The 112,388-nt window shown below is 45.8% G+C and carries 120 protein-coding genes, 2 tRNA genes and 1 CRISPR repeat array (2 of these 123 only partly in view); of the genes, 80 read left to right on the forward strand and 42 right to left on the reverse strand.

Going from position 1 to position 112,388, the window contains the following annotated elements; all coding sequences use genetic code 11:
• Positions 1-80, reverse strand: the 5' end (the start) of a protein-coding gene (locus IT398_02250) for a hypothetical protein (GenBank protein ID MCC6290861.1). The gene continues 229 nt to the left of window position 1, outside the view; 80 of the gene's 309 nt are visible here — the first part of the coding sequence; the start codon lies at positions 78-80; its stop codon lies off the left edge, out of view.
• 133 nt (positions 81-213) lie between these two features.
• Here IT398_02250 and IT398_02255 point away from each other — a divergent pair, with 133 nt between their 5' ends.
• From IT398_02255 to IT398_02315, 13 genes are all read left to right on the forward strand, one after another.
• Entirely contained in the window at positions 214-546 is a 333-nt protein-coding gene (locus tag IT398_02255) for a helix-turn-helix transcriptional regulator (GenBank protein MCC6290862.1), read from the forward strand.
• Entirely contained in the window at positions 546-1,049 is a 504-nt protein-coding gene (locus IT398_02260; GenBank protein ID MCC6290863.1) for an ImmA/IrrE family metallo-endopeptidase, read from the forward strand. Before IT398_02255 ends, IT398_02260 begins: the two co-directional genes overlap by 1 nt.
• Positions 1,050-1,382: 333 nt before the next feature.
• Complete coding sequence (locus IT398_02265) at positions 1,383-1,889, forward strand: hypothetical protein (GenBank protein MCC6290864.1); 507 nt, start codon at positions 1,383-1,385, stop codon at positions 1,887-1,889.
• A gap of 40 nt (positions 1,890-1,929) precedes the next feature.
• Complete coding sequence (locus IT398_02270; protein ID MCC6290865.1) at positions 1,930-2,331, forward strand: tryptophan-rich sensory protein; 402 nt, start codon at positions 1,930-1,932, stop codon at positions 2,329-2,331.
• 63 nt (positions 2,332-2,394) lie between these two features.
• Positions 2,395-2,787: a hypothetical protein gene (locus IT398_02275; protein ID MCC6290866.1), complete on the forward strand. Its 393-nt coding sequence runs from the start codon at positions 2,395-2,397 to the stop codon at positions 2,785-2,787.
• 148 nt (positions 2,788-2,935) lie between these two features.
• Entirely contained in the window at positions 2,936-3,424 is a 489-nt protein-coding gene (locus IT398_02280) for a hypothetical protein (GenBank protein ID MCC6290867.1), read from the forward strand.
• Positions 3,425-3,541: 117 nt separating this feature from the next.
• On the forward strand, positions 3,542-4,039 hold the full coding sequence (locus IT398_02285) for a hypothetical protein (protein ID MCC6290868.1): 498 nt from the start codon (positions 3,542-3,544) through the stop codon (positions 4,037-4,039).
• A 4-nt stretch (positions 4,040-4,043) separates the two neighbouring features.
• Complete coding sequence (locus IT398_02290) at positions 4,044-4,496, forward strand: hypothetical protein (protein MCC6290869.1); 453 nt, start codon at positions 4,044-4,046, stop codon at positions 4,494-4,496.
• Between the two features lie 7 nt (positions 4,497-4,503).
• A complete protein-coding gene (locus tag IT398_02295) occupies positions 4,504-5,529 on the forward strand; it encodes a type I glyceraldehyde-3-phosphate dehydrogenase (GenBank protein ID MCC6290870.1) in 1,026 nt (341 codons plus the stop codon).
• Between the two features lie 3 nt (positions 5,530-5,532).
• Positions 5,533-6,000 carry an RpiB/LacA/LacB family sugar-phosphate isomerase gene (locus IT398_02300; protein MCC6290871.1) on the forward strand — a complete coding sequence of 156 codons (468 nt, stop codon included), beginning with the start codon at positions 5,533-5,535 and terminating at the stop codon, positions 5,998-6,000.
• A gap of 3 nt (positions 6,001-6,003) precedes the next feature.
• The gene (locus IT398_02305) at positions 6,004-6,636 is read left to right on the forward strand and encodes a hypothetical protein (GenBank protein MCC6290872.1); all 633 of its coding nucleotides are present in this window, start codon (positions 6,004-6,006) and stop codon (positions 6,634-6,636) included.
• Positions 6,614-7,477, forward strand: a complete 864-nt coding sequence (locus IT398_02310; protein ID MCC6290873.1) for a transketolase — start codon at positions 6,614-6,616, stop codon at positions 7,475-7,477. Before IT398_02305 ends, IT398_02310 begins: the two co-directional genes overlap by 23 nt.
• 3 nt (positions 7,478-7,480) lie before the next feature.
• Positions 7,481-8,473, forward strand: coding sequence for a transketolase family protein (locus IT398_02315; protein ID MCC6290874.1), 993 nt, complete (start codon positions 7,481-7,483; stop codon positions 8,471-8,473).
• Positions 8,474-8,480: 7 nt separating this feature from the next.
• Here the strand turns inward: IT398_02315 and IT398_02320 are convergent, their stop codons facing one another.
• On the reverse strand, positions 8,481-9,482 hold the full coding sequence (locus tag IT398_02320) for a carbohydrate kinase family protein (GenBank protein MCC6290875.1): 1,002 nt from the start codon (positions 9,480-9,482) through the stop codon (positions 8,481-8,483).
• Between the two features lie 18 nt (positions 9,483-9,500).
• Between IT398_02320 and IT398_02325 the strand changes: the two genes are divergently transcribed.
• From IT398_02325 to IT398_02380, 12 genes are all read left to right on the forward strand, one after another.
• Positions 9,501-10,367, forward strand: a complete 867-nt coding sequence (locus IT398_02325) for a class II fructose-bisphosphate aldolase (GenBank protein MCC6290876.1) — start codon at positions 9,501-9,503, stop codon at positions 10,365-10,367.
• Positions 10,368-10,377: 10 nt separating this feature from the next.
• A complete protein-coding gene (locus IT398_02330; protein ID MCC6290877.1) occupies positions 10,378-11,340 on the forward strand; it encodes a D-glycerate dehydrogenase in 963 nt (320 codons plus the stop codon).
• Between the two features lie 7 nt (positions 11,341-11,347).
• A complete protein-coding gene (locus IT398_02335) occupies positions 11,348-12,025 on the forward strand; it encodes a 50S ribosomal protein L25 (GenBank protein MCC6290878.1) in 678 nt (225 codons plus the stop codon).
• Positions 12,026-12,043: 18 nt separating this feature from the next.
• On the forward strand, positions 12,044-13,411 hold the full coding sequence (locus tag IT398_02340) for a lytic murein transglycosylase (GenBank protein ID MCC6290879.1): 1,368 nt from the start codon (positions 12,044-12,046) through the stop codon (positions 13,409-13,411).
• Between the two features lie 24 nt (positions 13,412-13,435).
• Positions 13,436-13,702 (forward strand): 50S ribosomal protein L31, encoded by a 267-nt coding sequence (gene rpmE, locus IT398_02345; protein MCC6290880.1) that lies wholly within the window; start codon positions 13,436-13,438, stop codon positions 13,700-13,702.
• The gene (locus IT398_02350) at positions 13,702-14,487 is read left to right on the forward strand and encodes a PCRF domain-containing protein (protein ID MCC6290881.1); all 786 of its coding nucleotides are present in this window, start codon (positions 13,702-13,704) and stop codon (positions 14,485-14,487) included. The genes rpmE and IT398_02350 overlap by 1 nt, the downstream gene beginning before the upstream one ends.
• 24 nt (positions 14,488-14,511) lie before the next feature.
• Positions 14,512-15,870 carry a hypothetical protein gene (locus tag IT398_02355; GenBank protein MCC6290882.1) on the forward strand — a complete coding sequence of 453 codons (1,359 nt, stop codon included), beginning with the start codon at positions 14,512-14,514 and terminating at the stop codon, positions 15,868-15,870.
• 33 nt (positions 15,871-15,903) lie between these two features.
• On the forward strand, positions 15,904-16,989 hold the full coding sequence (locus IT398_02360; protein ID MCC6290883.1) for a hypothetical protein: 1,086 nt from the start codon (positions 15,904-15,906) through the stop codon (positions 16,987-16,989).
• A 40-nt stretch (positions 16,990-17,029) separates the two neighbouring features.
• Positions 17,030-17,725, forward strand: coding sequence for a 30S ribosomal protein S2 (gene rpsB / locus IT398_02365; GenBank protein MCC6290884.1), 696 nt, complete (start codon positions 17,030-17,032; stop codon positions 17,723-17,725).
• Positions 17,726-17,745: 20 nt separating this feature from the next.
• Positions 17,746-18,201, forward strand: a complete 456-nt coding sequence (locus tag IT398_02370) for an elongation factor Ts (protein ID MCC6290885.1) — start codon at positions 17,746-17,748, stop codon at positions 18,199-18,201.
• Between the two features lie 3 nt (positions 18,202-18,204).
• Complete coding sequence (locus tag IT398_02375) at positions 18,205-18,582, forward strand: hypothetical protein (protein ID MCC6290886.1); 378 nt, start codon at positions 18,205-18,207, stop codon at positions 18,580-18,582.
• A tRNA-Thr gene (locus tag IT398_02380) sits at positions 18,583-18,658 on the forward strand.
• A 17-nt stretch (positions 18,659-18,675) separates the two neighbouring features.
• On the opposite strand, the gene IT398_02385 is transcribed toward IT398_02380, so the two are convergent.
• Positions 18,676-19,806, reverse strand: coding sequence for a hypothetical protein (locus tag IT398_02385; GenBank protein ID MCC6290887.1), 1,131 nt, complete (start codon positions 19,804-19,806; stop codon positions 18,676-18,678).
• 74 nt (positions 19,807-19,880) lie between these two features.
• On the opposite strand from IT398_02385, the gene gyrB reads away from it, so the two are divergent.
• On the forward strand, positions 19,881-21,914 hold the full coding sequence (gene gyrB, locus IT398_02390; GenBank protein ID MCC6290888.1) for a DNA topoisomerase (ATP-hydrolyzing) subunit B: 2,034 nt from the start codon (positions 19,881-19,883) through the stop codon (positions 21,912-21,914).
• Here gyrB and thrS read toward each other — a convergent pair.
• Both thrS and dnaE read right to left on the reverse strand, forming a co-directional pair.
• Entirely contained in the window at positions 21,911-23,143 is a 1,233-nt protein-coding gene (thrS, locus tag IT398_02395; GenBank protein MCC6290889.1) for a threonine--tRNA ligase, read from the reverse strand. The genes gyrB and thrS overlap by 4 nt on opposite strands.
• A 31-nt stretch (positions 23,144-23,174) precedes the next feature.
• A complete protein-coding gene (dnaE, locus tag IT398_02400) occupies positions 23,175-26,372 on the reverse strand; it encodes a DNA polymerase III subunit alpha (GenBank protein MCC6290890.1) in 3,198 nt (1,065 codons plus the stop codon).
• A gap of 104 nt (positions 26,373-26,476) precedes the next feature.
• Between dnaE and IT398_02405 the strand changes: the two genes are divergently transcribed.
• The gene (locus tag IT398_02405) at positions 26,477-27,097 is read left to right on the forward strand and encodes a ribonuclease HII (protein ID MCC6290891.1); all 621 of its coding nucleotides are present in this window, start codon (positions 26,477-26,479) and stop codon (positions 27,095-27,097) included.
• A 40-nt stretch (positions 27,098-27,137) separates the two neighbouring features.
• On the opposite strand, the gene IT398_02410 is transcribed toward IT398_02405, so the two are convergent.
• Positions 27,138-27,857, reverse strand: a complete 720-nt coding sequence (locus tag IT398_02410; GenBank protein MCC6290892.1) for a hypothetical protein — start codon at positions 27,855-27,857, stop codon at positions 27,138-27,140.
• A 189-nt stretch (positions 27,858-28,046) separates the two neighbouring features.
• On the opposite strand from IT398_02410, the gene rpmF reads away from it, so the two are divergent.
• From rpmF to IT398_02430, 4 genes are read left to right on the forward strand one after another with little or no spacing between them, the layout of a single operon-like run.
• Positions 28,047-28,274 (forward strand): 50S ribosomal protein L32, encoded by a 228-nt coding sequence (gene rpmF / locus IT398_02415; GenBank protein ID MCC6290893.1) that lies wholly within the window; start codon positions 28,047-28,049, stop codon positions 28,272-28,274.
• Between the two features lie 47 nt (positions 28,275-28,321).
• Complete coding sequence (gene nusB / locus IT398_02420) at positions 28,322-29,227, forward strand: transcription antitermination factor NusB (GenBank protein MCC6290894.1); 906 nt, start codon at positions 28,322-28,324, stop codon at positions 29,225-29,227.
• On the forward strand, positions 29,227-29,898 hold the full coding sequence (rnc, locus tag IT398_02425) for a ribonuclease III (protein ID MCC6290895.1): 672 nt from the start codon (positions 29,227-29,229) through the stop codon (positions 29,896-29,898). The genes nusB and rnc overlap by 1 nt, the downstream gene beginning before the upstream one ends.
• A gap of 10 nt (positions 29,899-29,908) precedes the next feature.
• Positions 29,909-32,104 (forward strand): AAA family ATPase, encoded by a 2,196-nt coding sequence (locus IT398_02430; protein MCC6290896.1) that lies wholly within the window; start codon positions 29,909-29,911, stop codon positions 32,102-32,104.
• Positions 32,105-32,191: 87 nt separating this feature from the next.
• On the opposite strand, the gene IT398_02435 is transcribed toward IT398_02430, so the two are convergent.
• Complete coding sequence (locus IT398_02435) at positions 32,192-32,515, reverse strand: hypothetical protein (protein MCC6290897.1); 324 nt, start codon at positions 32,513-32,515, stop codon at positions 32,192-32,194.
• A gap of 117 nt (positions 32,516-32,632) precedes the next feature.
• Between IT398_02435 and IT398_02440 the strand changes: the two genes are divergently transcribed.
• Positions 32,633-32,890: a hypothetical protein gene (locus IT398_02440; protein MCC6290898.1), complete on the forward strand. Its 258-nt coding sequence runs from the start codon at positions 32,633-32,635 to the stop codon at positions 32,888-32,890.
• 12 nt (positions 32,891-32,902) lie between these two features.
• On the opposite strand, the gene IT398_02445 is transcribed toward IT398_02440, so the two are convergent.
• Both IT398_02445 and rnr read right to left on the reverse strand, forming a co-directional pair.
• Complete coding sequence (locus IT398_02445; protein ID MCC6290899.1) at positions 32,903-33,136, reverse strand: DUF167 domain-containing protein; 234 nt, start codon at positions 33,134-33,136, stop codon at positions 32,903-32,905.
• Positions 33,137-35,059, reverse strand: coding sequence for a ribonuclease R (gene rnr / locus IT398_02450; GenBank protein MCC6290900.1), 1,923 nt, complete (start codon positions 35,057-35,059; stop codon positions 33,137-33,139).
• A gap of 388 nt (positions 35,060-35,447) precedes the next feature.
• On the opposite strand from rnr, the gene rpsP reads away from it, so the two are divergent.
• Both rpsP and IT398_02460 read left to right on the forward strand, forming a co-directional pair.
• Entirely contained in the window at positions 35,448-35,819 is a 372-nt protein-coding gene (gene rpsP, locus IT398_02455; GenBank protein MCC6290901.1) for a 30S ribosomal protein S16, read from the forward strand.
• Positions 35,820-35,895: 76 nt separating this feature from the next.
• A complete protein-coding gene (locus IT398_02460) occupies positions 35,896-36,234 on the forward strand; it encodes a KH domain-containing protein (protein ID MCC6290902.1) in 339 nt (112 codons plus the stop codon).
• Positions 36,235-36,606: 372 nt separating this feature from the next.
• Positions 36,607-36,849: direct repeats of the CRISPR family, unit length 40 nt; unit sequence ATCAGGCCAAAACTCCAATCAGTATTGGTGGTGTGGGGGC.
• 109 nt (positions 36,850-36,958) lie between these two features.
• Here the strand turns inward: IT398_02460 and IT398_02465 are convergent.
• The 3 genes from IT398_02465 to IT398_02475 all read right to left on the reverse strand — a co-directional run bounded on the left by IT398_02465 (position 36,959) and on the right by IT398_02475 (position 39,571).
• Positions 36,959-37,522, reverse strand: a complete 564-nt coding sequence (locus IT398_02465; GenBank protein ID MCC6290903.1) for a CRISPR-associated endonuclease Cas1 — start codon at positions 37,520-37,522, stop codon at positions 36,959-36,961.
• A gap of 77 nt (positions 37,523-37,599) precedes the next feature.
• On the reverse strand, positions 37,600-39,246 hold the full coding sequence (locus tag IT398_02470; GenBank protein MCC6290904.1) for a hypothetical protein: 1,647 nt from the start codon (positions 39,244-39,246) through the stop codon (positions 37,600-37,602).
• A gap of 106 nt (positions 39,247-39,352) precedes the next feature.
• The gene (locus IT398_02475) at positions 39,353-39,571 is read right to left on the reverse strand and encodes a hypothetical protein (GenBank protein ID MCC6290905.1); all 219 of its coding nucleotides are present in this window, start codon (positions 39,569-39,571) and stop codon (positions 39,353-39,355) included.
• Between the two features lie 86 nt (positions 39,572-39,657).
• Between IT398_02475 and trmD the strand changes: the two genes are divergently transcribed.
• The 5 genes from trmD (at position 39,658) to IT398_02500 (ending at position 50,127) form a co-directional block, all read left to right on the forward strand.
• Positions 39,658-40,308, forward strand: a complete 651-nt coding sequence (gene trmD, locus IT398_02480; protein ID MCC6290906.1) for a tRNA (guanosine(37)-N1)-methyltransferase TrmD — start codon at positions 39,658-39,660, stop codon at positions 40,306-40,308.
• 142 nt (positions 40,309-40,450) lie between these two features.
• Positions 40,451-43,621, forward strand: coding sequence for a DNA-directed RNA polymerase subunit beta (locus tag IT398_02485; protein ID MCC6290907.1), 3,171 nt, complete (start codon positions 40,451-40,453; stop codon positions 43,619-43,621).
• Positions 43,622-43,626: 5 nt separating this feature from the next.
• A complete protein-coding gene (gene rpoC / locus IT398_02490) occupies positions 43,627-47,241 on the forward strand; it encodes a DNA-directed RNA polymerase subunit beta' (GenBank protein ID MCC6290908.1) in 3,615 nt (1,204 codons plus the stop codon).
• On the forward strand, positions 47,242-48,909 hold the full coding sequence (dnaG, locus tag IT398_02495; protein ID MCC6290909.1) for a DNA primase: 1,668 nt from the start codon (positions 47,242-47,244) through the stop codon (positions 48,907-48,909).
• A gap of 9 nt (positions 48,910-48,918) precedes the next feature.
• Positions 48,919-50,127 carry a sigma-70 family RNA polymerase sigma factor gene (locus IT398_02500; protein MCC6290910.1) on the forward strand — a complete coding sequence of 403 codons (1,209 nt, stop codon included), beginning with the start codon at positions 48,919-48,921 and terminating at the stop codon, positions 50,125-50,127.
• 4 nt (positions 50,128-50,131) lie between these two features.
• On the opposite strand, the gene IT398_02505 is transcribed toward IT398_02500, so the two are convergent.
• Together IT398_02505 and IT398_02510 are read right to left on the reverse strand one after the other, a co-directional pair.
• Positions 50,132-50,809, reverse strand: a complete 678-nt coding sequence (locus IT398_02505) for a DsbA family protein (protein MCC6290911.1) — start codon at positions 50,807-50,809, stop codon at positions 50,132-50,134.
• A gap of 29 nt (positions 50,810-50,838) precedes the next feature.
• Positions 50,839-51,336 (reverse strand): L-threonylcarbamoyladenylate synthase, encoded by a 498-nt coding sequence (locus IT398_02510; GenBank protein ID MCC6290912.1) that lies wholly within the window; start codon positions 51,334-51,336, stop codon positions 50,839-50,841.
• A 76-nt stretch (positions 51,337-51,412) separates the two neighbouring features.
• On the opposite strand from IT398_02510, the gene IT398_02515 reads away from it, so the two are divergent.
• The 16 genes from IT398_02515 to dnaJ all read left to right on the forward strand — a co-directional run bounded on the left by IT398_02515 (position 51,413) and on the right by dnaJ (position 64,226).
• Positions 51,413-53,134: an alanine--tRNA ligase gene (locus IT398_02515; GenBank protein MCC6290913.1), complete on the forward strand. Its 1,722-nt coding sequence runs from the start codon at positions 51,413-51,415 to the stop codon at positions 53,132-53,134.
• 222 nt (positions 53,135-53,356) lie between these two features.
• Positions 53,357-54,184, forward strand: coding sequence for a hypothetical protein (locus IT398_02520; GenBank protein MCC6290914.1), 828 nt, complete (start codon positions 53,357-53,359; stop codon positions 54,182-54,184).
• 106 nt (positions 54,185-54,290) lie between these two features.
• Positions 54,291-55,319, forward strand: coding sequence for a hypothetical protein (locus tag IT398_02525; GenBank protein ID MCC6290915.1), 1,029 nt, complete (start codon positions 54,291-54,293; stop codon positions 55,317-55,319).
• Positions 55,319-56,575: a hypothetical protein gene (locus IT398_02530; GenBank protein ID MCC6290916.1), complete on the forward strand. Its 1,257-nt coding sequence runs from the start codon at positions 55,319-55,321 to the stop codon at positions 56,573-56,575. The genes IT398_02525 and IT398_02530 overlap by 1 nt, the downstream gene beginning before the upstream one ends.
• A gap of 45 nt (positions 56,576-56,620) precedes the next feature.
• Positions 56,621-56,836 (forward strand): translation initiation factor IF-1, encoded by a 216-nt coding sequence (gene infA / locus IT398_02535; GenBank protein ID MCC6290917.1) that lies wholly within the window; start codon positions 56,621-56,623, stop codon positions 56,834-56,836.
• A complete protein-coding gene (gene rpmJ / locus IT398_02540) occupies positions 56,833-56,946 on the forward strand; it encodes a 50S ribosomal protein L36 (protein MCC6290918.1) in 114 nt (37 codons plus the stop codon). The genes infA and rpmJ overlap by 4 nt, the downstream gene beginning before the upstream one ends.
• Before the next feature lie 3 nt (positions 56,947-56,949).
• Positions 56,950-57,330: a 30S ribosomal protein S13 gene (gene rpsM, locus IT398_02545; protein MCC6290919.1), complete on the forward strand. Its 381-nt coding sequence runs from the start codon at positions 56,950-56,952 to the stop codon at positions 57,328-57,330.
• Positions 57,331-57,332: 2 nt separating this feature from the next.
• The gene (rpsK, locus tag IT398_02550) at positions 57,333-57,761 is read left to right on the forward strand and encodes a 30S ribosomal protein S11 (protein MCC6290920.1); all 429 of its coding nucleotides are present in this window, start codon (positions 57,333-57,335) and stop codon (positions 57,759-57,761) included.
• Positions 57,762-57,776: 15 nt separating this feature from the next.
• Positions 57,777-58,424, forward strand: coding sequence for a 30S ribosomal protein S4 (gene rpsD / locus IT398_02555; GenBank protein MCC6290921.1), 648 nt, complete (start codon positions 57,777-57,779; stop codon positions 58,422-58,424).
• A 40-nt stretch (positions 58,425-58,464) separates the two neighbouring features.
• A complete protein-coding gene (locus IT398_02560) occupies positions 58,465-59,427 on the forward strand; it encodes a DNA-directed RNA polymerase subunit alpha (GenBank protein ID MCC6290922.1) in 963 nt (320 codons plus the stop codon).
• 1 nt (position 59,428) lies between these two features.
• Positions 59,429-59,779, forward strand: coding sequence for a 50S ribosomal protein L17 (gene rplQ / locus IT398_02565; protein ID MCC6290923.1), 351 nt, complete (start codon positions 59,429-59,431; stop codon positions 59,777-59,779).
• Positions 59,780-59,783: 4 nt separating this feature from the next.
• The gene (locus IT398_02570; GenBank protein MCC6290924.1) at positions 59,784-60,140 is read left to right on the forward strand and encodes an uL13 family ribosomal protein; all 357 of its coding nucleotides are present in this window, start codon (positions 59,784-59,786) and stop codon (positions 60,138-60,140) included.
• A gap of 2 nt (positions 60,141-60,142) precedes the next feature.
• A complete protein-coding gene (gene rpsI / locus IT398_02575; protein ID MCC6290925.1) occupies positions 60,143-60,559 on the forward strand; it encodes a 30S ribosomal protein S9 in 417 nt (138 codons plus the stop codon).
• Between the two features lie 204 nt (positions 60,560-60,763).
• On the forward strand, positions 60,764-61,270 hold the full coding sequence (locus IT398_02580; protein ID MCC6290926.1) for a nucleotide exchange factor GrpE: 507 nt from the start codon (positions 60,764-60,766) through the stop codon (positions 61,268-61,270).
• Positions 61,271-61,294: 24 nt separating this feature from the next.
• Positions 61,295-63,157, forward strand: a complete 1,863-nt coding sequence (dnaK, locus tag IT398_02585; GenBank protein MCC6290927.1) for a molecular chaperone DnaK — start codon at positions 61,295-61,297, stop codon at positions 63,155-63,157.
• A complete protein-coding gene (gene dnaJ / locus IT398_02590) occupies positions 63,150-64,226 on the forward strand; it encodes a molecular chaperone DnaJ (protein ID MCC6290928.1) in 1,077 nt (358 codons plus the stop codon). Before dnaK ends, dnaJ begins: the two co-directional genes overlap by 8 nt.
• Here dnaJ and IT398_02595 read toward each other — a convergent pair.
• The gene (locus tag IT398_02595) at positions 64,206-65,177 is read right to left on the reverse strand and encodes a histidinol-phosphate aminotransferase family protein (protein ID MCC6290929.1); all 972 of its coding nucleotides are present in this window, start codon (positions 65,175-65,177) and stop codon (positions 64,206-64,208) included. The genes dnaJ and IT398_02595 overlap by 21 nt on opposite strands.
• A gap of 44 nt (positions 65,178-65,221) precedes the next feature.
• On the opposite strand from IT398_02595, the gene IT398_02600 reads away from it, so the two are divergent.
• From IT398_02600 to aspS, 7 genes are all read left to right on the forward strand, one after another.
• Positions 65,222-66,685: a phenylacetate--CoA ligase family protein gene (locus tag IT398_02600; protein ID MCC6290930.1), complete on the forward strand. Its 1,464-nt coding sequence runs from the start codon at positions 65,222-65,224 to the stop codon at positions 66,683-66,685.
• A 5-nt stretch (positions 66,686-66,690) separates the two neighbouring features.
• Positions 66,691-67,815: a ThiF family adenylyltransferase gene (locus IT398_02605; GenBank protein ID MCC6290931.1), complete on the forward strand. Its 1,125-nt coding sequence runs from the start codon at positions 66,691-66,693 to the stop codon at positions 67,813-67,815.
• A gap of 9 nt (positions 67,816-67,824) precedes the next feature.
• Positions 67,825-68,868 carry a nitroreductase family protein gene (locus tag IT398_02610; protein MCC6290932.1) on the forward strand — a complete coding sequence of 348 codons (1,044 nt, stop codon included), beginning with the start codon at positions 67,825-67,827 and terminating at the stop codon, positions 68,866-68,868.
• 34 nt (positions 68,869-68,902) lie between these two features.
• Positions 68,903-70,519: a hypothetical protein gene (locus IT398_02615; protein MCC6290933.1), complete on the forward strand. Its 1,617-nt coding sequence runs from the start codon at positions 68,903-68,905 to the stop codon at positions 70,517-70,519.
• A gap of 136 nt (positions 70,520-70,655) precedes the next feature.
• Entirely contained in the window at positions 70,656-71,633 is a 978-nt protein-coding gene (trpS, locus tag IT398_02620; protein ID MCC6290934.1) for a tryptophan--tRNA ligase, read from the forward strand.
• 10 nt (positions 71,634-71,643) lie between these two features.
• Positions 71,644-72,450 (forward strand): bifunctional 5,10-methylenetetrahydrofolate dehydrogenase/5,10-methenyltetrahydrofolate cyclohydrolase, encoded by an 807-nt coding sequence (locus IT398_02625; GenBank protein ID MCC6290935.1) that lies wholly within the window; start codon positions 71,644-71,646, stop codon positions 72,448-72,450.
• Between the two features lie 20 nt (positions 72,451-72,470).
• Positions 72,471-73,784 carry an aspartate--tRNA(Asn) ligase gene (gene aspS, locus IT398_02630; GenBank protein ID MCC6290936.1) on the forward strand — a complete coding sequence of 438 codons (1,314 nt, stop codon included), beginning with the start codon at positions 72,471-72,473 and terminating at the stop codon, positions 73,782-73,784.
• A gap of 284 nt (positions 73,785-74,068) precedes the next feature.
• Here aspS and IT398_02635 read toward each other — a convergent pair whose 3' ends face one another.
• Positions 74,069-74,368, reverse strand: coding sequence for a hypothetical protein (locus tag IT398_02635; GenBank protein MCC6290937.1), 300 nt, complete (start codon positions 74,366-74,368; stop codon positions 74,069-74,071).
• A gap of 263 nt (positions 74,369-74,631) precedes the next feature.
• Here IT398_02635 and IT398_02640 point away from each other — a divergent pair, with 263 nt between their 5' ends.
• The 11 genes from IT398_02640 (at position 74,632) to IT398_02690 (ending at position 84,839) form a co-directional block, all read left to right on the forward strand.
• The gene (locus tag IT398_02640) at positions 74,632-75,360 is read left to right on the forward strand and encodes a segregation/condensation protein A (GenBank protein MCC6290938.1); all 729 of its coding nucleotides are present in this window, start codon (positions 74,632-74,634) and stop codon (positions 75,358-75,360) included.
• Between the two features lie 21 nt (positions 75,361-75,381).
• Complete coding sequence (locus IT398_02645) at positions 75,382-75,888, forward strand: SMC-Scp complex subunit ScpB (GenBank protein ID MCC6290939.1); 507 nt, start codon at positions 75,382-75,384, stop codon at positions 75,886-75,888.
• A 7-nt stretch (positions 75,889-75,895) separates the two neighbouring features.
• On the forward strand, positions 75,896-76,942 hold the full coding sequence (locus tag IT398_02650; protein ID MCC6290940.1) for a hypothetical protein: 1,047 nt from the start codon (positions 75,896-75,898) through the stop codon (positions 76,940-76,942).
• Positions 76,942-78,039 (forward strand): cell division protein FtsW, encoded by a 1,098-nt coding sequence (locus tag IT398_02655; GenBank protein MCC6290941.1) that lies wholly within the window; start codon positions 76,942-76,944, stop codon positions 78,037-78,039. The genes IT398_02650 and IT398_02655 overlap by 1 nt, the downstream gene beginning before the upstream one ends.
• A 3-nt stretch (positions 78,040-78,042) precedes the next feature.
• Positions 78,043-79,170, forward strand: a complete 1,128-nt coding sequence (locus IT398_02660) for a UDP-N-acetylglucosamine--N-acetylmuramyl-(pentapeptide) pyrophosphoryl-undecaprenol N-acetylglucosamine transferase (GenBank protein ID MCC6290942.1) — start codon at positions 78,043-78,045, stop codon at positions 79,168-79,170.
• Positions 79,160-80,332 carry a glutamate--tRNA ligase gene (locus tag IT398_02665; GenBank protein ID MCC6290943.1) on the forward strand — a complete coding sequence of 391 codons (1,173 nt, stop codon included), beginning with the start codon at positions 79,160-79,162 and terminating at the stop codon, positions 80,330-80,332. The genes IT398_02660 and IT398_02665 overlap by 11 nt, the downstream gene beginning before the upstream one ends.
• A 52-nt stretch (positions 80,333-80,384) precedes the next feature.
• Positions 80,385-81,638, forward strand: coding sequence for a peptidoglycan DD-metalloendopeptidase family protein (locus IT398_02670; GenBank protein MCC6290944.1), 1,254 nt, complete (start codon positions 80,385-80,387; stop codon positions 81,636-81,638).
• 8 nt (positions 81,639-81,646) lie between these two features.
• Positions 81,647-81,847 carry a hypothetical protein gene (locus IT398_02675; protein ID MCC6290945.1) on the forward strand — a complete coding sequence of 67 codons (201 nt, stop codon included), beginning with the start codon at positions 81,647-81,649 and terminating at the stop codon, positions 81,845-81,847.
• A gap of 209 nt (positions 81,848-82,056) precedes the next feature.
• Positions 82,057-82,407: a transglycosylase SLT domain-containing protein gene (locus tag IT398_02680; protein ID MCC6290946.1), complete on the forward strand. Its 351-nt coding sequence runs from the start codon at positions 82,057-82,059 to the stop codon at positions 82,405-82,407.
• Positions 82,408-82,546: 139 nt separating this feature from the next.
• On the forward strand, positions 82,547-83,032 hold the full coding sequence (locus tag IT398_02685) for a thioredoxin family protein (GenBank protein MCC6290947.1): 486 nt from the start codon (positions 82,547-82,549) through the stop codon (positions 83,030-83,032).
• A gap of 1 nt (position 83,033) precedes the next feature.
• A complete protein-coding gene (locus IT398_02690) occupies positions 83,034-84,839 on the forward strand; it encodes a redoxin domain-containing protein (GenBank protein MCC6290948.1) in 1,806 nt (601 codons plus the stop codon).
• A 16-nt stretch (positions 84,840-84,855) separates the two neighbouring features.
• On the opposite strand, the gene IT398_02695 is transcribed toward IT398_02690, so the two are convergent.
• Positions 84,856-85,224 carry a hypothetical protein gene (locus IT398_02695; protein ID MCC6290949.1) on the reverse strand — a complete coding sequence of 123 codons (369 nt, stop codon included), beginning with the start codon at positions 85,222-85,224 and terminating at the stop codon, positions 84,856-84,858.
• A 32-nt stretch (positions 85,225-85,256) separates the two neighbouring features.
• On the opposite strand from IT398_02695, the gene rpmA reads away from it, so the two are divergent.
• On the forward strand, positions 85,257-85,529 hold the full coding sequence (gene rpmA / locus IT398_02700) for a 50S ribosomal protein L27 (protein MCC6290950.1): 273 nt from the start codon (positions 85,257-85,259) through the stop codon (positions 85,527-85,529).
• Here rpmA and rplI read toward each other — a convergent pair.
• On the reverse strand, positions 85,507-85,956 hold the full coding sequence (gene rplI / locus IT398_02705) for a 50S ribosomal protein L9 (protein MCC6290951.1): 450 nt from the start codon (positions 85,954-85,956) through the stop codon (positions 85,507-85,509). The genes rpmA and rplI overlap by 23 nt on opposite strands.
• Before the next feature lie 9 nt (positions 85,957-85,965).
• On the reverse strand, positions 85,966-87,180 hold the full coding sequence (locus IT398_02710; GenBank protein ID MCC6290952.1) for a S41 family peptidase: 1,215 nt from the start codon (positions 87,178-87,180) through the stop codon (positions 85,966-85,968).
• A gap of 34 nt (positions 87,181-87,214) precedes the next feature.
• On the opposite strand from IT398_02710, the gene IT398_02715 reads away from it, so the two are divergent.
• Positions 87,215-88,072, forward strand: coding sequence for a hypothetical protein (locus IT398_02715; protein ID MCC6290953.1), 858 nt, complete (start codon positions 87,215-87,217; stop codon positions 88,070-88,072).
• Positions 88,063-89,166, forward strand: a complete 1,104-nt coding sequence (locus tag IT398_02720; protein ID MCC6290954.1) for a cysteine--tRNA ligase — start codon at positions 88,063-88,065, stop codon at positions 89,164-89,166. The genes IT398_02715 and IT398_02720 overlap by 10 nt, the downstream gene beginning before the upstream one ends.
• A gap of 17 nt (positions 89,167-89,183) precedes the next feature.
• On the opposite strand, the gene IT398_02725 is transcribed toward IT398_02720, so the two are convergent.
• Positions 89,184-89,723, reverse strand: a complete 540-nt coding sequence (locus IT398_02725; protein MCC6290955.1) for an NUDIX domain-containing protein — start codon at positions 89,721-89,723, stop codon at positions 89,184-89,186.
• A 116-nt stretch (positions 89,724-89,839) separates the two neighbouring features.
• Here IT398_02725 and dnaB point away from each other — a divergent pair, with 116 nt between their 5' ends.
• Together dnaB and recR are read left to right on the forward strand one after the other, a co-directional pair.
• Positions 89,840-91,171, forward strand: coding sequence for a replicative DNA helicase (gene dnaB, locus IT398_02730; protein ID MCC6290956.1), 1,332 nt, complete (start codon positions 89,840-89,842; stop codon positions 91,169-91,171).
• A gap of 12 nt (positions 91,172-91,183) precedes the next feature.
• Entirely contained in the window at positions 91,184-91,816 is a 633-nt protein-coding gene (gene recR, locus IT398_02735) for a recombination protein RecR (GenBank protein MCC6290957.1), read from the forward strand.
• Here the strand turns inward: recR and rplU are convergent.
• On the reverse strand, positions 91,800-92,111 hold the full coding sequence (gene rplU, locus IT398_02740; protein MCC6290958.1) for a 50S ribosomal protein L21: 312 nt from the start codon (positions 92,109-92,111) through the stop codon (positions 91,800-91,802). The genes recR and rplU overlap by 17 nt on opposite strands.
• Positions 92,112-92,179: 68 nt before the next feature.
• On the opposite strand from rplU, the gene IT398_02745 reads away from it, so the two are divergent.
• Positions 92,180-93,238: a Glu/Leu/Phe/Val dehydrogenase gene (locus IT398_02745; GenBank protein MCC6290959.1), complete on the forward strand. Its 1,059-nt coding sequence runs from the start codon at positions 92,180-92,182 to the stop codon at positions 93,236-93,238.
• Here the strand turns inward: IT398_02745 and IT398_02750 are convergent.
• From IT398_02750 to IT398_02775, 6 genes are all read right to left on the reverse strand, one after another.
• On the reverse strand, positions 93,224-93,496 hold the full coding sequence (locus IT398_02750; protein MCC6290960.1) for an MGMT family protein: 273 nt from the start codon (positions 93,494-93,496) through the stop codon (positions 93,224-93,226). The two genes, IT398_02745 and IT398_02750, sit on opposite strands and share 15 nt — an antisense overlap.
• Before the next feature lie 13 nt (positions 93,497-93,509).
• Complete coding sequence (locus IT398_02755) at positions 93,510-94,553, reverse strand: DNA recombination protein RmuC (GenBank protein ID MCC6290961.1); 1,044 nt, start codon at positions 94,551-94,553, stop codon at positions 93,510-93,512.
• Positions 94,554-94,616: 63 nt separating this feature from the next.
• Positions 94,617-95,180 carry a hypothetical protein gene (locus IT398_02760; GenBank protein ID MCC6290962.1) on the reverse strand — a complete coding sequence of 188 codons (564 nt, stop codon included), beginning with the start codon at positions 95,178-95,180 and terminating at the stop codon, positions 94,617-94,619.
• A gap of 95 nt (positions 95,181-95,275) precedes the next feature.
• The gene (gene obgE / locus IT398_02765) at positions 95,276-96,244 is read right to left on the reverse strand and encodes a GTPase ObgE (GenBank protein MCC6290963.1); all 969 of its coding nucleotides are present in this window, start codon (positions 96,242-96,244) and stop codon (positions 95,276-95,278) included.
• 55 nt (positions 96,245-96,299) lie between these two features.
• On the reverse strand, positions 96,300-96,857 hold the full coding sequence (locus tag IT398_02770; protein ID MCC6290964.1) for a hypothetical protein: 558 nt from the start codon (positions 96,855-96,857) through the stop codon (positions 96,300-96,302).
• 147 nt (positions 96,858-97,004) lie between these two features.
• Positions 97,005-97,079: transfer RNA gene (locus IT398_02775), tRNA-Glu, on the reverse strand.
• A 201-nt stretch (positions 97,080-97,280) separates the two neighbouring features.
• Here IT398_02775 and IT398_02780 point away from each other — a divergent pair.
• On the forward strand, positions 97,281-97,901 hold the full coding sequence (locus IT398_02780) for a hypothetical protein (GenBank protein MCC6290965.1): 621 nt from the start codon (positions 97,281-97,283) through the stop codon (positions 97,899-97,901).
• A 32-nt stretch (positions 97,902-97,933) separates the two neighbouring features.
• Here the strand turns inward: IT398_02780 and IT398_02785 are convergent, their stop codons facing one another.
• The 15 genes from IT398_02785 to IT398_02855 all read right to left on the reverse strand — a co-directional run.
• Positions 97,934-99,235 (reverse strand): UDP-N-acetylmuramoyl-tripeptide--D-alanyl-D-alanine ligase, encoded by a 1,302-nt coding sequence (locus tag IT398_02785; GenBank protein ID MCC6290966.1) that lies wholly within the window; start codon positions 99,233-99,235, stop codon positions 97,934-97,936.
• The gene (locus IT398_02790; GenBank protein MCC6290967.1) at positions 99,216-100,919 is read right to left on the reverse strand and encodes a penicillin-binding protein 2; all 1,704 of its coding nucleotides are present in this window, start codon (positions 100,917-100,919) and stop codon (positions 99,216-99,218) included. The genes IT398_02785 and IT398_02790 overlap by 20 nt, the downstream gene beginning before the upstream one ends.
• Positions 100,906-101,223, reverse strand: a complete 318-nt coding sequence (locus IT398_02795) for a hypothetical protein (GenBank protein ID MCC6290968.1) — start codon at positions 101,221-101,223, stop codon at positions 100,906-100,908. The genes IT398_02790 and IT398_02795 overlap by 14 nt, the downstream gene beginning before the upstream one ends.
• A 9-nt stretch (positions 101,224-101,232) precedes the next feature.
• The gene (gene rsmH / locus IT398_02800) at positions 101,233-102,126 is read right to left on the reverse strand and encodes a 16S rRNA (cytosine(1402)-N(4))-methyltransferase RsmH (GenBank protein MCC6290969.1); all 894 of its coding nucleotides are present in this window, start codon (positions 102,124-102,126) and stop codon (positions 101,233-101,235) included.
• A 4-nt stretch (positions 102,127-102,130) separates the two neighbouring features.
• Entirely contained in the window at positions 102,131-102,565 is a 435-nt protein-coding gene (mraZ, locus tag IT398_02805) for a division/cell wall cluster transcriptional repressor MraZ (GenBank protein MCC6290970.1), read from the reverse strand.
• A gap of 162 nt (positions 102,566-102,727) precedes the next feature.
• Positions 102,728-104,212: a lysine--tRNA ligase gene (gene lysS, locus IT398_02810; GenBank protein ID MCC6290971.1), complete on the reverse strand. Its 1,485-nt coding sequence runs from the start codon at positions 104,210-104,212 to the stop codon at positions 102,728-102,730.
• A 4-nt stretch (positions 104,213-104,216) separates the two neighbouring features.
• Complete coding sequence (gene greA, locus IT398_02815; GenBank protein MCC6290972.1) at positions 104,217-104,678, reverse strand: transcription elongation factor GreA; 462 nt, start codon at positions 104,676-104,678, stop codon at positions 104,217-104,219.
• 48 nt (positions 104,679-104,726) lie between these two features.
• Complete coding sequence (locus IT398_02820) at positions 104,727-106,349, reverse strand: hypothetical protein (GenBank protein ID MCC6290973.1); 1,623 nt, start codon at positions 106,347-106,349, stop codon at positions 104,727-104,729.
• A 243-nt stretch (positions 106,350-106,592) separates the two neighbouring features.
• Positions 106,593-107,363 (reverse strand): hypothetical protein, encoded by a 771-nt coding sequence (locus IT398_02825; GenBank protein MCC6290974.1) that lies wholly within the window; start codon positions 107,361-107,363, stop codon positions 106,593-106,595.
• The gene (locus tag IT398_02830; GenBank protein MCC6290975.1) at positions 107,338-108,399 is read right to left on the reverse strand and encodes a rod shape-determining protein; all 1,062 of its coding nucleotides are present in this window, start codon (positions 108,397-108,399) and stop codon (positions 107,338-107,340) included. The genes IT398_02825 and IT398_02830 overlap by 26 nt, the downstream gene beginning before the upstream one ends.
• A 5-nt stretch (positions 108,400-108,404) precedes the next feature.
• Positions 108,405-109,658 (reverse strand): prolyl-tRNA synthetase, encoded by a 1,254-nt coding sequence (locus IT398_02835; GenBank protein ID MCC6290976.1) that lies wholly within the window; start codon positions 109,656-109,658, stop codon positions 108,405-108,407.
• 53 nt (positions 109,659-109,711) lie between these two features.
• Entirely contained in the window at positions 109,712-109,873 is a 162-nt protein-coding gene (locus tag IT398_02840; GenBank protein ID MCC6290977.1) for a hypothetical protein, read from the reverse strand.
• Between the two features lie 37 nt (positions 109,874-109,910).
• Positions 109,911-111,005 carry an RIP metalloprotease RseP gene (gene rseP / locus IT398_02845; protein ID MCC6290978.1) on the reverse strand — a complete coding sequence of 365 codons (1,095 nt, stop codon included), beginning with the start codon at positions 111,003-111,005 and terminating at the stop codon, positions 109,911-109,913.
• 7 nt (positions 111,006-111,012) lie between these two features.
• On the reverse strand, positions 111,013-111,570 hold the full coding sequence (gene frr / locus IT398_02850) for a ribosome recycling factor (GenBank protein MCC6290979.1): 558 nt from the start codon (positions 111,568-111,570) through the stop codon (positions 111,013-111,015).
• Between the two features lie 98 nt (positions 111,571-111,668).
• Positions 111,669-112,388 carry the 3' portion of a hypothetical protein gene (locus IT398_02855; GenBank protein ID MCC6290980.1) on the reverse strand. 15 nt of this gene lie beyond the right edge of the window, so only the last 720 of its 735 coding nucleotides appear in the window; the start codon falls outside the window, past its right edge; its stop codon occupies positions 111,669-111,671.

Here is a 112,388-nt window from a genome sequence, read left to right on the forward strand (position 1 = left end):
TAAACGCCAATCGCACTTGAGTCCCACCCCTCGACCACCTTGGCTGTATAATGGTAGGGATACTTAAATGGGTAAACCATAATTTGCTATACTTAACTAGTAATCACTGATCTGCGGTGACAATCGCTCGACCCCCAGTTGCCATTCCGCTAACCCAAGTATAGCAATATGATAATGCTTGTCAAATCATTACGAAAAGTGTAAGCTATCAGTATGAAAAACGACCAAAATAAGCCATTTTTTATAGGTGGCCGTATTCGGGAGGCGCGAGAGGCTGTGGATATCTCACAACTGGACCTGGCCAAAGCCTTGGGGTACGAGTCTGCCACAGCCATATCACTGATTGAAAGTGGAGCGCGAAACCTTCGAGCGGAGGACTTAGCTAAGGTTGCCGAAGTTCTTCAGAAAGATGTTAAATTCTTTTTGGGTCAGGAGGAGGAAATTTCCACCGTGAGAGTGGCACTTAGAGCAGACAAAGAAATTTCCCCCGAAGACCAAAAGGCCATCCTTCACTTGGTCGAAATGGCGAAGAGAAAAGGACGATAATGACTGAAGACCAACTTGGTCCCCGGCTGACGGAAGCGCGACACTTAGCAAGAAAGATTATCAAAGACGCCGGAATCGATACGGCCCCGGTATCTTTGTGGAGAGTGATCAAGCACTTACAAACTGGTTATGAACTTTATGTCAGTAGAGTATCGGTGGGCACACAGATTGCAGGCATGCTAGTTACGGTCGAACAAGAAGAGCGCGAGTTTTCAACCATCTATTTTAATCAAAACCACCCATGGTGCCGACGGCGATTCACAATCGGACACGAGATCGGTCACCTTTTGATGGGACATGCCACTCAGTGTGTGGACGGTAGTAATGACGCTTCAGAAACCGAACAAGAAGCCAACGCATTTGCCGCTGAGTTACTGATTCCGCTGAAACTAATAAAAGCCGACTACAAAAAAACGCCCAATATCCCAACTCTGGCGCACCAATATCAAACTAGTCAACAAACGATGGGGATCCAACTTATCCAACTTCGTTTGGTTAAGTAAAACTGAACACAGCAAAAGCAACCTTTTTGTGTTCAGTTAGTTCGGTTTTCGAAAGTTAGACCATGACCCGTGTGCCTCAGATTAGTCAGCAAAAAGATGCTAGAATACCCTTACGGGGCCTCAACCTCGGGGCACTTAACCCGAGTGGCCCGCCAAAATTGAAAATCGGATTCCGAAGCAAAAATGCGGTCGGCACGAAGTGCCGACCCCGATTTGTTAAATTAGGTATGAAAAAACTCGAGTTGCCTCGAGTTTGACAGTTGTCTAAACTCATGACCCCCACCTCGTCCGTGGGAATATTTGAGTGCGTACACGCCATGATATAATTTTCCGATGGATATACTTTCTCACGGTCTCTATGGCGGTATCGCATTCGGACGGTCTAGAAGGCGCCAATTTTGGCAATCGTTTTTCTTTGGCGTAATGCCCGATTTATTCTCATTTGGTATCTTTACCGCCGCCACCGTACTCGGACTCGTGTCAGGGCCAGACTGGAGTGCAGGAACACCCGACCCGTCAGCAATCCCTGCATATGTGCACACACTCTACAACATCACCCACAGCCTTGTCATCGCGGGTGTTGTAATAGTTGCAGTACGCCTACTGCGTAGAAAATTTTTCTTTCCACTTTTTGCGTGGCCACTCCATATCCTTGTTGATATACCCACTCACTCCGATGCCTTTTTCCCCACACCCTTTCTTTGGCCATTGTCAGACTTTTACATTAACGGTGTGAGCTGGGGCACGCCATACATACTCCTTCCCAATATCGCACTTCTCGCCGTACTCTATGCCTGGTTTTACTACTCCCGTCGCCGTAAGCAACTTTCAACAATCTGAAGTCTGGTACGGCACGGGCGGATTGATGTAATATAGGAACATGAACTCCGACACCTACAATTGGTACAGCACTCTCATCAAACCCTCTTTCGCCCCGCCGAGTTGGGTCTTTGGTCCAGTGTGGACGGTGTTGTATGCGATTATCGCGGTGACATACGGTACCGTGTTTTACAAAGCCCTCACGGGCAAGTTACCGTGGATGGTGGCTCTGCCTTTTGCCCTCAACCTTATTTTCAATTTCTCCTTTACCTATCTTCAATTCGGACTCAAGAACAACCTGCTTGCCTCCATAGATATCCTACTCGTCTTTGGCACGCTCATCTGGGCTTTGGTTGCCATTTTCCCGTATTTCAAATGGGTCGCCCTCGCCAACATTCCCCACTTTCTTTGGGTCACCTTTGCCACTATATTGCAATTAACCATAACGTACTTAAACGCATAAATTGATTTGATATAATTAAAGCGTAGTCAGAATAGTACTTTATTAATTAAAAATTATTTTTTTATGTTAAATATTAAAAAGGTTGAGTGGGTGTTGCGAATAGCAGTTGCAGGAGAATTTCTTGGTCATGGTATTTTTGCTCTGCAGGGGAAAGAAGGTTGGTTTAAGTATTTTGAACCAATTGGAATAACTGACCCAGCTACCATTGTAAACCTACTTTTACTCGTGGGTATCTTGGATGTTATTGTGGCTGTTCTGGTATTATTCAAGCCAATACGCCTAGTCGTCTTGTGGGCGACTCTTTGGGGATTGGTGACGGCTCTTATTCGCTGGCCAATTGGCCCTGATCCTATGTGGGATTTTGTCGAGAGATTTGCTAATTTTGGTGCCCCGCTAGCCCTCTTACTTATCCTCGGTGTGCCAAAAAATGTTAGGGGTTGGTTCAGGACCCGATAAGCTATTCTCTGCCCAATGAGTTTAATCTTTTCTGACTTCAGATGGTGGGGTCCTGTTGCCCTTGACTTATCACCAGTATCTGTGCTAGCTTCATGTTTGGCGTGAATTAATGCGATTCACAAACAGTTCTTAACAGGAAGGAGCTTTTATGGCTAAGTTCATCGATTGGTTACGCAACGAAGTCGAAGTAATCAAGATGGCGGAGGTCAAGTCGGTCGATGAGGAGGTTGGGGAGGGTGAAGAAGTGATCGGCGTTCTGACCGACCCTTACCTGCAGAAGCTTGCGGTTCTGCGTGGTCGGCTCACCAACCAGATGGTGAAGCTCTCGAAGGAGCATGCTCACAAGCAGATCGAGTCTTTTGGGGCAGAGTTTGAGTCCGGTCACGATAGTGCCACTTGCGAGGATTGCAAGATGAGCCGGGCTCTTGCCACCCTGGGTGACAAGAAGAAAACGGTCGATTTGCTCTTCTGGACCGGCCTTCGGCACGAGCTCTCCGAGGAAGCCCACGTGAAGCTACAGGAGGCGGGCGGTGTAATTGGTCTTCGTAAGGACTGGAAGATTGTGGCCTGTCGCAAGTCTGGTCCCGCGTCCATGGGAGATCTTCTCTCCTCCATCGGCTTGCCGTTCGCGATCTAGCCAATCGATCGGGCAGGCTCCATCAGTACCGGGCGACCAAAACTAGTTTTGGTCGCCCTTTTTTATGTTTAGGATTATGGGATGCTTGACTTGCGATTTTAGGCTATAATAAAAATCATGAATAACCTAGGAAAACGCATTATCGTGATTGTGCTCGTCTTGGCAGTGATCATTGTGGGCGCGGTTCTGTGGTGGGGGAACACTTCCGTGGATAATTCAGACAATCTCGGGGCGGTGGGGACTCTCTCGCAAGGAAGTGTTGCCGCGCCAGCAGAGTCAGTCTCGGTTACTATTGATGATCAATTTCCCGGGCCGCTAGTTTTCGTTTCGGAAGTAAAGTTGCCCGAGGGTGGTTGGGTCGCGATTAGTCGTGATGATAATGGTAAGCCGGGCGCAACCGTTGGAGCCGGATTCTTTGGGAGGGGGGTGACAACCGGCGAAATTAATTTGGCTGACTCAACGAAAGAGGGCGAGAAATATTTCGCTATCCTTTATCGTGACAATGGCGATTTGAAATTTGATTCACGGGTGGATCTACCTTATCGCGATGTGTCAGGACGATTGATTACCTCGGCGTTTGAGGTGACGAGGAATTTACCAGAAAATAAGGGTTAAAAATATGTGGCAAGCAAATAAAGGAATAATAATTGGTTTAATTGTTGGATTGGTGATTGGTTATATTGTCGGAGCATCTTGGGGTGGTTCAAGTCGGGTGCAGGAGAAGTCTGATTCTGGAACAGAGAAAGAGGCCCAAGAGCCAGTAGCGAGCGACGAGACCATCTCGATTTCAGATCAGGTTGCTGGTCAGTTGGTTACGGTGTCCGGTCTTACTACCAGTGAGCCAACTTGGGTCGCGGTACGTGAAGATAATAATGGGGTAGGTGGTGATATTCTGGGTGCGACCCTGTTGCCAATCTCCGGAGTACAGTCTGACGTTGGGGTGGATCTCTTGGTGCCGACAGTATCTGGTGACAAATACCACATCAATCTATATATAGACGACGGTGATCAGATATTTGATAATCGTTTAGACTCCCTGCTTGAGAATGACGTCATCTTTAATGTTATCTAAAAAATAAATGGCCAGAGTTCGTGTCGCAATCAATGGTTTGGGTAGGATCGGGCGCGCTTTTTTAAAGCTTGCCATTAAGCACCCGGAATTGGAAATCGTTGCCGTCAACGACTTGGGTGATGTTGATAATCTTGCCTATCTTCTGAAATACGATAGTGCCTATGGTCACTCTGGTCTGGAGATAAAAGTAGAGGACGGTGTTCTTGTCATCAACGGTCAATCAATCAAGTTTCTGCAGGAGAAAGAACCAGTTAATCTACCGTGGGGTGATCTTGGAGTGAAGGTGGTGGTTGAGGCCACTGGCTTTTTTGAGACTTATGCCAAGGCCAAAGGACATCTGGAGGCCGGAGCTGGGCGTGTAGTGGTAACGGCTCCGATCAAGGGGGAACCTGTTCCTGGTGTTGTCGGGGCGACAGTCTTAATGGGGATCAACGAGGAGGCACTTGCCACTTGTCAGATTTCCTCTAATGCATCTTGTACCACTAATTCCGCCAGTCCAGTTATTCAGATAATGCAAGAGTCGGTTGGTGTGGAGAAGGCCGTGCTTAATACCGTGCATGCTTACACCGCCACTCAATCAATTGTTGACTCACCAGACAAGAAGGGGGATTATCGCCGTGGTCGGGCAGCAGCAGCAAATATTATCCCTTCCACGACGGGGGCGGCCATTGCGGTGACCGAAGCAATTCCGAGTCTCAAGGATTTGTTTGACGGTATTGCTTTACGCGTCCCAGTTTTGACTGGTTCTATTGCGGACATAACTTTTATTTCCAAGCGATTCACAAGTGTGGAAGAGGTTAATAAAATCTTACTTGAGGCGGCTCAACTGCCACGCTGGCAGAAAGTTTTCTCTGTTACGGATGAGCCACTGGTTTCCTCAGACATTGTCGGGTCGCCTTTCGCCTCCTTAGTCGACTTATCAATGACGAAAGTGGTCGGTGGTAACTTAGTAAAGATTCTTGCTTGGTACGATAACGAGATGGGGTATACCAATGCCTTAGTCGAGCATGTGTTGAAGGCGGGACTTCGTTAAACAATGAAGATTTTTTTGGCAGCAGACCACGCTGGTCTCTCTCTTAAAGATGAGGTGAAGCGTTGGCTGAAGAGTTCGGGCTACACTGTGCAGGATGAGGGAGCATTTGAAGCTGATCCTGACGATGATTATCCGGATTTCATTCGGGTCGTGGCTCAAGGCGTGGCCGCCAACCCCGAAGAAGACCGGGGGCTAATCTTTGGTGGTTCGGGCCAGGGGGAAGCAATGATGGCGAACCGCTTTCGTAATGTTCGAGCGGCGGTTTATTATGGCGGGACGGAAAAAATAATTATCCTGTCTCGCGAGCACAACAACGCCAACATTTTATCCTTTGGGGCGCGATTTGTGACTGACGATCAGGCAAAGGAGATGATTAAGCTTTGGCTGGAGACCCCGTTTACTGGTGAGGAGCGTCACTTACGTCGGATCATGAAAATTGATAATCCGCCTCCAGCGACTTACGAATTTTAAAAAATGGTTGAAATTATCCCCGCTATCATTGGCATCGATTTTCTGGAGGTAAAAGAAAAAATTTCTCGGCTTGAGGGATTGGTCGACTGGGCGCAGCTAGATATTATGGACGGTGTTTTCACCAGTGAGTATAGTTGGCAGCGTCCTGGTGATTTAGAAACATTAGATGGCAAGGTGAAATTGGAGGCACATTTGATGGTCCGTGACCCGGAGGACCTAATCGATGAGTGGCTCGTTGTTTGTGATCGGGTAATTATCCATCCTGAATCGACGATGCAGTTGGGTGAAATCTTAGAGAAAGTTAATCAATCGTCAACAGAAGCGAGCTTGTCGATCCTTATGGATACTCCTCTGGAGAAACTTGATAGTTTCATCAATCAGGTTAAGAGTGTTCAGTTGATGGGGATTGCCACGATTGGTCATCATGGTGAACCGCTTGATAGACGGGTCTATGATCGGATTAAATTTTTGCGTACGCAGTATCCAGGTGTTAAAATAAGTGTTGATGGCGGCGTTAATCTTAATAATGCACAAGAGTTAATTGGTGCCGGCGCCGATCGTCTTGTTGTTGGTTCTGCAATTTGGCAATCCAACGATATTGAGAATACGATCAATGCTCTACGACGAAAAAATTAAACTGTTGGAACAAAAGGCGAACGACATTCGGATGTCGGTAATTGATGCCCTTCTTGCTGCTGGTTCTGGGCATACCGCTGGCCCACTCGGTATGGCTGACATTTTTTCCGCGCTTTATTTTCATCTACTCAAACATGACCCCAAGAGACCGGATTGGACTGATCGCGATCGACTCGTTCTTTCCAATGGGCACATTTGTCCGGTTTTGTATGCCGCAATGGCCCATGCTGGATATTTCCCAGTCGAAGAGCTGAAGACTTTGCGCCACTTTAGTTCACGCCTACAAGGGCATCCGCATCGCGAGTGGCTACCGATGGTGGAGACAAGTTCTGGTCCGCTTGGTTCTGGTCTGTCGCAGGCGGTGGGCATGGCTCTGGCGGAGAGAATTGATCATGGTCGTTCGTCGGATAAATTTTTTTATTGTCTACTGGGTGACGGGGAATTGGATGAAGGACAGAACTGGGAGGCTATTATGCTGGGTGGAAGAGAGAAATTGCACAACCTGATCGCGATTATAGATAGGAACAATATTCAGATTGATGGTTTTACCGAAGATGTGATGCCACTGGAGTCTCTAGCTGATAAGTGGCGCTCTTTCAATTGGCATGTTCAAGAAATCGACGGGCACAGTTTTGAGGCGATTGACGAGGCGGTTAGTCAGGCGAAGGCGGTTTTCAGTCAGCCGTCGGTGATTATCGCCCATACGATTCCTGGCAAGGGCGTGCACGAGTTTGAACGGAAGTATGAGTGGCATGGCAAACCGCCGACGAAAGAAGAAGGGGAGTTAGCCTTGAAAGAATTGCGCAGTTTGGGGGGAAAGATTAAGGGTGAACACGAATAATTTATGCTTGTTGAATCTCAAAAATTAAATCCCAAATTACTTAAACTTGATGTGGAGCAAGTGCCAATTCGCAAAGGTTTCGGCGAAGGTTTACTTGGTGCGGGGGAGAAAGACGAACGGATTGTTGGTCTATGTGCTGATCTAACAGAGTCAACCCAGATGCATTTATTTGCGAGGAAATTTCCTCAGCGGTTTATTCAGATGGGAGTAGCTGAACAGAATCTCGCGAGCGTGGCGAGTGGAATGGCGGCGATGGGGAAGATTCCATTCCTCACTTCTTATGCGATGTTTTCGCCTGGTCGGAATTGGGAGCAGATTCGTACCACGATTTGTTACAATGACCGAAACGTAAAAATAGTTGGTTCTCATGCCGGCGTCTCCGTTGGTCCAGACGGGGGCACGCACCAGGCAATTGAGGATATTGCCATCACGCGGGTTATCCCACGTCTTGCGGTTGTCGTGCCCTGTGACGCGATTGAGGCGAAGAAAGCAACTTGGCAAATAGCACGTTGGACGGGGCCCGCCTATCTTCGACTAGCGCGCGAGAAGTCACCGGTCGTGACAACCGAAGAATCATTTTTTGAAATTGGGAAAGCGAATATTTTACGTGAACCCGCTAAACCGCGGGCGGCGATAATCGCCTGTGGACAGATGGTTTACAATGCTTTAATTACTGCCAATGATCTCGCCGCCACTGGTATTGAGGTTACGGTTGTTAATCTTCACACCATTAAACCACTCGATGCGGAAACAATTCTGGGAGTTGCCGCCAAGTGTGAGGCGATTGTCACGGTGGAGGAGCATCAGAAGCGTGGTGGTATGGGTAGTGCGGTGGCCGAGCTTCTCGTGGAAAATTATCCAGTGCCGATGGAGCTTATAGGCGTGGACGATCTATTTGGCCAGTCTGGTACACCACAAGAGCTTATTGAGCACTATGGACTTGGGGTCAACCACATTCGTCAGGCCGTGCAGAGGGTTATTGCGAGGAAGAGGTAAATAAATTTTAAATCATTTTTGGAGAGTAATCTGCCGGGGCATTTTTCAAATATTCTTCCAGTTTTTCGCGAGTGAGTAGGCCGGCTTGGGCGCCAATTTGTTGGACGACGGACATGGAATTGATTGGTCCCCAACGCAAAGCCTCCGGTAAAGATTTACCCAGCGCTAGTGCAGAAACAACGGTGGAGGCAAAACTGTCGCCCGCCCCGGTTCGCTCTAGTGGGGGTTTCGGATCGGGGTATGGTTTCATGAACCAAGTATTATTGCCGTCGCTCGCATAAGCACCATCTTTGCCATCGGTAATCACCACAATTTTTGGTCCCAAACTACTTATTTCTCGCAGTAAATTTTTAATCTCGGCTTCTTTTTCTTCGTTAGAGTCTTTCCGGTTTAGAATTCGGCGTGCTTCGTCCACATTGCAGAAGAAAATTTCAGTGTGTTCATAGAGATTTTTTAATTTTTCGTAACCCAGTTTAATCTGGAAGGTGCCTGGTTGAAAGGCTAGCTTTATTTCAGGGTGTTGTGCTAGGTGTTCCGCGATTTTTGAGTGGAAAGGAAGAGAGTTCTCACCAAGAGAGCTGAGATAAACCCATTTGGTTGTAAACTCTGGCAGAGCGTAGGCATACTCTTCGTGTCTAATTAGAATTGTTCGATCGTCCTGATACCACAGCACATAATGATAATTTGTTTTTTGTCCACGGTGCTTAGTGACAAACACTGTTTCGACTCCATTTTTGTCTAAGGTTTCAATTGCTTCAGTGCCGTTCTGGTCATCACCCAGATTTGTAATAATCGCCGACTTCAGACCTAATCTGGCGGCACTTGTCGCGGCGTTTGGCGAGTTTCCCACGGCGGGTACAACCGTTACGCTTTCGTAAGGAACCTTATCACCGAAACGGAGACAGATCTGACAATCTTCGTGTTTGATATCGCAATGAATCTCAGCATCTTGTAGGCGAATAAAGGCGTCGGTCACAATGTCCCCAATGGCGATGAAATCGTAGTTCATGTTACAATTATAGCCATTATGCTGAATTTGCGCGAGTCTTTGAAGGAGGCGATAGCAAAACAGGTGGCAATTGGCCACTTCAATATTTCTAATCTCGAAGGATTGTGGGCAATTTTCCGCGCCGCCCAAGGTTTAAGTTTGCCCGTGATTATCGGTGTTTCAGAGGGGGAACGCGATTTTGTGGGCACCAAGCAAGTGGTCGCGCTGGTTAAAAGTTTGCGTGAGGAATTCAACTATCCAGTTTTCTTGAACGCCGATCATACCTATTCCTTTGAAAGGGTTAAGGAAGCTGTGGACGCCGGCTTTGACTCCGTTATTTTTGATGGAAGTAAACTAAGTTTGGCAGAAAATATTAAAATTACTAAACAATGTGTCGACTACGCTCGCAGTGTTAGCTCGGAAATATTAGTGGAGGGCGAACTAGGTTATATCGGCACATCGTCAAAACTTTTGGACGCAATTCCCGAGGGTGTGAGCCTGAATACTGATGATTTAGTCAAATCAGAGATAGCGAAGCAATTTGTAGAAGAAACGGGGGTGGACCTACTTGCGCCCGCCGTCGGAAACATTCACGGAATGCTTAAGAATGGCAAAGAACCAGCTTTAAATATCGAGAGAATCAGAGAAATTTCTAAAGTGTCCGGTGTGCCGCTTGTCTTGCATGGTGGCTCTGGCAATAGTGAGGCGGATTTCAAAATGGCGATTAAGAATGGTGTAGCGATTGTGCATATCAATACGGAGTTGAGGGTCGCTTACCGTGATGCGCTGAAGATTACACTACAGGAAAACCTTGACGAGGTGGCGCCGTACAAGATCTTGAAACCTTCTGTTATGGCGATGCAGAAGGTGGTGGAGAAAAAGTTGCGTTTGTTTAGTAATTTATAAAAACATAAATATGTCTAAGATTTTTGTAACCAGAAAGATTCCTGAATCGGGGATTGAGCTCTTGAGAAGTTCTAACCACGAGGTTGTGGTGAGCGAGAAGGACGGTGTCTTGAGTAAAGAAGAACTGGTGTTTGCCTTGCGGGGTCAAAGCTATGATGCGGTAATTTGCTTACTGACTGATAAGATAGACTCCGAAATTTTTGACGCATCACCCAGCACTAAAATTTTTGCAAATTACGCTGTCGGTTTTGATAATATCGATTTAGCCGAAGCAAAGAAACGCGGAATCGTGATTACTAACACCCCCGGTGTTCTGACCAATGCCGTCGCTGAACATGCCTTCACACTCTTACTCTCCGTCGCCAAGAGAGTAGTGGAATCCGACAAATTTTTGCGTGATGGTAAGTATGATGGTTGGTCGCCGCTTCTCCTGCTCGGTACAGAATTGACCGGGAAGACTTTAGGTATCTTGGGTCTAGGTCGGATTGGTTCTCGGGTGGCACAATACGCAAGGTCTTTTGATCTCCGTGTGATCTATTATGATGTGACTCAGAATAGTGATTTTGAAAAAATGACCGGTGCTAAGTTTCTTGCCACACCGGAAGAACTTTTGCGTGAAGCAGACTTTGTTTCTGTTCATGTGCCTCTTTTGCCGACGACTAGGCATTTGATTAACGACGAAAGGTTAAAACTGATGAAACCGAGCGCGATTCTCATCAACACCTCTCGCGGCCCAGTGATTGACGAGGAAGCGCTTGTGACCGCCCTGAAGAATAAGGTAATTCGTGGCGCGGGCTTGGACGTGTTTGAGAATGAGCCTTCTTTGGCGGCGGGTTTAGTTGAATTACCAAACGTTGTCATAACACCCCACACTGCCAGTGCCACAGAGGAGGCCAGGACGGCAATGAGTGATGTGGCAGCAAAGAATGTGTTGGCCGTGCTCTCTGGTCAAACTGCCCCCAACCTGCTATAGTGGCCATATGTTGAAGATCGCGGCCGAAGAACGGTCCATTTTTGGTAAGAAATTGAAGGAATCTCGGATAGCCGGGAAGTTACCGGTTGTTGTCTATGGCGAACGGAAAAAGGACGCATTACCTCTTTTCGTGACGAGTAAGGATTTCAAGAAGTTGCTCAAAGAGGCAGGGGAATCAACGGTTGTAACGGTTGATGCCGGCACGGTTAAGAAGGATGTCTTGATTCATGATGTTGATTGGCATCCAGTTTCCGGTGAGCCACTTCACGCTGATTTCTATGTAGTTGATAAAACAAAGACAATTGAGATTGGTGTTCCTCTAGTTTTTTCTGGAGTTGCTCCAGCGGTAAAAGAATTGGGGGGTATTCTCGTCAAGGTTTTGCACGAGCTGAACATTGAGGTTTTACCGATGAATATTCCACACGATATCACTGTAGATATTAGTGCGCTTACGAATCTAGACAGTCAAATTCTGGTAAAAGATTTACTGGTTCCCACTGGAATAAAAGTAATAAATCAAGCCGATGAAGTTGTTGCGGCCGTCTCTGTCGCCAAGGAGGAACCAGTTGAAGAGGTGGTTTCTGATCTTTCGGCCATTGAAGTAGAGAAGAAGGGCAAGAAGGAGACCGAAGATGATGGGGCGAGTGGTTCTGGTGCGGAGGAAAAGGCTGACTCGAAGAACTAATTTTGTTATAATAATCGGGTGAAGAGACTCAAATTCTCTAGTTTATTTTTAGCTTTTTTTATCTTTTTCAACTTTTGGGTGTTCAATACGCAAGCGCAGAGCGTTGCTGATGTTGAAGCACGAAGAGCCCAGCTCCAGGTGGAGCTAGAACAGCAAGAAAGAGAAATTGCCGAGCAAACTAAACTTTTGCAAGCCAAGCAACGCGATACCGCAACGGTGGCGGGCGAGCTTAATTTGCTGAAAAGTCAGATTGCTCAAGCGCAGGCGGGAATTAAGGCCAAGAAAGTGGCTATTACCGGGCTCGAAAATGATATTAGAGCCCGAACCAAAAAGATCGAGACACTCGCGGCAAGAATAAAGCGGGAGCAGTTGTCGCTCGGGGAACTTTTCCGCCAGGTCCGGGATATCGACGAGTTGTCTCTTGTGGAAGTTTTTCTTGACAAGCAGAACCTTACCGGTGTTTTTCGGGATGTTGATGATGCCAGTTCAATTCAGGAGGCGTTGGCACAATCTTTTGTCGCGATTCGTTCGGCGCAAGATCAGGCTAAGGTAGAGCAGGCTCAGTTGGAAAAAAAGAAAGATGCAGAATTGGATGCTCAGAAAGTGATTGAAGAACAAAAAAAGATTGTGGAGAAGAAAGAGGCAGACAAGACGGTGTTGCTTAATATTAGCAAGAACCAGGAAAAGGCATACCAAACGATTCTGGCGGAGCGTCAGAAAAAAGCCGCTCAGATCCGAGCTGCTCTTTTCGGACTGCGTGACTCGGCGGCGATTCCCTTCGGCCAGGCTCTGGATTTTGCTGTCGCCGCCTCTAAGAAAACGGGTGTTCGTGCCGCGTTGATTCTCGCAATTTTACAACAAGAGTCTAATTTGGGTGAGAATGTTGGTTCTTGTGTCATTACTAATCTAGAGACAGGCGAGACCAGGAGTGTTAAGACTGGAACATTGTTTCCACGAGGCATTCATCCCACGCGCGATCTACCAATATTGCAGAGCCTACTTTCTGGTCTTGGTCGCAACCCGTTTCTTACCAATGTTTCTTGTCCACAGGCAATCGGTTATGGTGGGGCGATGGGTCCGGCACAATTTATCCCATCAACTTGGAACTATCTTAAGGTTTCAATCGCGGCGGCAGTTGGTCGAGCGGTGGCTGATCCCTGGAATCCCGAAGACGCTTTCATGGCCGCGGCGATACTTCTTAGAGATAACGGAGCTGGATCAAAAACTTATACCACTGAAAGGACGTCAGCTTGTAAATACTATTCTGGTCAGAATTGTTATAAGAAGAATGGCGCACCAAATGTTGGTTTGAGTTATGGAAATCAAGTAATGGCTAAGGCTTCCGACATCCAACTTAACATGATTAATCCGTTGCAAAGTAATTGATTTCTTGCTAGGATTTCCTCACATATGAAAAAGGACACCCACCCTCAATATTTTTCCGAATCTCTTGTGACTTGTGCATGTGGCGAGAAGTTCAAGGTTGGCTCTACGTTGGAGAAAATTTCGGTAGAAATCTGTAGCGCGTGTCACCCCTTCTTTACTGGGACTGATAAGGTTATGGATACCGCCGGTCGCGTAGAACGTTTTAAGGTTCGTAAGGCAAAGGCTGTTCCAAAGGTAAAGAAAGTAAAAACAAGAAAGACGAAGGAGGAGAAGGAGATTGAGGTGAAGTAATGGATTATTTTGAGTACTTAAAGCAGAAGTCCGACACCGCCCCTATCACGAGTCTTGCTGAGGGGTTAGTTTTGGAAGTTCGCGCTGGGGCTGGTGGCGACGAGTCAGCTCTGTTTGCGAAGGAACTCTCTGATATGTACCGGCGTTTTTGCGAGCAAAAAGGTTGGGACTTTATACTAATCGACGATTCCCAGAGCGATCTTGGTGGCTACAAGGAGGCGTCATTTGAAGTTCATGGGACTGGTGCCTATGAAGCACTTCGTTATGAGACGGGTGTGCATCGTATTCAGCGTGTGCCAGCAACCGAGAAGCAGGGGCGGATTCACACGAGCACCGCCTCTGTCGCGATTTTACCGCTGAGGCAGGAAAGCGATTTTGTCCTTAATCCCGCCGATCTGGAGATTACTTTTTCTCGAGCTGGTGGTAAGGGGGGTCAGAATGTGAATAAAGTTGAAACAGCTGTGCGGGTTTTACATAAGCCATCGGGTCTGACAGTTCGTAGTACGAACGAGAGGAGTCAAGCTCGGAATAAAGAAAAAGCCATTCAGATTTTATCGGCAAAACTTGAATCAGCCTCTAACGCCAAGAGTGCGAGTGATACCGCAAGTGCGAGACGAGAGCAGATTGGTACCGGCGACCGTTCGGAAAAAATTCGTACTTACAATATCGCACAGGATCGTCTTACCGATCATCGTCTTAAGAAATCTTGGCACAATTTAGAGAAGATTTTTGCTGGTGGTCTTGATCCGATCATTGAGGCCCTAAGTAATCCACAGTCTGATTGACGAATGTCGTGTTAGAATTGGCTAATGCGCCGGCTGTTTATTCTGGGGTTGTTTTTAGGTCTATTTCTTCTTGTCGTCTTTTCGTCCGAAACTAGTCGGGGACAGATTACCTCTCTTGATTTATCTGGTTATGCTTGGGGTGGAAACGGCATTGGTTGGATAAGTCTTCGTAATCCCGGTGGGGTCATTTCCTACGGCGTGACAATGAATACTGGTGACGGCAGTCTTTCTGGCTATGCCTGGAGCTCAAATATCGGCTGGATTAAATTCGATCCAAATTGGACCGGTTTCCCTGTCGCCAGTGATCAGTGGGGAGTCAAGATGAATCTCAGTACGGGCGCCTTTACTGGTTGGGCGAGGGCCTGTTCTGTTTTCCAGAACGGATGTGACGGACCCCTGAAACCATCAAGCAGTCTTGGTAATTGGGATGGTTGGGTTAAGTTCGCCGGCAACGTAAACCCAAGTGGTATCTATGGGGCTTTTGCCGATAGTGCCAGCAACCCCACACAGTTTACAGATTCTTCTTATGCTTGGGGTGGCAATGGTTATGGTTGGATGAGTTTTTGTGACGGTGGTGGTTCTTATCCCTACTGTGTTCGTTTTGCGGGTATGACGGCCTCTTGTTCGGTTAGTCCAAGCCCAGCCAACTTTCCTCTAGATAGCTCAAATAATTCTATCACGTGGCGGGTGATTACTGATGGTGGTTCTCCTTCCTATTCTTACGTCTGGACTGGGGACATTAGTCATAACTCTGGCTCAACCCCACTTGATATATATGATTATGTTTCTTCTGAAAGTTGCGGAAGTGTTGCTTCCACCACAGTAAAACAGGGATATATGAACGTAACTGACGGTTCGGGTGCGCCAGCCTATTGTCAGACTTCTGTCACCGTGAATTGTTCAGACAGCTACATTCCACCCGCTACTGGTGGTGACCTTTCTTCTCCGACTCCACCGGTTATTAGAATTACCAGTCAGCCGATTTCTTCACCAGCGATTTCCTCCGCCACGACCTTTTGGAGTCAGGAACAAGGCGCAGATACGACGGCATCCATTGTCAGTACAAAATCTCTGGTCGATACTAAGGTCTCCTTAGATCAGTACTCTGAGGTTGGTTGTCGTCTCTCGGAGACGGAGGCGGACCCAAGTTCCAGTTTTGGCCCTTGTTCCGGTGCCAATATCAACCTGTGGTCCAATCACGGTAATGAAGCGAATTTCAATATTAAAGTCGATTACCCCGCTCCGCTTACACTCAATCTCAATAGTCCCTACAAGATCATTGTCTCGGCAAGTAGCACTTGTATTGAAGAAGGCGCGGAGTGTGGGAACGCTGTCCGTTCGTTCCTTTTTGATTACGCCGTTGGAGCAGTTACCCCAATTTAGTTCACGTTTATTAATTATGTTAATATAAAAAATATGATTCAGGAAAAGAAGCCAGCTCTGATTGTTCTATCTCTCTTGATTGTCTTTGGAATAATCTTTTATCCCAGACCACCGTTAGCCCAGGGTTCTGGACCGGTTTCCCTTTCTGGCTATGCCTGGAGTTCCAATATCGGCTGGATTAACATGGGTAATGACACGGGTCAGGGTTATGGTGTTACGATGGAAAGTGCTGATGGGCCGTTGTCTGGCTATGCCTGGAGTTCCAACATTGGTTGGGTTGATTTTGGTTCGGTGGCCCGGACCGGGGATCGTTTGACGGGTTTTGCCCGCGCTTTGTCTGCAAGTGGTAGTAGTGGTTGGGACGGGAATATAAAACTTGATGGTATTAATTACGGAGTGATGATTTCGACCGGCAACCCGAATCTTACTGGGTTTGCCTGGGGGGGCGACGTTGTTGGTTGGGTCGATTTTAGGGGGGTTTTTATTGGTCTGCCAGACACACCAGATACAGGAACCTGTACTGACGGTATTCAAAATGGTAATGAGTCGGGTGTTGATATTGGTGGCCGTTGCGGCGGAGGTGGTGGTGACGGTGGGGAGGACGGTGGTGGGGATGGGGAGGGTGTTCCTCCGGGCGAGCATGTGCCTCTTCCGGGCGAGCCGGGTTATATCGCACCGTCAATATCGGTTGTATCGGGACACGATCGACTGGAGATTAATACCCAACCCCTGACTTCACCAGCCATTTCTTCACCGTCTCAATTTACAGCTGTTCGTGGTAGTACTCCCGGCCTAAGGGTTAAAATCAGAAACATTAGGTCATTTGGCGATAGCTCTATTGAGAAGGTCGGTGACTCGTTGCTCAGGTGTCGCCTTGACGATTCGCCGTTAACGAACTACATAGATAGTGAGTTTAAGTCTTGTGATACTGCAAGCCTTACTCTAATTAATCAGTTTGACACAGATGTTTACCTGAATATCAGGGTGGAGAGTGCGTCTCAGTCCATTAAGGAGCGTAGCCCATATCAAGTCTTGGTTGGTATCGATTCCTGTCTTGAGGCAACCTGTAGTGACTCCGCCTTGTTCGATTACCGGGTTGGCCCAGTCAACCCTATCTAGGCTTGTCAGATGTGGGCGTTTTTGTTAGACTATCACCACCATGATTAAAGAGCTTTTTGCTGTCGGTGCCCATTTTGGCTACTCTAAGTCGCGGAGCCACCCTTCGATGAGGAGCTTTATCTATGGTTTTAAGAATCAACAAGCAGTGATTGATTTAGAGCAAACCGTTGGTCAACTAGAGCGTGCTAGCGCATTTATCCGTGGTCTTGCTATGGAAGGAAAGGAGATTCTTCTGGTGGGGAACAAGATTGAGGCAATGAACATTGTTCGTCAGGCCGCAGAGAGTTTGGACGTTCCTTACGTCGCTTCGCGCTGGCTTGGTGGAACTTTCACCAACTGGCCCCAGATTAAGTCTCGTATCGATCGAATGCATGAGCTCAAAGATAAACGCGATAAGGGTGAATTGTCAGTTTATACCAAAAAGGAGCAGCTCTTGTTCAGTAGAGAGATTTCTCGGCTAGAGAGGTATCTCTTGAGCCTGTCTAATATGACCAAATTGCCAGCCGCAGTTGTGGTTATTGATCCGATGCAAGAGGCGATTGTGGTTTCGGAGGCGGGTAAGGTTAAGGTGCCGGTTGTTGCACTGGCGGGTTCCGATTGTAACCTGGCGGGAGTAAATTATCCGGTTGTGGCCAACGACTCAAATGTAAAGAGTATTCAATTTTTCGTTGATAAGATGGTGGAAGCATATCGGGCTGGCCAGTCTGATGCTCGAGAGGCAAAAGTGACGGCTTAGATTTTTTAAATTTCAAAAATATGGTAACGGTTGAACAAATAAAAAGTTTGCGAGAGGAAACCGGCATATCAATCGCCGAATGTAAGAAGGCCCTGGAATCTGCTAATGGGGATATGGATGTGGCTCGGGTGGCACTCGGTGCCGCAAGTGTAAAGAATGCCGCGAAAAAGGCTGGCCGAACTCTAGGTGCTGGGGTGATTGGGGAATATGTTCACACGGGAAGAACAATGGCCGCTCTTGTGGAGCTCGACTGTGAGACTGACTTCGTCGCGAGAAATGAAGAGTTTATCCGGCTGGCCTCTGAGTTGGCGATGCAGGTTGCCGCCCTTGAGCCGGCGGATACCACCGCTTTACTTGAACAGCCGTTTATCAAGGATTCCAGTCTTACGGTGGCAATGGTTATTAAAAACACGGTGCAGAAATTTGGGGAACGGGTGGAGGTGTCACGGTTTGTTCGCATGTCGGTGGGACAATAAACAATGCTTACTCTTTTCATCGGGCCAGTCATCGTGATCGCTGTTTCGGCGCTAGGCATCTCGGCGCTTCTCGGCTTTCAACTCGGCAGGCTAGAACAAAGGAGTGAGTTGGAGGCGGAGAATTACCCAGCCCTATTACATATTCTCCAAGACAAAATCAATCGTTTCTACCACGGTTTCAGTTCTTTTTTCAAACAGCTTGGCCACTACCTCTATTTTTACTCACTTCTCGTCTTGCGTCGGCTCGTTATTTGGGTCAGAATAATTCTGACTCTCATCGAGAAGCGCTTTTCTCATCTTATTGAGTCGGTGAGAGGAAAGGGGGTGGTAGGCAAGCGTGGTGCAGTTTCACTTTTTCTTGCTGATATTGCCAAGAAATAGGCCGGTGTAGCTCAGTTGGTAGAGCAACGGTTTTGTAAACCGTAGGTCGTCAGTTCAAGCCTGACCACCGGCTCCAGTTTTGTAAGGTTCTTGTTACCTAATCTCTGCGTTGAACTGGTTTTTTGTTTCGGTAGTGATTTTGTCTTGGATGGGGTCAATTTCGTCTGTGGTGAGCGTGCGTTCATTCGAGCGGTAAACGATACGATAGGTGTAGCTTATTTTTCCCGGTCCAAATTTTTGTTCGTTTTCAAACCGATCTATCAGCGTCACTTCCTCGACTAGCTCGCCGCCGAGATCACGGATAAGGTCAAAGTAATTGTTTGGAGCGAAGGTAGATGGAACGATAAAGGAGATGTCTCGGACAATAGGTGGATATTTAGAAACATCGCGGTATTTTTGCTCCAGTCTCAACTGCTTCTTCACCCGTTCGTCTTTGCTCCAAAGCAGGCGAATATCTGGCAATTCCATGTTTGCGATGGCGAGTCTTTCCAGTCCGAAGCCGAAGGCCCAACCGTGATAACCGGTTATGCCGAAGTTCTCTAGGACACTTTTTCGTGGCATTCCGGAACCAAGTATCTCAATCCATTGATTATTAACGAAAGCCTCCATCTCAAAGCTGGGGTCGGTGTAGGGGAAATTATGGTCATAAAAACGGAATTCAACCTTCTCGCCGAAAATGCTTTTAGCGATCTCGGATAAAACTTTTTTCAGGTCTTCTGGCGTGATTTTTTCCTTACCATCAGGAGCGAGATAAAGCCCACCCATCTGATGGAAGACGTTCATGTGTCGTTTGTCAATTTCATCTTTTCTGTATACTTTACCGTGGCAAATTGCACCGACGGCTTCTTTTTTTGCAATCCGGTTTTTAATTTCTGGAGTATTTAGATAGTAATACCAAAAGACAGTGTCGTGTGTTCTCAGGACATTTTTTTCATCCACATAATAAGTGTCAGATTTGGATCGGGCTGGGTGGCCGACTGGCATGTTGAAAAGATCGAACAAAATATCAACCGGAATTATTTCAGGAATTTGGATGATATCAAAATCGGCCAAACTCGGTACCCGAAGAGTTCTGTCTACGATTTCTTTCAGCGGGTTATTGTCTTGACGTGATAAGTCTGGCATTGCCAAGAAACGTTGCATCCGTTTGGCGTCGGCGTCACCACGTTCAGCAAGCTTTTTTCGTAACCCATTTTCCTCTGTCAAGTCGATCTTAATTTCCATAAAATAATCTTAGTTTGGAACATTGTAGCACAACCCAATATATGCTAAAATTGGAGTAAAGAACAGGTTAAAAAATGGTAAAAAAAGAAGCTAAAACACGTCATTACGACGCCGATGATATTGTTGTTCTGGAGGGTCTAGAGCCAGTGCGTAAGCGGCCTGGAATGTACATTGGCTCAACTGGTCCAGAGGGGTTACATCATCTATTGGTGGAGATATTTGATAACTCTCGGGATGAGGCAATGAATGGTTCATGCAATGAGATTGAGGTCGCTCTTTTACCGGGCGATGTTGTTCGGGTTGCTGATAATGGGGCGGGTATTCCCGTTGCGATTCATCAGAAGACTAAGGTTTCAGCTCTTGAGACGGTCATGACAACACTTCACGCTGGCGGCAAATTTGAAGGTGAGGGATACAAAATTTCTGGAGGTCTGCATGGTGTGGGGGCTTCGGTGGTGAATGCGTTGTCGGAATGGACGCGAGTGGAGGTTTATCGTGATGGGGGAAAGCATTTCCAAGAATATTCACGGGGTAAACGTAAGGCCGCGGTAAAGAAGGTCGCTCGTTCGGACGAGCATGGTACGGTTGTGGCCTTCAAGCCCGATGCTCAAATTTTTTCCCACCTCGTATATGATTGGGAAAAGGTGGTGAATCATCTCCGCGGGCAAGCCTATCTGGTGAAGGGTCTTCGGGTGCGGACTATTGACGCGAGGGGCTATAAAGGCAAGATCGAAGACGATCAGGTTCTGTATCTCAGCCAACTAGGGTTGGAGTTGCCTACGCGGACTTTTTACTTCGAAGGAGGGTTGTTATCTCTGGTGAAATTTTATAATCAAACTGAGGCACCACTCCATAAGAATATTTTTTACGTCGAGAGAGAAAAAGATGATGTGAATGTAGAGGTTGCCTTCCAGTACGTTGACGATATTACGGCACGAGAGATTAGCTATACCAACAACACCGTTACACCGGAAGGCGGTACCCACTTAACCGGTTTTCGCACGGCATTGACTAGGACGCTTAATGATTACGGCAGAAAAAATAATTTAATTAAAGAAAAAGACGATAATTTTACCGGCGAAGACGTGCGAGAGGGCCTTACTGCCGTGGTTTCGGTTAAGTTGCGTAATCCACAGTTTGAAGGGCAAACTAAGGCAAAGCTCGGTAATGTCGAGGTGCGCGGAGCGGTGGAAAGTGTTTTCGGTGAAGCCATGCAGCTTTTCTTGGAGGAAAATCCAGATGATGCTCGTAGCATCATTGGTAAGGTCACTTTGGCCCTTAGGGCGCGTAAGGCCGCCAAAGCGGCTAAGGATAGTATTCTCCGAAAAGGGGCGCTTGAGGGTATGACCCTGCCTGGTAAGCTTGCTGATTGTCAGACTAAGGATGCCGAAGAAGCAGAGCTCTTTATCGTAGAGGGTGATTCGGCTGGTGGTTCTGGTAAACAGGGACGCGATCGACGTACTCAGGCGATTCTGCCCCTGAAAGGTAAAATTCTTAATGTTGAAAGAGCAAGGTTAGATAAAATGCTCGCCTTCGCTGAGATTAAGTCGCTAATTATAGCGATGGGAACATCTATCGGTGATACCTTTGATGTTGGAAAATTGCGTTACCACAAGATCATCATTGCCACCGATGCGGACGTTGATGGTGCTCACATTCGTACTCTCTTGCTCACTTTGTTCTACCGTTATTTCCGACCATTGATCGAACAGGGCTTCATCTATATTGCTCAACCGCCACTTTATAAGATTAAACAAGGGAAGGAGATTCAGTACGCTTACTCTGATGAGGAGAAGTTAAGGGTGGTGAAGAATTTTGGCGGGGACGTGGCAAACGGGGAGGAGGAGCTCGCGGAGGATAACGAGGAAGAAGGGAGCAAGATCAAGACGAAGAAAATTTCAATTCAGCGTTATAAAGGTTTGGGAGAGATGAACCCGGAAGAATTGTGGGAGACAACAATGGACCCGACAAAACGGATTTTGAAACAGGTCAATATTCACGAAGCTTCAGAGGCTGACAAAATTTTTACTATCCTGATGGGTGGCGAAGTGGAGCCACGAAAACTGTTTATCCAAACACACGCGAAGATGGCTAATTTGGATGTTTAAATTGGGGATAACTTATTAAGTTTGCCGCTAAGTTCTTCGACACTAATTCCTTCCCACTTGCTTTTTCCGTCTTCTTCGTCTCGTAATTCGACCGTCAGTTTCTGGTCTCTCATCTCTTGATCACCAATCACAATTAGATAGGGAATTTTTTGGCTCTTCTGATTCCTGATTTTCTTACCCAAGCTTTCGTTGCTCAAATCCAATTCAACGCGGACCTTGTTTTGCTGTAGTTCAGAGAAGATTTTTTTTGCGTAATCGTGGTGCGCTTCGCCAATGGGCAAGATGACGGCCTGTATCGGGGCGAGCCACACCGGGAAAGCCCCGGCATGTTTCTCAATTAGAAAAGCGATTGTCCGTTCGATAGAGCCGATAGAGGAACGGTGAACTACAAAACAGGAATGTTCTTTGCCGTCTTCGCCGGTATATTTAAGGTCAAATCGTGATGGCATGCAGAGATCATACTGAACCGTGAAGGCGGTGTCTTCTTTTCCGTTTACATTTTTCATTTGAACGTCAATTTTTGGACCATAGAAAGCCGCCTCGTCTTTTGCCTCAGAGAACTCGACACCACGATTCTGCATCAGTTTGCGCAGGAGATTCTCCGACTTATCCCAGCCGGCATCATCTTGATGATATTTCTCCGTGTTGTTTCGATCACCAAGCGAGAGGCGATAATTGTAGTCTCTACCCATTTCCAGTCCAAGCATTCTGTTGGCGTATTCGATCAAATCAAGGGCCCTACCCATTTCTAGTACAGCCTGTTCTTCAGAAGCACAAATTATGTGAGCGTCAGATAGACAGAAGGCGCGAACACGCTGCAGGCCCATTAGTTCGCCCGATTGCTCGTAACGATACAGTTTAGAGATCTCGGCAATTCTCATTGGTAGTTCACGATAGCTATGTGGTTGCGACAGGTAAAGTTGAAAGTGATGTGGACAGGTCATTGGCCGGAGCATAAACTCGTCATCATCAATCACAATTGGGGCGTACATGTCATTCTTGTAATGAGGGTAGTGGCCAGACTTCTTGTAAAGTTCTAGTCGCGCGATGTCCGGTGTCTCGACATGAAGGTAACCGCGTTTGATTTCCTCGGCAATAATGAATTGTTCTAAAAGGCGTTTGACCGTTGCGCCCCTGGGTAGGAAAATAGGTAAACCTTTTCCGACGACTGGGTCGATATAAAATAGGCCCAGCTGTGGCCCGATCTTCTTATGATCTCGTTCTTCCATAGTTGATTTATCCTAGCACAAAGAAGGGAAACTATACCAACTCCTTCAAACTCTCGACGACGACACTTGGTTCGTTATTTCGGACGGAGAGCCGCCCTTTGATGGCGACACACCTCTCTGGATGCAAGAGTTCTTTAAATTGCCCATAGGTTCTAGAGAAGACAACGCACTCAATACTGCCAGTATAGTCAGACAAGCGGACAAAGGCCATTTGATCGCCTTTCTTGGTATTGATACTACGAACATCTTCAATAATTCCACCGACGAAGAGGCTCGCCCCTTCTTTAAATTCCTTTGCGCGGCTGATTGTGTGTTCGTTATTTTTGAATTTGTCGCCAAAGGCATCTAAGGGATGGCCAGAAATATAGAGTCCGAGTAATTCTTTTTCCCAAGCCAACTTACTTTTTGCATCCACATCCTGTGATTCGTTGAGTCGCAGTTGAGGGATGCTTGACTGGTCAGACATCTGACCAAACAGAGAATCTTGATTCTCATTCGTTTTAAGAGTCTCTTGGTGATAAGCGATTAGTTGCTCTAGATTAGCAAGCAATGTCGCTCGAGAATCACCTAAGCTATCTAATGCGCCCGCCTTGATCAGTGCTTCCAGTGACTTTCGATTCAAGTTTTTGTGTTTTATGCGTTCTAAGAAGTTTGCGATTGATTGATAGTTGCCATTCTGTTGACGTTCCTCCACCACGGCTTTTGCAATTTCGGTTCCTAGGTTCTTGATAGTAATTAATCCGAACCGGATCTTGTCTCCAGAATGGTTTTTCACTACTGTGAAATCGTCAAAACTTTCATTGACGTCTGGGGGCAAGACCGGTAGTTTCATTCGTCCGCACTCCTTAATTGTTTCGCCGATTGTTTCAATGTTTCCGGCTTCGGCCGAGAGCACAGCCGTCATGTATTCAGCTGGGTAGTTTGCCTTCATGTAAGCTGTTTGATAGGCCACGCGGCCGTAGCTTGCGGCGTGGGCCTTATTGAAGCCATAGGCCGCAAACGGTTCAATTAGGTGCCACAATTCTTCCGCTTTCTTCTTACTCATTCCATTCTTTACCAGACCAGCCAACAATTTTTCCCGTTGGGCTTCCATTTCCTTAGGTATCTTCTTGCCCATAGCTTTTCGTAACTTATCAGCTTCAACCCAAGAATAACCACCAAGCTGAATTGCTACCAACATCACATCGTCTTGGTAGGTGAGAACCCCGTGAGAATGTTTCAAAATATCTTTCATCCTTGGGTCCAGATAGCGCACCAGACTGGGATTATGCTTACGCTTAATGTATTCGGGGATTGATTCCATCGGCCCTGGACGGTAGAGCGCCACCATGGCATTGATATCGAAAATGTTGGATGGCTTTAGCTCTTTCAGCCACTTCGTCATCCCCGAACCGTTCAACTGGAAGAGACCGATTGTTTCTCCTCTAGCAAGCATCTGGAAGGTTTTCTTGTCGTCCAATGCAATTTTTTCAATCTCGATTTCTTCTTTGAGAATTTGTCGTACCAACCGAACAGAATCTTCCAGGATAGAAAGATTACGGATGCCCAGGAAATCAAATTTCAGGAGGCCGGCGTCTTCCACCGCATGCATGTCATATTGGGTAATTGTCTTACCGCCCTTTGGGTCAAGTTGTAGTGGTACATAGTCAGTGAGTTCGGTGGGAGAGATTACTACGCCTGCGGCGTGAACCGAGATGTGTCTGGCGCCACCTTCAATTTTTTTTGCCAGATCTATAATCTTTTGTGTGTCCTTGTCTTTTTCGTATAGTTCTTTTAATTCTGGTGTGCTATCGAGCGCTCGGTTGATGGTCATTGGGAAACCTTGAGAACCGAGGGGTACGAGACGGGAAATTTTGTCTCCTACGCCATAGGGGAAACCGAGGGCGCGCGCGACATCGCGGACAGAACCGCGTGCGAGCATGGAGCCAAAGGTACCAATCTGACTTACCTTTTCTGGACCATATTTCTGTCTTACATAATCAATAATCTCATCCCGTCGTTTGTCGGCAAAGTCCATGTCAATGTCTGGCGGTGAAGGACGTTCGGCATTTAGGAATCTTTCAAATGGTAGTTCGTAGAACAGTGGATCGACATTGGTAATACCGATGAGGAAAGAAATGAAAGATCCGGCAGCCGATCCACGAGTGTTGGTAAAGATTCCGTTCGCCCGAGCGTAGCTGATGATATCTGCAACGACGAGGAAGTATGGCGAGTAACCCTTCTTGGTTATCACGCCTAGTTCGTAATCAAAACGGGTCTTTGCTTCCGCTTCGCGCGTCACATGGTGCGCGAGATATTCCGTGAGTTTTTCTCGTCCCAGGTTTTCTAGTTCCATATCATAATTCGAGCCAGCGGGAACTGGGAAATTAGGAAAAACCCATTTTCCAAGTTCTAGTTTAAGGTCGCACATCGCGGCAATCTTCAAGGTGTTTTCTACCGCCTCGGGGGCGTCTTGAAAATATTCAAGAGCTTGGGTGGGAGAGATTAGAGAGAAATCTTCCTCCTTGTTTGTAAAACGTTTTGTTTCGTCAGAGAAGGCGCCAGTCTGGATGGCAACCAGCGTATCTTGAGCTTCAGCGTCCGTTGGCTCTAGATAATGTGTATCCTGGGTGCCAACCAGTGGAATGTTCAACTCTTTTGCCAGAGCAATTAAATCCTTTTTGATTTCTAGTTGCCGTTCAATTTTCGGATGATGCATTATCTCGATGAAATAATTTTCCGCCCCGAAGATTTCCTGATATTCGGTGGCAACTTTTTTCGCCTCCTCTTGATTTTTGTTCCACACCGCTCTAGACAATTCGCCCGCTAGACAACCAGAGAGACAGATTAGTCCCTCGTGATGGGCACGCAGAAGTTCCTTGTCAATTCTTGGTTTATAGTAGAATCCCTCAAGATAAGCTTGCGAGACAAGTTTGAGGAGATTTTTATAGCCAGTCAGATTTTTTGCAAGGAGTGTGAGATGAAAGCGACGCGCATCAAGGTGTGGTTCCTTGTCTGTTCTACCGCGGGTGGCGACATAGGCTTCCACGCCAATGATTGGTTTGATCTGGTTCGTAACGCATTCTTTATAAAATTCAATTGCACCATAGAGGTTGCCGTGGTCGGTCAGAGCAAGCGCTGGCATGCCGTGGCTCCTCGCTTTCTTAACCAGTTCGGGGATCTTGGATAGACCATCTAGCAGAGAGTAATGCGAATGGACATGAAGATGAACAAAACTAGTTTCCGACATAGAGTGAGTATAACAATATTTGACGCGGGTTCGACAGGGGATTGACAGTCTGTTTTGACTCGGTTTAAATCTCGACCGTTTTCGTGTTAGAGTTTGGGTAAATTATGCCCAGACCTCGTTATGTTGTCGGGATTGACGAAGCGGGTCGTGGTCCACTTGCCGGTCCGGTTGCGGTCGGTGTGGTGGTGGTGGATTTAGAACAGATTTCTAATCTGGGGGAGTATTTTAGTGGTGTAAGAGATTCAAAAAAACTGAGCGGAAAAAATAGGGAAATTTGGTTTCAAAAACTAAAGACGGAACGTGATTCGGGGAGGCTGTTTTTCGCTGTCACATTGGTTGGTAATAAGATTATTGATCGGAATGGGATTGTCTCGGCGATTAGTCATGGTCTTGATAAGGGCCTGGAAGAATTAAATGTCAACCCAGAAACTTGTCGCATTTTATTGGATGGTGGTTTACGTGCCCCGGATCGATACCAGAATCAGCAGACGATTATTCGTGGCGACGAGAGTGAGCCCGTGATTGCGTTGGCTTCTATTGTGGCGAAGGTGATTAGAGATCGTTGGTTGATTGGTTTAGCGAAAAAATATCCAGATTATGGTTTAGAAAAACACAAGGGTTATGGCACGAAATATCACTATCTGGCATTAGAGAGGTTTGGTTTGTCACCAATTCATCGGGAGACATTCTGTCGTAGAATTTTTACAAAAAAATCCCCCCGCTAAACAAATCATTCAGCGGGGGGATGAGTAAACCAGAGAAAGGCTAGGCCGGGTCTGATTCGTAAGCCTCCATGTTCATCGCCACTTCCGGGGTGGTTTGGGTGCGGTTTCTGAAGCAGCCACAGTTCTGGCTATTCGTTTGGCAGCTTCTGCAGAGTGGGTGGTAACCAGCGGAGCAACAGGCTTCGCATCGATCTTGGCCACAATCACAGCGTCCACCCGGACATTCAGCTGAGTCAGCTTGTGGCGTCGAGGTGTCCATTTTCGTGAGGACAACAAGGCCGTATTCTTCTGTGAACTCGTTGTACTCGTCGCCGTCGTAGGAGAAGCCGTCGTTCCAGGGGATGATGAAGACGTGTCTCGTCTTGTCGGAGATGATCTCGATGACCAATTTCTTCTCCACGACGGACACTTGCGCCTGTCCAGATAGCCCCATCTCTCTGGTGATGGAATCAGCTCCGAGAAGTTTTTCGGGTACGGCGCCGAGAGGAAACTCCCAGCCGATGTTTTTGCAAGAAAATCCTGCTGGCGCGGGTATCGAGAAGGCAATTGATGTTCCTTCTGCGACACCGTTCTCGTCTCTTTCCACGATGATTGAGAGGTTGCCATTGCCGCGGTACGGAAGGATCAACTCGCCGAGCTTCTGTGGCGTTACTTCTGTTGTCGTCACCGCCCTGAACTCGCCTTGGGGGGCCGAATACAGGATTGCTGGCAAAATCAAGAACCCGAGCAACATCACGAACACCAGTACCTTTTTCAACATGTAGCACCTTCTCTTTCAAGTAAAGGATCATTTTTGCCAACCAAACACTTGGTTGGACACTGCCCGTATCATATTACGAAGACAGAGAAAAGCAAGTTGACTTACATAGTAATAAGTGTTTTATGTTTGAATAACAAAAAATGGTGGGTATTGCCAGTAGACCGGTCATTTGTTATACTCATTCTCGTTATGGTTGTAAGAATGCGGCATACGCGATCTCACACTGGTAATCGGCGCTCACATCATGCGCTGAAGTCTTTGCCGTTAGTGAAATGCGAGAAGTGTGGTGACCAGAAACTACGTCACCGTCTCTGTCTCAATTGTGGTACTTATCGCAACCGAGTTTTGATTGATGTGGTGTCTAAGCAAGAGAAGAAAGACAAGAAGAGAAAAAAGGTGGCAAGTGAGGCGAGGTAGTTTGCTCGTCGATGGACGAGAGGATTTTAAAATTTTTCTAAAATAGAATGGCTAACCGGCATCTGGCAAGAAGTATTGCTCTGCAGTCGCTCTTTGAGTGGGACGCGCGTGGTTATGCCACAGAGGATTTGGCCGGTGTCATTTTACGAAATGTTGCTGAATTCGGGCCGGGCTTGGAAGACGATGTTTTTATAAAAAGATTGGTTTCCGAGACAATTGATCGGAAGGAAAAGCTGGATTTAATTATTGCTAAGGCGGCACCAGATTGGCCGATTGAGCAGATTGCCATGATTGACCGTAATGTTTTACGGCTCGGTCTCTGTGAGCTTCTCTTCTCTGACCATAAGGAAGTACCAGCGCGAGTGGCAATCAATGAGGCGATTGAGCTGGCGAAGACATTTGGCGGGGATAATTCTGGTAAGTTTGTGAACGGTGTACTCGGGGCAATTTACAAAGAGATGGGGGAGCCAGGGAAAGATGATGTTCCCGCGAAGAAAAAAAGACCGAGAGATATTCCCTACGAACAGATGCCGGTGGAGAAGCTGGGTGGGGCCGTCGTTTATTGCCGTGAGAATGGTCAGATTTTTTTGGCTCTTGTTCACGATATGTTTGGTTACTGGACTCTCTCCAAGGGGCATCTAAATCAGGGGGAGGAGACGGGTGTCGGCGTTGCTCGGGAAATCAAAGAGGAGATGTCTTTAACGGTGAGAGTTCTTGACCACCTGGCAGACAATGAATACATTTCTTCTGACCCAGAGAAGGGTAAATTACGCAAACAGGTCTCTTATTTTCTGGCCGAAGCGGAGGACAAGAACTCTTTGAAACTGACAAAGTCTGGTGGATTGGATGACGCCCGCTGGTTTGATTTGTCCGAAATCGCGGGTCTAAAAATGTATGACGATGTTGTTCCCTTTGTGACGAAAGCAATTAGAATTTTGTCTACTAAAAAGTAATGAACTGGCAACAGGAATTCAAGAACCCCGATCTACTGCGTGAGGCTTTCACGCACCGTTCTTATCTGAACGAACATCCAGAAATAAATCTGTCGCATAATGAACGGTTGGAATTTTTGGGCGACGCGGTTTTGGAACTGGTAACGACGGAGTATCTTTATACTAAGTATCAAGATGCGAATGAGGGTGAGCTAACTGCTTACCGTGCCGCATTGGTAAATACGGAGACATTATCAGCTGTGGCGCGGGAAGCAGGGATGAACGACTATCTCTTGCTTTCTCGTGGTGAGTTACGCGATACTGGTCGGGCTCGCTCTGTTATTCTTGCAAACACTTTTGAAGCAGTGCTCGGCGCCATTTTCTTAGACCGAGGTTATCTTGCTGTGCGTGATTTTCTTGATCACTATCTTTTCCCTAAGACAGATAAAATTGTGAAGGAAGCACTTTGGCAGGATGCCAAAAGCCTTTTTCAGGAGAAAGCACAGTCAGTCTCTGGTGTAACACCGGATTATCGAGTTTTGGGTGAGGTCGGGCCGGATCATGATAAGATTTTTACTGTCGGACTTTATCTCAACAAAGAGCAAATTTCCACGGGAACTGGACCATCCAAACAGCGCGCCGAACAAGAAGCGGCGCGTCTTGGTTTAATTATCAAAGAGTGGAACAATTAAGTTTAGAACAATGCGTTTGAAGCGGTTAGAATTGTCTGGGTTTAAATCTTTTGCTAAGCCAACAGAGTTTCTTTTTGATTCGCCGATTACGGCAATCGTTGGACCCAATGGTTCTGGCAAATCTAACTCCGCTGAGGCCTTTCGCTGGGTGCTCGGCGAGCGTTCCCTGAAATCTCTTCGGGGACAGAAGGGGGAAGATTTGATTTTTAATGGAACAGGGGGACGGTCTAACCGTGCCGTAGTTTCACTTGTCTTCGATAATTCAGACCGATATTTCAACTTTGATTACGATGAAGTTAAGCTCACTCGAGAGGTCTATCGTGATGGTCAGAATGTTTACGCGGTTAACGGGACAATAGTGCGCTATCGTGATCTCACCGAACTCTTAGCCGGTGTTTCACTCGGCGCCTCAGATCACTACATCATCAATCAGGGCGAGGCTGATCGCGTTCTTTCTGCTAACCCACGTGAACGCCGGGCCCTGGTGGAAGATGCGCTCGGTTTACGTTTGTACCAGTGGAAAATTGCGGAGAGTGAAAAAAAATTAGAACAAACAAAAAATAATTTGAATCAGGTGATGAGCCTGCGTCGAGAAATTGCCCCCCACCTACGTTTCCTTAAGAAACAGATGGAAAAGGTTGAGCAAGCGGATCAATTGCGCCGAGACTTGAAGGGGCTTTATTTGGAATATTTAAAACGGGAGGAGTCATATTTAATTCAAGAAAAGAAAAATTTAATTGAGGAAAGACAATCACCGGAAGGTGAGTTGAGAGAAATAGTTGGCAAATTAGCAAAGGAAAAGACAACCGAAGAAACCGAGGTTGAGGTTAGGATTCAAACTAACCGCGTGCGCGTGGAGAACGAATTGCGAAATGTCGTTATGGAAAAAGAAAAACTAAGCCGCCAACTAGGGAGAGTAGAGGGGATGATTGAACTTAAAAGAGAAGCGATGACTAGTTCTGATTTGCCATCACAGCGGGATTTTTCTTTTACCGAAGTGTCTGATTTATTTCGACGACTAGAACAAGAAATTGGGGATGCGGGTAAGTTGTCTGACGTCTTTTCCATCCGTAATGTTCTTCGGAAAATAACAGAGGTGCTAAAAAATTTTCTCCAACAGGGTCGGGAGAAAGACGAGAAGATGGAGCTGACTATGGAAATGGAGAGATTAGAAGCGGAGCAGAAGATGCTTGCGTTGGGGGTGGCAGATTTGAATGAAAAGGAGGAAAAACTGGAAGCCGAGAAGCTGAAACTAGAGAGAGAATTGGCGTCAACCATAGCATCTGTGCGTGAAGCCGAGCGGGAGATTTTTAATCTCAAAACTCGTCGTCAAGAATTGGAATCAAAACTGAACCTCCTTGATTCTCGAGCGGCGAGACTGAGGCTTGAGGAAACTAATTTCCAGAGTGAGCTGAACGAAGCGAGAGTTCTGGTCGATCAGGAGGTTGCACTTTATAAAAATTTTGTTTTGGCAGATGTTGACGAGAAAAGAGAAGAGCAAGAGAAGCGGCGCCACCAATTGGAAAGATTGAAGATAAAATTAGAAGATTTGGGGATAGAGTCGGGAGATACCATAAAGGAATATCGTGAAGTCAGCGAACGGGACATCTTCCTCTCCAGGGAGATTGCCGATCTTGAGGCGGCCGGGGCATCATTGCGGGTGGTGATAGCCGAGTTAGTAGAAAAAATTGAACATGAATTTCGTGAGGGATTGTCTAAAATCAATAAACAATTTCAGGACTTCTTCTCATTAATGTTTGGTGGTGGCACGGCCGATTTGAGTATCGTTAAACAAAAATTGGTAGGGAAAACGGGGGATGAGGCGGGGGATGTAGAAACAGGAGAAGAGGCTAGTGGTTTGGATATCAGAATCAATTTGCCACGGAAGAAGATTCGCGGTCTTGAGATGCTATCTGGTGGGGAGAGGGCACTCGTGTCAATTGCGCTACTCTTTGCTTTATCGCAAGTTAACCCCCCGCCGTTTCTTGTCCTCGATGAGACGGACGCGGCGCTCGATGAAGCAAACTCCAGGAAATATGGTGATATGGTGGCGAATCTTGCGAAACACTCTCAACTGATTTTGATCACTCATAATCGCGAGACAATGAGTCGCGCAGGCGTACTCTATGGTGTGACGATGAACACTGACGGCGTTTCCAAGCTGCTCTCAATTAAGTTTGATGATGCCACGCAATTCGCGAAATAAAAAACCACCAACGTCCGCCGACGTTGGTGGCCCATCCTAACTGCACGCAGTTAGGATGGATAATGTGTGAGGATGGCGCCGAGATAGCTAGGTCCAGGTTCCCACTCTTGCGGAAACAATTTTGACGCCAGCCGACCTAATCGATCTCAAGAGAGACTGACAGGTCTGACTTTTCCTTGGGACAAAGCAGACCTTCTTTGAAGTATTCAGGCGGACTGTCTCTAGTTGGTGTTTTGTGAGCAGGTTCTCCAACTTGCCGACAAAACCACTGTTGTCCGTTGTCTCATCAACCACAATGATGAACGTATTGCGCGGAAGGTGAAAAATGGCTGTTGCGTCGAATACTTCTGTGCCCAGTTCCCCTAGGATTTTTGCCTCAAAGATCTGTTCTTTCTCAGTCTGCCAAACCATTGTCGCACTCCTTTTTAATATGGCCTTGGACAATACTACCAACTAGATTATACTCTTAATCAAGCGGGTGTTTATCCACTCATTTAAGTATAACAAATTAGAGTAGATTTGTCAAGGATGTATAAACCTAGAATTTCACAGGAAGAATTTAAAAAATTTAGACAGTCATTAGCTGTCCATAACTTTAGCGAGCGGGAGCGTGATCGAATTGAAGAAATCTTTCGGGGCGATTTGGATGAATCTGGAGATTTTTCTGGTATTGACGCTGGAGAACTTGAACGAGGAGTAAAGTATCTACGAGAACACAAGAGTTCTCACAATTTTTCCGATGAACGGATTGATCTTATTGAGAAAGAATTGAGAGAGAGACTATAAAATTTTACTTTTCTAATTACCGTCACTTTCACGCACACTCAACATTTTGCTCGGAGAGTGGTGACCGTTGACGATACGGATTCTGGACGCGGGTATATTGAGATGAATCGCGACTAATCGAACGACACTTTTGTTGGCCAAGTTTTGCTCCGCTTTGGCCCGGACGGTGATATTGAAATGGTCAGCTGATACTTGTTCAATCTTATCTCTCTTCGCTCCGGCGATGACGTTAATTTTGAGATACATTTACACGAAGACGAAATCGAGCATTTTCTCACGTAAGTCGGCTTTGAGGAGTTTTATCCTCACTCTGTCGCCAAGACGGAAACGCTTACCGGTGTTTCTGCCAATCATGGAGTATTGCGCTTCATCAAACATATAGTAATCGTCTGAAAGATCGAGAAGTCGTACCATTCCCTCAGCCAGAGTTTCGTTCTCCTGGACATAGATGCCCCACTTGGCGAGACCAGAGATCACGCCGTCGAAGGTTTGACCGACACGTGAAGCGAGATATTCTACCTGTTTATATTTAATAGAATCACGTTCAGCCTCGGAGGCGGCGATTTCCATTTGCGTGGCGTGGATTACCAATTGCTCGTAATCTTTCAGCATTTCTGTGCTCGGTTTATCTCCGGTCAGGTAAATTGCCAGCAAGCGGTGAACCATTACATCAGGATAGCGACGAATTGGCGATGTGAAATGGGTATAGTGGGCAAAGGCGAGGCCGTAGTGTCCGATATTTTTCATATTATAAACAGCCTTAGACATGCTCCGCATGGTGGCGGTCTGGATCATCACTTCTTCCGGCGTACCACGAGAAGATTTCAGTAGTTCATTAATGCTACGCTGGTCGATTTTCTCTGTATCAAACTTTATTCGATAACCAAATGGTCCGATGAAATTGGCGAGTTGTTTAAGTTTATCCCGGTCAGGGTTGTCGTGAATTCGGTAGACAAATTTGTGATCGGCTTCTTTTACCAGGTTGGAGACAAACTCGGCCACCGCCTTGTTGGCGAGAAGCATGAAGTCTTCTACCAGCATATTTGAATCGGTTCGTGGTTTGCGAACCACCTTGACTGGTCGCCCGTCTTCATCCAACACAAACTTGATTTCATCTCGGTCAAAAGAGATTGCCCCTGCTGCCAGCTTTTCTGACCGAAGATGATAGGCAATCTTGTTTAGGGTGCTTAGCTCATCATAGTAGAGACCAACTTTTGATGTCAGAATTTCTTGAACCTCTTCGTAGGTGAATCGTTTGTTGGAGTGGATTACTGTTCGACCGAACCACTTGTCCGTAATCTTAAGGTTTTCATCGAAAGTAAAAATGGCCGAGAAGGTTAGTTTGTCTTCATCTGGATTCAAACTGCACAAATCGTTGGAGAGAACTTCTGGCAACATTGGAATTGTCCGATCAACAAGGTAGATAGAAGTGGCGCGACCTCGAGCTTCGTTGTCCAGCTTACTGCCTGGTTTCAGATAATGGGACACGTCCGCAATGTGTATCCCCACTTCAATTTTTCCATCTGGTAACTTCTTGAACGAGATGGCGTCGTCGAAGTCTTTTGCATCAAATGGATCAATCGTAATCGTGAGCGTGTCGCGCAGGTCTCGTCGCTTCTTTATCTCTTCGGGCATTTCTGTTTCAGCTTGCTTCTTGAGCTGATCGGCCTCTGTTTCCACACCGTCGGGAAAGCCAAGCTGGAACCCTTTCTCATACACAATCGAGCGCATTTCTGTCTCGTGATCACCTGGTTGGCCGATTACGGTCAAAACTTCACCAAGCGGATCTTTTTTCGGATCGTGCCATTCGACAATTCTGACTAATACCTTGTCTCCAGCCTTGGCCTCGTTCAATTTTTCAGGAGCGACGAGGATATCTTTGTAAACTCTCTTGTCGTCCGGCACGAGATAATAGAAACCGTTGTCGCTCTCCAATATGCCCACGAAGTCTAATCTCTTGCGTTCCAGAATTTCCACTACTTCGCCGGTGGGAATTTCGTTTGGGCTGGTTGGGTGAAGTGAAACTTTTACTAGGTCCCCGTGTAATGCGGTATTGAGAAAGTTTTGTTCAATCTCTACCGCTGGACTATTCCGGCCAGCGGCTGGGTCAATCGAGACATAACCAATTCCCTTCGCTGAGACACGGAGGTTTCCTTCGAGATATTTCATGAAATTTGATTTTATAATAAAAAAAAGGACCTAGCAACTTGAGGGTTGCTAGGTCCCGCCTACTCTCGCCTCGCCGATTACGAGAGTGACAACGACGTTTAATGGAAGTTGATTGGTGGCGCGGGGAAATCTGCTCGGGTCATAAGGCGGTATTCCGGGTCCTCAACATCCTTGTTGTCTTCCTCAGAGTGGGGGTCGATCGGCACTGGCTGTTGAATTCCAGCCAGACACGTCGTTTTTGGTGTGGACACCGGCGTTCCTCGCGGTGGCCGTTCATCTCGCATAAATCACCTCTACTTTCCGCTCGTAAATGAGCTATTTTGGCCAAACTTATCCTACCAAATTTGACGGTTATCTGCAAGTTTGCTAAGGTGGATAGTCTAAAGATATGCTAAAGATTAGGTTACAACGAGTGGGGCGCAAGAATGACCCGTCTTTCCGGGTTGTTGTGATGCCTAAACAGAAGGATTCTCAAAGTGGTAAGGTGGTTGAAATTCTCGGCTCTTACAGTGCTCGGCAAGGGAAACCCCAAATCAAGGCCGATCGAGTGAAGCATTGGATTGCCGCTGGCGCACAGGTCTCGGACACTGTTCACAATCTTTTAATCAATCAGAAAATTATTGAAGGGAAGAAGATAAATGTTTTGCCGAAACGAAAGCCGGTTGAAAAAATAGAGGAGAAGGTTGAAGCTAAAACTGAAGAGAAGAGGGAAGAGGTGAGTGCGGCCGAATCTCCTGTTGAAGCTGTGCCGGCAAACTAGTTTGCTCGGTGTTCTTTTTTTGCTAGAATTGGAGGTATTAGTAGAGATAATAATACGGTAATAAAGCTAAGAAATTATGTCAGAAAAATATCAGGATCAGGAGTTTTTGGAAAATTTGATTAAGTCGTTGGTGGATAATCCAAATGATGTGAAGATTACGCGCACGGTGGATGAGATGGGGGTGTTGATGACCCTAGATTTGAATCCGGCCGACATGGGTAAAATTATTGGAAGAATGGGTAATACCGCGAAGGCGATTCGTACGCTACTCCGGGTGGTGGGAATGAAGCATAATGCTAGAGTTAATCTTAAGATTAACGAGCCAGAAGGTTCTACCCGTGTGGCTCGAGATATTACTCCCACCAGAAGCGCTTCACAGTCGGTGGATGATGTGATGAACGATATCAAGTCTTAGAATTTGACAGTAAACAGTCTCTTGTGCTAGGCTCTGGCCAGATCCAGTACCTCGTCAATTAGTTACAGAGAATAAGGGCGTGCCCACGCCTCGAGCCCCGCTGTTAAAGAGCGGGGTGAAAAACCGGCCCCCTTGGCTTGAGAGTGCGAACTTTCAACCTTGAGGCAAGTGCCGGTAATAGTCAGAAATGACTCGGAATCACAGGTCTCGCGCAGGCGAGGCTTCAGCCACCAGGTGGCTGACCACCAATCTATTTTGGCCCACAGGGAATCAGGGACGGTGAGAACCCCGAAACCACGACTCCAGAAATTGACCGTTCCATTCTTCCCCTGCCGTGCCCGAATCGAGGCTTATTTGGGGCAAATTCCCACAGGGCCAAAACTCCAATCAGTATTGGTGGCGTGAGGGCTTAGGGCTGATCTTGTTTCTTGAAGTAAATCAGGCCAAAACTCCAATCAGTATTGGTGGTGTGGGGGCTCGCTTGCTGGCAATTTACCTGACCGGAGATAAGGCCAAAACTTCAATCAGTATTGGTGGTGTGGGGGCTAGAATGCTGGTGATAAAACCTTTAACGATCAGGCCAAAACTCCAATCAGTATTGGTGGTGTGGGGGCGTGAAAAGCACTTACGCTGACTGGGGTTTCTGGTCAAAAACTCCGAAGAGATGATTTCTGTAACAAAGACGAGAACAACAGTCCAGCGAATTCGCCGGGCTGTTTTTTTGTTAATGACATGGGTGGTGGTGATCCCACTGGTGGAGATATGGTTTCCAGATTTCATTTTTTAAAATTGCTTGGCGTAATTTAATCGCCTCAAATTTGATGATATTCTCTAATTTCTCACATCGGCCCTTATACCAGAAGTAAGTTTGATAACGGCTGTTTAACAAAGCCAGAATTTTTCGAAAATTGAGCAGGACATTAAGTGGGTCGGTGGCATGTGGATGAACGCGTTTCCAGTCTAATTTTTGGTGTGATATCAGCCCGAAGGCCCGCCAATAAAACCGTGCCGCCTGAGCCTCAAGTTGGAAAATTGTTGACCTGTCATCTGCTACAGCACAACGGGCGACCAAATTAGCCAGACGATTAGTTGTGGAGGTTAGAATTTCTACTTGATTGTGACCAGCTTTTTGTCGACTGGAAAGATAAGCGCCAATCAAACGTTGGCTGTTGGTAATTTTCGTGGTGATAAGTTCACGGGCACTTTTTAGCGCTGTCAAACTGTTGGCGTAGGATACCTGTTGGCGAATAATGCGACCACTGCGGTGATTGTGAGCGGTGACAGACATTACTTATTAATTAAACAGAGAAAAAACCCCGATAGCAATTAACTATCGGGGTTTTTTAGAAACTAAAGACCAAATGTTTACTTGTTCACTGACGAGCAAACGAGACGAGGTTTTCCCTTGTTTTTCCAGTTCGCCCAAGCAATTTGAGCCACGGCGACGATTTGCTTGTCCAGTGGCTCGGCATCTTGACAGACCTTTCGCCGTTCAAACGGGCTGACTCGCGCTACAATCGCAACGGGATCACGATGGTCTGCCGCCTTGTTAACAATTGCCCAGATTAGAGCAGAGTAGTTCCAGCGACTATTTATGGTGTTGGTGTCGGTGTCACCGCTCCGTTTATCTGGCCAGGCGGGCTCACCAATCGCGAGATTAGCATCGAACTTGTTCGCCAAGTCAGCAATCTTTCGGCCAGCCCGTATTGCTCGTTGCTGGCGTGATTTGCGCCAAGAACGACCGTGTTTGATCGGGCCAGTCGGAATCGGGTCAACCACTTCTCTGCCAAGTGAGCAGATTCTGCCTTCTTGGGTTAGAGCGTAACGGAAGCCGGCTTCCGGTCCACCACCACCATCTTCCAATGTTGGTAAGACGGTCAGAAGATTTGGTCGCAGTCGTGGTTTGACCTTAACCTGGGTGGTGATTTGGAGATAGAACTCTGGTTGACCTTGGACTTGTCGTTCGGTAATCACCGACCAGCAAACCCGTCGGTCTGATTCGGAGAGCCAGTCTTGCAGGCGGCCCTTTTCATCAGAAACGGCAACCATTAAGAGGTCATCCCTCGCCCTTAGCGTGGCGGTGGGCCAAGCCGACAGAGGAGCAAATTCCTCTAAACAGTCTCGCCACCAGAAGAAATTGACCTTGCCCGGACGCTGTTCTTGCTCCAGGAAACGAAGGAGGTTTGAACCGTCGCCAACCCCCTTCCAGACTGGCAATGAAACATAGAGTTGTTTACTCTGCCTTCGTTGCCAGACTAGCGCATCATCGCTACCGATGAAACGGGCCGTCATCCGCTTTGGATAAGGACCATCACGAAACAGTTTGACGTCCGGATCATCAATCACCATTTCGCCTCTGTGTTTGCGCCGAGGAAATGGTTCGGTGCGGCGGGATAGACGTAATAGGGCTTCCCGCCATTGTCGTCGGCGTTCTTCCGGTTCTCGTTCGGTAAAGGAGGGGAAAGAGGTGGATGGTTGCGATGGGTCTTCCTGAAGACTCCAGTGAGAGATGATTTGTTGAGCCACTTCTTGACAGGCGCCCTGTTGCATTGATCTTGGCAACAAGGCTCGCTGTGCCGAAGGAACCCAACGCATAATCATTCCCTGTAGATAGAGCGGTGGTAGAATCCAGCGAAACCTCTTTTCTTCCCCGTCCTCTTGATAGGGGTACTCCTCTACTAATCGGAAAATTAGCAGGGGCAGTTTCTCTGGACGTTCCTCTATGCCGAGCAAACCATAGCTGTTGAGCTTGAGGTGCGATGGCCTCGCAAGCCAAGATGCACTAGGTTTATTCAGCGATTCGAGTTCGGATTCTCCTCCACCTCGTTTCCGGCGGCGCGGGCGGTTTGGGTCGAGGAAGTTTTTAGCCTCCTCCACATCTGCCCAAGAATTAGCCGGAATAGCGAGAGAAACATCGATGACTCGCTTACCGTCCGCATCTTTCTTGACTGTCAGGCCGGGCTTAACGACCCGACCCATCTCGACAACGGCTTGACCACTGAGTGTGACCAAGAATCTTAAGAGCTCCCGAATTCGCCGGCCCGTCGGGCTTGCGGTGGGTAAGCGGAGTCGGACCTCCGCCACACGAGAAAGCGTGAGCGGTCTAGTGGTTTTCGTCCTAGCCAATTAAAACCTCCTGAGCTAAACGCTCGTAGAGTTCCGGGTTTTCCTGCTTGACTGATGTGAGTAAAAGACTTCGCTGGTGAATTTCCTCAATCAGCCCTTCAAGCATCGGCCGATCTTTGCTAGAGCTTGGTCGCTCGAGCAATTCTTTCCGTTTTCGCAACACCTTTTCGGTGAGTTCTCTGATTCTCGTTTTCATTTCTGATTCCTGCATAAGCTATCTCCTTTTTCGTCTCTTTGTTGTCAATGAAACAATTCTACACTGTTTGCAGGCTTACATAATTATGCTATATTGTCAAGATGCTTACCTTTCATGTGGTTACTCTCTTTCCAGAAAGTTTGGAGTCATATATCTCCAGTTCGATTCTTGGGAGGGCGATAAAAAATAAAAAGGTTAGAATAAAATTCTACAACCCTAGAGATTATGTTGGGGTAAAAAATGCGAGTGGTTATAAACCAGTAGACGCGCGAGCCTACGGAGGCGGGCCGGGGATGGTTTTACAAGCGGAGCCAATTCTAAGAGCCATTAAAAAAATAAAAGCCGATAAGCCAAAGATTATTATTTTTTCTCCAGCTGGGAGACAATTCAATAATCAGGAGGGGATTAAAATGGCCAAAAAATATAATGACATCGTTCTGATTTGCGGTCGTTATGAAGGGGTGGATGCGCGGGTGAAAAAAATTTTAAAAGCCGAAGAGATTTCTGTTGGGCCGTACATTCTAACCGGCGGTGAATTGGCGGCATTAATTCTGATGGACACGACGGCACGACAAGTAGAGGGGGTTCTTGGTAAATTTGCCTCTCTGGAAGAGGGTCGGATTTCTAGTTCGGAAGTTTATACTCGGCCAGAAGTCTTGCGACACAGAGGAAAAAATTACCGAGTGCCGAGTGTACTTCTGTCAGGAAATCATAAGGAAATCGACCGATGGCGGATTAAGAAGGATATCTAGCTATCCACAACTTGTTTGACAGGAAATACAGATATGCTAAGATACTCTCTCAACGATTGAGTTACGGCCACCATCCTCGTTTTCTTGTTTTTAGCAAACTTTATTATTCATCTAAGGAGATTTAATCTTACCTCCGTTTTTTATGCGTAAAAAATATTTTGCCCGCTATCAAGAACCGCTAACAGAATTGCCCGACCTCGTCGGTATGCAGAAAACTTCCTATGATTGGCTTCTGAGCGACGGACTCAAGGATATTTTTAAAGAATTTTCACCAATTAAAGACTACTCGGAGAAAAAATTTGAATTGGAATTCACCGGTTTCCAATTAGAACAACCAAAGTTTGATGAACATTACGCCAAGGCGAACCAGCTTTCTTACGAGGCAGCGCTCAAGATTAAGGTTAAGCTGAAGAACAAAATTATTAATGAGGAAAAAGAACAAGAGCTTTTCCTCGCCGATATGCCACTAATGACTCCGCACGGCACTTTCGTGGTTAATGCCAACGAACGGGTGGTTGTTACTCAATTGGCGCGCAGTTTCGGTATCTTCTTTACCAAGAACGAACTTCGGGGCAAACGCTATTTTGGCGCGAAGGTTATTCCTGCTCTCGGTGCCTGGATTGAATTAGAGACGGAAGCCGATGATACGATTTATGTTCGGATTGATCGTAAGCGAAAGTTTCCGTTCATTTCTCTGCTCCGTGTCTTGGCGGATCTCGAGGGGAAGCAGATTACTGATGGGGAGATCGTAAACTTGTTCGCCACTGTTACAAGCGAAAGCGAGGTTGATTATGTTAAGACTTCTTTAGCAAAAGACCACGCCAAAACGGCCGATGATTCTTATCTTGAGATTTATAAACGATTACGAGACAGTGATCTCGCTACCCCCCAGAATGCTCGAGAATTTTTGACCGGACTTTTCTCCCGCGAACGTTATGACATTTCTGAAGTTGGGCGTCTTCGTTTCAACACCCGATTTGGTAGACAGGCTTTAGAAGGAAATGAATACGAACGCCGACTATCCAGCGACGATCTCGTGCAGATCGTGAGTCATGTCATCAAACTTAATAATGATCATGCCGCGGAGGCAGACGATATTGATCACCTCGGTTTACGGCGTATTCGCTCGGTGGGGGAAATGCTTCAACAGAAATTGCGCGTCGGGATGCTTCAGATGCGTCGAAATATTCAAGATCGTATGTCCACAGTTGATTCTTCTACTACCATGCCGATCCAGTTTATTAATCCACGACCACTACAGGCCAAGATTAAAGAATTCTTCACGACCAACCAGCTGGCGCAATTTATGGATCAGAAGAATATCTTGAGTGAGGTGGAGCATTTGCGTACCTTATCAGCTCTCGGCCCTGGCGGTCTCACGCGTAAGCGTTCTGGTCTAGAGGTCCGAGACGTTCACCCGTCCCATTACGGTCGGGTTTGTCCAATTCATACCCCGGAGGGACCAAACATCGGTTTGATCCTACACTTATCTAACTACGCACGGGTTAATCGTTTCGGTGTGATTGAGACACCTTATCGTAAGGTCGATGGTGGTGTTGTGCTTGATGAGCTGGTCTATCTGAATGCTTTAGACGAAGAGAAGATGGTTATCGCTCACGGCGCAACGCAGTTAGATGAAAAGAAGTCTATCGTCAACAAGATCGTGGATGTTCGCGTTCATGGTCAACCGACAACAGCTTCACGCGAAAAAGTGACCTTGTTTGAAGTCTCGCCCTATCAGCCTTTCTCTGTTTCTACCTCAATTATTCCATTTTTGGAACATGATGATGCCAATCGCGCGTTGATGGGTTCCAACATGCAAAAACAGGCAATCCCTTGCGTGATTCCGGAAACATCACTTGTGGCCACAGGTATTGAAGATCGCGTGGCCCGTGATTCCGGACGGCTAGTGCTTAGTGCTCTGGCGGGGACGGTTACAGGGCTTGATGGGCGCGAGATTGTGGTGACGAACGAAGCGGGTGAGAAAACTTCACATCGACTCGCCAACTTTGTTAAAACTAATAACAACACTGTTTTCCACCAGCGACCGCTCGTTTCGCTTGGCGACAAGGTAAAGAAGGGGCAAGTTTTGGCTGACACTTCATCTTCTGTTGGCGGTCAGTTGGCTCTGGGTCAGAATGCTCTGGTTGCGTTTATGTCACTTGATGGCGCGAACTACGAAGACGCGATTATTATTTCTGAAAGATTGGTGCGGGAGAGCAAGTTTACAAGTATTCATATTGAAGAGTTTACGGTGAATGTCCGGGACACAAAGCTTGGACCAGAAGTGACAACCCACGATATTCCAAATGTCGGTGAGACGAAACTTCGCAATTTAGATGAAGAGGGTATTATCCGGATTGGCGCGGAGGTGGGTCCCGGCGACATTTTGGTTGGTAAGATTACACCAAAAGGTGAAACCGAGTTAACGCCGGAGGAGCGCTTACTTCGCTCCATCTTTGGCGAGAAATCGCGAGATGTGAAGGATACTTCACTTCGTTTGCCAAATGGTAAAAAAGGTAAAGCGATCTCAGTGAAAGTCTTCTCTCGGGAGAAGGGTGACAAACTAGAGTCCGGTATTACCAAGAGAATTCACATTGAGGTGGCTGAATTGCGTAATGTTTCGGTTGGAGACAAACTTGCTGGTCGGCACGGTAACAAGGGCGTTGTTTCTCGGGTCTTGCCTATTGAGGACATGCCTCACATGGCTGACGGAACACCGATCGATATTGTGCTCACTCCCCTTGGTGTGCCGAGCCGAATGAACCTGGGCCAAATCTTTGAAATGCATCTTGGGCTGGCGGCGCATACACTTAATTATCAAGCAATTACACCACCGTTTACTGGGGCAACGGCGCAAGAAGTGAGAGAGGAGTTGAAGGCGGCCGGCTTCCCTGAAAGTGGTAAGGTCAAATTGTTTGACGGCAAGACGGGTAAGGCATTTGATCAAGATGTGGCCATTGGTTACATGTGTATCTTGAAGCTTGATCACATGGTGGAAGACAAGGTCCACATGCGTTCAATTGGACCATATTCTTTGATTACGCAGCAACCACTTGGTGGTAAGGCGCAACGTGGTGGCCAGCGTTTCGGCGAAATGGAAGTCTGGGCTTTGGAGGGATATGGTGCGGCCTACATTCTGCAGGAGATGATGACCATTAAATCGGATGACATTGTGGGTCGTTCACAGGCTTTTGATTCAATCGTGAAAGGGAGGGAGATTGGTTTACCTAATTTACCAGCCTCTTTCAATGTGATGCTAAACGAGCTTCGGGGTTTGGCACTCGATGTAGAACTTAAAAAAGTTAACTAACCATTATGATTACTCCAAAAAGAAACGAAACGGAATTGGATTTTAACGCAATCAGTTTGCGTTTGGCCAGTCCAGAACGAATTCGTGAGTGGTCACGTGGCGAGGTTACGAAACCGGAGACAATAAATTATCGAACTGGTCGTAGCGAGCGAGGTGGCCTTTTTGACGAGCGTATTTTCGGGCCAGAACGTGATTATGAATGTTACTGTGGCAAGTATCGCCGAATTCGCTACAAAGATATTGTCTGCGAGCGTTGTGGCGTAGAGGTTACCAACTCAATTGTTCGCCGTGAACGAATGGGGCATATTGAGTTGGCTTCACCCGTCTCTCACATCTGGTTCGTGCGGGCAATACCCTCTCGTCTCGGGCTCTTTCTCAATCTCTCAATGACCGATTTGGAGAAGGTTGTTTATTTTGCCGGCTACATTGTGACCAAAGTAAACGTTGAAGATAAGGCGAAATTGCTCAAGGATATTGATCAAGAGTACAAACAACGATTGAAAACGCTGCAAGATGACCGAAGTAAGGAAGCACTGAAAGAACAAATGCAGAACGCGAAGAATAGTCTGGAAAACTTAACTGTCGGTCGGGTCTTGGATGAGGTTGCTTATCATCGTTTGTCGTTAAAATATGGTTCGGTTTTTGAGGCCGAGATTGGGGCCGAAGCGCTCTATAACATTTGTTGCAATGCTGACTTGGGTAAACTTTTGATTGAAGTAGAAGGTGAGTTAGCTGAAGCAAGCGCACTGGAACGTGTTCGGATTCAGAAACGCTACAATCTAATTAAATCAATGAAACGTGCGGGTCTACGCCCGGAGTGGATGTTCCTAATGGCGGTGCCCGTTATCCCACCAGACTTACGACCGATGGTGGCGCTTGACGGTGGACGACACGCGACAAGTGATGTAAACGATCTTTATCGCCGGGTGATTAACCGCAATAATCGTCTAAGGAAGCTCAAGGAATTAAGCGCACCAGAAGTCATCTTGCGTAATGAGAAGAGAATTCTTCAAGAAGCAGTTGATGCATTAATCGATAATTCTATTCGTCGTGGTCAGGGTGCCGGTGCGGTTAATCCAGCCCAGCGTCGACCACTTAAATCACTTTCCGACTCACTTCGCGGTAAACAAGGGCGTTTCCGTCAGAATCTATTGGGTAAGCGGGTAGATTACTCCGGTCGCTCGGTTATTGTTGTCGGCCCAGATTTGAAGCTTTCTGAATGTGGTTTACCAAAACATATCGCATTGGAACTTTTTCGGCCGTTTGTAATCGCAAAAATTCTCGAAAGAGAGTTTGCCTTCAATATTCGCGGTGCTGGACGTCTAATCAGTGACCAGGTACCAGAAGTCTGGGCCATTCTCGAAGAAGTGATTAAAGACAAATATGTCCTCTTGAATCGTGCTCCAACTCTACACCGTCTTGGTATCCAAGCTTTTCGTCCGATTTTGATTGAGGGTAATTCCATTCAAGTTCATCCGCTGGTTTGTTCTGCTTTCAATGCTGACTTCGACGGTGACATGATGGCCGTACACATCCCACTTTCTGTTCCCGCCCAGAGAGAAGCAAGAGAATTAATGGCGGCCAACAAAAATATTCTTAAACCAGGGAATGGCAGTCCAGTTATAAACCTTAAACTGGATATTGTGCTTGGTTGTTACTGGGTAACGAAGTTTCGTGACGAGACCGAGGAGGCCGTTCAGTTTTTTGGTAGTCCGGAGGAGGCAATCACCGCCTACAATTTCGACGCCATTAACATTCGAGAAAAGATTAAGGTTCTAATAAAAGACGAGATGCTTGAAACTTCGGTTGGGCGCATTCTCTTTAATCGTAATCTGCCGGGTGATTTGCCTTTTCTGAATAAAGAAGTTACTGGCAAGGAAATTAGCACGATAATGGATCGCCTAATAAGTGAGCGCACAATTGACGAGGTGAGTAATATCCTCGATCGTCTGAAAGATTTTGGCTTTCATTACGCTACTATTTCTGGAACGACTTGGGGACTAGACGATATTCAGGTTCCAGAAGCAAAGGCGGGGATCGTCGACGGGGCGAGGGTTGAGGCAGCGGCATTGGAAGATAAATATAACGAAGGTCTACTCTCTAGCAACGAAAAGTATCTTCTAACACTGAAGATCTGGAACACAACAAAAAATAAAATTGAGAAGGTTCTCATTGACGGCTTGAATAAGGAAGGCTCAGTTTTTCACATGCTTACATCCGGGGCACGCGGTTCCACGAGTCAAATTAGTCAGATGTCTGGTATGAAGGGCTTGATTATTAACCCCGCCGGTGAACGCATTGCCTTCCCGATTATTTCGTCTTACAAAGAAGGTCTCACTCCTCTTGAGTACTTTATTACAACGCACGGTTCTCGTAAAACTCTCACCGATACGGCGCTCAATACAGCTAAGGCTGGTTACCTTACGCGGCGTTTGGTTTATGTCGCTGAGGATATAAGAATCACCGAGATTGATTGCGGTGACACTGATGGTAAATTAATTTCGACATCCCAGACATCTGGTTTCAACCGTGGTATTGCCCACTTGATTTGGGGTCGTGTCCTTGCGCGGGATCTTAAAACAAAGGAGGGTAAGGTCTTGTTCAAAAAAGGCCACCTCATTCTTCGTGAAGAGGCGCAGGTGGCAGAAAAAGAGGGCGTGGAGGAAGCACAAATTAGGACCCTACTTACTTGTCAGTCGAAAGAGGGTGTGTGTCAGCAATGTTACGGCAAGGACTTAGGACGGGGTCGTTTGGTGGAAATTGGCGAACCAGTTGGTATTGTGGCGGCCCAAGCAATCGGTGAGCCGGGGACTCAGCTGACAATGCGCACAAAGCACTCTGGTGGTGTCGATGTTGGAGGTGACATTGTGGGTGGTTTGCCACGGGTGGAAGAAATTTTTGAAAGACGCAGTCCCAAGAATCCCGCGCTTGTCTCGACTGTAGATGGAACAGTTTTGGAAGTGAAGAAAGATCATAAACAAATAACCATCACAATCCTTGCGGCACCAGGGACGAAGCTGGCCAAGGGCAAGAGTGAGAATGTAGAATTTATTGTGCCACTTTTGCGCGAGGTTCTAGTGAAGAAGGGTGACGACGTGAAGCGAGGTCAACTTCTAACGGACGGTCCAGCTGATCTACAGGAGATGTTTCGTTTTAGTGGCAAGGCAGAAACAGAGGAGTATATCATCGATGAGATTAGCAAGATCTATGAGTTACAAGGTGCTTCCATTTCCCGCAAACACATTGAATTGATTATCCGGCAGATGTTTTCTCGTCGAAAAATTAAACAAACTGGTAGTAGCAACTTTGATCAGGGGGAGATTGTGGAGAATCACGATCTGCTTGACTCAAACGCTGTGGGTAAAAAGAAGAATGCTGAAGAAGCAACGGCTGAAACGGTGTTGCTTGGTATCTCGGAGGTTTCCCTCAATACCGGGAGCTTCGTCTCTGCGGTGGCGTTCGGTCAGCCTACACGAGTGCTTATTCGTACGGCGGTGAAGGGGGGCGTGGCTAAACTTCGAGGTCTAAAGGAGAATGTGATAGTTGGACGCCTAATTCCAGCCGGCACTGGTCTTCGACCTGATTTCTGGAAAAGAAATAACGGAGACACGATCGCTTAAATGTCGTCAACCGTTGAACAAGTAAAAGCTAAATTAAATATCGTCGATTTTGTCTCCGATTATCTTAAACTTGAAAAGGCGGGGACAAACTGGAAGGCGCGATGTCCTTTCCATAACGAAAAAACACCGTCTTTCTTTGTCTCACCCGCAAGGCAGACTTGGCATTGTTTTGGTTGCAATCGTGGTGGAGATTTGATTAGTTTTGCCGAAGAGATTGAGGGTCTGGAATTCTTACCGGCCCTCAAAATGCTGGCCGAGCGGGTTGGTGTACCCCTGGAATCGTCTCATGTTCGTAAAGATAATACCGAGAAAGAAAATCTCTATCGTCTGTTGGAGGTGGCGCGAGACTATTACGTGGAACAATTATCAGATCAGATCGCGGCGAGGGAATACCTGATTAGTCGTGGTTTAAAACCGGAAACGATGAAAAGCTTTGCTTTGGGTTTCGCGCCTGCTGGTTGGCAAAGTCTAACGAGTTTTCTCTCGGGACGGCGGTTTAGCGAAGACATAATGCTGAAGTCGGGTTTAGTTTTACGTTCGGAGAAAAATGGTAGCATCTATGATCGTTTTCGCTCGCGGATTATGTTTCCTTTGTCTGATTCGGCTGGTCGGGTTGTTGGCTTTTCGGGAAGAATTTTTGGCGAGGATGATGGTTCTGGTTCTGTTGGGGGAAAATATGTGAACACACCAGAGACTATTCTTTATCACAAGTCAGACATCCTTTATGCTTACGATCGTGCCAAGCTTGCAATCCGACGCGCAGGACACTGCATTGTCGTAGAGGGTCAGTTGGATTTACTTTTGTCACATCAATCGGGATTCCTTCAAACCGTCGCTGTTTCTGGCACGGCACTAACCAATGAACATCTCACGTTAATTAAACGATTGACCGACAAGATTGTGATGGCTTTTGATGGTGACAAGGCCGGTTTGGCGGCGGCGAGTCGTTCGATTTCACTGGCCCTCGCTGCTGGCTTTGAGGTTAAGTTGGTTGCACTGCCGAAGGGCCACGATCCGGCCGATATTATTGTGAAGGATGAAAAGATTTGGTCGGACTTGCTTAATGGAGCGAAGCCGGTGATTGATTTCTTGCTCGACACGATGACAACCAGCGCCAAGGACAAATTAGATCTAATCCACAAGATCGAACAGGATGTTTATCCCTATTTAGTTTCTCTACCGAACGCCCATGATCGGGAATACTATCTCTCCAGGGTAAGTTTGTTGACCCAGTTATCAGAAAACATCATAAGGGAGAAGTTATATTCTATCAAAAAAATGGAATCAAAAATTGGTGGCAAGGTGGCCACAACAGAAACGCGGACGGATAGAATTCTCACTCAATTATTTGGCCTCTGGTGGCAGGGCCAAGATTTGAAAGAAAGATTACGGAATATTTTGGGGGAGAAGAGATTTAATGAAACTATGGCAAAATTAGAGTTGAAGAAAAATGAGCTGGTGTTGACCATGGAACTTGGTTATGCTGGAATGGCGTCAGATAAGCTGGAACAGGAAATTCAGGAACTATTTAGCAATTTACAAATTGATTTGTGGCAGGAGGAGATTGAAAAATTACGTTTTAAATTGAGTCGAGAGCCGGAACAGGAAGACACAATTCTAAAAGAGCTACAAAAGATTTATCAAAAAATTAGTGATTTAAAAAAATAAAAAATAATTATGCCAAAAAAAATAAAGAGAAAGAAGTTACCGGTGAATAAGGCAAAAAAGATAAAGTCTAAAACAAAAAAGATCCAGAGGAAGGTAAAGCCAAAACTAAAGCAGAAATCAAAAGTTAAACCAACTAAAACTAAAACTGTCGCGGTGCGTGAACGCGAACAGAATGAACAGAAAATAGGGAGATTGCTTCAAAGGGGAAGGGGGCGTGGCTTCGTGACCTACGCGGAATTACTAAAGGAGTTTCCGACAATTGAAACTAATCTGACTCTGCTGGACGAAATCTATGAAAAGTTTGAACTTGCCGGTGTCGATGTCTTGGAAGAAGGAGGATTACTTGATGATGTGGATGAGGCTAAACTCCAGGAACGTCTTGGTGGTGGTTCGCTGGACTCCGTTCAAATGTATCTGAAGGAAATTGGTAAGCATAAGCTAATCAATGCGGCCGATGAGCGTGAGCTCGCACGACGAATTCTGCAGGGTGACGAAGAAGCCAAGAAAGCACTGGCTCATGCGAACCTGCGATTGGTAGTCTCGATTGCGAAGCGTTACATTGGACGGAGCGCAGATCTAACTCTGCTTGATCTAATTCAGGAGGGTAACCTCGGTCTTTTTAAGGCGGTTGAGAAATTCGATTGGACCCGTGGTTACAAATTTTCTACTTATGCTACTTGGTGGATTCGTCAGGCGGTTACACGGGCGCTTGCTGATCAGTCGCGTACGATTCGTATTCCTGTCCATATGGTTGAGACAATTGCGAAGTACAAGCAGGTGGTTAGACGACTGACACAAGACCTCGGCCGTGAACCATTACCAGCCGAGATTGCTACCGAGATGGGTGTTGATATCGAGAAGGTCTATACCATCGAACAAATTGACCAGAGTACAACCTCTCTAGACAAGCCGACGAACAGCGATGAGGAACGCTCCACGCTTGGTGAATTTATTCCAGATCAGAAAATTGCGTCACCAGACAAAGATGCTTCCCACCGGATTCTTCGAGATCAGATTCAGGAGATTCTAGCGGATTTATCACCGAAGGAACGAAGGATTCTAGAGATGCGGCACGGTCTCACTGATGGGGTAATGCGAACCCTGGAAGAAGTGGGTTTGGAATTCGGTGTGACTCGTGAGCGTATTCGTCAGATTGAAGCAAAGGCTCACGAGAAAATTCGTCAGCACGACAAGGCAAAAAAACTTATGGGTTATTGAATCCTTACTCAATACCCAACTCTTTCTTGAGAATTGCTTCTAGCTTGTCGAATGGCATTGCCCCGCCCAGTTCTTTGGCCCCGTCCTTCTTGTTGATAATAATACTGAATGGCGTATAAGCAGCGCCGGTTTCTACGGCATTGTCTACATCACGCTTGATACGCTGGACTGATTCCCCGTTTGTTAAACAGGAATCGAAGGCCTGGCGGTTAATTCCCAGTTCCTCTGCTAGTTGGGAAAGAAGCGCTAGGTCTAGGCCATTGTTGGAGGGTGTTATATCGAAAATTTTATCGGTATATTGCCAGAATTTGTCCTCACCCCCAAGAGCGGCGACACATTCGGTGGCCTCGGCTTCCTTCTGTGCCTTAGGATGAATTTCCAATGGCAAGTGGCGGTAGACCCACCTCACGTCATTACCATAACTTTTCATAACTTGCTCCATTGTTTTGTGGAACTGTTTACAAAAAGGACACTCTAAATCGGAATATTCCAGAATAGTTATCTGTGCTGACGGGTTACCTCGAATATGGTCGGTATTGTCTATTGTAAGTAATTTTTTTGGTTTAAATTCTGGAACAGAGGGACCATTTGACGCTTTTTGTCCGTTATAAATTACAGCTCCGGCAATTATAATTCCGGCAATTACAATCGCGGCCGGGACGCTTAATTTATTATTTTCCATATGGTGGTTATTCTAACAGCTGTCAAAACTTAGCGCAAATAAAGAACTTTCTTTCCCCAGAATTTGATTAAACGGGATGGTTTTTTGCCGGTTTTTCCTGCAAGATAAAAATCTATGTTCTGACCAAAGTACCTTTTTGCTTCAATAATATCCTCTGCTGGCGGCTTGCCTTCTGGGTTGGCACTTGTGGCAATAAGTGGACCGGTTTCTGAAATTACTTTCCTGAGCCAAACGAGTTTAGGAAGACGAAAAGCAATATTATTTATAATAATGCTGGTTGGCCCGGGCCAGAATTCACCTAGTCTACTTTTGAGATTTTTGTCTAATTTTATGTCAAACAGTTCAAGATCTTCTAAACGACTAATCAAGATTATGAACGGCTTGTTTCTCGCTCGCTTTTTTAAAGTATAGATTCTCTTGACCGCCCTCGGCGTAAGAGCCCTGCCCACCAGACCATAGATTGTGTCCGTTGGTAAAACGCCTACGCCGCCAGATTTTAGAATATTTATGATGTCACCTTTTCTCATAATTTAGTGGAAATCATCGATGGTGAACATAGCAACTTACTTTCAATTCGTCAATTTTTTTGCTAGAGTTTTCCCAATGGATTCGAAAGAAATCAGACAGAGGTTTCTGGAATTTTTCAAAGCGAGGGGGCATACGATTATGTCTTCCTCGTCGCTTGTGCCGGAAAACGATCCGTCGGTTCTCTTTACTACAGCGGGGATGCAGCAATTCAAACCCTATTACACGGGCGAGAAAAACGCGCAGGAGGACTTCAGTTCATCGAGCGCAACCTCAGTTCAAAAGTGCGTGCGAACCTCTGATATTGAAGAGGTGGGGGATGACACGCATCTCACCTTCTTTGAAATGCTGGGCAACTTCTCTTTCGGGGGCTATTTCAAAGAAGAAGCAATAAAGTATGCATACGAGTTTATTACTCAAGGAGTGAAGTTGCCGATTTCTTATGTCACTGTTTTTGAGGGTAAGGGTTCTGTGCCTAAGGATGGTGAATCGAAGAAAATCTGGGAATCTCTCGGCGTAACGGATATTCGCGAACAAGGAATGGAAGATGTATTCTGGGGTCCAACCGGTGATTCTGGTCCCTGTGGCCCGACCACCGAAATTTATTGTAGGAATAAGGGTGGCGAAGACGTGGAAATCTGGAACATTGTGTTCAATGAATATTTCTGTGATAGTAACAGAGAAAATCTTTTAGCAGACAAGGCGACCCTGACGGCCTTAGAGACAAAAGGTATTGATACCGGAATGGGTTTAGAGCGTTTGTTGACTACTGTTCAAGGAAAAACCAGTATTTTCGAAACAGATTTATTTTCTCCAATCATCACTAAAATCGAAGAATTTTCCAATTCTGGCGACACGAAAGCGAAGAGGGTTGTGGCTGATCATATTAGAACCGCCGTTTTCATGATTGCTGATGGTGTTACTCCCTCCAACACAGATAGTGGATATATCTTGCGGAGACTGTTGCGGCGATCAGTGCGCTATGCCGACACCCTTAACTTTAAACCCAACTCATTGTTTCGATTGGTGGAGACAGTGATCGATAAATATGGTGATGTCTATGAAAATCTAAAAATAAATAAGGAGAAAATAAAACAAGAGGTTGAGAGAGAGGAGAATAAATTTCGTGAGACTCTGAAAAGAGGTTTGCAGGAATTTGAAAAAGGGGCAGACCCGTTCCTTCTCTTCACTTCTTATGGCTTCCCCCTTGAATTAATAAAAGAATTAGCGGTTGAAAAAGGCCTAAAGATTGATGAGGAAAAATTTGCAATCGAAATGGAGAAACACCAAGAAACTTCTCGTGCCGGAGCGGGGAAAAAGTTTAAGGGCGGCTTGGCTGATGCGGGTGACGAGAAGGTGGTGCAATATCACACCGCTACCCACTTATTGCATCAAGCACTTCATGATGTACTTGGAGACAATGTTGCCCAGAAGGGGAGTAACATTACAAGTGAGCGTTTGCGTTTCGACTTTGCTCACAGCCAAAAATTAACCGACCAAGAAAAACAAAAAATAGAAGAGATTGTGAATCAGAAAATTGAGGAAAAGCTCCCGGTACAGACTATCGTTTTACCGAAAGTTGAGGCCGAGAAAGTTGGAGCGCGGATGTTCTTCGGTGATAAGTATGGCGACCAGGTTAGTGTTTATTTCATCGGGGAAAGTTTGGAGCGGGCTTATTCCAAGGAGTTTTGCGGTGGGCCGCACGTGGGCAATACGCAAGATTTGAAAGGAGTATTCAAAATTGTGAAGGAAGAGGCGGTCGCTTCTGGCGTGAGGCGGATTAAGGCGGTGTTGGAATAGGGTTGGGGGGTTATTGTGTTCGGCGGGCTTCTTGTGTTACTCTGGAGCTGATAGGGGTCCACCCACCCCAGTCACCCCCGCTTGCGAGAATGTCGTGTCTCGCAAGCGGATTTTATTGTTCCCAGTACTTGACTAAAATGGGCTATTGTGTATAATTGTGAACGGAAATAGCTCGAGCCATTGTGGCCCTTTGACAACATTTTTCTGAAAGGAGGTTCTTCAATGAACCAGCAAGAGGAAGGTTTGAAGATCCCGAACTGGTTGAGAAGTTTCATCGGAGCATTCTGTGGTGGCATTGTGGGTGGAGTGTTCATCTACACCTATGTCGGCAATGTGGCTTGGTCGCTCATCGGCTTCGCTGTGGGTTGCTTGACAGCCTACATCTTACCGCGACCGATCGTTTTCGGTCAGAAGATGAAGGAGGTCTGGAGGGGGGTGCGGTGGATTAGTCCCAGGAAACGACGAAGACTGGAGATGGTGGTACTTTATCCCACCCCTTTCATTTGGGGCTGCAGTGTCGTCCTGTGGTTGCCAGCCCTTCTCTTCTTGGGTGGCCAGGAGGATCTGGCGGAAGTATTGGGATTGATTGTGGGTTTATATTCGGCAACCGTCTGGTTTCTGTTGATTTTGTTGTCCTTTGTGAACCAACCGTCTTTTCCTGCTTATCGCGGCATGAAGAAGATGGCGAAGCGGTGCAACTTTTTCACCGCTCCGTTTTGGGCTCTTTGGCTATTGTGGCAGGTTCTGAAGGTGGCCGGTAAGGTCGTTGTGTCCCTTCCAGAATTAGCGGGAGCGATTATGCAGGGAATGTCCTACTGCGTTAAATTTCTCTACCGATTCACCTATCACACCTTCGTTCTCACGAGCGAGAATTGTCGATTGGTGGCCGTGTTCGGCGCCGCCCTGGGGATGCTTTACGGAGCCGTGTATCAGACTAGCTCGCCCTTGATTATGGGGGTGATGGGCGGGATGGTTAGTCTTGCCATTAGTGGCATGACTTGGCTTGCTCTTCGGGTATTGCCACTGCCGGCGAGATCGGCTACAATCTAGGGTAGATTTGGTCCTTTCATTTGCTCCTCCAACTCGGCCGTCCACGTTTTACAATTTCTATCTAGAAGTTGGCGTGGACGGCCTTTTTTTATGTTATAATTTCGGAATGTCGGTTCGGGCCATCGTGTATGTTGGTAGCTCAAGCGTTAGTGGGGGATTGATTAGTGAGAAAAAATTAGTTTTTCAAACAGAAAAGGAGTGCCGAGTGCCAGAAAAACTGGAAGGTAAAATATTTTTGGATGACGTTGGAGAAACACTGAAGCGGGTAATGGCGGATTTGCTTGGTGCGAAAATGGGATCGCCAGAGAAAGTGCTTATTTTCCTTGCATCGCCATTTATTGTCGGAAGCCTGAACATCATTCGTCACACCGCGGAGAAACCGTTTTCCGTTACCGAGAAACTGGTGGGCGAATTATTGATGAAAGAAACGGAGAAGATAAAAAACGACCCCAAACAATCTCTGATCGATTCGAAGATTATGCGTTTCCGTCTTAACGGATATACGGTTAATGAACCACACGGTCAGGTCGTCTCCAATCTGGAAATCGCGCATTATCTGAGTGTGGCCTCTAGAGAGGTGACGGAGAAATTTGGCGGGATTATCCGCTCGGCTTGTCATCATGATCAGGTGGAATGGCATTCTTCAAGTTTTGCAATTTTCACTAGCCTGCGAGATAAACGGCCGACAGAACAGAGCTTTGTCCTGGTTGATATTGGTGGGGAATTAACGGAACTAACTCTCGTGTGGCGGGGGATTATCCGCGAGACGATGTCCTACCCTATTGGTTCACACGCCTTGGTGCGCGAAGCAATGGTAAGTGGTGAGCAAGCGTCGGTCGTTGCAAGAGCAAAGTTGGAATCAGAAGGAGAGGACAAAAAAGGACGAGACTACAAATCGGAAACGGAATGGGCGGAGTCTTTCGTTGCTGGATTAGAGAAAGTACTTCAACATCGTTTCTGGTCTGGTGAGATCGTTTTACTGGTTGAGGAGGGTTCGCTGGGTTCCAGATTTGCCAAAATTTTACGACAAGCTGATTTGGGGAAAACTATTTTCAGTGCCAAGTTGCCAGTAATCAATCTTCTTGAACCAAAGACGCTTTCTCTTTTAACAGATTTTTGTGTTAAAATAAAATAATGAAAATGGATGAGATTAAAGTACGGCGAAGCTTGCGTGAAGTTTTGCCACCAAAACGTGCTCAGTCTGTACCGCCGCCTCCGAAACCGCAATATGTCCGTACGTCACGGGCACCGCGTCGATTCCGGCTGGGTTGGTTTGTCGGGGCGGTATTTGTACTTGTGTTTGTAATTTTTTTCGGCACGCTGGCACTTGCGCGAGTTACGGTAGAGATTACGCCGACCCTCATCAATCTACCACTATCCGACACACTCACGATTTCCCGTGATGGCAAGGGGCTCGCTTTCGATGTCGTGACTTTGCCCACGCAAACAGCCAGTAAGGTCGTGAAAGTTTCCGGGACAGAGAAGGTCAGTCGTTCGGCAAGCGGTCAGATTGTCATTTATAATAATTATAGTTCAGCGGCCCAAAAGCTAATTGCGAATACTCGCTTTCAGACTGAAAATGGTAAGGTTTATCGGATTCGTGACGCCATTACTGTTCCGGGGACAAAAATAGTTAATGGCAAGGTGACGCCCGGTTCAGTGGAGACAACTGTCTATGCCGATGCACCCGGGGCAGACTACAATGGCGAGGCAACGGATTTCACTATCCCTGGATTTAAGGGCGATCCTCGGTTTGATAAGTTTTTTGCTCGATCCAAGACAGCATTGACGGGTGGTTTCATCGGTGAGGCTCCAAACTTGTCTGAGGAAGAAGAGTCTCGAACAAGGGCCCAGCTTCGGGCTGATATTACTCGTGACTTACTTAATGAAGCGCGGACTAAGATTCCCGAGACATTCATTCTTCTGGATTCCCTGGCCCTCGTTGACGTGAAGGATGTATCAGATCTTGGTTTTAGTGACAACGGTTCAGCTGTCACTCTCAAAGAAAGTGCAACACTTACTGCCATAATATTGCCTCGAGCCGGCTTACTTGAAAAATTGGTCGGCGCCAGAGTCCCTGGATTCACGCCGGGTGATTTAGAAATTAATAATATGGCGGATTTACGAATTGCCTTCAACAACACGCCGACCAATAGTTTAATGGAAGTTAAGGAAGAGACACTGCAAGTTTCCGGTTCGGTTGTCCTTACTCCGATTATCAATCAGATTGATCTGGCCAGTAAATTAGCGGGGGTGAAGAAAAGTGAGATCGATGAGGTTGTCTCGCAGGTTAGGGGATTAGAAAAAATTAAGGTAACTTATCGACCCCCCTGGCTTCGGGGAATTCCCTCCGACCCGACCCGAATTACTTTTAAATTCCCTGTGTCTTGACTGTAATGATGATTATCTGCTACACTGGCGTGGTTAACTTTAAACATGGAAATTGACGGTAAAGACGTGGTTTCCGGTGTCGTGGTGAAAGCCTTGCCCAACACCTTGTTTGAAGTGTTATTGGAGTCGTCGGAAAAGGCGATTTTGGCCTATCTTTCGGGCAAAATGCGGATTCATCGAATTCGTGTTCTGGTCGGAGATAAGGTAGAAGTCTTGCTTGATCCCTACGGCGGCAAAGGTAGAATTATTAGACGACTATGAAAGTTCGAGCATCAATCAAAAAGCGTTGTGCTGACTGTAAGATGGTCCGTCGGAGTGGCCATCTCTATGTTCTGTGTCGGACTAAACCAAGCCATAAACAAAAACAGTAATTTATGCGTATTGCCGGTATCACCATCCCTGATGATAAGCGTTTAGAAGTGGCCCTAACCACGATTTATGGCATTGGCCGAAGTCGTGCTCGTTCGATTCTAGACGATGCTAAAATTGACCACAACGAACGCACCAAGAAACTTACGTCTGAACAGGAGAACACCATCCGCCACATTATTGAGGGATATAAAACCGAGGGAGTGCTCAAGCGCGAAGTCTCCTCAAATATTAAACGCTTGATTGATGTGAAAAGTTACCGTGGCACTCGTCACGCGAAGAAACTACCATCTCGTGGGCAGCGAACTAAGACAAATTCACGAACTCGTCGTGGTAATGTCCGCAAGACTATGGGTTCTGGTCGTAAAAAGGTAGAGAAGAAATAATTATGGGTAAAAAAAGAATCACAACCGAATCGGGTAGTGGTAACGCTGTTGTCGCCAAGACGGTGGTATCCTCAAGCAAAAAGAAATTAGCTAGTGGCGTTTTCCATATCGAGGCAACTTACAACAATACGAAAATTCTTCTCACCGATCTCTCTGGGAATGCCTATCTGTGGTCTTCCTCTGGCTCACTCGGTTTTCGGGGGGCCAAAAAAGGAACACCGTTTGCTGCTGGCCGTGTCGCAGAACTACTAGCCGACCGGTCTCAGGCGCTTGGCTTGAAGGAAATTGACGTTATTCTAAAGGGTGTGGGGGCGGGGCGTGAGGCGGCAATCCGTGCCTTTTCCGGTAAGGGATTGGTGATTAACAATATTAAGGACGTAACCCCGGTGCCTTTCAATGGACCGAAACCTAAGAAACCACGTCGCGTTTAATTTTTTAAAATAATTATGATTATCGGACCAAAATTTAAAATTGCTCGTCGACTCGGTAGTCGGGTTTTCCCAAAAACGCAGACTTCTAAGTTTAGTTTATCTTCGGAAATGGGGCGTGGTGGTAAGAAGCCGGGTGGGCGTAGACCAAAGGCCTTGTCTGAATACGGCAAGCAATTACTAGAAAAACAAAAAGCTCGCTATACCTATCTTTTGAAAGAAAGTCAGTTTGGTAGCTATGTAAAGAAAGTTCGTGACCATCATCAGGTTGGCGAGAATCCAAACGTTGTACTCTATCAAACCCTGGAGTCACGTCTTGATAATGTCGTTTTCCGTCTTGGTTTAGCACCTTCGCGTGCCGCTGCCCGTCAAATGGTCACCCACGGACACATTGTCGTGAATAATCGAAGGCTTAATATTCCTTCACACCAGATGAAGATAAACGACCGAGTTGCCGTGCGGATGGAAAGTCGTTCCGGAGGCGTCGGTAGAATGGTCACCGTTGAAGGGGGTGGGGGCGAGGAAAAAGTAACCCGCAGTGTTCCGACCTGGCTTGCCTATGATGAGGTGGGCAAGGAGGGAAAAGTTTTGGGTCGGCCACTTGTTGGGGAAACGGAAGGGGAAATCAATTTTGGAGCGATTATGGAGTTTTACAGTCGAGTTTAGGCTTTAATAATAAAAGTTAAATAATTTTAAAAAATATTTTATGATTGACTCAAATATCATCCTGCCATCTAAGCCTAAGATTATCAGCGAGGACAATGTTCGTGGTTCTTATGAGATTGAGGGCCTCTACCCTGGATATGGTCACACTCTCGGCAATTCGTTGCGTCGAATTATTCTCTCCTCACTCATTGGTGCGACGGTTACCTCGGTGAAGATTTCCGGTGCTGATCACGAATTCAGTACTTTGTCGGGCGTGAAAGAGGATGTGATTCGTATCATTTTGGCAATTAAGAAATTGCGTTTCCGAATGGAAAGTGATGGCCCTGAGCGCGTGCAATTAACGGCGAAAGGACTGGGGGAGGCCACAGCAAAAGATATCAAGGGCGGGAGTCAGGTTGAGGTCTTGAACAAAGATTTACTCATCGCTACTCTTACCGACAAGAAGGCGACGTTGGATATCGAAATGGTGGTTGAGAAGGGTCTTGGTTATGTAAGTAAGACGGCGATTCGTAAAGATCACAATGAAATTGGGACGATCTTTCTTGATGCGGTTTTTACGCCAATTAAACAGGTTAGTTATGAGGTAGAAAACATGCGCGTAGGAGACCAAACTAATTACAACCGCCTGCGTTTAAATATTGAAACTGACGGCACAATAACACCCCATGAAGCACTGGAGAAATCGATTGCGACGATGATCACTCAACTAAGGGCTATTGTTGGTTTCAAGGAAACCGAAATAGAGACTGTAGACGAAGTCGTATCACCAATACAGAAGGAGAAGACGACAGAAGCATCTCAGGATGTTTTGAAGACGCGGATGGAAGATCTCAATCTACCTGCACGGACACTTAAGGCGCTGGATAATGCTGGAATCCGCACACTCGGCGGCCTCACTAAGAAAAAGGAGGAAGACTTGAAAGATTTGGAAGGGCTGGGTGAGAAGAGTATTCAAGAAATCAAGTCATTGTTGATAGAATATGGTTTAACCCTCAAGAAATAAAATGCGACACGGTAATCACAATCGAAAGTTTGGTCGTCCTAAAAATCAACGCTTAGCTCTTATGCGTTCACTTGCCGAGAGTCTGATTTTGCGTGGCCGAATTAAGACGAGCGAAGCCAAGGCCAAAGAGCTGCGTCCGTTTGTGGAGAAATTAATAACTCGTGCTCGGGTGAAGACTTTGGCTAACCACCGCCTACTTGTTTCTCGTTTGGGTACGGCGGCCAGAGCCAAGCGGTTAATTGAGGTGGTGGCACCAAAGTATTTAGACCGGGCTGGCGGTTATACAAGGATTGTAAAATTACCAAAACGTGAAAGTGATTCTAGTCGCCAAGCTTTAATTGAGTTAGTCTAAATTTATGCCTAATGTAATTTATAAAATTGATGCAACAGGAAGGGCAATGGGCCGAGTTGCTAGTGAGGCGGCACTGGCTTTGCGTGGGAAAACTCTTGCTAATTATCAGCGTCATCTCGCACCGAAGCTCGAGGTGCACGTTGATAATGTTGGCAAGATGAACGTTAGTATTTTGAAGCGTGAGACCAAAACATACTCACGCTACACCGGATATCCTGGCGGGTTGCGCCAACCGTCACTCGCTAAAGTCATTGAGAAGCATGGTGGGCTGTCTGAGCCGCTCCGCTTGGCTGTAAAAGGAATGTTACCGCGTAACAAACTTCGTGCTGTCCTATTGAAACAGCTTCATATTACCGAATAATTATGACCACTAAAACAACAAAAACTCACGCACAATACTACGAAGGATTGGGCCGAAGGAAGGAGGCCATAGCCCGTGTTCGTTTGCTCGATGATGGGAAGAATCATTTTGTCGTTAACGGCAAGGTATTAGAAAAATATTTTCCTACAGAGGAAATGTGCCTAATCGCTAAGAGTGTTTTGACGGATCTCTCGATTACCAGCAAACTCTCCGTCAGCGCCAAACTTTTAGGTGGTGGGATTCACTCGCAAGCTGAAGCGCTTGCCCATGGTGTCGCACGGGCACTACTCAAATTTGCTCCAGAGAGGAAGGCTGATTTACGAAAAGGAAAACACTTGACACGAGATGCTAGAATGAAAGAGCGTCGTAAGTTCGGTCTGAAGAAAGCGCGCAAGTCGCCGCAGTGGTCGAAACGCTAGGTTTGTTTTTAGAAGTTTAATTTTATAGAACATGACACACTATGTTTGTCTTCAATGTGAGAAGGTGGGGGAGATGCCCGGTGTTTGTCAGACACCGGACTGTCCCGCTAAAGGTGATATTCTAGAGGAGTGTTCCTGTGATGACGAGCGCCACACCCAACTGAAGTTGAAAGCAAAAGAGATAGAGAATGACTTTAGTTAAAGATGAAGGATAAAGAACGAGAATTAGAATTTGAGGTTGAAGCGGAAGATACGCCCCCAGAAGAGGTGTTGAAGAAAATGCGCGCTAAATTGAAACAATGTCAGAGCGAGAAACAGGAGTATCTAGAAACTAGTCAACGCTTACGAGCAGACTATATAAATCTGAAACGCAACAGTGAGCAAGAAAGAATCCAGACGATCAAATTTGCTAATGAGAATTTGCTTTTAGAACTGATTGATCTGATGGACAATCTGGATCAGGCGACAGCTTGGTTCCCCGGTACAGAACAGATCGCCAGCAAGTTCGTAGCAATCCTCAAACAAAATGGCGTAGAGATAATTGATCCTCTCCGGCAAACCTTCAATCCGTCTGAGTCCCAGGCAATTGCTACAGTTGACACAAATAAAGAAGAGGAAGATAATATCGTGCTGGAAGTGTCGCAGAAGGGTTACCGTCTTAACGGTAGGGTGGTTCGGCCAGCAAGTGTGAAGGTGGGGCATAAAGTTTAATTATTAGTTTTTAAAATATAAATTATGGCAAAAATTTTAGGCATTGATCTTGGTACCACTAACTCCGCCATGGCTTATATCGAGGGCGGGGAGCCAAAAATTATTGAAAATAACGACGGGGCGCGAACGACCCCCTCAATCGTTGCGCTTTCAAAGTCTGGTGAGCGATTGGTGGGGCTTCTGGCGAAGCGTCAGGCTGTGACGAATCCCAAAAATACAATCTTTGGCGTAAAAAGAATGATGGGACACAAGTTCGAGGACGCTAATATCCAACGTGATCGTGGGACAGTACCTTATGCGATTGAACGTTCGGAAGATGGTGGGGTAAAGGTTAAATTGGGCGATAAGTTTAATCGTCCAGAAGAGATTTCGGCCCTCATTTTACAAAAATTAAAGAAGGATGCGGAAGCGCATCTGGGTGAGAAGATTGAAGAGGCGGTGATTACTGTACCAGCCTATTTTGATGATTCTCAACGGAAGGCGACACGTGATGCTGGGGAAATCGCTGGTTTCAAGGTTCGCCGAATTATCAATGAACCGACCGCGGCGGCGTTGGCTTATGGTTTCAATAAACGTAAAGACGAACAAATCGTTGTTTATGACTTTGGTGGCGGTACATTCGACATCTCTGTTTTGGAAATTACTGGCGCGGAGGGTGATCAGAGTATTGTTGTTAAATCGACGGACGGTGATTCTCACATGGGCGGAGAGGACATTGATCAGAAGATTGTTCAATGGATTGCCGCAGAGTACAAAAAGGAGAGTGGGATTGATGTAATAAAAGATGAGTTAGCTCTCCAGCGGTTGAAGGAAGCCGCAGAGAAAGCAAAACATGAGCTGTCCACCCTTAATGAAACAGAAATTAATCTGCCGTTCATTACCTCTGACGCTTCTGGACCCAAACATCTTTTAATCAAAATGAGTCGCTCCAGACTCGAAGATTTGGCGCGGGAATATATTGATCGCTCCATCATGATTACCAAGCGGGCCGTCGAAGCCTCGGGTTACAAATTTACCGACATTGACGAGGTTATTCTCGTGGGTGGTCAGACGAGGATGCCGGCAATTATTGCGGAGGTTAAGAAATTATTCGGTAAAGAGCCGAATCGTTCCATCAATCCAGATGAGGTGGTGGCGGTTGGAGCGGCGATTCAAGCGGGGATTTTTCAGGGAGATGTTAAGGATGTTTTATTGCTTGATGTGATACCTCTTAGTCTTGGAATCGAGACTTTAGGGGGCGTAAGTACCAAGATTATTGAGCGAAATACAACGATTCCCACTTCTCGTTCTCAAATTTTTTCTACCGCTGCGGACAACCAAACCAGTGTGGAGATCCATATTACACAAGGCGAGCGGCCACTTGCCTCTGACAACAAGTCTCTTGGTCGCTTTGTTTTGGACAGCATTGCTCCAGCTGGTCGTGGTTTGCCCCAGATTGAGGTAACTTTTGACATTGATGCCAATGGAATTTTAAGCGTGAAGGCTAAGGATAAATCTACAGGTAAGGAACAATCTATCAGAATTGAGGCGCGCTCTGGTTTGACTGATGCTGACATTGAGAAAATGAAAAAAGATGCTGAACTTCACGCCGAAGAAGATAAACAGAAGAAAGAATTGATTGACACACAGAATCTTGCAGATCAAGTGATTCATATGTCGGAGAAGGCTCTAAAAGACGCTGAGGGAAAACTGTCCGCCGAATTGGTGAAGGAGGTGGAAGAAAAAATCGGGGCTCTTAAAACGGCAAAAACCAGTAACAACTTGTCTGAAATCAAACAGGCAGTGGACGCATTATCAAGTTCTGCACAGAAAATTGGCGCGGAGCTAAGCAAACAAACCCAAACTCCACCACCACCGTCAGAAGAACCAGAACAAAAGAATGGCTAAAGATTATTATAATATTCTTGGGGTACAGCGTGGTGCCTCTAAGGAAGAAATAAAGAAAGCGTTCCATAAGCTGGCACACAAGTACCATCCAGATAAAAAGGGGGGTGATGAGGAGAAATTTAAGGAGGCTAGCGAAGCTTATCAAACACTCTCCGACGAGCAAAAAAGACGTCAGTACGATGCTTATGGTACTACAGGTGCTCAGGGTGGTTTTGGCGGTGGCACAGAAGGTTTCGGTTTTGATTTCAGTAACTTTACTGGTGCGAATGGCGCGGATTTCCAATTTGATCTTGGTGACATTTTCGGTGATTTTTTCGGTGGCCAGGGTAATCGTGGTGTTCAGAAAAAACGTGGTCGTGACATATCTGTCGATATTCAGATCTCCTTTCCTGAATCGGTGTTTGGTACCGAGAGGAATGTTTTATTAACCAAGGTTGGTGTCTGCGAGATTTGCAGTGGCTCTGGTGCCGCGCCTGGTTCGAGTCAAAAGTCGTGTGCTAAATGTGGTGGCAAGGGTAAACTTCACGAGACGCGACGATCTCTTATCGGGACATTCACAACTGCTCGCGAGTGTGAGCAATGTGGTGGCTTGGGGCAAGTGCCAGAAAAACCGTGTAGTACTTGTTCCGGTCGTGGCACATTGAAAAAAACCGAGGAAATCAAAATTGTGATTCCGTCGGGGATCGAGAACGGAGAGATGATTAGATTGGCCGCCAAGGGTGAAGCTATTGCTCGGGGAGTGGCTGGCGATCTTTATGTTCGTGTTCATGTGGAGAAACACCCAACTTTCAAACGTGATGGGCAAAACTTGATGATGGATTTATCGGTCAAACTTTCTGACGCGCTGCTCGGGCACGAATACTCAATTACAGCGCTCGATGGTGAAATTAAAGTAAGGGTGCCGGCTGGGGTCGCCTTTGGGGAGATTATTCGAGTACCCGGGAAAGGTGTGCCAAATACTGGTGGTCGTCGTGGAGATTTACTTGTCCGTGTAGTTATAAAAACGCCCGTAAAACTTTCAAAAAAAGCGAGAACGTTAATTGAGGAATTAAGGGAAGAGGGAGTTTAGTGAGTCTTTTATCAGCTTTAACTTATTTGACGGAGGAATAGTGACGCGAACATGACTTTTTAGACAATTTTTGCCGTCAGGATAGTCAGCGAGATCTTTCAGGAGAATATTTCTTCGCTTTAAGGATTCAAAAAATTTCTTAGTATCATTGACACCTAGGGTCAGGAAATTAGTCTGACTTGAGAAATATTCTATTTTTTGTTTTTGAAGAAAAATTTCTAACTCGGATCTCACTCTCTGGTTCTCCCTAACGTATTGGTTCATTTTTTTAATCCCAACGCGTCCAAGAGAATCTATTCCGGCTTTCAACGCAAGATGGCTCACAATATATGGTGGCCCCTTTAATTTTTCTAGCTTTTCTATCATTTTCTCGTGGGCGATAACGTAGCCAAAACGGGCTCCCGCCAGTCCAAACGCCTTCGAGAGTGTTCTTAGGATTATTAGTTCGGGATATTTCTTGATCAACGATTTTATCGTTATGCCGTAAAATTCAAAATATGCCTCGTCAACAATGGTTAGGGTCTTGTTTCTACTTGCACATAGTAAAATAGAGTCGAGCTCTGAATGAGAAAAAGCGTAACCGATTGGATTATTGGGGTTAGAGATGTACAAACCACGGTTCCTACCAGACTTGAGATGTTTTATTATTGTTTGACTTGAGAACGATTTGGAATAGGGCAACTTCTTGAAGATGAGTTTACGGCTTAACTCAAATTTGTCATAAAAGACAAATGTCGGGACCGGTAATAGAATTTGTTCTTTTTCTCGGAATAAAAAAGAGAAAATTAAGTCCAGGGCGTGATAGGAGCCATTAGTGATTAGTAGGTTGTTTGGCGCTACAGCTGCGTAGTTTGCTATAGCTTTTTTCGCTCGGGCATAATCTTCTTTACGAGCATAATCATAGCCTGGCGCTATTTTCACCGGTTTTTCGTTGAGGTCTAGTTTAAGCATTTACAGCAACATCTTTCTACTATATAATCACTCCATTCTAACATATGGTCAACCGTAAATCAGGCTCTATTTTGAGAGCAATCAAAACTAAGAAGTCGTCTTACTGGGAACGGATTCGAAAACAACGCTCCCTGTCACTTTTTCATCAAGCTTCGCGAGAGGTCCCAGCTTATAAGGATTTCCTCAGGAAACACAAAATTGACCCCAATAAGGTTAAGGAATTCGAGGATCTAGAAATTTTACCCCACGTGACGAAAGACAACTATCTTCGGAAATATTCTCTGCCCGATTTGAGTTGGGGCGGGACGCTAGATCATCCTCTTGTCTATACCTCGACATCCGGTTCGACTGGTAATCCTGTCTATTTTCACCGTTCTTTCCGGTTAGATTGGCAGTCTTCAATTCTTCACGAGATGTACTATTCTTTTGGGCAAAAAAGCAATGGCCCGACGCTTGTCATTGTCTGTTTTGGTATGGGGGTTTGGATTGGGGGCATAATCACTTATCAAGCGTTTAGACTAATGAAAGAACGTGGACACAACCTTTCTCTCATTACACCCGGCATTAACAAGGAAGAGATATTTAGAGCTCTTAAAAATCTTTCGCCTTTCTATGCCCAGACAATTCTAGTGGGATATCCGCCATTTATCAAAGACATCGTTGATGAATCGGAGGAAAGGGGGATAAACTTAAAAAAAATTGGTTTAAGGGTTCTATGCGCCGCAGAACCCTTTGATGAGAAATTCCGACGTTACCTTATAAAAAAATCGGGCGCCGACCACAAGACAGGAGTTACTAATATCTATGGTACGGCCGATTTGGGTACGATGGCCATAGAAACACAGCTATCGATTACTATTCGCGAAAGCACCGTAAAGAGGCCGGACATATTTAAGGAGCTCTTTGGGGAAATCAATAAGACACCGACCCTGTGTCAGTATATTCCAGACCATATTTCTTTTGATACAACCCAGAACGGCGATATTCTAATAACTGGTGACAACTCAATTCCCCTGATTCGTTACGCCATCGGTGATCATGGGGGGACCTATTCTGCAGAAATGTTGGAAAAAAAATTGACGGATTTGGGGCAAAAGGTTGATTTTATTCAACATTTACCCTTTGTGTATGTGTACGAAAGAGCAGACATGTCCACCACACTTTATGGTCTTCAGGTTTATCCAGAACCATTGCGGGAAATATTTTTGCAACAACCCTTTGTTAATTACTGCACGGGCAAGTTTATGTTAGAAACCAGGTTCAATCGAAAGCAAGACCAATATTTACTTATACACATTGAATTACGCAAAAACAAGAAGATTACGGATATAATAAGAAGAGCGTTGCTGAGAGCCATCGTCCTTCAACTAGAGAATAAAAATTCTGAATTCCGCGAGTTGCACAAAATGCTGGGACGGCGCTCATGGCCTAAGGTTGTTTTTTGGCCGTATGAGGATCAGAAATACTTTAAGGTTGGGATCAAACAAAAGTGGGTAAAGGGCAACTAAAAAATATGAATCCAATTAAACTAGATCGGGCATGTGATAATTTCGAAGAATTTAAGACTCGATTAAATCCAACTAGGGTTATCGACCAATATGAGGTACTGTTGGACGATCTATTTACAATCCGAACGCCGCACACTAAGTTTATGGTTGATTACAAAGAGGAGTTGGACGAATTTGTTTCAGATTATCTTGCTGGCAAAAATATAATTGATGTTGGAGAGTGGTTTTTCTTTCCTTGGAATGGTCTTTTGGTTCATTATTTACCCGATCAAGAACACCAGGAGGTTCGCACAGCGAGGAATAGAAATATTATCACAGAAGATGAGCAAAAGAAGTTTTATAATTACCGAGTAGCAATTGCTGGTTTAAGCGTTGGCAGTCATCCAGCGTTGACAATGGGGATGATGGGTGGACCAAAGATGATGAAACTTGCTGACCCAGATGTCTTGGGACCCTCCAATCTTAATCGTTTGCGTTATGATTTTACTACCATTGGTGATAAGAAGGTTGATCTTGTGGTAAATACTCTCTGGCAGATGAATCCCTATGGTGACTACCATCGTTATTCTGTCGGTGTGACAACAGGAAATATTGACCAGTTTTTGGAGGGCGTAGATTTATTGGTGGAGGAGGTTGATAATTTAGAAATGAAAATACGCCTGCGCTTAGAAGCCAGAAAACGTGGTATCCCCGTAATAATGGCAACTGATAATGGTGACAACGTGATTGTTGATATCGAACGTTTTGATTTGGAGAAAAATTTGGAGCTCTTTAATGGGATCGCTGGACATATAGACTTGGAAGAATTTCAGAAAATAAAACCAGCGGATCTTCCAAAACTGGCAACAAAAATTGCCGGAAAGGATATGGTGATGCCACGAATGTTGGATTCTCTGCTTGGTGTTGGTAAGACGCTCTATTCTTGGCCCCAACTTGGTGATGCCGCCACCTTGGCGGGAGTATCGCTGGCGTATATCACGAAGCGGTTAGCTCTAGGGGAATCACTTCGGTCTGGAAAGCTGGAAGTAAACCTAGATAAAATTTTTGATCCCGACTACGATCTACCCGAGAATCAGGGGAGACGAGATGCTAATCGATCCCAGTTTGCCAAGATAATTGGACTGGAATAGAATCTATCTATGGATGATCTGAAGAAGATCGTTTCTGAAGCGGTTTGGGCCCCATCTGGCGACAATTCCCAGCCATGGAGGTTTGTGATTGGGGAACTCTCTGTCAAGATTTTTAATCTTCCAGATCGGGACAACCCAATTCTCAATTTTAAAAAAAGTGGCTCATATATTGCACATGGTGCTTTAATCGAAAATATCACGATCTTGGCTGGGGAATTTGGCTATACCACTGATGTCAGGATTTTCCCAGACAGTAGCGAAGAGAATCTCGTTTCCGAAGTAATCTTTACCAAATCTCAAGTGGTTCGGAATCCACTGAGGGGGTATATAAAGGAAAGACATACAAATCGGCGACCGTATGAGGAACGTAAAATAGATGCTGTGACATTTGGTAAGCTGTTAGAGTCCGGCACAAATCAAGACGATTTGATAATTGTTGAGGAGGATTCTAAACTAAGGAAAATCTCTTCTGCTCTTAGTGTCATGGAAAGAATTGCACTCGAAAATAAGGGTCTCCACCGGCTTTTTTTTGGAGATCTTCTGTGGTCTGAGGATGATAACAAAGTAGGGAAACCCGGTCTGTTTGTAAAAACCCTAGAGATTCCCGTGATTGCGTTGTTTTTATTTAAAATTTTACGTTTTTGGCCGTGGACTAGATTGGCTAATCTCTTTGGTTTTTCGAGGATGGCTAGTTATGGAAATGCTAAGATTTATGCTAGATCCTCAGCATTCATTTTAGTTTCCACAAAAGGAAATCTGCCGGTCGACTTTGTAAATTCTGGTCGTCTTACGCAAAGGATTTGGCTGACCGCTGTTGCGGGGGGGTTAAGTGTCCAGCCCGTAACGGGTATTTTGTTTATGGGACGTCGTTTCATGTCTGGTGATACTCAAGGATTTAGTATGAGACATGTTCAAATGGCAAAAGATGCCCATAACCAGGTTCAGAGAGAGTTCGGTTTACCTCGGGACAGCAACATGATGATGGTTCTGCGAATCGGATACGCCCAAGACCCAACCGCCCACTCGTTTAGGATGTCCCCTCACTTTATCTAACAAAAACCAAAAAGTCTGCTAGAATTGTTCGTGAATGGAAATCTTCACTAATTTTGATCTGCTTTCTGTGGGTATAACGGTAGCTGGTATTCTAGTTCTCGGCTTTTCAGTTTTCTTTAGCGACAGAAAGAGTGTAACGAATAGGGCGTTTTTGTTTTTTTCGTTGGTAACCGTCTTGTGGAGCACGATTAATTATTCTTACTATCAGATCAGAGATCCGTACATTTCTTTCTGGCTTCTGAGAGCGGTTCTTTTTGTGGCCACTTGGCATGCCCTGTCATTTTTTATTTTGTCGTATGTTTTTCCAAATAAATCTGTGATCTGGCCAAAGTATCTTCTCCCGACTCTTTTTTCGACCTCACTCTTTGTCTCCATCTTGACCCTCACTCCACTCGTTTTCTCAAACATTTTGACTGTTTCTGAAATCGGCCGCATTGTGAAAATACAAAACGGTCAAGGGATTGTTGTTTTTGGGATACTGATCTCGCTCTTTATACTTGGTGGGTTATTTAACTTTATTAGAAAAACGATTAAAGCGAGGGGAATCGAGAGAAAACAGAACCGGCTTGTATTGGTGGGGCTTATTTTTACTTTTGCACTTATTTTTACATTTAATTTTATTTTGCCAGCCTTCTTCGATAGACCAGGATTTATACCACTTGGGGCACTTTTTGTCTTTCCTTTTGTCGCTTTTGTTTCCTACGCTATCATCAAACACGGCTTGCTCAATATCAAGGTCGTCACGACAGAAATTCTCACCTTTATTCTTTCGGTCGTTACTTTTGTCGAGGTTCTTTTTTCCGATGATCTAGCGCAGATAATTTTCCGGAGCGGCGTTTTTGTTTTGGTTTTAATTTTTGGTATTCTGCTGATCAAAAGTGTTCGTCGAGAAGTGGAGCAACGAGAAAAAATTGAAATACTTGCAGAAGAACTAACCATTGCTAATGAAAGACTGAAGGAACTAGATAAACAGAAGACGGAATTTTTATCAATTGCGTCGCATCAATTACGTGCACCGTTGACGGCAATCAAAGGTTATTCCTCTTTAATTTTAGAGCATTCCTTTGGTGATATTGGTGAGAAGGTTCGTGGGGCGGTCGATATAATCTTCCAGTCTAGCCAGAAACTCGTCACAGTTATTGAGGATTTCTTGAACATAACCAGAATTGAGTTAGGTAAAATGAAGTATGAAATGGGTCCAACGGATATGAAAGCCTTGGTAGAGACAGCGGTGAAGGAACTTGGTCCGCAGATTGAGAAGAGGGGTCTAGTGCTTGACGTAGAAATTCCCGCTGGTTTGAGTTTCGTGGTTACCGCTGATAGTGGAAAAATTGCTCAGGTGATTGGTAATCTAATCGACAACGCAACGAAGTACACCAAGGAGGGATCAATTACCATTGCACTTTCTCGACCAATTGGCATCGGGAAGGTGAGACTTGCAATTACCGATACGGGTGTTGGGCTTACCCCAGGAGCGCACGCCAAGTTATTTGAGAAGTTTATTAGAGCCACGGACGCGGGTAAGATTAATATCATTGGCACAGGACTCGGTCTCTATGTGGCCAAACAAATTGTGGAAGCACACAATGGTAAAATTTGGGCTGAATCACCAGGACCGGGGAAGGGGAGCACTTTTTACGTAGAATTATGATTTTTAAAAAGATAGTGTTGTCTATGAAGTTTAGAAATTAGATCAAAACAATCTGCCTTAGAAGAACCGAGACCCCAAAATTAAACCCGTTATCTTTCATGTTAAAATTAAAATAAACGTGGTAAAGTAGAGAATCATGTCTGGGGATAAAAAAATATTACTGTCTGGTGTTAAACCTTCTGGTACCGTACACATCGGTAACTACTTCGGCGCACTGAAACAATTTGTCGATTTTCAGAATGATTATCGTGCCCTAATTATGATCGCCGATCTCCACGCCCTCACCACACTCCATGATCCAGCAGAACTACGAAAGAATATTCTAGAACTCACGGCGGCCTATTTGGCAATTGGTCTCGACCCGGAGAAGGTCACACTTTTCAAGCAATCTGATATTCTAGAGCACACTCAGGCCGCTTGGATTTTCAGTTGTCTTACCACGATGCCGTATCTTATGCGTTCCCACGCCTTCAAAGATGCTGAGACTAAAAACAAAGAAGTAAACACCGGTCTCTTTACCTACCCAATCTTAATGGCCGCGGATATTTTACTTTATTCACCGGATGTTGTTCCCGTTGGCCAAGATCAGAAACAACATTTAGAGATCGCTCGCGACATGGCCGAGAAGTTTAATCGTGTTTATGGTGAGGTATTCAAGTTACCAGAGCCACTGATTCTAGAAAATGTGAAAACCGTAGTTGGTTTAGACGGCCAGAAAATGAGTAAAAGTTATCACAATACGATTCCCTTATTTGCTACGGAGCGCGAATTGAAGCAGTTGGTTATGAGTATGAAAACTGATTCAAAAGGAGAAGAAGAACCCAAAAATCCAGAGGAATGTGGTGTTTTTGCACTACATAAACTTTTTAGTCAGGCTGATTTGGCAGAACTTAAGAAGCGGTATGTGGAAGGGAAAATTGGATATAAGGAATCAAAGGAGATTTTAGCAAAAAATATGAACGCTTACTTGGCGCCAATGAGGGAAAAATACGATTTCTTAATCAAGGACGAAAAAAGTTTGTCCGATATTCTCGCAAACGGAGCGAATTCAGCTCGAGAAATTGCTTCAGCAAAAATGGCCGAGATGAGGAAAAGTGTCGGTGTTAGTTTCTAGAAAACAAAACATGTTAACTACTCTTGATGGCCGCATGGTGTCAGAAAAAATCGCCGCTGAACTAAGTCTGGAGATTAAGAGGTTAAAGATAGAACCAGGGTTGGCGATTATTCAGGTCGGGGATTTGGCTACTTCTAGTCTTTATATCAAACGTAAAATCGCATTCGCCAATAAGATTGGAGTGAGGGTGGATCATCTTAGGTTTTCGGAGGATTCTTACCAAGACGAACTACTTTCGGAAATTGATAAACTTAATCATAATAATGATGTTGGTGGAATTATTGTTCAGCTTCCTCTCCCAAACAAATTAGATAAGTCAAAAATTGTGGAGGAGATTGCCCCCGAGAAAGACGTAGACGGTCTGCGGGTGGGGAGCATTTTTACTCCCGCTACCGCTCGTGGAATTTTGTCGCTTTTGGATCACTACCAAATTAAAATTTCCGGTAAGAGAGTCGTGGTGGTTGGGAGGTCTACTTTAGTGGGTAAACCTATTGCCCGTGCTCTTCTTTCCCGGGGTGCGACGGTCACAATCTGCCATCGTCAGACTCAAAATTTGGCAGACGAAACAAGACGGGCGGATATTTTGGTTGTTGCCGCCGGCTCACCTCACTTGATTAAAGAAAATTACGTTAAGCCAGGGCAGGTCGTGATTGATGTCGGTCTTTCTTCGACGGGGGAGGGAAAGTTGCTTGGCGATGTGGATCAGGTTTCAGTTAGAGAAATTGTGTCCGCCATTTCACCTGTCCCGGGTGGAGTGGGTCCGATGACGGTCGTGTCACTTTTTCTTAACCTCTTGGACGCTTACAAATCAAAATAATCGTGCTAAACTGACGGAAAATGAAAAATCGAATTTGTCTTAAAGACTTATCAAGTGAGGTCGGAAAGGAGGTCAAAATGGCCGGCTGGGTGGATGTGCGACGCGATCATGGTAAGCTCGTTTTCATCGATTTGCGAGATGTAACTGGCAAAGTACAAATGGTGATACTACCCACCGTGGAAGCCTACCTTGTCGCCCAAGAGGTGCGACCGGAATGGGTTGTAGAGGTAGACGGCGTAGTCCAGAAACGCCCAGAAAAACTTATCAATAAAGACGAGAAGAATGGCGAAATCGAGGTTCAAGTAAGTCAGATGCGGGTATTGAGCGAAGCCGAAACATCGCCAATTCCGATTATCCAAACTAATTATGACGACGAAGCTGAAGCGCCACTGCGATTTGATTATCGTTGGCTCGATTTGCGCCAACCGAAGAAGGCGGAAATATTCGAAGTTTGGACGGAAATGGAAAGAGGTTTTCGTGATTTCTGGTTGGAAAATAATTTCCGACAAATTTACACCCCTTCTCTCATGAATACACCAAGTGAGAGTGGCGCGGAAGTCTTCGAGATCAATTATTTTGACCGCAAGGCCTATCTGGCTCAATCACCTCAATTTTATAAACAAATGGCGATGGCCGCTGGCCTAGAAAGAGTGTTTATGGTTGGTCCGGTTTTCCGCGCGGAGCCATCCTTCACTACTCGCCACCTTACCGAGTTTACCGGTTGGGACTTTGAGATGTCCTATATCGATTCCCATCATGATGTCATGGATCTTGAGGAGGGGCTCATTATTTCTGGCTTTAAGGCTGTGGCACAAAAATTCCCAGAACTAGACTTGACGATTCCCGCACGACCATTTCCACGGATCACAATGGTGGAGGCAAAAGAAATCTTAACCAAAGCTGGTGTTTTTGGTGGTGAAGAACATGACCTCTCGCCAGAAGAAGAGAGAGCATTGTCGGAATATGTAAAAAGGAAGATGAATCATGAGTTCGTTTTTGTTACCGATTATCATGAATCTAAAAGCGCCTTCTATCACATGAGACATGAGGACGATAATACTCGAAGCAAACGTGCCGACCTACTTTTCCGGGGGATTGAAGTAACGACTCTGGCACAGAGAGAGCATCGTCTGGCCATTTTAGAGAAACAAGCCGTTGCGAAAGGGATGAAATTAGAACCGCTAAACGATTATTTAAACTTTTTTAGATACGGTTGTCCGCCACACGGTGGGGCTGGTATCGGCCCGGGACGACTGATTATGAAACTCTTAGATCTGCCCAATGTCCGAGAAGCCACCTACTTACCACGAGACGTTAAACGTCTGAACCCCTAAATACTGAAAATAAAAAAACGCCTACCACGATTAAGTGATAGGCGTTTTATTTACAGACAAAGATCAATTACACTGACGGACACCCGCTATCGTCGATTTCTATTTCTGGGAAATGGTGTTTCTGGAAAAATCGATCACAGTTCTCTTCAACTAAGCCGAGTTGATGCATCGCTTCGTGGGCAGGAGAAAATACATTGCGCCTAAACAATTCCGCTTGAGTAATCTCCCCCTTGTTCTGGTGGTCTATGATCGTCTGAGCGAGATCGAAAAGTATCTTCTCGGCATCAACTCACCAAATCCTTACGGGAGGCACTAGACATGTTGCATAGCCCGATAGAGCTATGTCCGCTGAATGTCTCCAGTGCCTTAGCGAATCCTTTCGCACTGGCTTTTTCTGAGTGAGTTGCACCTCCACTAATTAGCTTTGACATTAGCACAATGATTACCGCCAGGAAAATCGTGAGACCGGCGGATGAATTGAGCTTTTGTACTTCAGTCGTCATGGTGACAGCAAAGATTATTCCCAATGCAAACAGGAAAATAAACTTTGCTCCCAATCGCTCATGAGAGAATTCTTCTTTCATCGCTGCTCTCATCGGATCGACATCAGTTTGCAACTCCCAGTTTCTCCTTAGGCATTGGGGGATCTCGGAATCCCTATGCATTTGTCGAAGATCTAACATCATTCACCTCGTTTTGGCCCACTTGTTTTTTTGGAATGGCGGTTTCAGGCCGCGCATCCCAAGACTGCTACCTTAAGGCCACTATTGGCAGTCCGGTCGGATTATAGCAAGACTTATTAACATTTGTCAATGCCACTAGAGGCATGCTAAAATTAGAGGGTAAAATGCCCGAAAATTTCCAAATTAAACTAGTCGACTTTGAGGGACCAATCGAGGTCTTATTGCGGTTGATTGAGGAAAAAAAACTCCATATTTCGCAAGTCTCACTGGCGGCGGTGGCAGATGATTTTGTGACCCACTTGGGAAAAATCGAGAATGGAAATAAAGAACAGATGGCTAATTTTATTCTTGTCGCCTCCACCCTTATGTTAATTAAGTCCATCTCCCTTCTACCCAAGCTTCAGGTGACCGAAGAAGAGAAGGGAAGCATGGAAGATCTAGAGAAACGTCTGCAACTCTATCAGGAAATAAAAAAATTAAGTGAAAATATCAAAGTAAATTATGGTAAGAAAATCATCTTTGCCCGAGAACCAGGCAAAGAAATTGTGTCCGTCTTCTCGCCGAGTCGCGATTTAAACCTAGCCAATTTGAAGTTGGCTCTGGAGCGCGTAATCGCTAATTTACCAAAAGTAGAAAAGCTTCCAGAAGTAATAGTCCAGAAAGTGCTTAGTCTAGAGGAGGCGATTGAAAGCTTGGCCACCCGAGTTCAGAGTGCCCTCAAAACCAGTTTCCAACATTTTGTAAAAGATAAAAAAGAAAAAGTTAACATTATCGTAAGTTTTCTTGGAATGCTGGAATTGGTGAAACGGGGGATTGTCCAGGTAGAACAAGCATCACACTTTCAGGATATAGCAATTGAGACGACAAGTACCATTGTTCCCAAATACGGCTAATCGGGCTATAATCCAAAGAACATGAAGACGGAAGCGCTAATTGAGGCGATACTTTTCTGGCATACCGAACCGATGACCATGGCAGAGCTCACTCGGGCGATTGGCCGGGGCGAAACAGAAATTCGTGAAGCATTAGCTGTTTTAGACAGAAACTTGGAAAGCAGGGGGGTGCAATTGGTTTATAAAGATGATGAAGTGATGCTTGGTTCACATCCAGAAGCAAGTGAGGTAATTGAAAGGTTGGCCAAGGAGGAAATGTCCCAGGATCTTGGACGGGCGAGTTTAGAAACCCTAACAATCGTGCTTTACCGGGGGCCAGTCAGCCGGGCGCGAATTGATTATCTGCGTGGTGTTAACTCCAGCTTCATTCTCCGGCACCTAATGATCCGTGGTTTAGTGGAACGTGTGCCGAATCCAGAAGATGCCCGCTCCTTCCTCTATCGCCCAACCTTTGAATTATTACAGAACCTGGGCGTGAAGAGGGTTGAGGATTTACCAGATTACGCTTCTCTCGTGGACAAACTATAATTTTCTTATGACATTGAATGTTTTAAAGATTCTGATCCCCATTACGCTTTCATTTTTTGTTGGCATATTCGTAACGCCGTTGTTGACTCGGTATCTTTATAAAAACAAGATGTGGAAAAAACGGGCGGGCAAGATTGATCCCTCTGGACACGAAACACCAATTTTCAACCGACTCCATGCTACTCGCGAGGTCGGGACTCCTCGTCTGGGAGGTATCGTTATCTGGGGAAGTGTCGTTATCACCGTAATTATACTCTCGCTTTTTGACTCTTTCTCAGCCAGTGATTTCTCCAGCAAAATTAACTTTCTCAGCCGGAATCAAACCTGGATTCCTTTTGCCACATTAATTTTCGCCTCAATCATTGGGATGTTTGACGATTTGCTAGAGATTAAGAGCGGTAACGGCGGCTTATCGTTTAAGAAGCGTCTGCTTATCGTGGTTATGCTTGGTCTCGTTATTGCCTGGTGGTTTTATACAAAGTTAGAGATATACTCACTCTTCATTCCGTTCTGGGGTAGCGTCACGATTGGCTGGCTCCTAATTCCTCTTTTCCTTACCGTGATTGTCGGACTTTTTTCAAGCGGAGTGATTGATGGTTTAGATGGTTTGGCTGGTGGCGTAATGGCCACAATCTTTGCAAGCTACTCTGTAATCGCTTTCTCACAGAATCAGATCGATTTGGCCGCCTTCTCTGCTGCTGTCGCTGGCGCGACGCTGGCCTTTCTCTGGTTTAATATACCGCCGGCCCGTTTCTATATGTCGGAGACAGGAATTCTTGGCCTCACTACGACTCTCGCTGTAGTAGCTTTTCTCACCGACTCGGTGTTTGTTTTACCTCTAATCGCACTGCCCCTAACGCTTACAGTCATTTCAAATATCCTTCAGCTTTCTTCGAAAAAGTGGCGTAATGGTAAAAAAGTTTTTCTCGTCGCCCCGCTTCACCATCATTTTGAAGCGCTGGGTTGGCCGGCATCAAAGGTGGTAATGCGTTACTGGATTATCAGTATCATTGCCGCAATTATCGGTGTGATTATTACTCTAATTGGACACTGATGAGTTCCAAACGTCGTCCAAGTCGTCCTTTCTTCTTTCTCGTTGTTTCCCTGACACTAACTGGTTTTTTTATTTTCTTTTCGGCTTCGCTTGGATTACTTTCTCGATCTGGAGCGGAGTTTAGCGGTGTCACACTCAAGCAATTCCTGATCATGATGGTTGGGCTGGCGGCGCTTCTGATCGTCTCCAAGATTCACTATCGCTATTGGCAGAAATTTAGCTGGCTTGTATTCTTACTTGGCTTAATTTCTACGGCCCTTGTTTTTGTCCCTGGTCTGGGCCCAGAATTGAAAGGAGCACAACGTTGGGTGCATATTGGCGGAATGTCAATTCAGACATCAGAGTTCTTAAAATTGGGCTATGTCGTCTACCTGGCAAGCTGGCTGGCGCGAGCGCGAGATCATGTCAGGTCCTTCCGCGCTGGACTTCTTCCGTTTCTAATCATCACTGGCATTGTGGGCGTCCTGATGGTGAAGCAGCCAGACCTCAGCACGTTTGGCATTATGCTCGTTGCCGGTGTAGGGATGCTTTTCGTTGCCGGGATTTCTTGGCGGCAGCTTTTTCTACTTATTGTCATCGCGATTATCGGAATCGGGGGTGTAATCTATTTTAAACCATACACACAAGCACGCATAAAAACTTTTTTTGAACCCAACCAGAACGTGCTCGGTAGTAGTTACCAAGTTAATCAATCACTGATTGCTATTGGGTCTGGTGGAATCACGGGAAGAGGTTTCGGTCAGAGTATTCAAAAGTTCAAGTATTTGCCGGAACCAATTGGTGATTCTATTTTCTCGGTTGCGGGAGAAGAGTTTGGCTTCATTGGCGGCACCGTTCTACTAACCCTTTTCCTAGGACTCATCCTCTCTGGTTTCAAAATTGCAGTGGGGGCCCCCAATCAGTTTAGTAGACTCGTGACCGTCGGGATTGTTATAATGATTGGCGCTGGCGTTTTCATCAATGTGGCCTCAATGGTAGGCCTGATACCCCTCAACGGGACCCCACTCCTTTTTGTTAGTCAGGGTGGAACAGCACTTCTTTTGGTTTTGATTGAATCGGGGATTATTCTCAATATCTCTAAATATACTTCAGCTTAAACTATGAAAATTGTCTTTACCGGCGGTGGCACAGGCGGACACTTCTACCCAATTATTGCGGTGGCTCAGGCGGTCAATAGACTTGTCGAGGAAGAAAGGTTGGTGGAAGCTAAGCTTTATTATTTCTCAAATTCTCCATACGACGCACATCTTCTGTTTGAGAATAGAATCGAATTTCATCATGTTAGTGCGGGCAAGTGGCGGCGCTACTTCTCTGTCCACAATTTTTGGGATCAATTAAAAACTCTTAAGGGTTTCCTTGGGGCAGTTTGGAAACTTTATCTGATCTACCCTGATGTTATTTTCAGCAAGGGTGGTTACGCGAGCTTTCCCACCCTTCTGGCCGCCAGGATACTTGGGTTGCCAGTTGTAATCCATGAGTCCGATTCCCATCCTGGTCGGGTCAGTCTGTGGTCGGCCAAGTTTGCTAAACGTATTGCCGTCTCTTATCCAGAAGCGATCGACTTTTTCCCGAAAGAGAAAACGGCATTAACTGGTAACCCAATCCGCGAAGAGCTACTAAGTCCGATATCTCACGGCGCGCATGAATTTTTAAAACTAGACGACAAGCACCCAATTCTTTTTGTGACCGGTGGTTCACAGGGGGCGAGCGTACTTAATGACGCCGTGTTGGATATTCTTCCACTACTACTCAAACACTATCAGATCATCCACCAGGTGGGCAGAGATAATTTTCCAGACATTGAGAAGCGGTCAAGGACAATCTTAGAAAAAACACCCGAGCGTGATCGTTATCATCTCTTTGCCCATCTTAATTCTACCGCGCTTCGAATGACAGCTGGCGTAACAAGCCTAGTTATCTCTCGGGCTGGATCGGCGATATTTGAAATAGCCATCTGGGGGCTTCCTTCAATCATCGTGCCAATTCCTGAGCCAATTAGTCACGACCAGCGTACCAACGCCTTCACTTACGCGCGTTCTGGTGGCGCGGTGGTCATTGAGCAGAATAATCTCACCCCGTCGGTTTTACTTTCGGAGATTAATCGTCTAATGGGCGACGAACGGATGCGGGAGAAGATGTCCGTTGGTGCTAAAAAGTTTTCTCACCCCAATGCCTCTCGTTCAATTGCCGAAGAAATTATTAGCCTTTCACTAACCCATGAGATCTAGAGTTCGTACTCGTTTTGCCCCCAGCCCAACTGGTAATCTCCATCTCGGAGGTGCGCGGACGGCGTTATTTAATTATCTTTTTGCGAAACAAAACGACGGAGAATTTATTTTAAGAATAGACGACACGGACAAAGAAAGATCTAAGCCAGAATTTGAGGAGAATATTTTCAAAGGATTAAAGTGGTTAGGGCTTGAATCCAGTGAGGTTTACCATCAGTCAAAAAGGGGTGAGCTATATCGACAAAAATTGGATAATTTGCTTAAACTGGATAAGGTCTACGTAAGTTCTGGTGAAAAAGTTATCCGGTTTAGAAACCCTAATACAGATGTTACCTTCACTGACCTAATTAAAGGGGAAATAACCTTCAACACCACCGACCTACAGGATTTTATTGTTGCTAAGGACATGGATACTCCTCTCTATCACTTTGCTTCAGTCGTGGACGATATTGATTTAGATATTTCTCACGTAATTCGGGGCGAAGACCATATATCCAATACCCCGAGACAGATTCTGCTTCTCGAAGCATTGGGTGGTACAAGGCCGGATTATGCTCATATCCCGCTAATCCTCGCACCAGATCGTTCTAAACTGTCAAAAAGACACGGCGCCGTGTCTGTTTCTGAATATTCTGAACGTGGCTATCTACCCGAAGCGATGATAAATTTTCTTGTCACAATGGGTTGGTCACCACAGGCACAGAAACTTGAACAGGAGCTATTTAGCTTGAAGGAACTAATTCATCACTTTAATCTGAAGCAAGTCCAGACAAGTGGGGCAGTCTTTAATATCGATAAGCTTGACTGGTTTAACAAGGAGTATGTTAAAAGACTCCCAGAAAAAGAGCAGCTGTCTAGATTGAAATCTGAACACGAATTTTTTAACAAGCGACCAACAAATATCGACAAGAATTTATTGAAAAATACCGAACACTTATCTCAAGTTTTGACGATTCTCGAAAAATTAGATGAAAAAAAATGGAGTGTAGAGGATATTAAGGAGGCGTTATGGGACTTTGCAACCGAGAAGGGGAGAGGAGAGGTTTTGTGGCCACTTCGAGTATCTCTAACGGGTCAGGCCAAATCACCCGATCCATTTACCGTCGCCGCCATTCTTGGGAGAGAAGAAACGCTGGATAGATTGCGACAGGTGTTGAGATAAACTCAATCAAGTTTTTTGTTTTTCTCTAGATTACTGCTAAACTAAGCCTTAAATGCGACGAATCTTCTGGCTTTTTTTGGTGCTAATAATTTTTGGGCCCTTTTTGGTTCACGCTGATCAGGCGACGGAATTACAAGCACAAATAAGGGCTAGACAAAATGAGATCGGCAAACTAGACGCCCAAATTGCCGCGCAAGAGAAAACATTGGGAGAAACAACAAAACAGGCCAACACCCTCGAGAATACACTTAAGACGATTGATCTCACAATCGGTAAATTAAACAATCAAATTACTCGAACAGAGAAGGAGATTAGTGCCACCAAGTTAAAAATCGACGAACTTAATTTAAACATCAAGAAAACTGGCGGCAACATCGAAAGAAATGAGGATCTACTGCGCGAACTACTTCGTGATTTATCAGACATGAATCGCGAAAGCTTATTAATGATTCTGGTGAGTTACAAACACTTTTCTGATCTGTGGCAGGCGAGTGACCAGTTAGTTGACCTCCAAAGAGGTGTTCACAGCGCTGCGGAGGAGTTGCGGAAACTTAAGGGTAATTTGAGTGTTGAAGTAACGACGACAGAGAAGGAGCAGGCAAAATTGTTGAGACTTCAGAGAGAACTTTCCGACCAGAAGAAAATTATCGCCACCGAACGTTCCAAACAAAATAATCTATTAGCGCAAACGAAAAGTAGCGAGGCAAACTACAAGAAGCTTCTCGAAGAAAGTCGACAACGTCGTGAGGATTTTGCCAAGGAGCTAAACGAATTCGAATCCCAGCTTAAGTTTGCACTTGATCCAAACAAGTTGCCGGTGGTACGACAAGGAATTTTGGCTTGGCCACTTGATGGCCGTCTAATTACGCAATTATTTGGAAAAACCTCTGACGCAAAAAGACTTTATGCTTCCGGAACGCATAACGGTATAGATTTTCGTGCAAGTGTTGGCACAGTAATTAAATCCGCAGAAGCAGGTATTGTGGCTGGAACCGGTGACACCGATCTCACTTGTCGCGGCGCTTCTTACGGCCGCTGGGTTTTAATTAAACATGACAACGGACTGGCAACGCTCTATGCTCATCTAAGTTTGATTAAAGTGTCTGCCAATCAGCGTGTAAGTCGGGGAGAACTAATCGGCTACAGTGGCGCAACGGGTTATGCTACCGGCCCGCACCTTCACTTTACTGTTGCCGCGGGTGATGGTGTGGAGATCAAATCTTTAAAGAGCAAGGTCTGTCCTGGTTCCTATGTTATGCCGATTTTTGACACTCGCGCTTATCTCGATCCTGTTCTATACTTATAATTACAAATATGAAGAACAAAAACGGGGGATTAATAAAGCTAGTGATTATTATTATCGTAGCGGTACTGTTACTTAATTATTTTCAGGTTAATCTGGTCACTCTGGTCGAAAAACTTAAGCTGAAGCCACTTTTCGTCGAGTTGTGGGCGCAAATTAAGGTTGCGTGGGGAAAAATTTTGGAACTTTGGACATATTTGACAAATAAGTAGAATCATTGTTTTAGCTTGACAGCGGGGGATGGGTATGCTAGACTGTTGCAGTACGGCTTAACAAGGCCGTATTTTACTTCTAACTTATTCCTACTATCCTACAAATAGGCCTGGCAAGCTTCATAACACTGAGTTCGACCCTAAATACGAACCTATCTACTATTAAGTCTCAAAATCCAATTTTTGCTCCGGAAAAGACCGCCGTAGTCATGAATGACAAGGATTTATCAACGGCCCTAACGCTTAAGGATTTGATCGAGACAAAGGCTGAAGAAGCCGGTGTAGATAAGACACTGGCGCTCAAAATCGCTTTCTGTGAGAGTACTATGCGCCAGTTCGACAAGAGTAGCGGCAAGCCCTTACGTGGGGTCCATAACCCTAATGACGTTGGTCTTTTCCAGATCAACGAGGACTACCATGCCAACAGGAGCCAAAACATGGGTCATGACATCTACTCAACCGAAGGAAATATTGACTATGCCCTATATCTCTTAAAGAAGGAGGGCAGCCGCCCATGGAACGCCAGTCGTCCTTGTTGGGGTAATACAACGACAGTCTAAAGTCCAAATCACCTTGGTTTAATAGGCGCAAAAGATATATTGTGCGACGTGATGGGTTGTTTTTGACTTTACACTCCTCCCCCGGACGTATATACTTTTATTTGATAAAAGATTACTAGTCCTAAAATAATTTGTTTCTATGAACAAAAATACAAAAATTATAACAACAGTCATCGTACTCATCGTTCTTGCGGCAATCTATTTCTCAATAAAAAGCAATGAGCCATCTCTCCAAAATGACACGTCGCAAAATGGCGAAATAACCACGCAGATAAATTCAGTAAGCAACGGTGAGGAAAACACCGTAACAAAGTCTGGCTCCTACGAAGCATACTCCCCAGAAAAGATCGCTCGGGCCTCCGTTGATCATGACGTGGTTTTATTTTTTAGAGCAAGCTGGTGCCCGACATGTCGAGCAGTTGATTCGGACATTAAGGCAAATCTAAACGAAATCCCCGCCAGTCTCACAATCCTGGATATTGATTACGATAAATCCTCTGAGTTAAAACAGAAATACGGCGTTACCTACCAGCACACCTTCGTCCAAGTTGATAAAGATGGAAATTTAATCAAAAAGTGGAGCGGGAGCCCAACCCTCTCTTCTCTAGTAACGGAAGTCAGTTAGCATGTTACTTCTACTGATATCTTTTATTGCGGGTGTATTAACGGTACTCGCGCCGTGTATTCTGCCCCTTCTGCCGGTGATTGTTGGACACTCCATCACCGATACGACCCCAAACAGGAGAAGATTATTTGTCGTCGTCAGTTCGCTCGGGATCTCGGTGATACTTTTTACCCTTCTGCTGAAGGCCAGTTCCCTATTGATTGATATACCGCAAGATTTCTGGAAATGGATTTCCGGTGGCATTATTTTTCTTTTTGGTTTGACGATGATTTTTCCAAGTCTGTGGGAAAGGTTATCTTTCACAAACACCCTTAGCCTCAACTCAAACAAGGCACTGACGAAAGGGTACCAGAGAAACAACGTCTGGGGAGATATAATTATTGGTGCCTCGCTCGGACCAATCTTCTCCGCCTGTAGTCCGACTTACTTTGTAATATTAGCCACGATTTTACCCGTCTCGTTTTTATTGGGGCTTGTTTACCTATTTACCTATGTTCTTGGCTTAGCACTTGCTCTCATTGTGGTCGCACTTCTGGGGGAAAAAATCGTGGCCAAGGTCGGCAGGGTTTCGGACCCAAACGGGTGGTTCAAGAAAATATTTGGATTAATCTTCATTCTCGTGGCAGTAGCCATTGTTTCTGGCTATGACAAAAAACTTCAAATCAGCCTACTAGACGCTGGGTTCCTCGACGTCACAAAGATTGAGCAAAAACTGCTGGAAAAAAATGAAGAGAAAAACCAAGACAATTCCCCCGTCATCAGCTCACAAGAAGATTCAGATGAAGTGGTAGCGGAAAAAACCCAAGAGTTAACGCCCGAAGAAAGTGAGGATGAGAAAAAGAACGAGGAAACCTTTCTGAGTGTTCAAGAGAAAAATAAAAAGTTCGTCCTTGCGCCGGACATTAGCACCCCAGATGGTTTCATTAACACAAATAATCTACCCATAAGCGTGAGTGAATTCAAGGGCAAAAAGGTTGTATTACTAGATATCTGGACCTACAGTTGTATAAATTGCCAACGAACTCTCCCCTATTTAAACGACTGGTACAAAAAATACGAAGATGATGGATTAGTTATTATTGGCCTACACACGCCAGAATTTTCTTTTGAGAAAATCCAAAAGAACGTCGAGAAGGCGGTGGAGGATTTCCAGATAAAGTACCCCGTCGTGCTTGATAACGACTTTTCTACTTGGAGCGCTTACAAAAATCAATACTGGCCAAGGAAATACTTAATAGATATTGATGGTTATATTGTCTACAATCACGCTGGAGAGGGACTATACGAAGAAACAGAAATCGCGATCCAGAAGGCACTCAGAGAGAGGGCATCTCGGTTAAACACAGAAATAAAGATGCCGTCAGACGTAGCCAAACCAAAAGATGCTATAACGGTGGAGCCGGGCGGGGTCAAAAGTCCAGAAGTCTATTTTGGTTCGGCCAGGAATCAGCTACTTGCCAACGGTCAAAGCGGTGTCCCGGGCGAACAAGTCTTTTCTCTTCCTATCACAACCTCATTAAACAAATTGTATCTTGATGGGGCCTGGAATCTAACACCGGAATATGCTGAAAACAAGGGAAATGGAAGCATACTCTTCAACTACGAAGCGAAAAACCTTTACATGGCCGCTGGATCAGATAAGGAAATCACTGCGGAGATTTATAGGGATGGCGTATTAATAAAAACAATTAAAATTAAGGAGGAGCGTCTCTATGCCCTGATAGAGGGCCCAGATTATGGAAAACATGTGGTGCAAATCAAAATACCCACAGGCGGTCTCAAGGTCTTCACATTTACTTTCGGCTAACCAACAGCGAGTTTACTCAGAGGCCTGGACAGTTGGCCGCCGGGGTTAATCCCCGATCTTCAGCTTCGGCCTTAGTGCGAAACCAAATTTTATTTTCTTCCTTTATTCTCTTTACTCCCGGGCAACCTGGAAGGTAATACCTAGAACCATTCTTAGAAGCCACAAAGTTACCGCCAGTGGCGGTCGAGTTTACTTGTCCGCTTGATGTTTTATCTGTCCTTTCAAAGTCAACTGACACATTCTCAATCTTTATGGGTTCAGGAGTTTGATAATTAAACTGTTTTTTCCATAAACCAAGAACTAGGCCAAGACCTAGTAAGACAACGAAGATAATCCAGAACTCCTCTCCTCGAGACTTGATTTTTTTTAACAAATCGGCTAGCATATAGTACTAGTTAATTTTAGCAAAATCGCACTATGGCAACAAAGAAAGCGGGCGGTACGGCCAAAAACCTACGTGATTCTAACCCAAAATATTTGGGGGTTAAGCTCTACGGAGGCGAGAAAGCGGGCCCCGGATCAATTATTATCAGACAACGGGGTACCGACTTTCGAGCCGGCAATAACGTCGGTACCGGAAAAGACCATACTCTTTTTGCACTAAGAGCTGGTACTGTCAACTTTACGGAAAAACGGAAAACCCACTTCAACGGTAAACGAAAAAAGGTTAAGACGGTAAACGTTCAATAAGCAGCTTAAACTGGCCTTCAATCGGGCCAGTTTTTAGTTTGATAACTCTCTCCCCCACTGTCTTGATTGGTTCTTCCAGAATAATCATTTCTTCTGGTAAATTAAGGTGCGTCTGCTCTTTCAGCGCCGCCCTAATATCGCGCTCATGTAATCCGGCAAAAAGATGGCCAGTGTCGCTAGCCTTTACGGAAATCTTAACCACTAACCCCTCTAGTTGCTCCAGTGCCCCCTCCAGTAATTCTGTTTGGACCTTAGAAGACATTTCTCGCTGATCTTTTTCCTTTCTAAGTCTTTTCAGATTTTCTTCGGTCGCCGGTAGACCCAAACCACGCGCAATGATTAAGTTCCTCGCAAATCCATCAGACAAATCTTTTACCTCATAAGCTCGCCCCACCTTAGCAACATCTTTAGTTAAAATTATTTTCATGACCTATTTTTATGGAGACAATAAATACTTTACGGCTTGATCGAGGATAGGATCTTCGTCAGCCTTTAGTTTTTTATTCGGATCAAGTTTAACAATAATGTCTGGCGTCAAACCGTCATGTGAAATAGAAACACCGTTCGGTGTAAGCCATTGTGCCACTGTAATTTTCAGAGCACTTTCACTCGTGATTGGCACCAGCTCTTGGACAGATCCCTTGCCAAAAGTCTGTTCACCAATCAACTTTGCTCGTCCGTATTCTGAGAGAGCGCCAGCAAGAATCTCGGATGCTGAAGCACTACCGCCATCAACCAGAATAACCAACTTTAGTTTATCGCTAAAGATGTTGTAACCACGACTGCGATAAACTTGCTCGGTTTTTTTTCCACCCCAGTTTTCTATTACTACTGGTTTTCCAACCGGCAAAAACCAACTGGCTAAGTCAACGGCGGCATCAAGATAGCCACCAGGATTGCCGCGCAAGTCAACAATCATCTTGTCTGTGTCCGATATGATGAAGTCACGGAGGGCATCACGGAAAAGTTCTGGGGCTGTCGCACCGAAGTTAAAAAGCCTAATTAAGAAAATCTTTTCGGGTAATAATTCTGTCTCGATTGTCGGAACTTTAATAATTTCTCGAACAACTTTTATCCGCAACAAACTGTTTTCCCCTTTTCGGCCAATCCCCAACGTGATGACCGTACCCACTTCGCCCCGAATTTTACTTGTCGCCTCTGTAACAGTCATCTTGCCGGTTGGAGCACTGTCAATCTCTATGATTTGATCGCCAGCTTTCAGCCCAGCACGCTTGCCTGGCCCACCCTCTAAGGGAGAAATAACGCTTAGAACTCCATCGCGGACGCCAATCTCAATCCCCAGACCACCAAAACTACCCCGGATATCTTGTTCAAAAACTTTCTTATCTCTTGGCGGCAGGAAATCAGAATAGGGGTCACCAAGTGATGCCACCAAACCGCTAATCGCGCCCCAGACACGATCTTGATTGGTTGTCGGCTCGGTAGATGTTCCTCTTGTGTCGACAAATTTCTCATCAATGATTTTCCAAGTTTTCCAGAATGGCGCCAGGTCAATATTTTCGGGCTGAGTCGCAAGTAACTCCTCCTGTCTGCCTCGCCAGTCACCTCCTGCCCAGAATGCCACTCCAAGAGCAATTACAAGAATCACGAAGAGGAAGAATCTCTGATAGAATTTCGCTAATCTCAGCATAGACAGTTAGAAGATTATCGCATAGAATAATCCGATGCTCAAGCAATTTAAATATAAAGATATTGTTTGGTTAGACCTGGAATCACCCACTCTAAATGAGATAGACTCGGTTAGTCGTCAATACAAGATTCATCCCTTGGTTCTCTCGGAGCTAGCCAGCCCCTCAGAACGATCAAAGGTAGATGTCTATTCCGAGTTTATTTATCTTGTGCTTCATTTCCCAACCTCTGAGGGTGGGCAAGAAATCGACTTCATCCTTGGGCGAGACTTCATCATCACTACCCATTATGAACTGATGAACCCGCTCAACGACTTTGCGAAGATTTTTGAAACAGACTTCATGCTTAAGAAAAATGGTGAAAAGATCCACGCCGGTTTTATCTTCTTTTACATTATTAAAGAAATCTACTCTGCGCTGGAAACCAATCTTGGCATTATCAACAAACAACTCAAATCAATCGAGCAGAAGGTATTTTCCGGACATGAGCGTGAAGTAGTCGCGATGCTTTCTTCGCTTAACCGCCAACTTCTGGAATATCAATGGACAATGAAGTCTCACAAAGAAATCCTTGATTCATTGACATTAGCTGGTGAAGATCTGTTCGGAGTTAAGTTTCATTATTACCTTCAGGCAACCTGTGGCGAAGATCGGAAGATGTGGAAGATGATTGAAAATAGCCGCGAAACCTTCAATGATTTACGTAATACCAATGAATCCCTCCTTTCAATCAAAACCAATGAGACCATGCGCGTGCTTACCGTCCTCGCTGCCGTTTTCTTACCACTGAATATCGTGGCCCAGCTATATGGCGCCAGCAACCTCAGTTTTATTCTAATGGGAGTCTTCTTTATTGCTGGTATCTGGTTGGCGAAAGCAAAACAATGGCTCTAACAATCTACAATACTCTTTCGAGAAAGAAGGAGGAATTTAAGGTCTCTAGCAAAACCGTTAGCGTTTACGCTTGCGGACCAACCGTTTATGACCAGGCTCACATCGGGAATCTTCGGACCTATGTTTTCAACGATCTGCTTCGTCGTGTTCTAGAATTTAACGGCCATGAGGTTAAACAAGTGATGAATATTACGGACGTCGATGACAAAATAATTAAAGCGAGTCAGGAACAAAATATCCCTCCAACAGAGTTAACAAAAAAATATGAGAAATTATTTCTAGCTGACCTAGATAAACTTAACATCAAACGGGCTAATATTACACCACGCGCAACTGATTTCGTCCCACAAATGATTGAGCTGATAAATCGCCTTTTAAACCAGAAGGTGGCCTATATCGCTCCAGATGGGGTCTATTTTGACATTAAACAAGCGCAAAACTATGGTAAGTTATCTGGCCGCGGTAAGCCAGAAAATCCCGCCCAAGAGGAAAACTTTGCGCTGTGGAAATTCTGGAAAGAGGGCGATGGATCTGTCTTCTGGGGTGCCCCCTTTGGTAAAGGAAGGCCGGGGTGGCACACCGAATGTTCGGCGATGCTGGAAACAGAAATTGGCGAAACAGTAGACATCCATACTGGTGGCTCTGACCTAATTTTCCCCCACCATGAGAACGAAATTGCTCAATCAGAAACCCTCCATGAGGGGAGACCACTTGCTCGTTACTGGCTTCACGGAGGCCTTGTGAATTTCAGCGATGAAAAAATGTCGAAGTCACTAGGAAATTTTATTACTCTTAAAACTTTGGAAGAACGAGGCATCAATCCCGTCGCCTATCGCTTCTGGATTCTAATGGCGAAATATCGTACGACCGTCAATTTCACTTGGGAGGTAATTGGGGGAGCACAGAAGGGTTATGACCGGCTGAAAAATCGAGTCGCGAATCTACCTGACGATGGAGACGTGGATGAAAAATTAAGACAAGAATTCCTAATGGCAATTAATGACGATCTCAACACGGCCAAAGCCCTAACAATCATCCCCAATAACAAAAAAACCTGGTTGGAATTTAACAGAGTTTTCGGGTTAAGTTTCTAGAAAAGGAAAGAGCGGGATCACGTGACCCCGCTCTTAACGAATTTACTCTTTTCTACCAAACGAAAGACCCATCGTCCCACGGTTCTTAGCCCGCCATCGCCATAAAAAATTTCCAATTCCATCAGTTGTCCGTTTTCCCGGAGCGGAAGCGCCGCAGGTAACCAGAGCCTTTGATCCGACATCATTCGATCAAACGGCAGTTTCCCGATGAAAAACCACTGCAAGTTAACAAAACCCGCCAGTGGCCTTGGTTCTCCCCGCCAACGAGTTGCGGTGAAATAGTGCACACGCCACTTATGTGCGTAATACCCTTCAGCAACCGGATGGTAGAAATCAGCAGATGCATAGTGTTTCGCTGAGATCGGATCGACAACAACGCCAATTTCCTCCTCTACCTCACGGCAAAGACACTGAAGCGCCGTCTCGTCGGGGTTAAATTTTCCACCCGGGCCATTCAAAACACCATTACAAAACCGACTTTTCCTCTCTCCAAGTAGAGTTTCCGTCTTCGGACCATCTCCACGAAGGAGGTGACACACCGTCGCTTCTTGGTGCATAGTGCACCCCCTTTCTGGATTTAAAGAACCGTTTCCAAACTATCCCCAGTATATCCCCGCAAAGTTCTTCGTCAAGGACTCCAAGTCAGCAGAACAAATGCTAGAATGAAAAATATATGGCCTTACGTCTCCCCCCTCAAGACTTGGAAGCAGAACGAGCCGTTCTTGGTTCCTTGATGCTCCGTCCAGACGGAATGCACGAGATTAGCGATGTAATAACCGCCGCTAATTTTTACGCTGAAAAACACCGGCGAATTTTTCAAGCCATGTGGGAGCTGTCGGAGAAACACGACCCAATTGATCTCGTATCTGTCACCAGCGCATTAAAGGCAAACCAGGAACTTGAACAAATCGGTGGGTCTAACTATCTGGCAGAACTTGCCGGTGCTGTCCCCTCTTCAGCAAACATAAAATATTATGCCGAAATAATCAGACAGAAAGCATCGAGAAGAAAGCTGATCACCTCCGCCGAAGAAATAGTTGAACTTGGTTACAGCGAACATGAGGAGTTGGACAACGTTTTCGATCGGGCCCAACAAACCATTCTCAATATCGGACATTTCTCGAAGAAGGCTTTTGTTCACCTCAAGGATTCCCTGGTCGAGGCTTGGGAACGTTTTGACCAACTGCACAAATCTGACGGCAGCATGCGTGGTGTCCCAACCGGTTTTCGTGATCTAGATGATAAACTCTCCGGTTTACAGAAATCCGACCTCGTAATTCTTGCTGCTCGGCCTTCGGTTGGTAAAACATCATTAGCGTTAGACATTGCCAGAAATGCCGCCTGTCTCCACGGCAAATCAGTCGGAATTTTCTCACTCGAAATGAGTTCGCAACAACTAGTTGACCGGCTACTAGCCTCTGAAAGTCGCGTTGATTCCTGGCATCTACGAACAGGAAAAATTAAACAAGATGAAGACTTTGCCCGTTTACGTGACGCACTGGATCGTCTTGCTTCCGCGCCAATCTATATTGATGATGAAGCCGGAAATAACATTACCAAGATGAAGTCGGTCGCCCGAAAACTTAAGGCCGAAAAGGGGTTAGATCTAATTGTCGTCGACTATCTACAGCTAATGATTCCCCGAAAAGATAGTGACTCCCTCGTTCAACAGGTGACGGAAATCTCACGCTCCCTTAAGGGTTTAGCGCGTGAATTAGAAGTACCGGTCCTTGCGCTCTCACAGCTCAATCGTAATGTTGAGGCCCGCGGTGGCCGACCGAGACTATCCGATCTACGTGACTCCGGCTCCATTGAACAAGACGCTGATGTGGTAATGTTTATCCATCGTGAAGATAAAATGAATGAGAATTCAGACAAAAAGAATATTGCCGATATCATCATTGCCAAACACCGCAATGGCCCAACCGGAGACATCCAGCTTTTCTTCGACGAAAAGCGGGTTAGTTTCCACACCGTAGAAAAGGCTGATTTCGGCGGTTTCTAAAAAATTACAATCATGACCGAGCCACTTATCCAAAGCTTAACCGAGAGTTTTCTCCGCTTCCCCGGTATTGGGCCACGCCAAGCTCGTCGTTTTGTTTATTACCTACTTCATGCGTCACCAAGTACTATTGAGCGATTGATTAGCCAGATCGAAGAACTAAAAAGAAGTGTCGCTCGGTGTCCAGACTGTGGCCGATTCTACCCCACGAATAAAAACCAGAAACGAAACGAGTCGTGCGAAATTTGTAGTGACATTACTCGTGACACAACACTCCTAATGTTGGTAGAAAAAGATATCGACCTGGAAAATGTTCTGAAAAGCGGGACTTATCCTGGCCACTTCTTTGTTCTTGGGGGACTAGTGAAGGTCTTAGACAAACAGCCTGAGATAAGTGTACGCCTAGCAGACCTGATTAAATTGATCGAAAAAAAGAAGCAGGCTGGGAAATTACAAGAAATAATTGCCGCCTTGACGGCTAACTCTGACGGTGATGCAACAGTTGAGTTTGTAAGAGAGAAACTTGCACCAATTCTAGAAAAAAATCAGTTAAAATTTTCTAGTTTGGGTCGAGGGTTCTCTACCGGCGTGGAGGTAGAATATTCTGATACTGACACCCTTAAAAATGCGCTTAAAAACCGCCAGTAATCTCCACTTCTGTAAACGGCTGGCGATGACCCCTTTTAACTCGATAACGAGTTTTATTCTTGTATTTAACAATAACCACTTTCTCGTGCCGATCGTCAGCTAAGCGTTTGGCTGTCACCTTAGCGCCCTCGATAAGAGGTTTACCAACCTTCGTCTCCTTGCCATCATCAGTTAATAGGACTTGGTCAAAAATAACCTCGCCACCCTTGGTCTCTGGTAGCTTTTCAACCTTCAGCTTTGTGCCTGGCGTGACAACGTATTGTTTGCCCCCAGTTTTAATTACGGCCAATTTCATAATTGGCATAAGTTTAGCAGACCCGCTCCCTTTGGTCAATTGCCCGTTTTGTTCTATAATTGGATGCTATGATTATAAAAGTTTTCAATGATAAATTTAAAACCTGGGGATTTCTGGTAATAGATAGCTTGAAACTGGGCCCAGGCAAGGGTGGGATTCGCATGACCCCTTCTGTGACAGAAAACGAAGTAGAACGATTAGCCCACGCGATGACGCTCAAAAATGCCCTTGCAAATATCCCATTCGGTGGCGCCAAGTCTGGTATTATTTTCGACCCCAAAACACATACCCCAAAAGAGAAACGGGAAATCGTGGAGTGGTTCGCAAAGGAACTAAAACCCGTTTTAGTCAGATCGTATATTGCTGGACCAGATATTAATATGACCGAGCGGGAAATGGCCTGGTTTGTGAATGCCGCAGACAACCATAAGGCGGCCACCGGCAAACCTAGGGTCTTGGGCGGATTGCCACATGAACTTGGTAGCACTGGTTTCGGCGTGGCACAAGCGACCTTACTCGCACTAAGATATAAAAAGATTGAGCCAGCGGATGCAACCATCGCAATCGAAGGCTACGGTAATGTGGGCATTTTTGCCCATAAATTTCTCCAAGAAAAAGGAGCCCGGATTGTCGCGGTCTCCGATTCCAGGGGTTCAATTTATTCTAAAGATGGCCTGAACTACAAAAAGTTAATCCAGACCAAAAAACGGACAGGATCAGTGATCAATTACCCGGGTGGAAAAAAATTAAGCAACAAAGAAATCTTCATCCTACCCGTTACCGTTTTAATACCAGCGGCACTACCAGACGTTATCAATTCTGGTAATGTCTCCCAAATAAAGGCGAAAATTGTCGTTGAGGGGGCCAATATTCCGATGCACGAAAAGTTTGAGAGAAAACTTCACGAGCGTGGCGTACTTATTATCCCCGATATTATCGCCAATGCCGGTGGTGTTATCTCCTCCTACGCAGAGTACCGAGGTTATGATGCCAAAAAAATGTTTAAATTAGTAGAACAAAAAATAACCGCCAGCACCGATGCACTTCTCTCCCAGTTAACAAAGTCAAACAAAACACCGCGAGAAATTGCTCTCCAGTTGGCTAAGAAAAAACTAGAAACCAGATAAACCCCGCTCTTGAAACCCCTCCCCGAGTAGCAATTCTCTTTTCTTCGACTCTCCACCATTATAGCCACCGGTCTTCCCATCCGAACGAATTACACGGTGGCAAGGCACATCTTTATCATAATTCCCTTTCATAATATTACCCACGGCACGGGAGGCCTGGGGTGAACCGGCCAATATCGCCACTTGTTTATAAGTTAGAACTTGACCGCGGGGAATCCGCCTTACAATATCGCGAACTCGTGAACTGAAATCTTTCATTGCTTATTTTAAACTACTCCTCAAGACTGGGTTTCTCCAGAGAGAGTGGCTCCATACTTGAACCAGCACCAGTGACCCGAGCAACATCCTTATCAATCTTCTTCAACTCTTTGTAAGCTGAATTATAGTGACTCACCGTCGTCCCTAAACTTGTCCCGAGTTTACCGAAATATTGTTCATAGGCACCAATATGCTTACCCAGATCTTCGACTCGATCACGAATCACCTTGGCAGATTCTTCAATTTGTAGCGCCTTCAAACCCTGCAAAACGGTCTGGAGATAGGCCAAGAAAGAGGTTGGCGAGACAATAATCACGTGCCGTTCTTTGAACGCATATTCAATTAGGTCACGAGTATTAATCTTCACTGAACCAACTTGGGCGACCAGTAAATCATAATAAATGGCCTCGTGTGGGATGAACATAAAAGCGAAGTCCATTGTCCCCTCGCTCGGCTTCACATATTTGCTGGTTTCGTCAATCCGATTTTTCAAATCTGATTTGAATAATTTCTCTAGTCGTTCACGCTCTGCCGGATCTCTCTCCTCCGCTAGTCTGTTGTAGTTCTCTAGAGAAAACTTAGAATCGATTGGGATAATCTTTTCTTTCACAAAGACGACCGCGTCCACAATCGTCCCGTCCTTGAAAGGATATTGCATCTGGTAGGAACCAGTTGGTAACACATTCTTCAACAAAGTTTCGAGGTAATATTCACCAAGCACACCCCTCTGTTTGGGATTTTTCAAAATATCCTGAAGACTCTGAAGCTGATCGGCAAAGTTTTCAACCCGTTTCTGGCCCTCACCCACCTTCACCAATTCACTCGTGATATCTCGGATCATTTTATTAGACTCGCTGGACTGACTCTGGAGAGAGCTGTGAAGAAACTTGCTTGATTCAGTAAGTTTGCTATCCAAGACGCGCGTGAGTTCGTTAAGCTGATTCTGGAGCAAAATCATTGCCTGATTATCTCCAGCCGGTGACTGTTTGTTCTGTAAAAAAAGCCAGACTAATCCCCCGCCGATCACTAAGCTAATTAAGATAGTCACAATTGCCATACTTCTTCAGTCTAGCACAAAAGAAAGCCCCGGACGTAATTCGTCCGGGGCCTGCAAGTTCCCTCACTCAACATGGTCCATGTCGTGATGCATGCGCGCATAGTTGGCGCCGGTTTGACTGTCGCACATATCTGCACAAGGATTTTGAGAATTGAGGTCGTAGTGGGAACCATCCAGGGAACCACTCTCGTAAATAAGAAGTTTCTCTACTCCCATCGACGCTCCTTCTTCCTCTATGTATAGACTGATGTAGTGCGGTAGCCACCAGATACAACTAGTCTCCTTACTGAAGAGACGGCAACTCGCCACCACTTTCGCCAATTTTCGCCTTTTATCCTCGGCAAAAGTTGGAGAATAGAGAGGCCCTAGTGGCCCAACAAGAGCCGTGATTCCAATGTAGCGCTCCTTCGTCTCCGTGGAGACTCTGGTAAGGCCTACACCAGTTGTAAGCCGCGCCATGAGGGTGCAATCGGTTTTTTTCACCAAAAATACTTTCGTTGGCGCGATATCACAGCGGAAAAACCAAATCTCCTTTCCGTAGAGCTTCTGAAGCTCCGCCCGCAGAATTTCCTGGGCCAACATTATTGAGAACGACAGTTTCAAAGAACTTTTTCCTATTCCAAACATTTTTCCTCCCGTTTTGGGATTCGGATAGAAACCATTTTCCACCCGGACGCGCGTCTAGCTCGTCCCTACGAGATTAGCATAAGAAAGTGTGCTTGTCAATTCCCTTTTTCTTTCACTAGTTTTTCTAAAACCTTTTTAACTTTCTCCAAACTATTGTCATCAAGCACCGAGATTGGCGTGGCTTTAATTTTCTTTTTCGCCAGAGCCTGTATCTTCCCTTTAAGCTCTTTTTCAGAAACAGTGTCCGACTTTGTCAGAAAAACTGTCTCTGTCTTTTCTAATAACTCCGAATTGTAATCCCCCAACTCTTGTCTAATAATTTTGTAATCGCGTACGGGGTCGTCCGATTCAGCCGAGATGAGATGGAAAATGGTTTTCGTTCTTTCAATATGGCGCAAAAATTTTGTCCCCAAACCCCTACCCTCCGCCGCACCTTCAATTAAACCAGGCAAATCGGCCAGAATTAGTCCGTAATAAGCACCAAGATGCGGCTCAAGCGTGGTGAATTGGTAATTCGCCACCTTACTCTTGGCATTCGTCAATTCATTAAGTAGACTCGATTTGCCAGCATTGGGCAGTCCAACTAGTCCAACATCCGCAATCAGCTTAAGCTCCAGCCTGACCTCAAATTCCTCACCGGGCAACCCGGGCTGAAACTGTCGTGGTGAAGTATTGGTAGAAGAACGAAACAAGAAATTACCCTTGCCACCCAGACCCCCCTTGGCGACCAGAATCTTCTCACCAATTTTCAAAACCTCCTGATCGAATCCCGTAGTAAGATTATGGATTACGGTGCCAACCGGTAGTTTAAGAATAATATCCTTACCGGTTGCACCATCGCGATACTGCTTCTGACCCATCCCCCCATCTTCCGCTTTCCGTTCTTTCTCAAAACGAAACTGGGCTAAAGCGCCGATATCACTTACTCCTTCAGCGAAGACGCTCCCACCCAAACCACCGGAAGCGCCAGTCGGACCAAGCGCCATCTTGTTGCGCTCGAAAGAAACAGCCCCTCGGCCGCCATGTCCACCCGCCACCCTGATTGTGATGTCATCAACAAGCATAAAATTGAGAAAACTCTGTGACCCATTGTATCACGAATTGGGATATAATCCTTTATCAAATAAGGGATTTTGACTTCTTATTAAGGGCACAAGCTTCTATTAGCAATTTATAAACATCTTGTTTTTTTGAACTTTTCAATATTTCTTGTCCTTCTAAAATTAACTTTTCTGTTTCAGCTGTAGTTCCTCCCCACATATTGGGGTTTTTCATTCTATACCACAAGAAAAAGCTATGTAGTTCGCACGGCATTTTATCATTAGTAATACGACGGTAAAGTGAAACGGCATCTAAAATATAATGAGAAGAAAGCTCGGGGTCCCATTCGATACTGCCCTCAGAATCAGGATCTTTATCGGCATGTTTAAAAAAGTTTCTTGCCTCATTGATTTTGGTTAAAAACTCTTTCTTTTTGTCTACTCTCACTAAGGTTTCTAATCCTTGCTGCACTACACTTCTTTCGAGTTTCTTATGGGCACATATTTGATCTAAAACTTCATGTGCAGCGCGCGCCAATGTGTGTGTAGATACAGGACTAGCGTCCATAAAATAAAGATTAATTGCTGTAATTAATTGCTCTTCTGCAACTTTAAATTTTGAAATTTTTTCTAGCATGGCGATGGCCTTTTACTCCGAATAAAGTTTCCTAATTTCTTCATCTGATCCATGAGTAATAATGGCATGGCATTGTGCGCACAGACATCGCATATTATCAGGGCTATCTAGCCCCATATCAACAATATTTAGCTGATCCAACTACATTGGTGACCCTACAGGGAATCGAACCCTGCTTCCAGCCTTGAGAAGGCTGTGTCCTAGCCGATAGACGATAGGGCCGAGACAATCTTGCAAATTATAGCATTTGAGTCACATTTTAACAAATCGCTGACTCTTCTCATTGACAACCTTAACTTGGTGTGTATAATATTCGAGTGTTGATCTTTGTCAATGCCTGTTGGGGTCCGCCCCGCTAAATGCCGGCCCGTCCGGATAAAAACAGGCCAATTTGCAACTCCGGTTGCAAGGAAGAGGTGTAGAATGTGGATTCTCTGTTCTCTTTTGGTTTTAGTTGTTGCCTCCGTTGTTGCCTTTATGGTAGTGATAACTACTTATCTCATCTTGGATGATCGTACCCGTCGCAAGAATGACAAATTACTCGACTACCTACACAAGGAAGAAAGTTTCGAAACCCTGTGGCGAACCTGTGAGGCTATTGGTCTTATGACGGAAAGTACGTACACCGGAGGAGAAACGCGGTGCGTAATCTATCCGAAAGAAGCATTCAAGGGGCGCGTATCTAAAACTGTTTCCTGGAAACAGTTGGCAATCACCATTGGTTCATTTCTCGCCAGCGGCAAGTTCACAACCGAAAAAGAGATGCCGGATCTTGCGCAAAAACTGGGAGAATTCTACGACAACGACTGGGATTTCCTAGTTACAGAATTTGCTCCTGAAGCGGGTAGAAGGTACATCGGCACAGCAAAAGAGTCCGTCATTGCACACCTGAGAGAAGCATTCCATAGTGCACAGTTCAACGACAACCAAACAAGGGAACAAGGGAGAATCGAGCGAGAGAAACAAAAATCTAAGAGACAAATCCGGAGAATTCTTCAGAAAACTCACCGTATTTCCAAGAGCACCGCTGAAGAGATCATCTAACCAGAACCCCACTGTTCACTGAACGGTGGGGTTTATTTTTTCAACCACTCTTCTTCCTGTCTCACGAGAAGTTTACCCTTATCTTCTGGGTGAAGCATTATCTCTTCCACCGCGCGCTCCATCCGAAGTGATTGCGAACCCTTTATCAGAACGACATCGCCTTCTTGGATAAACTCTTGGAGGAACTTGCCGGCCTCACGAGCGTCTTCGAAGTGGTGTAAGACCTTTTTCCCCATTTTCTTTCTGGAAGCTTCTTCCGTGGCAAACTTCATTCGCAAGCCGACGGTCATCAATACATGGGCCACCCGTGCCGCCTGAACACCCGCTTCACGATGTGCGCTAATAGTGTGAACACCCAATTCCAGCATATCTCCCAAAACGACTATCTTCCGACCCGTCACACGAAGTTCGCTCAAGGTATTAAGAGCCGAAGCTAGAGCAACTGGTGAAGAGTTATAGGTGTCGTCAATAATTAAAGTATTTTTAACTCCAGGTAATAGCTTCATTCGGCCGGGAGGCGTTTCTAATTTCTCAATCGCCTCACTTGCCTCGATCAAATTAATTCCCTCGTTCACCGCTACGGCCGTGGCGGCAAGAAGAGCGTACAGTTGATGCTCCCCCAATACCCCAATTAGCTTGAACGGTACACTATTGCCTTGATAATCAACCCGCAAACCAAGTCCGATTGGTTGCCCGTTTTCTCCTTCACCGTAAACAAAGTACGGCTGTGAACCGCGAACTTGAGCTTTTTCTCCTAGTCCATAAGTCAAAGTGTGACATTTGAGTGTTGGGAGTAAATCTCTAATCTTTTCTTCGTCACCATTGAGAATCACCAGCCCTGATGAAACAACGCTCGCCGGTAAACGCCATTTTTCTCGAATGACTTCTTCTGAAGACTGAAAAAATTCAACGTGCACAGGGACATTCGGAAAACTCGTAACAACAACCACATCTGGTTTAAGCCATTTTACCAAACGACGCATATCACCTGGGCGATCAACGCCCGTCTCCAAGACTAACCATTCTGGATAGGGTGAACGAAAGAGGATCAGACCAACACCTTCGACCAAATTTTTCATCCAACCAAACAAACTCCACCAGGCATTGGGTAAATTGAGAATCGTGAGCGGCACACCAATCTCACTATTGAAACTCTTCTGGCTTGCGCGCACTCGATACTTTGTCGCCAAGACGGTAGCGATTACTTCCTTCGCGCCAGTTTTACCGACACTTCCCGTAATTGCTAGAATTTTGGGTCGATACTTTTTCAAAACCAGCCGCGCCTCTATCCGCAGAATGCTGGTGATAAAACCTTTAACGATCAGGCGGAACATGGTAATAGTTTAGCAAAAATTTTGTTAGAGACATAAATGGTTCGGTGAGTGTATCGGAGGCATAGCGTGCACCGCGCGGATTGACGAGATAAAACAAAACAAGGAAACGTGGATTACTTGCGGGAAAATAGCCAAAAAAAGAATGGAGAAACCGATCTGGGTCATAACCTGCTCCGTTGACCCTTGCTTGCTGCGCCGTGCCAGTCTTTGCCGCCACACGATATTGGGCCATCTTGTATTTTCCACCAACAAGAGCTGAATCAACCACCTCAACTAACATTCGAGTAATCTCCTTACTCGTTTCTGGCTTAATCACCTGACGGGTAATTTCGGGTTTTATCTCTGTGGTAATCTTGCTGTTGCGGTGCCTAACCTCACTCACGATATAAGGTTTAACTAATTTACCACCATTCCCAAGCACAGCGAGGGCTCTAGCCATTTGAATTGGTGTCACCGTAATACCCTGACCGAAGGCAACCGTCGCATATTCGATATCGCGACTACTGTTAAGGTTATTATTTAACCCGATCACCTCATTGGGTAAATCAATCCCCGTTTTTTCTGTTAAACCATAATTAATCATATAATCACGAAAACGATTACGCCCGAGTTTCTGCATTGCGAAAACGGCACCGGTATTGAGAGACTGGTTCAAGACTTCCTGCATCGGCACCACACCGCGAGCCCGACGATCGTAGTTACCAATAGTTTGGCCGTTTAATTCCAGTGTTCCCTTATCATCGTAGACCGTTTTGGCTGTTACGACACCAGCGTCAAGGGCTGCGGCCATGGTCAGGGGTTTAAAAGTGGAACCCAATTCGTAAGTCCGCTCAACTAAGGGGTTGGCGAGGTGTTCGAGAGTGGTTTGTTTGGCGTTTGGATCAAACCCGGGTGTAGCTCCGAGAGCGATTACTGCTCCGGTGGCTGGATCAAGCACAACTCCCCCGGCCAATTCTGCCCCCCATTTCTCACGCACCCCGCTCAACTCTGTTTCCAAAGTATTTTGAACCGTTGGCTCAAGCGACAAAACCAAATCAGCTTCAGTCTTATCGTCGCCACCGGTAACTGACCCTCCAAAATCGGAAAGAACTTGAGCAAGAAAGCTGACAAAGGTTTTCTCTTCTTTTTGAGAAAGAATAGCATTATAGTATTTCTCTAAACCGTAGGTGCCATCACCATCATAATTAACTAACCCTAGAACTTGGGCTGCGGTTTTTCCAGCAGGATAGAAACGCCAACGTGTTTTATAAACACCAAGACCATCCCAACTCAAACTTTGGATTTTCTTGGCCGTGCTTTCATCCAGACGGGTGGCAATTTCTTCATAAGGATCGGTTGTCTTCCCCGCTTTCTTGAAGAAGGACTCCCGTTCAATGGGAAAAAGTTCTGTAAGTTTCTGATAAACCACCTCCGCATCTTTCAGTTTGCTCGGGTTGATTGCCACGAGAAAACCATCCCGCATCGTCGCACCAGAGACCAGCCCACCATCTTGTTGTTTAAAAAAAATAGTCCCGCGGTTGGGTAGACTGTTCTGTGGCCGTTGATATTGGCGGTCCGCCTTATCTGCATAGTAGCTATTCTGAATTATTTGGAGAAAAAAAAGTCTTACAACGAGTAATACCGTAAGACAAACAACAAAAAGAGACAGGAGACGAACACGCCATGTCGGGTTAATTCCCGACATAACTCAAGACTGGCAACGGAGATGCATCAGCAAAAATAGTTTCCTTCGCCGCGTCACGAAAACCAAGTTCAATTGCTCGCTCCATTGTCACACCGCTCGCGAGGGTCAAGTATTCAGATTCAAGAGAAACCACCGCCCCTTGTTTAGCCGCCAAGATAGTCACCAACTTTTCTCGAGACACAAGAGCAAAAACAGTGCTATTAACCAAATAAAGATAGCCGACCAGAAAAGAAAGGGCGGTGAAAGCAAGGATGAAGAAGAGTCTGCGACGACGGAGAAAGATATTTAAATTTACAGCAGTCATTGTAATTTTTTAAAGTTTTTTAATGATTCTTAGTTGAGCACTACGAGAGCGCGGATTCTTGAGAACTTCTTCACGAGTAGGGCGAACAGCGTGTTTGGTCAAAAGTTCAGCATTTCTCTCTTTAACCCTTTCTCGAAAAAAATTCTTCACCAATCTTGCCTCTAAACTGTGAAAGGTGATGATGGCAAAACGGCCATTCCGGTTGAGACGAGACCAGGCTGATTCAAGGGCGGCACTCAAGCTACCGAGCTCGTCATTTACCGTGATACGCAAAGCCTGGAAAGTTTTAGTCGCTGGGTGACGACGTCCATTCTGGTAGCGAAGAGGTATGGCAGACTTAATCACCGCAACTAGTTCTTGAGTTGTCGATATTGGCGCCACCTCTCTCTCTGACACAATCGCTTTGGCAATCCGGCGAGCAAAACGCTCTTCGCCATAACCGAAAATAACATCAGCCAAACTAGTCTCTTGCCAGAAATTAACGATCTGATACGCGGTCAAAGACCCCGGAGCGGTATTGTGGCTCAAATTCATATTGAGTGGCTCATCACGCTGGAAGGAAAAACCACGATCAGACTCATCAAGCTGCTGACTCGAAAGCCCGAGGTCAGCAAGGATTGCATCCACCTTACCAATGCCAATTCCATCGATGATTTGCGTCAAATCACGGAAATTACCCTCCAGCAATGTCACCGGGCAAGGGCAGATCTTCAAATTATCTGTCGCTTCCTTAAGCGCACCGGCATCAGCATCAATTCCGATCAAATGTCCGTGACTCGCCAATTGCCGACACAGCTCACGACTGTGTCCACCACGATTAACGGTTAAATCCAGTAAAATTTCCCCCGGATGAACGTCTAATCCCGTCATCACCTCTTTTAAAAGAACTGGTTCGTGTACCATCGACCTAGAAAACCCCAATCTCACTTAGCTTCTCGGCGAGAGCATCGGCCTGCTTTTCCACACCCGCTTTGTACTTCTGCCAACGTTCCTCGTCCCAAATTTCTAGACGACTGTGAACGCCAGCAATAATCGTCCTTGTCCCGAGACCAGCAAATTTCTTGAGATGATCCGGGACCAGTACCCGTCCGATACTATCCACTTCACACTCAGAAGCACCAGCGAGCATGAAACGATTGAAGCTTCGGGTATCTGCTCGTAACATTGAGAGAGAGGCCAGTTTTTCGGAAACACGTTGCCACTCCTTAATGGTATAAACGAACAAACAATTATCTAATCCGGGCGTTATCACCACACGCCGACCCACTTCCTTACGCCATTTTGCTGGTATGGCAAGGCGCTTTTTGTCATCTAAGGTGTGTTGGTGTTCGCCGATAAGCATAACCCCGTTTTTATACATTCCCCACTTTTCTCCACTTACCTACCATTTTATCCCACCAAGCACCATTCAACAACCCCACTTATCCACAGTCGCCCATTGAGCGAAGGTACGAAAAAGCCCGAGCTATGCCCGGACTTTAAGATTTCGATCCCTATTTAAACTTCACTCCATGGGTTCAATGCCCCTTGGTTTCAGAGTTGGGAAAAGAATCACCTCTTTAATGTTCTGCGTGTCGGTAAGAAGCATGGTAAGCCGGTCAATACCGATACCCACGCCACCAGCCGGTGGCATGCCATACTCAAGTGCCTCTAGAAAATCCTCGTCAATTCTCTGCGCTTCATTATCACCGGACTCGCGATTCATTTCTTGAGCTTCGAAGCGTGCCCGCTGATCAACTGGGTCATTGAGTTCCGAGAAAGCTTTCACAATCTCCACACCACCAATAACCAGTTGAAAGGCATCCACCAACTGATTATCACTTGATTTCTTCTTAGCCAAAGGTAAATAATCAACTGGAAAATCAACTAGAAAGGTCGGCTGGATAAGTTTCGGCCGACAAACTTTTTTATAAATTACATCCATTATTTTTTCCCGACCGTCACCTGGATTAAACTTGACACCGAGTTGACTCGCCTTCAGCAGAAGTTCTTCCCGTGTTGCACTAGCGGGATCAGTAATCAGCGCATGACGCTTAAGTAAATCGTAATAACTAACAACTTTAACTGGTTTGGCTAAATCGATCTCGTCACCCGCATACTTAAACTTTAGACCACCGAAAATTTTCTTCACCACAACTTTCAATAAATTGAAAACGAATTTCTGCTGCTCGGTAGCGTTACTATAGGCCTCATACCACTCCAGCATCGTGAACTCGGGATTGTGAGTGGTGTCAATCCCCTCATTACGAAAATTGCGCGATAGACTGTAGACCTTCGGGAAACCGCCAACCAGTAATCGCTTAAGATAAAGTTCCTCTGATATGCGTAGAAACAAATCCGTGTCCAATGCCTCGTGGTGAGTAATAAAGGGTGCGGCGCTCGCACCACCAGGAATCGGCTGTAACACTGGAGTCTCAACTTCTAAAAATCCCTCTTTATCCAAAAAGCTTCGGATTTCAGAAACAATTTTAGACCTGACAAGAAAACGTTCCTTCACTTCCGGCGACATAAGGATATCCAGATAACGGCGACGAAAACGCTCCTCAACATCCTGTAAACCATGCCACTTGTCTGGTAGCGGACGGAGGCTCTTCGTCAACATCCGCCAACTCTTCACAACGAGACTTTTCTCACCACGCTTAGTGACCAAAAGAGAGCCGTGCGCCTCCACAAAATCACCAATATCTAGCGTGTCTACCATGAGCTGGAATTGCTCCTCGGCTAAATCATCCTGCCTTACCACTAGTTGTAGACGCCCCGTACCATCGTCCAGATCCATAAACATAATTGCTCCCTGACCACGAATTGCTCGGACTCTCCCCGACACACCCATCAATTTCTTCCGTTTACTTAATTTTGCGAAACTATCAAGTACCTCTCCACAGGTAAAATCACGGACCGTCTCTATTGGATAAGGGTCTAGACCCACCTCCAGTAAACGCACGACCTTCTTTTCTCGTTCAACGCGAATCTCTTCAAGTGAGGCCATCTAGCTAGTCAAGACTAATAATTTTATAAGCGACTTCGCCTCGCGGCGTATCTACCACAATCGTCTCACCACGCTTCTTGCCGATAAGGGCTCTCCCGAGTGGCGAACTACTAGATATCTTGCCGGCGTGAACATCTGTTTCCTCTGAGCCAACTAAAGTTAATTTCATTCTTGAATTGTCGGTCAATTTTTCAACCGTCAGTGTTGAACCGATCTCCACTACGGAACTATGATGGACGTTTACAATTTCCGATGTCTTTAGTAACAGCTCTAGCTGATTAATTCTGTCCTCAATTTCGGCTTGTTCCTCACGCGCGGCATGATACTCGGCATTCTCCGATAGATCGCCCAGAGACTTGGCAAATTCCAAACGCTCGGCAACTTCCTTACGACGTCCCAGTTTAAGTTCGGCCAGTTCTTTCTCTAATTCATCATGCTTCCCCTTTGTTAGGTAATCTGTGTTCATAATTGAGGTACAGTGTAGACGAAAAGCATCATAAGGTCAAACTAAGATTTAATTCTCGAAATATTCTGGCGCATGGATCTTCATCCAATCAAAAACCTGACGCATCACCGCCGTGGCACCGATCAGGTTCGTCCGTTTACCACGCTCCATCACCAGTGCGAAAGCATAGCGTGGATTCTCGTAGGGAAAGAAACCAGTAACCCAGGAGTTCACAAAATTTTTGGTTACTCCAAGTTCGGCGGTACCAGTCTTTGCAGCAATTGCCACCGACGGAATATTCAATCCAATAGCCGTACCAATCGTGACACTTCGCCTCATTCCTTCCCCCACAACTTTTAGTGACTCAGTATTAACCCCCGGAATTGTATCCCAAGTCATCACCTCGCCGGGTTGAATAGCCAGTAACCGTGGCTTTACCAATCGCCCACCATTACCAAGAGCAGATACGACACGCGCCACCTGAAGTGGTGTAACTTGAAAACCATATTGTCCAATCACTGTATGATAAGTGTTACCGAGTAACCACTCGGCACCTTCGAAGTTGGACTTTTTCCATTCTGGTGTAGGAACAGTTCCCACTGCTTCGTTGGGAAATTCACTGCCCGTATTCTCACCCAAACCGAAAAGTCTGGCATATTTGGCAATCCGTTCTATCCCTAAACCAACTTGATCCCCAAACCCACCACCAATTGTATAGAAATAGACGTCAGAAGAGACGGCTAAAGCATCGCGCATATCCGTCCAACCATGCGCCTTCCAATCTTTGAAGATTGACGGTTGCCCGGGAAAGTAGGGGTTAGGTACCACAAGTTGACCGGTACTTAATATTTTTTTACTAGGACTTATCAAATTTTCGTTCAAGGCGGCCACGGCCATAATCGGCTTTACAATAGATCCTGGCGTATAAAGACCGGCAACGGCTCGATTCAAAAATGGGAAATTCTTGTCTTGTAGATAACCATTGATTTTCGCTCTGTCAGATCCGGTAGAGAGAACATTAGAATCGTACTCCGGCATATTGGTGAGGGCTAGAATTTCACCCGTCTCCGTGTCTAGAAACACACCAGCACCACCCTCAAAACGACCCTGACTTACCAAATTAGCAATGGCGTGATGGATCTCGGACTGCAAACGAGCATCAATGGCCAGTGTTAAATTCTGACCGGACACCGGTGGCTCAAGCAAATAATCTGATTGGTTCTTCCCCGTAACATCGACCTCCTCGATCTTAGTTCCAGTCTGTCCCCGTAACCGTTCGTTAAAAATTTTCTCAACACCATCAAGACCCTTCAACTCTTCTCCGTCAATCTGGCTCACATAGCCAAGCAAATGCGCCAGACCGGGCTGTTCAATGTATAAGCGTTTACCATTATCATTCCAGGCCAAAATTTCACCAAAACGGTCCGTCAAAATTCCCCGTTCGGCAAAAATCGGGATCTGGCGCAAGGTATTGTTTTCACTTCTCGCCGCCAACGCTTCTCCACGCAAGAGTTGGAGATTAAAAGTTTGTCCGATAAAAATGAGTCCGATGAGTAAAAAGAACCCAGAAAAAAAATAAAAAGTTTTTCTCGAAACTGGGCGTTCAATATAATCCTCAAACTGTTGCTTATTGAAGGAGGGTAAATTACTGGCATCAAGAAAAATTTCATCTAGATCTAGTGTTCGTTTCATAGTCTCATTTTTGATTGTAGAGTAATGGCAAGTACAAGTAAAATAATTGTCAGTGTGGTAATCGGCAGAGCAAGTCGCCACGGTGCCACGGCGCTTGCCACGTACGAAAGATCAAAAATTAATGCGGGGACGAATGCTTGGTAAAAGTTGACCAAGAAGAGAGTACTGATACAGAAAAAAAATAGAAAAAGCCACCACGGTAACCACCAGACGGCGAAAATAAGCACGATGGCCACTGACCAATTAGTGGGTTGCCAGTTCCACATACTTCAAGCTACTTGCTTTTAATGGTTGCCGCAAAAAAACCTTCTGCTCACCGGTTGCCGGCATTGACGTAACCGCTCCCACCACGGCCACAACCCAGTCACGATCGGGACCAGAAGCCAGAGCAAGATCACCAACCTTCACGGTAGAACCAGCGGGAAGAGTAAGTGAAAAATTACCACCACCCTGTCCGCTTAAGGTAACAGGAATACGCCCGTCTCCAAGGACAACCGGCGTAATCTGCCCAGAAATTGAAAGTAATTTTACCTTACTTTTTGAACCATAAACATCTGCCACCTCGCCCAACCAAACATTGCCACCAGCAAGCACCGGATCGCCGACAACGGGTGGTCGAGTGGCATTATTCTGTCCAAGATCAATGGTCAAAACGTCAAATGGCCCACTGTTCCAGCCAACCAAGACACGAGCAATTTCCCGTTCACTTTGGCCATTCAGCTTTCGGCCCAATTCACTTCTTAACCAATCATTGTCTTTAATCAACAGTGTCCGTTCCTGTGATTCAGTCTCTAAGAGATTCACACGTTTTTTAAGAAAATTATTTTCAGCGACCAAATCATTCTGCCATAGGGCGGTAACCGAATCGCGAATAAACCAGAACGGACTTCCAATCCAAAGAGCCAAACCAGAGAGATTTCGACTAAAAAACCCCCCGGCAAACAAAACAATAGACACGAGAAAAACCAAACCCCAACCGCGATAATTTCTATTTTGGTGGTAAATGATCATCATCGTTCAACAAAATATCCTGAAACAATGTTAAATCCTCTAAAATAACACCGGTACCACGTACCACCGATGAGAGCGGGTCATCAGTAAGATGAATAGGGATCTTTAATTCCTCGGATAACAGATCACGTATGCCACCAATCAAAGACCCACCGCCAGTCACGATAATCCCCTTGTGCATCACGTCGGAAATCACTTCGGGCGGTGTGGCCTCTAGCACTTCTTTAATCCCGTCGACAAGTAGTTCTACTGAGGCACTAATCGCTTCTCGAATATCGGTGTCTGTAATAACCACCTCCTTTGGCAAGCCGGTTACCAGGTCGCGACCACGAATTGTGGCGTCCTGTGATTCCCGTTTTTTTATCACCGAACCAATCGCCATTTTCACTTCCTCTGCCGTTTTTTCACCTAACAGAATCTTAAATTCGTCACGAACATAACCCACAATATCAGCATTTAGTTTATCTCCAGCCACCCTTAGGTTTTTCGACTGGACGATACCACTAAGAGAAATGACGGCGATATCAGTCGTCCCACCACCAATATCCACCACCATGTTGCCGACGGGATCATGAATTGGTAAGCGAATTCCAATTGCGGCGGCCATCGGTTCTTCCACCACATAAACCCGACCCGCCCCAGCATTCTTAGCGGCATCGCGCACGGCACGAATTTCTACGTTTGTAATGCCGGAAGGAACACCAATCACTACGCGTGGACGAAGCCACTTCTTAGGAACAAGTGCGTTTGCCTGGCGTAAAAAATAACGGAGCATCTCTTCGGCCACCTCAAAATTGGAAATCACGCCATCAACCAACGGTCGAACAACGCTGATATGTGCCGGCGTGCGACCAGTCATCTGCTTGGCATCATTACCAATCGCCACAACACGCCCCGTCTTATCATTGATCGCAACAACGGAAGGCTCATTAATTACAATCCCCTGCCCTCTAACGTAAACAAGCGTATTGGCCGTTCCAAGATCAATGCCAATATCGTTGGAAAACAAACTGTAAAAGCGTTCGAGAATCTTGAGCATGATTTTTAATTTTGGAGAAGCTTAATCAACGCTTTCTCATCTAGAAGGTTAACTTCGCCATTTGACCTAATCTTGAGCTCATACTTTTCTTCCGCCAGTGTTTTCTCGCTTACCACCACACGATAGGGCAAACCGATCAAATCACTGTCAGCAAAATGTTCCCCCGCCTTCAGTCCCCGGTCATCAAATAAAGTTTCAACGCCCAATTTCTCTAATGTCTCGTAAAGCGTCCGCGCAGACCGCATAACCTTTTCATCCCTACTGTTCAAAACGATCAAGTAAACCATAAACGGAGCAATACTTTTGGGCCAAACTAAACCGTCCTCATCAGACAAAACTTCGGCCACGGTACCCAACAAACGACTTGGCCCAAGGCCATAACTTCCCATCCAAACTGGCTGACTTTTGCCCTCACTGTCGAGATAGTTTAGACCAATGGCGCTGGAAAAGCGCGTGCCCAGAGTAAAAATATTGCCAACCTCAATTGACTTATGTGGTACCAATTCTTCCTTCTCTAGACCAAGCTCGTTAAGCACTTCCGGTGTGGCAACCTCGAGATTAACCGCTATTTCTTTGTCTGAAGCAAGATAGATCGTATCCTCACCCGCCTCAGAAAGCGTCTGGAATTCGTGACTATACTTTGAGAAAGCGCCGCCCGAAGCAAAGGTTAAATAAGTCCTTTCCCCCAAACCAACTGCCTTAAAAATATCTTGATAAACCTTCGACACTTTTCCGTAGAACTCCTCTTGGTCGACCCGTGTCGCATGAAAAGAATAAAGATCTTTCATTAAAAATTCTCGGCCACGGATTAGTCCGCTCTTCGTCCGTGTTTCATTGCGAAATTTAGTTTGAATTTGGTAAACCGCTCGCGGCAAGTCACGATAGGATTTGATGTGCTCTTTCAATAAACTGGTAATCGGTTCTTCGTGGGTAAACCCTAATCCCAATTCGCTCTCATTCTTCAATCTTGTCTTAAACCAAACATCCACACTTTTGTCATCCCATCGCCCCGTCTTCTGCCACAAATCAGGGTTCTGTAATGCGGACATGTTAATCTCTGTCGCATTCAGTTTCTGCATCTCTGAGCGAATCAGTCGATTAATCTTTTCTAAAGTCCTCAAACCCAGAGGCAAATAATCATAAACCCCCGCCACCTCCTTCTGAACAAAGCCGGCCCGAATTAGAAGTTGAGCGTTTTTAGCAACCTCATCCTTCGGTGCTTCACGGCGCGTTTTGGTAAAAAGTTGAGACTGCAACATCGTCCCTTAGCTTAGCGCAAAAAAAGCGCGGGGTCAAAATGACCCCGCGGGCTTTATCGGCGTGGTTTTGTCAGATCCACTCGCTTGATACCACGCCTCATTAAAGCCTCCCGCCTTCGTCTCACGATGTCGGGCCAACTGATGATAGTCTTCGCAAAATCAGCATTCACAATTTCACCGATTGTCTGTGGTCCGGGCTTTGGCACAAAGATCATAAAATTCTCCTTCCATTAGCACAGTATCACAATATCCCTAGAAAAGCAAGCGGCGAATATCACCATAAGTAACCACCAGCATAAGAAGCAGGAGCAGCCCGAAACCAACCAGATTAAGAAAGTTTGCCACTTGGGGTCTGATTGGTGAACCCTTTATTTTTTCAATCAAGAGAAACAGAAGCCTCCCCCCATCAAGCGCCGGAAAAGGCACCAGATTGAGGACGGCGAGATTAATTGAAATAAATGCGGTAAAAGAAAGCAGGTAGACAAAACCGAGTAAGGCCGCATCAGAAACCAAACCAACCAATCCAACTGGGCCAGTAATGTTTGCCAGCACGCTCTCCCCTGTAAAAGACTTGGCAATTAATTGCCATAAACCAAAAACTGTGGCGATGGTCAATCTGGCGGTCATCTCGGCACCATGAATAAACGCCACAAAAAAAGATGATCTGGCAATCGTTACCTCATCCATCACGATGCCAATCGCGGCGCGATCCTGAACCAAACCATCAGCCGGTCTCAACTTAAACTCCAGTGTCGCCTCACCGCGTTGGGCTGATAATAAAATATCCTCTGTCGGATGAGCGGCGATAAAAGTGGAAACAATTTCCGGATTGGGGTCCTCAGCCATAATGCCCCGCTCGTCGGCAAGTGACAAAATCTGATCTCCCGGTTTCAAGCCTGCAAGTTCAGCTGGTGATCCGGGATTGATGCTCGTGATAATTAAACGAGCCTCGCCCTCAGACGCAAAACCACTTTGAGTTGAAACCGGCATACCAATCATGAACCCGACCGAGAGAAAAATCCACGCCAGTAGAAGATTGCAAACCACGCCTGCGACCAATACTGCGGCTTGTACCGAGCGCGACTTGCCTGTAAGACTCCGAGAACTATCACGGCCAGTGAGAGATTCCTCATCAGGATTCTCGCCAAAAATTTTTACAAAACCCCCAAAAGGCAAGAGATTGAGCGAATATGTTGTCTCACCTTTTGTAAAACTAAAGAGTCGCGGTGGAAACCCAAAACCAAATTCATCTACCCGCACCCCCGACTTCTTCGCAACAATAAAATGTCCAAACTCATGCGAGAGTATTAAGATACCCAGAACAACAATTAGAAGTAGAATCGACATCTCTTATTTAATTCATAATTTCCGCATCCTTCTTCGCCTTTAGTTTTTCCAACTTCTCATTTTCTTCAGCCACAATTTTTTGCAATTCGTCTTTCAACCGAAACTTCTCATCCTCGCTTAACTCTTTTGCCTCTTCTTTTTCTTGAATATCGTTCCAAACTTTCTCCCGTTCCTTCCTTAGGGAAACCTTGGCCTCCTCCGTTCGGTCATGAGCCAGTTTGGCCAGCAGGGCTCGTTTATCGGCTGTAAGTTCTGGAAAGGTAACTCGCAGGCCCGAGCCGTCGCTGGCGCCAGCTACTGATAGACCGAGATTCGCGGACATAATCGCACTCTCCACCGCCTTCAGTTGAGTTTTATCCCACACACTAATTCGTAGACTTCGAACATCTTCCACGGCAATTGCACTCACCTGTTTGAGTGGCACCCGTGCGCCATAGCTCTCAACCTGCACACTATCAAGCAGAGCGGGCGTGGCCCGGCCCGTTCGAATGCTGGCAAACTCGCGACTAAGCCACTCGCCAATCTCCTTCGTCTTCGTCTTAAATTGATTGAAGTTGTAGGACATGAAAATATGATAACAGAATTAGAAAGAAAAGAAAAAATTAACCCCGTCTCGCTGGCGCGAAGACGGGGTTAGAGGTTACAAGGTAGAAGCAAGAAGGCTTAGACCGAAACTGCTTCACGGGAGCGAAGGTCGTCGTCCGCATAGTCGCGATTCGTCCAATCGACGTAGAACTTGCGGTCGTCCGGGCCCCAGTACGCGTGCGGCACGAGGCCATCAGAGTGACGGGAACCAGAGCAAAGTGTGACATTCTTAATGTCCAGATGTTTGCCAGTCTCCTTGAAGTAGAAGAGTTCCCACAGCATCCGCTCCAAGAGAGTGATACCCGAAACTTTCCGCTCCGCCAGGTCATCGGCCGAGCGACCCTTCAGCTCTTGATCGGCCTCCACTCGATCACGAATCCAGATGGCATAACTCGCCGTTGGCTCGCGATCGTTCTTGGTCACCGATTTGTCCAGATCATCGATGCTTGACCAAGTGCCGAAGAGCGCGCCACATTTCTGGAAGACTTGATTGAGCTTGAGGCCCTTCGCCACCACAATCAGCCGATCAAAACCAGCTCGACGTTTAGGAATCACGATCTTACTCGTGTCCAACTTGATGCCGAACAATTCCCGGTAAAACTTCTGCCAGGCCGTCAATTGAAGTGCGGTGTTGGCCAAATCAGAAACGAAACCACTCTTGAGAACACCCACTTCGGGGAATGGATTGCGATGGTCTAGCACCGCTTGAATGATCTCTCCGTTAATTGAGCGGTCATCAATCTGTCGAAACAAGTCCTTGAGTTGCGAAGCCGTAACATCCGACCCCGCCACGACCAC

It is taken from the genome of Candidatus Nomurabacteria bacterium (genome assembly GCA_020847275.1).
In the GTDB taxonomy this organism is placed as follows: Bacteria; Patescibacteriota; Minisyncoccia; order Phycocordibacterales; family JACOZG01; genus JADLCI01.

Excerpts from the sequence above, each read along its gene's own strand:
- IT398_02255 (MCC6290862.1), top strand. The coding sequence starts at position 214 with ATGAAAAACGACCAAAATAAGCCATTTTTTATAGGTGGCCGTATTCGG.
- IT398_02260 (MCC6290863.1), top strand. The coding sequence starts at position 546 with ATGACTGAAGACCAACTTGGTCCCCGGCTGACGGAAGCGCGACACTTA.
- IT398_02265 (MCC6290864.1), top strand. The coding sequence starts at position 1,383 with ATGGATATACTTTCTCACGGTCTCTATGGCGGTATCGCATTCGGACGG.
- IT398_02270 (MCC6290865.1), top strand. The coding sequence starts at position 1,930 with ATGAACTCCGACACCTACAATTGGTACAGCACTCTCATCAAACCCTCT.
- IT398_02275 (MCC6290866.1), top strand. The coding sequence starts at position 2,395 with ATGTTAAATATTAAAAAGGTTGAGTGGGTGTTGCGAATAGCAGTTGCA.
- IT398_02280 (MCC6290867.1), top strand. The coding sequence starts at position 2,936 with ATGGCTAAGTTCATCGATTGGTTACGCAACGAAGTCGAAGTAATCAAG.
- IT398_02285 (MCC6290868.1), top strand. The coding sequence starts at position 3,542 with ATGAATAACCTAGGAAAACGCATTATCGTGATTGTGCTCGTCTTGGCA.
- IT398_02290 (MCC6290869.1), top strand. The coding sequence starts at position 4,044 with ATGTGGCAAGCAAATAAAGGAATAATAATTGGTTTAATTGTTGGATTG.
- IT398_02295 (MCC6290870.1), top strand. The coding sequence starts at position 4,504 with ATGGCCAGAGTTCGTGTCGCAATCAATGGTTTGGGTAGGATCGGGCGC.
- IT398_02300 (MCC6290871.1), top strand. The coding sequence starts at position 5,533 with ATGAAGATTTTTTTGGCAGCAGACCACGCTGGTCTCTCTCTTAAAGAT.
- IT398_02305 (MCC6290872.1), top strand. The coding sequence starts at position 6,004 with ATGGTTGAAATTATCCCCGCTATCATTGGCATCGATTTTCTGGAGGTA.
- IT398_02310 (MCC6290873.1), top strand. The coding sequence starts at position 6,614 with ATGCTCTACGACGAAAAAATTAAACTGTTGGAACAAAAGGCGAACGAC.
- IT398_02315 (MCC6290874.1), top strand. The coding sequence starts at position 7,481 with ATGCTTGTTGAATCTCAAAAATTAAATCCCAAATTACTTAAACTTGAT.
- IT398_02320 (MCC6290875.1), bottom strand. The coding sequence starts at position 9,482 with ATGAACTACGATTTCATCGCCATTGGGGACATTGTGACCGACGCCTTT.
- IT398_02325 (MCC6290876.1), top strand. The coding sequence starts at position 9,501 with ATGCTGAATTTGCGCGAGTCTTTGAAGGAGGCGATAGCAAAACAGGTG.
- IT398_02330 (MCC6290877.1), top strand. The coding sequence starts at position 10,378 with ATGTCTAAGATTTTTGTAACCAGAAAGATTCCTGAATCGGGGATTGAG.
- IT398_02335 (MCC6290878.1), top strand. The coding sequence starts at position 11,348 with ATGTTGAAGATCGCGGCCGAAGAACGGTCCATTTTTGGTAAGAAATTG.
- rpmE (MCC6290880.1), top strand. The coding sequence starts at position 13,436 with ATGAAAAAGGACACCCACCCTCAATATTTTTCCGAATCTCTTGTGACT.
- IT398_02350 (MCC6290881.1), top strand. The coding sequence starts at position 13,702 with ATGGATTATTTTGAGTACTTAAAGCAGAAGTCCGACACCGCCCCTATC.
- IT398_02355 (MCC6290882.1), top strand. The coding sequence starts at position 14,512 with ATGCGCCGGCTGTTTATTCTGGGGTTGTTTTTAGGTCTATTTCTTCTT.
- IT398_02360 (MCC6290883.1), top strand. The coding sequence starts at position 15,904 with ATGATTCAGGAAAAGAAGCCAGCTCTGATTGTTCTATCTCTCTTGATT.
- rpsB (MCC6290884.1), top strand. The coding sequence starts at position 17,030 with ATGATTAAAGAGCTTTTTGCTGTCGGTGCCCATTTTGGCTACTCTAAG.
- IT398_02370 (MCC6290885.1), top strand. The coding sequence starts at position 17,746 with ATGGTAACGGTTGAACAAATAAAAAGTTTGCGAGAGGAAACCGGCATA.
- IT398_02375 (MCC6290886.1), top strand. The coding sequence starts at position 18,205 with ATGCTTACTCTTTTCATCGGGCCAGTCATCGTGATCGCTGTTTCGGCG.
- IT398_02385 (MCC6290887.1), bottom strand. The coding sequence starts at position 19,806 with ATGGAAATTAAGATCGACTTGACAGAGGAAAATGGGTTACGAAAAAAG.
- gyrB (MCC6290888.1), top strand. The coding sequence starts at position 19,881 with ATGGTAAAAAAAGAAGCTAAAACACGTCATTACGACGCCGATGATATT.
- thrS (MCC6290889.1), bottom strand. The coding sequence starts at position 23,143 with ATGGAAGAACGAGATCATAAGAAGATCGGGCCACAGCTGGGCCTATTT.
- dnaE (MCC6290890.1), bottom strand. The coding sequence starts at position 26,372 with ATGTCGGAAACTAGTTTTGTTCATCTTCATGTCCATTCGCATTACTCT.
- IT398_02405 (MCC6290891.1), top strand. The coding sequence starts at position 26,477 with ATGCCCAGACCTCGTTATGTTGTCGGGATTGACGAAGCGGGTCGTGGT.
- IT398_02410 (MCC6290892.1), bottom strand. The coding sequence starts at position 27,857 with ATGTTGAAAAAGGTACTGGTGTTCGTGATGTTGCTCGGGTTCTTGATT.
- rpmF (MCC6290893.1), top strand. The coding sequence starts at position 28,047 with ATGGTTGTAAGAATGCGGCATACGCGATCTCACACTGGTAATCGGCGC.
- nusB (MCC6290894.1), top strand. The coding sequence starts at position 28,322 with ATGGCTAACCGGCATCTGGCAAGAAGTATTGCTCTGCAGTCGCTCTTT.
- rnc (MCC6290895.1), top strand. The coding sequence starts at position 29,227 with ATGAACTGGCAACAGGAATTCAAGAACCCCGATCTACTGCGTGAGGCT.
- IT398_02430 (MCC6290896.1), top strand. The coding sequence starts at position 29,909 with ATGCGTTTGAAGCGGTTAGAATTGTCTGGGTTTAAATCTTTTGCTAAG.
- IT398_02435 (MCC6290897.1), bottom strand. The coding sequence starts at position 32,515 with ATGGTTTGGCAGACTGAGAAAGAACAGATCTTTGAGGCAAAAATCCTA.
- IT398_02440 (MCC6290898.1), top strand. The coding sequence starts at position 32,633 with ATGTATAAACCTAGAATTTCACAGGAAGAATTTAAAAAATTTAGACAG.
- IT398_02445 (MCC6290899.1), bottom strand. The coding sequence starts at position 33,136 with ATGTATCTCAAAATTAACGTCATCGCCGGAGCGAAGAGAGATAAGATT.
- rnr (MCC6290900.1), bottom strand. The coding sequence starts at position 35,059 with ATGAAATATCTCGAAGGAAACCTCCGTGTCTCAGCGAAGGGAATTGGT.
- rpsP (MCC6290901.1), top strand. The coding sequence starts at position 35,448 with ATGCTAAAGATTAGGTTACAACGAGTGGGGCGCAAGAATGACCCGTCT.
- IT398_02460 (MCC6290902.1), top strand. The coding sequence starts at position 35,896 with ATGTCAGAAAAATATCAGGATCAGGAGTTTTTGGAAAATTTGATTAAG.
- IT398_02465 (MCC6290903.1), bottom strand. The coding sequence starts at position 37,522 with ATGTCTGTCACCGCTCACAATCACCGCAGTGGTCGCATTATTCGCCAA.
- IT398_02475 (MCC6290905.1), bottom strand. The coding sequence starts at position 39,571 with ATGCAGGAATCAGAAATGAAAACGAGAATCAGAGAACTCACCGAAAAG.
- trmD (MCC6290906.1), top strand. The coding sequence starts at position 39,658 with ATGCTTACCTTTCATGTGGTTACTCTCTTTCCAGAAAGTTTGGAGTCA.
- IT398_02485 (MCC6290907.1), top strand. The coding sequence starts at position 40,451 with ATGCGTAAAAAATATTTTGCCCGCTATCAAGAACCGCTAACAGAATTG.
- rpoC (MCC6290908.1), top strand. The coding sequence starts at position 43,627 with ATGATTACTCCAAAAAGAAACGAAACGGAATTGGATTTTAACGCAATC.
- dnaG (MCC6290909.1), top strand. The coding sequence starts at position 47,242 with ATGTCGTCAACCGTTGAACAAGTAAAAGCTAAATTAAATATCGTCGAT.
- IT398_02500 (MCC6290910.1), top strand. The coding sequence starts at position 48,919 with ATGCCAAAAAAAATAAAGAGAAAGAAGTTACCGGTGAATAAGGCAAAA.
- IT398_02505 (MCC6290911.1), bottom strand. The coding sequence starts at position 50,809 with ATGGAAAATAATAAATTAAGCGTCCCGGCCGCGATTGTAATTGCCGGA.
- IT398_02510 (MCC6290912.1), bottom strand. The coding sequence starts at position 51,336 with ATGAGAAAAGGTGACATCATAAATATTCTAAAATCTGGCGGCGTAGGC.
- IT398_02515 (MCC6290913.1), top strand. The coding sequence starts at position 51,413 with ATGGATTCGAAAGAAATCAGACAGAGGTTTCTGGAATTTTTCAAAGCG.
- IT398_02520 (MCC6290914.1), top strand. The coding sequence starts at position 53,357 with ATGAACCAGCAAGAGGAAGGTTTGAAGATCCCGAACTGGTTGAGAAGT.
- IT398_02525 (MCC6290915.1), top strand. The coding sequence starts at position 54,291 with ATGTCGGTTCGGGCCATCGTGTATGTTGGTAGCTCAAGCGTTAGTGGG.
- IT398_02530 (MCC6290916.1), top strand. The coding sequence starts at position 55,319 with ATGAAAATGGATGAGATTAAAGTACGGCGAAGCTTGCGTGAAGTTTTG.
- infA (MCC6290917.1), top strand. The coding sequence starts at position 56,621 with ATGGAAATTGACGGTAAAGACGTGGTTTCCGGTGTCGTGGTGAAAGCC.
- rpmJ (MCC6290918.1), top strand. The coding sequence starts at position 56,833 with ATGAAAGTTCGAGCATCAATCAAAAAGCGTTGTGCTGACTGTAAGATG.
- rpsM (MCC6290919.1), top strand. The coding sequence starts at position 56,950 with ATGCGTATTGCCGGTATCACCATCCCTGATGATAAGCGTTTAGAAGTG.
- rpsK (MCC6290920.1), top strand. The coding sequence starts at position 57,333 with ATGGGTAAAAAAAGAATCACAACCGAATCGGGTAGTGGTAACGCTGTT.
- rpsD (MCC6290921.1), top strand. The coding sequence starts at position 57,777 with ATGATTATCGGACCAAAATTTAAAATTGCTCGTCGACTCGGTAGTCGG.
- IT398_02560 (MCC6290922.1), top strand. The coding sequence starts at position 58,465 with ATGATTGACTCAAATATCATCCTGCCATCTAAGCCTAAGATTATCAGC.
- rplQ (MCC6290923.1), top strand. The coding sequence starts at position 59,429 with ATGCGACACGGTAATCACAATCGAAAGTTTGGTCGTCCTAAAAATCAA.
- IT398_02570 (MCC6290924.1), top strand. The coding sequence starts at position 59,784 with ATGCCTAATGTAATTTATAAAATTGATGCAACAGGAAGGGCAATGGGC.
- rpsI (MCC6290925.1), top strand. The coding sequence starts at position 60,143 with ATGACCACTAAAACAACAAAAACTCACGCACAATACTACGAAGGATTG.
- IT398_02580 (MCC6290926.1), top strand. The coding sequence starts at position 60,764 with ATGAAGGATAAAGAACGAGAATTAGAATTTGAGGTTGAAGCGGAAGAT.
- dnaK (MCC6290927.1), top strand. The coding sequence starts at position 61,295 with ATGGCAAAAATTTTAGGCATTGATCTTGGTACCACTAACTCCGCCATG.
- dnaJ (MCC6290928.1), top strand. The coding sequence starts at position 63,150 with ATGGCTAAAGATTATTATAATATTCTTGGGGTACAGCGTGGTGCCTCT.
- IT398_02595 (MCC6290929.1), bottom strand. The coding sequence starts at position 65,177 with ATGCTTAAACTAGACCTCAACGAAAAACCGGTGAAAATAGCGCCAGGC.
- IT398_02600 (MCC6290930.1), top strand. The coding sequence starts at position 65,222 with ATGGTCAACCGTAAATCAGGCTCTATTTTGAGAGCAATCAAAACTAAG.
- IT398_02605 (MCC6290931.1), top strand. The coding sequence starts at position 66,691 with ATGAATCCAATTAAACTAGATCGGGCATGTGATAATTTCGAAGAATTT.
- IT398_02610 (MCC6290932.1), top strand. The coding sequence starts at position 67,825 with ATGGATGATCTGAAGAAGATCGTTTCTGAAGCGGTTTGGGCCCCATCT.
- IT398_02615 (MCC6290933.1), top strand. The coding sequence starts at position 68,903 with ATGGAAATCTTCACTAATTTTGATCTGCTTTCTGTGGGTATAACGGTA.
- trpS (MCC6290934.1), top strand. The coding sequence starts at position 70,656 with ATGTCTGGGGATAAAAAAATATTACTGTCTGGTGTTAAACCTTCTGGT.
- IT398_02625 (MCC6290935.1), top strand. The coding sequence starts at position 71,644 with ATGTTAACTACTCTTGATGGCCGCATGGTGTCAGAAAAAATCGCCGCT.
- aspS (MCC6290936.1), top strand. The coding sequence starts at position 72,471 with ATGAAAAATCGAATTTGTCTTAAAGACTTATCAAGTGAGGTCGGAAAG.
- IT398_02635 (MCC6290937.1), bottom strand. The coding sequence starts at position 74,368 with ATGAAAGAAGAATTCTCTCATGAGCGATTGGGAGCAAAGTTTATTTTC.
- IT398_02640 (MCC6290938.1), top strand. The coding sequence starts at position 74,632 with ATGCCCGAAAATTTCCAAATTAAACTAGTCGACTTTGAGGGACCAATC.
- IT398_02645 (MCC6290939.1), top strand. The coding sequence starts at position 75,382 with ATGAAGACGGAAGCGCTAATTGAGGCGATACTTTTCTGGCATACCGAA.
- IT398_02650 (MCC6290940.1), top strand. The coding sequence starts at position 75,896 with ATGACATTGAATGTTTTAAAGATTCTGATCCCCATTACGCTTTCATTT.
- IT398_02655 (MCC6290941.1), top strand. The coding sequence starts at position 76,942 with ATGAGTTCCAAACGTCGTCCAAGTCGTCCTTTCTTCTTTCTCGTTGTT.
- IT398_02660 (MCC6290942.1), top strand. The coding sequence starts at position 78,043 with ATGAAAATTGTCTTTACCGGCGGTGGCACAGGCGGACACTTCTACCCA.
- IT398_02665 (MCC6290943.1), top strand. The coding sequence starts at position 79,160 with ATGAGATCTAGAGTTCGTACTCGTTTTGCCCCCAGCCCAACTGGTAAT.
- IT398_02670 (MCC6290944.1), top strand. The coding sequence starts at position 80,385 with ATGCGACGAATCTTCTGGCTTTTTTTGGTGCTAATAATTTTTGGGCCC.
- IT398_02675 (MCC6290945.1), top strand. The coding sequence starts at position 81,647 with ATGAAGAACAAAAACGGGGGATTAATAAAGCTAGTGATTATTATTATC.
- IT398_02680 (MCC6290946.1), top strand. The coding sequence starts at position 82,057 with ATGAATGACAAGGATTTATCAACGGCCCTAACGCTTAAGGATTTGATC.
- IT398_02685 (MCC6290947.1), top strand. The coding sequence starts at position 82,547 with ATGAACAAAAATACAAAAATTATAACAACAGTCATCGTACTCATCGTT.
- IT398_02690 (MCC6290948.1), top strand. The coding sequence starts at position 83,034 with ATGTTACTTCTACTGATATCTTTTATTGCGGGTGTATTAACGGTACTC.
- IT398_02695 (MCC6290949.1), bottom strand. The coding sequence starts at position 85,224 with ATGCTAGCCGATTTGTTAAAAAAAATCAAGTCTCGAGGAGAGGAGTTC.
- rpmA (MCC6290950.1), top strand. The coding sequence starts at position 85,257 with ATGGCAACAAAGAAAGCGGGCGGTACGGCCAAAAACCTACGTGATTCT.
- rplI (MCC6290951.1), bottom strand. The coding sequence starts at position 85,956 with ATGAAAATAATTTTAACTAAAGATGTTGCTAAGGTGGGGCGAGCTTAT.
- IT398_02710 (MCC6290952.1), bottom strand. The coding sequence starts at position 87,180 with ATGCTGAGATTAGCGAAATTCTATCAGAGATTCTTCCTCTTCGTGATT.
- IT398_02715 (MCC6290953.1), top strand. The coding sequence starts at position 87,215 with ATGCTCAAGCAATTTAAATATAAAGATATTGTTTGGTTAGACCTGGAA.
- IT398_02720 (MCC6290954.1), top strand. The coding sequence starts at position 88,063 with ATGGCTCTAACAATCTACAATACTCTTTCGAGAAAGAAGGAGGAATTT.
- IT398_02725 (MCC6290955.1), bottom strand. The coding sequence starts at position 89,723 with ATGCACCAAGAAGCGACGGTGTGTCACCTCCTTCGTGGAGATGGTCCG.
- dnaB (MCC6290956.1), top strand. The coding sequence starts at position 89,840 with ATGGCCTTACGTCTCCCCCCTCAAGACTTGGAAGCAGAACGAGCCGTT.
- recR (MCC6290957.1), top strand. The coding sequence starts at position 91,184 with ATGACCGAGCCACTTATCCAAAGCTTAACCGAGAGTTTTCTCCGCTTC.
- rplU (MCC6290958.1), bottom strand. The coding sequence starts at position 92,111 with ATGAAATTGGCCGTAATTAAAACTGGGGGCAAACAATACGTTGTCACG.
- IT398_02745 (MCC6290959.1), top strand. The coding sequence starts at position 92,180 with ATGATTATAAAAGTTTTCAATGATAAATTTAAAACCTGGGGATTTCTG.
- IT398_02750 (MCC6290960.1), bottom strand. The coding sequence starts at position 93,496 with ATGAAAGATTTCAGTTCACGAGTTCGCGATATTGTAAGGCGGATTCCC.
- IT398_02755 (MCC6290961.1), bottom strand. The coding sequence starts at position 94,553 with ATGGCAATTGTGACTATCTTAATTAGCTTAGTGATCGGCGGGGGATTA.
- IT398_02760 (MCC6290962.1), bottom strand. The coding sequence starts at position 95,180 with ATGTTTGGAATAGGAAAAAGTTCTTTGAAACTGTCGTTCTCAATAATG.
- obgE (MCC6290963.1), bottom strand. The coding sequence starts at position 96,244 with ATGCTTGTTGATGACATCACAATCAGGGTGGCGGGTGGACATGGCGGC.
- IT398_02770 (MCC6290964.1), bottom strand. The coding sequence starts at position 96,857 with ATGCTAGAAAAAATTTCAAAATTTAAAGTTGCAGAAGAGCAATTAATT.
- IT398_02780 (MCC6290965.1), top strand. The coding sequence starts at position 97,281 with ATGTGGATTCTCTGTTCTCTTTTGGTTTTAGTTGTTGCCTCCGTTGTT.
- IT398_02785 (MCC6290966.1), bottom strand. The coding sequence starts at position 99,235 with ATGTTCCGCCTGATCGTTAAAGGTTTTATCACCAGCATTCTGCGGATA.
- IT398_02790 (MCC6290967.1), bottom strand. The coding sequence starts at position 100,919 with ATGTCGGGAATTAACCCGACATGGCGTGTTCGTCTCCTGTCTCTTTTT.
- IT398_02795 (MCC6290968.1), bottom strand. The coding sequence starts at position 101,223 with ATGACTGCTGTAAATTTAAATATCTTTCTCCGTCGTCGCAGACTCTTC.
- rsmH (MCC6290969.1), bottom strand. The coding sequence starts at position 102,126 with ATGGTACACGAACCAGTTCTTTTAAAAGAGGTGATGACGGGATTAGAC.
- mraZ (MCC6290970.1), bottom strand. The coding sequence starts at position 102,565 with ATGCTTATCGGCGAACACCAACACACCTTAGATGACAAAAAGCGCCTT.
- lysS (MCC6290971.1), bottom strand. The coding sequence starts at position 104,212 with ATGGCCTCACTTGAAGAGATTCGCGTTGAACGAGAAAAGAAGGTCGTG.
- greA (MCC6290972.1), bottom strand. The coding sequence starts at position 104,678 with ATGAACACAGATTACCTAACAAAGGGGAAGCATGATGAATTAGAGAAA.
- IT398_02820 (MCC6290973.1), bottom strand. The coding sequence starts at position 106,349 with ATGAAACGAACACTAGATCTAGATGAAATTTTTCTTGATGCCAGTAAT.
- IT398_02825 (MCC6290974.1), bottom strand. The coding sequence starts at position 107,363 with ATGATGATCATTTACCACCAAAATAGAAATTATCGCGGTTGGGGTTTG.
- IT398_02830 (MCC6290975.1), bottom strand. The coding sequence starts at position 108,399 with ATGCTCAAGATTCTCGAACGCTTTTACAGTTTGTTTTCCAACGATATT.
- IT398_02835 (MCC6290976.1), bottom strand. The coding sequence starts at position 109,658 with ATGTTGCAGTCTCAACTTTTTACCAAAACGCGCCGTGAAGCACCGAAG.
- IT398_02840 (MCC6290977.1), bottom strand. The coding sequence starts at position 109,873 with ATGATCTTTGTGCCAAAGCCCGGACCACAGACAATCGGTGAAATTGTG.
- rseP (MCC6290978.1), bottom strand. The coding sequence starts at position 111,005 with ATGTCGATTCTACTTCTAATTGTTGTTCTGGGTATCTTAATACTCTCG.
- frr (MCC6290979.1), bottom strand. The coding sequence starts at position 111,570 with ATGTCCTACAACTTCAATCAATTTAAGACGAAGACGAAGGAGATTGGC.